The organism is Streptococcus sanguinis (genome assembly GCF_008329445.1).
In the GTDB taxonomy this organism is placed as follows: domain Bacteria; phylum Bacillota; class Bacilli; order Lactobacillales; family Streptococcaceae; genus Streptococcus; species Streptococcus sanguinis_O.
In genome coordinates this window covers 230,686-346,028 of the sequence record NZ_VIBR01000001.1, presented here as the reverse complement: position 1 = coordinate 346,028, position 115,343 = coordinate 230,686, and the positions used below count along the sequence as shown (strand labels likewise).

113 protein-coding genes, 1 pseudogene, 1 riboswitch and 1 other annotated feature (2 of these 116 only partly in view) are annotated in these 115,343 nt (G+C 43.0%); of the genes and pseudogenes, 29 read left to right on the top strand and 85 right to left on the bottom strand.

Going from position 1 to position 115,343, the window contains the following annotated elements:
• From FKX92_RS01790 to FKX92_RS01735, 11 genes are all read right to left on the bottom strand, one after another.
• A protein-coding gene (locus tag FKX92_RS01790) for an LCP family protein (RefSeq protein WP_125336912.1) crosses the window boundary here: on the bottom strand, positions 1-730 show its 5' portion. The gene continues 620 nt to the left of window position 1, outside the view; 730 of the gene's 1,350 nt are visible here — the first part of the coding sequence; the start codon lies at positions 728-730; the stop codon falls past the left edge of the window.
• A gap of 18 nt (positions 731-748) precedes the next feature.
• On the bottom strand, positions 749-1,582 hold the full coding sequence (gene pheA / locus FKX92_RS01785) for a prephenate dehydratase (RefSeq protein WP_149565340.1): 834 nt from the start codon (positions 1,580-1,582) through the stop codon (positions 749-751).
• Entirely contained in the window at positions 1,579-2,055 is a 477-nt protein-coding gene (locus FKX92_RS01780; RefSeq protein WP_149565339.1) for a shikimate kinase, read from the bottom strand. Before FKX92_RS01780 ends, pheA begins: the two co-directional genes overlap by 4 nt.
• Positions 2,048-3,331: a 3-phosphoshikimate 1-carboxyvinyltransferase gene (gene aroA, locus FKX92_RS01775; RefSeq protein ID WP_149565338.1), complete on the bottom strand. Its 1,284-nt coding sequence runs from the start codon at positions 3,329-3,331 to the stop codon at positions 2,048-2,050. Before aroA ends, FKX92_RS01780 begins: the two co-directional genes overlap by 8 nt.
• A gap of 132 nt (positions 3,332-3,463) precedes the next feature.
• Positions 3,464-3,802 (bottom strand): YlbF/YmcA family competence regulator, encoded by a 339-nt coding sequence (locus FKX92_RS01765; RefSeq protein ID WP_002930910.1) that lies wholly within the window; start codon positions 3,800-3,802, stop codon positions 3,464-3,466.
• A gap of 18 nt (positions 3,803-3,820) precedes the next feature.
• A complete protein-coding gene (locus FKX92_RS01760) occupies positions 3,821-4,927 on the bottom strand; it encodes a prephenate dehydrogenase (protein ID WP_149565337.1) in 1,107 nt (368 codons plus the stop codon).
• Positions 4,928-4,942: 15 nt separating this feature from the next.
• Positions 4,943-6,109, bottom strand: a complete 1,167-nt coding sequence (gene aroC / locus FKX92_RS01755; protein WP_002912807.1) for a chorismate synthase — start codon at positions 6,107-6,109, stop codon at positions 4,943-4,945.
• Positions 6,110-6,199: 90 nt separating this feature from the next.
• The gene (gene aroB, locus FKX92_RS01750) at positions 6,200-7,267 is read right to left on the bottom strand and encodes a 3-dehydroquinate synthase (RefSeq protein WP_149565336.1); all 1,068 of its coding nucleotides are present in this window, start codon (positions 7,265-7,267) and stop codon (positions 6,200-6,202) included.
• A gap of 10 nt (positions 7,268-7,277) precedes the next feature.
• Positions 7,278-8,132, bottom strand: coding sequence for a shikimate dehydrogenase (locus FKX92_RS01745; RefSeq protein ID WP_002912809.1), 855 nt, complete (start codon positions 8,130-8,132; stop codon positions 7,278-7,280).
• Positions 8,122-8,799, bottom strand: coding sequence for a type I 3-dehydroquinate dehydratase (gene aroD / locus FKX92_RS01740; RefSeq protein WP_002900029.1), 678 nt, complete (start codon positions 8,797-8,799; stop codon positions 8,122-8,124). Before aroD ends, FKX92_RS01745 begins: the two co-directional genes overlap by 11 nt.
• Positions 8,796-9,959 carry a class I SAM-dependent rRNA methyltransferase gene (locus FKX92_RS01735; protein ID WP_002912810.1) on the bottom strand — a complete coding sequence of 388 codons (1,164 nt, stop codon included), beginning with the start codon at positions 9,957-9,959 and terminating at the stop codon, positions 8,796-8,798. Before FKX92_RS01735 ends, aroD begins: the two co-directional genes overlap by 4 nt.
• Before the next feature lie 250 nt (positions 9,960-10,209).
• Here FKX92_RS01735 and FKX92_RS01730 point away from each other — a divergent pair, with 250 nt between their 5' ends.
• Positions 10,210-12,405: an LTA synthase family protein gene (locus FKX92_RS01730; RefSeq protein ID WP_125356793.1), complete on the top strand. Its 2,196-nt coding sequence runs from the start codon at positions 10,210-10,212 to the stop codon at positions 12,403-12,405.
• Positions 12,406-12,567: 162 nt separating this feature from the next.
• Positions 12,568-13,846 (top strand): annotated as a pseudogene (locus FKX92_RS01725) (ISL3 family transposase).
• Positions 13,847-13,901: 55 nt separating this feature from the next.
• Here the strand turns inward: FKX92_RS01725 and pulA are convergent.
• The 4 genes from pulA to FKX92_RS01705 form a co-directional block, all read right to left on the bottom strand.
• Positions 13,902-16,199, bottom strand: coding sequence for a type I pullulanase (gene pulA / locus FKX92_RS01720; RefSeq protein WP_125351136.1), 2,298 nt, complete (start codon positions 16,197-16,199; stop codon positions 13,902-13,904).
• A gap of 23 nt (positions 16,200-16,222) precedes the next feature.
• Positions 16,223-17,173, bottom strand: a complete 951-nt coding sequence (locus FKX92_RS01715; protein WP_002895076.1) for a diacylglycerol kinase family lipid kinase — start codon at positions 17,171-17,173, stop codon at positions 16,223-16,225.
• Positions 17,174-17,182: 9 nt separating this feature from the next.
• Complete coding sequence (gene ligA, locus FKX92_RS01710; RefSeq protein WP_149565335.1) at positions 17,183-19,141, bottom strand: NAD-dependent DNA ligase LigA; 1,959 nt, start codon at positions 19,139-19,141, stop codon at positions 17,183-17,185.
• A 105-nt stretch (positions 19,142-19,246) separates the two neighbouring features.
• A complete protein-coding gene (locus FKX92_RS01705) occupies positions 19,247-19,762 on the bottom strand; it encodes a QueT transporter family protein (RefSeq protein ID WP_149565334.1) in 516 nt (171 codons plus the stop codon).
• Positions 19,760-19,895, bottom strand: a riboswitch (PreQ1 riboswitch). Its footprint overlaps the gene before it by 3 nt.
• A gap of 28 nt (positions 19,896-19,923) precedes the next feature.
• Between FKX92_RS01705 and FKX92_RS01700 the strand changes: the two genes are divergently transcribed.
• On the top strand, positions 19,924-20,364 hold the full coding sequence (locus tag FKX92_RS01700; protein WP_101771540.1) for a GtrA family protein: 441 nt from the start codon (positions 19,924-19,926) through the stop codon (positions 20,362-20,364).
• A 72-nt stretch (positions 20,365-20,436) separates the two neighbouring features.
• Here the strand turns inward: FKX92_RS01700 and FKX92_RS01695 are convergent, their stop codons facing one another.
• From FKX92_RS01695 to FKX92_RS01615, 16 genes are all read right to left on the bottom strand, one after another.
• Positions 20,437-21,144: a B3/B4 domain-containing protein gene (locus FKX92_RS01695; RefSeq protein WP_149565333.1), complete on the bottom strand. Its 708-nt coding sequence runs from the start codon at positions 21,142-21,144 to the stop codon at positions 20,437-20,439.
• A 17-nt stretch (positions 21,145-21,161) separates the two neighbouring features.
• A complete protein-coding gene (locus FKX92_RS01690; RefSeq protein ID WP_149565332.1) occupies positions 21,162-21,611 on the bottom strand; it encodes a MarR family winged helix-turn-helix transcriptional regulator in 450 nt (149 codons plus the stop codon).
• Positions 21,612-21,731: 120 nt separating this feature from the next.
• The gene (locus FKX92_RS01685; protein ID WP_149565331.1) at positions 21,732-22,751 is read right to left on the bottom strand and encodes a hypothetical protein; all 1,020 of its coding nucleotides are present in this window, start codon (positions 22,749-22,751) and stop codon (positions 21,732-21,734) included.
• A gap of 32 nt (positions 22,752-22,783) precedes the next feature.
• A complete protein-coding gene (locus FKX92_RS01680) occupies positions 22,784-23,710 on the bottom strand; it encodes a YihY/virulence factor BrkB family protein (protein WP_187759386.1) in 927 nt (308 codons plus the stop codon).
• 33 nt (positions 23,711-23,743) lie between these two features.
• Positions 23,744-24,601, bottom strand: a complete 858-nt coding sequence (locus FKX92_RS01675; protein ID WP_149565329.1) for a methionyl aminopeptidase — start codon at positions 24,599-24,601, stop codon at positions 23,744-23,746.
• 21 nt (positions 24,602-24,622) lie between these two features.
• The gene (gene spxR / locus FKX92_RS01670) at positions 24,623-25,900 is read right to left on the bottom strand and encodes a CBS-HotDog domain-containing transcription factor SpxR (RefSeq protein WP_009659239.1); all 1,278 of its coding nucleotides are present in this window, start codon (positions 25,898-25,900) and stop codon (positions 24,623-24,625) included.
• Complete coding sequence (locus tag FKX92_RS01665; protein ID WP_002897261.1) at positions 25,893-26,444, bottom strand: GNAT family N-acetyltransferase; 552 nt, start codon at positions 26,442-26,444, stop codon at positions 25,893-25,895. Before FKX92_RS01665 ends, spxR begins: the two co-directional genes overlap by 8 nt.
• 33 nt (positions 26,445-26,477) lie before the next feature.
• Positions 26,478-27,737, bottom strand: a complete 1,260-nt coding sequence (locus FKX92_RS01660) for a UDP-N-acetylglucosamine 1-carboxyvinyltransferase (RefSeq protein ID WP_149565328.1) — start codon at positions 27,735-27,737, stop codon at positions 26,478-26,480.
• A 245-nt stretch (positions 27,738-27,982) separates the two neighbouring features.
• A complete protein-coding gene (metK, locus tag FKX92_RS01655) occupies positions 27,983-29,173 on the bottom strand; it encodes a methionine adenosyltransferase (RefSeq protein ID WP_111681461.1) in 1,191 nt (396 codons plus the stop codon).
• Between the two features lie 341 nt (positions 29,174-29,514).
• Positions 29,515-30,129, bottom strand: a complete 615-nt coding sequence (locus FKX92_RS01645; RefSeq protein ID WP_149565327.1) for a tetratricopeptide repeat protein — start codon at positions 30,127-30,129, stop codon at positions 29,515-29,517.
• Positions 30,130-30,162: 33 nt separating this feature from the next.
• Entirely contained in the window at positions 30,163-30,630 is a 468-nt protein-coding gene (locus tag FKX92_RS01640; RefSeq protein ID WP_002895042.1) for a deoxycytidylate deaminase, read from the bottom strand.
• 218 nt (positions 30,631-30,848) lie between these two features.
• Positions 30,849-31,208, bottom strand: a complete 360-nt coding sequence (gene rplT, locus FKX92_RS01635) for a 50S ribosomal protein L20 (protein WP_000124830.1) — start codon at positions 31,206-31,208, stop codon at positions 30,849-30,851.
• A gap of 44 nt (positions 31,209-31,252) precedes the next feature.
• On the bottom strand, positions 31,253-31,453 hold the full coding sequence (gene rpmI / locus FKX92_RS01630; RefSeq protein WP_002895038.1) for a 50S ribosomal protein L35: 201 nt from the start codon (positions 31,451-31,453) through the stop codon (positions 31,253-31,255).
• A gap of 33 nt (positions 31,454-31,486) precedes the next feature.
• Complete coding sequence (gene infC / locus FKX92_RS01625; RefSeq protein ID WP_002895037.1) at positions 31,487-32,017, bottom strand: translation initiation factor IF-3; 531 nt, start codon at positions 32,015-32,017, stop codon at positions 31,487-31,489.
• Between the two features lie 16 nt (positions 32,018-32,033).
• Positions 32,034-32,164: a sequence feature (ribosomal protein L20 leader region), on the bottom strand.
• A gap of 26 nt (positions 32,165-32,190) precedes the next feature.
• The gene (cmk, locus tag FKX92_RS01620) at positions 32,191-32,868 is read right to left on the bottom strand and encodes a (d)CMP kinase (protein ID WP_149565326.1); all 678 of its coding nucleotides are present in this window, start codon (positions 32,866-32,868) and stop codon (positions 32,191-32,193) included.
• Positions 32,869-32,877: 9 nt separating this feature from the next.
• Positions 32,878-33,315: an SAG1386/EF1546 family surface-associated protein gene (locus tag FKX92_RS01615; protein WP_002895035.1), complete on the bottom strand. Its 438-nt coding sequence runs from the start codon at positions 33,313-33,315 to the stop codon at positions 32,878-32,880.
• Positions 33,316-33,360: 45 nt separating this feature from the next.
• On the opposite strand from FKX92_RS01615, the gene FKX92_RS01610 reads away from it, so the two are divergent.
• Entirely contained in the window at positions 33,361-33,558 is a 198-nt protein-coding gene (locus FKX92_RS01610; RefSeq protein WP_295345912.1) for a ferredoxin, read from the top strand.
• Here the strand turns inward: FKX92_RS01610 and FKX92_RS01605 are convergent.
• The 20 genes from FKX92_RS01605 to ftsW all read right to left on the bottom strand — a co-directional run bounded on the left by FKX92_RS01605 (position 33,555) and on the right by ftsW (position 59,662).
• Positions 33,555-34,043: an EbsA family protein gene (locus tag FKX92_RS01605; RefSeq protein ID WP_002900006.1), complete on the bottom strand. Its 489-nt coding sequence runs from the start codon at positions 34,041-34,043 to the stop codon at positions 33,555-33,557. The two genes, FKX92_RS01610 and FKX92_RS01605, sit on opposite strands and share 4 nt — an antisense overlap.
• A gap of 79 nt (positions 34,044-34,122) precedes the next feature.
• Positions 34,123-36,591, bottom strand: coding sequence for an LTA synthase family protein (locus FKX92_RS01600; protein WP_149565325.1), 2,469 nt, complete (start codon positions 36,589-36,591; stop codon positions 34,123-34,125).
• A gap of 57 nt (positions 36,592-36,648) precedes the next feature.
• Positions 36,649-38,319, bottom strand: a complete 1,671-nt coding sequence (locus FKX92_RS01595; protein WP_149565324.1) for a rhamnan synthesis F family protein — start codon at positions 38,317-38,319, stop codon at positions 36,649-36,651.
• 16 nt (positions 38,320-38,335) lie between these two features.
• Positions 38,336-39,541: an ABC transporter ATP-binding protein gene (locus FKX92_RS01590; protein WP_002924053.1), complete on the bottom strand. Its 1,206-nt coding sequence runs from the start codon at positions 39,539-39,541 to the stop codon at positions 38,336-38,338.
• Positions 39,541-40,347 (bottom strand): ABC transporter permease, encoded by an 807-nt coding sequence (locus FKX92_RS01585; RefSeq protein ID WP_149565323.1) that lies wholly within the window; start codon positions 40,345-40,347, stop codon positions 39,541-39,543. The genes FKX92_RS01590 and FKX92_RS01585 overlap by 1 nt, the downstream gene beginning before the upstream one ends.
• A gap of 5 nt (positions 40,348-40,352) precedes the next feature.
• Positions 40,353-41,288 (bottom strand): glycosyltransferase family 2 protein, encoded by a 936-nt coding sequence (locus tag FKX92_RS01580; RefSeq protein ID WP_149565322.1) that lies wholly within the window; start codon positions 41,286-41,288, stop codon positions 40,353-40,355.
• Positions 41,285-42,433 carry a beta 1-4 rhamnosyltransferase Cps2T gene (gene cps2T / locus FKX92_RS01575; protein ID WP_149565321.1) on the bottom strand — a complete coding sequence of 383 codons (1,149 nt, stop codon included), beginning with the start codon at positions 42,431-42,433 and terminating at the stop codon, positions 41,285-41,287. Before cps2T ends, FKX92_RS01580 begins: the two co-directional genes overlap by 4 nt.
• 113 nt (positions 42,434-42,546) lie before the next feature.
• Positions 42,547-43,794, bottom strand: a complete 1,248-nt coding sequence (locus FKX92_RS01570) for a glycosyltransferase family 4 protein (RefSeq protein ID WP_149565320.1) — start codon at positions 43,792-43,794, stop codon at positions 42,547-42,549.
• 3 nt (positions 43,795-43,797) lie between these two features.
• Complete coding sequence (locus tag FKX92_RS01565) at positions 43,798-45,105, bottom strand: DUF2142 domain-containing protein (RefSeq protein WP_187759359.1); 1,308 nt, start codon at positions 45,103-45,105, stop codon at positions 43,798-43,800.
• On the bottom strand, positions 45,092-48,073 hold the full coding sequence (locus FKX92_RS01560) for a rhamnan synthesis F family protein (RefSeq protein ID WP_149565319.1): 2,982 nt from the start codon (positions 48,071-48,073) through the stop codon (positions 45,092-45,094). Before FKX92_RS01560 ends, FKX92_RS01565 begins: the two co-directional genes overlap by 14 nt.
• A gap of 24 nt (positions 48,074-48,097) precedes the next feature.
• The gene (locus tag FKX92_RS01555) at positions 48,098-48,877 is read right to left on the bottom strand and encodes a glycosyltransferase family 2 protein (RefSeq protein WP_149565318.1); all 780 of its coding nucleotides are present in this window, start codon (positions 48,875-48,877) and stop codon (positions 48,098-48,100) included.
• Positions 48,867-49,226 (bottom strand): DUF2304 domain-containing protein, encoded by a 360-nt coding sequence (locus FKX92_RS01550; RefSeq protein ID WP_002912850.1) that lies wholly within the window; start codon positions 49,224-49,226, stop codon positions 48,867-48,869. The genes FKX92_RS01555 and FKX92_RS01550 overlap by 11 nt, the downstream gene beginning before the upstream one ends.
• On the bottom strand, positions 49,226-49,942 hold the full coding sequence (locus tag FKX92_RS01545; protein WP_187759358.1) for a glycosyltransferase family 2 protein: 717 nt from the start codon (positions 49,940-49,942) through the stop codon (positions 49,226-49,228). The genes FKX92_RS01550 and FKX92_RS01545 overlap by 1 nt, the downstream gene beginning before the upstream one ends.
• Positions 49,943-49,978: 36 nt before the next feature.
• Positions 49,979-50,971, bottom strand: coding sequence for a glycosyltransferase family 8 protein (locus FKX92_RS01540; RefSeq protein ID WP_149565317.1), 993 nt, complete (start codon positions 50,969-50,971; stop codon positions 49,979-49,981).
• Between the two features lie 6 nt (positions 50,972-50,977).
• Positions 50,978-52,306, bottom strand: a complete 1,329-nt coding sequence (locus FKX92_RS01535) for a lipopolysaccharide biosynthesis protein (protein ID WP_149565316.1) — start codon at positions 52,304-52,306, stop codon at positions 50,978-50,980.
• 334 nt (positions 52,307-52,640) lie between these two features.
• On the bottom strand, positions 52,641-53,837 hold the full coding sequence (tuf, locus tag FKX92_RS01530) for an elongation factor Tu (RefSeq protein WP_002895003.1): 1,197 nt from the start codon (positions 53,835-53,837) through the stop codon (positions 52,641-52,643).
• A 122-nt stretch (positions 53,838-53,959) separates the two neighbouring features.
• Positions 53,960-54,958, bottom strand: coding sequence for an anti sigma factor C-terminal domain-containing protein (locus FKX92_RS01525; RefSeq protein WP_149565315.1), 999 nt, complete (start codon positions 54,956-54,958; stop codon positions 53,960-53,962).
• The gene (locus FKX92_RS01520) at positions 54,945-55,415 is read right to left on the bottom strand and encodes an RNA polymerase sigma factor (protein WP_149565314.1); all 471 of its coding nucleotides are present in this window, start codon (positions 55,413-55,415) and stop codon (positions 54,945-54,947) included. The genes FKX92_RS01525 and FKX92_RS01520 overlap by 14 nt, the downstream gene beginning before the upstream one ends.
• Positions 55,416-55,536: 121 nt before the next feature.
• On the bottom strand, positions 55,537-58,383 hold the full coding sequence (gene ppc, locus FKX92_RS01515) for a phosphoenolpyruvate carboxylase (RefSeq protein WP_149565313.1): 2,847 nt from the start codon (positions 58,381-58,383) through the stop codon (positions 55,537-55,539).
• Between the two features lie 46 nt (positions 58,384-58,429).
• Positions 58,430-59,662 (bottom strand): cell division peptidoglycan polymerase FtsW, encoded by a 1,233-nt coding sequence (gene ftsW, locus FKX92_RS01510; protein WP_149565312.1) that lies wholly within the window; start codon positions 59,660-59,662, stop codon positions 58,430-58,432.
• 154 nt (positions 59,663-59,816) lie between these two features.
• On the opposite strand from ftsW, the gene FKX92_RS01505 reads away from it, so the two are divergent.
• The 6 genes from FKX92_RS01505 to lysS all read left to right on the top strand — a co-directional run bounded on the left by FKX92_RS01505 (position 59,817) and on the right by lysS (position 65,117).
• Positions 59,817-60,293, top strand: a complete 477-nt coding sequence (locus FKX92_RS01505) for a glutathione peroxidase (protein ID WP_149565311.1) — start codon at positions 59,817-59,819, stop codon at positions 60,291-60,293.
• A 208-nt stretch (positions 60,294-60,501) separates the two neighbouring features.
• Complete coding sequence (locus FKX92_RS01500; RefSeq protein ID WP_149565310.1) at positions 60,502-61,359, top strand: glycoside hydrolase family 25 protein; 858 nt, start codon at positions 60,502-60,504, stop codon at positions 61,357-61,359.
• Between the two features lie 142 nt (positions 61,360-61,501).
• A complete protein-coding gene (locus FKX92_RS01495) occupies positions 61,502-62,350 on the top strand; it encodes a DUF368 domain-containing protein (protein WP_187759357.1) in 849 nt (282 codons plus the stop codon).
• Positions 62,343-62,828: an aminoacyl-tRNA deacylase gene (locus tag FKX92_RS01490; protein WP_002920759.1), complete on the top strand. Its 486-nt coding sequence runs from the start codon at positions 62,343-62,345 to the stop codon at positions 62,826-62,828. The genes FKX92_RS01495 and FKX92_RS01490 overlap by 8 nt, the downstream gene beginning before the upstream one ends.
• Before the next feature lie 62 nt (positions 62,829-62,890).
• A complete protein-coding gene (locus FKX92_RS01485; RefSeq protein WP_149565308.1) occupies positions 62,891-63,526 on the top strand; it encodes a histidine phosphatase family protein in 636 nt (211 codons plus the stop codon).
• A gap of 100 nt (positions 63,527-63,626) precedes the next feature.
• Positions 63,627-65,117, top strand: a complete 1,491-nt coding sequence (lysS, locus tag FKX92_RS01480; protein ID WP_149565307.1) for a lysine--tRNA ligase — start codon at positions 63,627-63,629, stop codon at positions 65,115-65,117.
• 97 nt (positions 65,118-65,214) lie between these two features.
• On the opposite strand, the gene FKX92_RS01475 is transcribed toward lysS, so the two are convergent.
• From FKX92_RS01475 to FKX92_RS01465, 3 genes are read right to left on the bottom strand one after another with little or no spacing between them, the layout of a single operon-like run.
• Complete coding sequence (locus FKX92_RS01475) at positions 65,215-66,483, bottom strand: ABC transporter permease (RefSeq protein ID WP_149565306.1); 1,269 nt, start codon at positions 66,481-66,483, stop codon at positions 65,215-65,217.
• Positions 66,483-67,181, bottom strand: coding sequence for an ABC transporter ATP-binding protein (locus FKX92_RS01470; protein WP_002899969.1), 699 nt, complete (start codon positions 67,179-67,181; stop codon positions 66,483-66,485). The genes FKX92_RS01475 and FKX92_RS01470 overlap by 1 nt, the downstream gene beginning before the upstream one ends.
• Entirely contained in the window at positions 67,165-68,328 is a 1,164-nt protein-coding gene (locus FKX92_RS01465) for an efflux RND transporter periplasmic adaptor subunit (RefSeq protein WP_002931019.1), read from the bottom strand. The genes FKX92_RS01470 and FKX92_RS01465 overlap by 17 nt, the downstream gene beginning before the upstream one ends.
• 209 nt (positions 68,329-68,537) lie before the next feature.
• Between FKX92_RS01465 and gorA the strand changes: the two genes are divergently transcribed.
• A complete protein-coding gene (gene gorA / locus FKX92_RS01460; RefSeq protein ID WP_187759356.1) occupies positions 68,538-69,887 on the top strand; it encodes a glutathione-disulfide reductase in 1,350 nt (449 codons plus the stop codon).
• A 357-nt stretch (positions 69,888-70,244) separates the two neighbouring features.
• Here gorA and FKX92_RS01455 read toward each other — a convergent pair whose 3' ends face one another.
• The gene (locus FKX92_RS01455) at positions 70,245-70,976 is read right to left on the bottom strand and encodes a cyclase family protein (RefSeq protein WP_149565305.1); all 732 of its coding nucleotides are present in this window, start codon (positions 70,974-70,976) and stop codon (positions 70,245-70,247) included.
• A 471-nt stretch (positions 70,977-71,447) separates the two neighbouring features.
• On the opposite strand from FKX92_RS01455, the gene FKX92_RS01450 reads away from it, so the two are divergent.
• The gene (locus FKX92_RS01450) at positions 71,448-71,993 is read left to right on the top strand and encodes a biotin transporter BioY (RefSeq protein WP_002913391.1); all 546 of its coding nucleotides are present in this window, start codon (positions 71,448-71,450) and stop codon (positions 71,991-71,993) included.
• Between the two features lie 103 nt (positions 71,994-72,096).
• On the top strand, positions 72,097-72,642 hold the full coding sequence (locus FKX92_RS01445; RefSeq protein ID WP_149565304.1) for a biotin transporter BioY: 546 nt from the start codon (positions 72,097-72,099) through the stop codon (positions 72,640-72,642).
• A 24-nt stretch (positions 72,643-72,666) separates the two neighbouring features.
• Here FKX92_RS01445 and FKX92_RS01440 read toward each other — a convergent pair whose 3' ends face one another.
• Positions 72,667-72,879 (bottom strand): YdbC family protein, encoded by a 213-nt coding sequence (locus tag FKX92_RS01440; protein ID WP_002897227.1) that lies wholly within the window; start codon positions 72,877-72,879, stop codon positions 72,667-72,669.
• A gap of 90 nt (positions 72,880-72,969) precedes the next feature.
• Here FKX92_RS01440 and FKX92_RS01435 point away from each other — a divergent pair, with 90 nt between their 5' ends.
• Positions 72,970-73,326, top strand: coding sequence for a hypothetical protein (locus tag FKX92_RS01435; protein WP_002897226.1), 357 nt, complete (start codon positions 72,970-72,972; stop codon positions 73,324-73,326).
• Positions 73,327-73,352: 26 nt separating this feature from the next.
• Here the strand turns inward: FKX92_RS01435 and FKX92_RS01430 are convergent, their stop codons facing one another.
• The 3 genes from FKX92_RS01430 to FKX92_RS01420 form a co-directional block, all read right to left on the bottom strand.
• Positions 73,353-73,676, bottom strand: a complete 324-nt coding sequence (locus FKX92_RS01430) for a CHY zinc finger protein (RefSeq protein ID WP_187759355.1) — start codon at positions 73,674-73,676, stop codon at positions 73,353-73,355.
• 72 nt (positions 73,677-73,748) lie between these two features.
• Positions 73,749-75,035, bottom strand: a complete 1,287-nt coding sequence (locus FKX92_RS01425; protein ID WP_149565302.1) for a peptidase U32 family protein — start codon at positions 75,033-75,035, stop codon at positions 73,749-73,751.
• Between the two features lie 226 nt (positions 75,036-75,261).
• Positions 75,262-76,191: a peptidase U32 family protein gene (locus FKX92_RS01420; protein WP_187759354.1), complete on the bottom strand. Its 930-nt coding sequence runs from the start codon at positions 76,189-76,191 to the stop codon at positions 75,262-75,264.
• A 130-nt stretch (positions 76,192-76,321) separates the two neighbouring features.
• Between FKX92_RS01420 and FKX92_RS01415 the strand changes: the two genes are divergently transcribed.
• Positions 76,322-76,624, top strand: coding sequence for a DUF3270 family protein (locus tag FKX92_RS01415; protein ID WP_002894977.1), 303 nt, complete (start codon positions 76,322-76,324; stop codon positions 76,622-76,624).
• A 122-nt stretch (positions 76,625-76,746) separates the two neighbouring features.
• Here FKX92_RS01415 and FKX92_RS01410 read toward each other — a convergent pair whose 3' ends face one another.
• The 10 genes from FKX92_RS01410 to FKX92_RS01365 all read right to left on the bottom strand — a co-directional run bounded on the left by FKX92_RS01410 (position 76,747) and on the right by FKX92_RS01365 (position 84,070).
• Complete coding sequence (locus tag FKX92_RS01410) at positions 76,747-77,229, bottom strand: YtxH domain-containing protein (RefSeq protein ID WP_002906111.1); 483 nt, start codon at positions 77,227-77,229, stop codon at positions 76,747-76,749.
• Between the two features lie 15 nt (positions 77,230-77,244).
• The gene (locus FKX92_RS01405) at positions 77,245-77,643 is read right to left on the bottom strand and encodes a DUF948 domain-containing protein (RefSeq protein WP_002894975.1); all 399 of its coding nucleotides are present in this window, start codon (positions 77,641-77,643) and stop codon (positions 77,245-77,247) included.
• A 57-nt stretch (positions 77,644-77,700) separates the two neighbouring features.
• A complete protein-coding gene (lgt, locus tag FKX92_RS01400; protein WP_149565300.1) occupies positions 77,701-78,486 on the bottom strand; it encodes a prolipoprotein diacylglyceryl transferase in 786 nt (261 codons plus the stop codon).
• The gene (hprK, locus tag FKX92_RS01395; RefSeq protein ID WP_125340928.1) at positions 78,479-79,414 is read right to left on the bottom strand and encodes an HPr(Ser) kinase/phosphatase; all 936 of its coding nucleotides are present in this window, start codon (positions 79,412-79,414) and stop codon (positions 78,479-78,481) included. The genes lgt and hprK overlap by 8 nt, the downstream gene beginning before the upstream one ends.
• A 138-nt stretch (positions 79,415-79,552) precedes the next feature.
• Complete coding sequence (locus FKX92_RS01390) at positions 79,553-80,044, bottom strand: NUDIX hydrolase (protein ID WP_149565299.1); 492 nt, start codon at positions 80,042-80,044, stop codon at positions 79,553-79,555.
• 47 nt (positions 80,045-80,091) lie between these two features.
• Entirely contained in the window at positions 80,092-80,526 is a 435-nt protein-coding gene (locus FKX92_RS01385; protein ID WP_149565298.1) for a preprotein translocase, read from the bottom strand.
• Between the two features lie 12 nt (positions 80,527-80,538).
• Positions 80,539-81,027, bottom strand: a complete 489-nt coding sequence (locus FKX92_RS01380; RefSeq protein ID WP_149565297.1) for a histidine kinase — start codon at positions 81,025-81,027, stop codon at positions 80,539-80,541.
• Between the two features lie 71 nt (positions 81,028-81,098).
• Positions 81,099-81,374, bottom strand: a complete 276-nt coding sequence (locus FKX92_RS01375) for a PspC domain-containing protein (RefSeq protein ID WP_316250831.1) — start codon at positions 81,372-81,374, stop codon at positions 81,099-81,101.
• 139 nt (positions 81,375-81,513) lie between these two features.
• Positions 81,514-81,951 carry a SprT family protein gene (locus FKX92_RS01370; RefSeq protein WP_149565295.1) on the bottom strand — a complete coding sequence of 146 codons (438 nt, stop codon included), beginning with the start codon at positions 81,949-81,951 and terminating at the stop codon, positions 81,514-81,516.
• The gene (locus FKX92_RS01365; RefSeq protein ID WP_149565294.1) at positions 81,938-84,070 is read right to left on the bottom strand and encodes a Tex family protein; all 2,133 of its coding nucleotides are present in this window, start codon (positions 84,068-84,070) and stop codon (positions 81,938-81,940) included. Before FKX92_RS01365 ends, FKX92_RS01370 begins: the two co-directional genes overlap by 14 nt.
• Positions 84,071-84,248: 178 nt before the next feature.
• Here FKX92_RS01365 and FKX92_RS01360 point away from each other — a divergent pair, with 178 nt between their 5' ends.
• The 4 genes from FKX92_RS01360 (at position 84,249) to zwf (ending at position 87,738) form a co-directional block, all read left to right on the top strand.
• Positions 84,249-84,386 carry an SPJ_0845 family protein gene (locus FKX92_RS01360; RefSeq protein ID WP_002897213.1) on the top strand — a complete coding sequence of 46 codons (138 nt, stop codon included), beginning with the start codon at positions 84,249-84,251 and terminating at the stop codon, positions 84,384-84,386.
• Positions 84,383-85,288, top strand: coding sequence for a permease (locus tag FKX92_RS01355; RefSeq protein ID WP_149565293.1), 906 nt, complete (start codon positions 84,383-84,385; stop codon positions 85,286-85,288). Before FKX92_RS01360 ends, FKX92_RS01355 begins: the two co-directional genes overlap by 4 nt.
• Positions 85,285-86,103 (top strand): TIGR03943 family putative permease subunit, encoded by an 819-nt coding sequence (locus FKX92_RS01350; RefSeq protein ID WP_002914763.1) that lies wholly within the window; start codon positions 85,285-85,287, stop codon positions 86,101-86,103. Before FKX92_RS01355 ends, FKX92_RS01350 begins: the two co-directional genes overlap by 4 nt.
• Before the next feature lie 174 nt (positions 86,104-86,277).
• Positions 86,278-87,738, top strand: coding sequence for a glucose-6-phosphate dehydrogenase (gene zwf, locus FKX92_RS01345; protein ID WP_149565292.1), 1,461 nt, complete (start codon positions 86,278-86,280; stop codon positions 87,736-87,738).
• A gap of 50 nt (positions 87,739-87,788) precedes the next feature.
• On the opposite strand, the gene ftsY is transcribed toward zwf, so the two are convergent.
• From ftsY to yycF, 10 genes are all read right to left on the bottom strand, one after another.
• The gene (gene ftsY / locus FKX92_RS01340; RefSeq protein WP_149565291.1) at positions 87,789-89,321 is read right to left on the bottom strand and encodes a signal recognition particle-docking protein FtsY; all 1,533 of its coding nucleotides are present in this window, start codon (positions 89,319-89,321) and stop codon (positions 87,789-87,791) included.
• A 3-nt stretch (positions 89,322-89,324) separates the two neighbouring features.
• A complete protein-coding gene (locus tag FKX92_RS01335) occupies positions 89,325-90,143 on the bottom strand; it encodes a Cof-type HAD-IIB family hydrolase (RefSeq protein WP_149565290.1) in 819 nt (272 codons plus the stop codon).
• Complete coding sequence (locus FKX92_RS01330) at positions 90,143-90,937, bottom strand: Cof-type HAD-IIB family hydrolase (protein ID WP_149565289.1); 795 nt, start codon at positions 90,935-90,937, stop codon at positions 90,143-90,145. The genes FKX92_RS01335 and FKX92_RS01330 overlap by 1 nt, the downstream gene beginning before the upstream one ends.
• Position 90,938: 1 nt before the next feature.
• Positions 90,939-94,475 carry a chromosome segregation protein SMC gene (smc, locus tag FKX92_RS01325; RefSeq protein ID WP_149565288.1) on the bottom strand — a complete coding sequence of 1,179 codons (3,537 nt, stop codon included), beginning with the start codon at positions 94,473-94,475 and terminating at the stop codon, positions 90,939-90,941.
• Entirely contained in the window at positions 94,466-95,164 is a 699-nt protein-coding gene (gene rnc, locus FKX92_RS01320) for a ribonuclease III (RefSeq protein ID WP_002903151.1), read from the bottom strand. Before rnc ends, smc begins: the two co-directional genes overlap by 10 nt.
• Positions 95,165-95,285: 121 nt before the next feature.
• Complete coding sequence (locus FKX92_RS01315) at positions 95,286-95,645, bottom strand: YbaN family protein (protein WP_002903152.1); 360 nt, start codon at positions 95,643-95,645, stop codon at positions 95,286-95,288.
• A 103-nt stretch (positions 95,646-95,748) separates the two neighbouring features.
• On the bottom strand, positions 95,749-96,723 hold the full coding sequence (locus FKX92_RS01310) for a hypothetical protein (RefSeq protein ID WP_149565287.1): 975 nt from the start codon (positions 96,721-96,723) through the stop codon (positions 95,749-95,751).
• A gap of 287 nt (positions 96,724-97,010) precedes the next feature.
• Positions 97,011-97,811, bottom strand: coding sequence for an MBL fold metallo-hydrolase (locus tag FKX92_RS01305; protein WP_002913382.1), 801 nt, complete (start codon positions 97,809-97,811; stop codon positions 97,011-97,013).
• A 9-nt stretch (positions 97,812-97,820) separates the two neighbouring features.
• Positions 97,821-99,170, bottom strand: a complete 1,350-nt coding sequence (gene vicK, locus FKX92_RS01300) for a cell wall metabolism sensor histidine kinase VicK (RefSeq protein ID WP_125331413.1) — start codon at positions 99,168-99,170, stop codon at positions 97,821-97,823.
• Positions 99,163-99,864, bottom strand: a complete 702-nt coding sequence (gene yycF / locus FKX92_RS01295) for a response regulator YycF (protein WP_002894937.1) — start codon at positions 99,862-99,864, stop codon at positions 99,163-99,165. Before yycF ends, vicK begins: the two co-directional genes overlap by 8 nt.
• A 340-nt stretch (positions 99,865-100,204) precedes the next feature.
• On the opposite strand from yycF, the gene FKX92_RS01290 reads away from it, so the two are divergent.
• The 5 genes from FKX92_RS01290 (at position 100,205) to FKX92_RS01270 (ending at position 103,663) form a co-directional block, all read left to right on the top strand.
• The gene (locus tag FKX92_RS01290) at positions 100,205-100,966 is read left to right on the top strand and encodes an amino acid ABC transporter ATP-binding protein (RefSeq protein WP_002920730.1); all 762 of its coding nucleotides are present in this window, start codon (positions 100,205-100,207) and stop codon (positions 100,964-100,966) included.
• A 14-nt stretch (positions 100,967-100,980) separates the two neighbouring features.
• A complete protein-coding gene (locus FKX92_RS01285; RefSeq protein ID WP_149565286.1) occupies positions 100,981-101,793 on the top strand; it encodes a transporter substrate-binding domain-containing protein in 813 nt (270 codons plus the stop codon).
• Positions 101,794-101,805: 12 nt separating this feature from the next.
• Positions 101,806-102,486 (top strand): amino acid ABC transporter permease, encoded by a 681-nt coding sequence (locus tag FKX92_RS01280; RefSeq protein WP_149565285.1) that lies wholly within the window; start codon positions 101,806-101,808, stop codon positions 102,484-102,486.
• Between the two features lie 10 nt (positions 102,487-102,496).
• The gene (locus FKX92_RS01275; RefSeq protein ID WP_149565284.1) at positions 102,497-103,156 is read left to right on the top strand and encodes an amino acid ABC transporter permease; all 660 of its coding nucleotides are present in this window, start codon (positions 102,497-102,499) and stop codon (positions 103,154-103,156) included.
• Between the two features lie 108 nt (positions 103,157-103,264).
• On the top strand, positions 103,265-103,663 hold the full coding sequence (locus FKX92_RS01270) for a hypothetical protein (protein ID WP_002918684.1): 399 nt from the start codon (positions 103,265-103,267) through the stop codon (positions 103,661-103,663).
• 103 nt (positions 103,664-103,766) lie between these two features.
• On the opposite strand, the gene thrS is transcribed toward FKX92_RS01270, so the two are convergent.
• The 6 genes from thrS to ccpA form a co-directional block, all read right to left on the bottom strand.
• Positions 103,767-105,710, bottom strand: a complete 1,944-nt coding sequence (gene thrS, locus FKX92_RS01265; protein ID WP_125340945.1) for a threonine--tRNA ligase — start codon at positions 105,708-105,710, stop codon at positions 103,767-103,769.
• A 31-nt stretch (positions 105,711-105,741) separates the two neighbouring features.
• Positions 105,742-106,140: a hypothetical protein gene (locus FKX92_RS01260; protein WP_002909290.1), complete on the bottom strand. Its 399-nt coding sequence runs from the start codon at positions 106,138-106,140 to the stop codon at positions 105,742-105,744.
• A 337-nt stretch (positions 106,141-106,477) separates the two neighbouring features.
• Entirely contained in the window at positions 106,478-106,960 is a 483-nt protein-coding gene (locus FKX92_RS01255) for a hypothetical protein (protein ID WP_002909288.1), read from the bottom strand.
• A 71-nt stretch (positions 106,961-107,031) separates the two neighbouring features.
• Entirely contained in the window at positions 107,032-108,354 is a 1,323-nt protein-coding gene (locus FKX92_RS01250) for a glycosyltransferase family 4 protein (protein WP_149565283.1), read from the bottom strand.
• A 1-nt stretch (position 108,355) separates the two neighbouring features.
• A complete protein-coding gene (locus FKX92_RS01245; protein WP_149565282.1) occupies positions 108,356-109,354 on the bottom strand; it encodes a glycosyltransferase family 4 protein in 999 nt (332 codons plus the stop codon).
• Between the two features lie 245 nt (positions 109,355-109,599).
• On the bottom strand, positions 109,600-110,604 hold the full coding sequence (gene ccpA / locus FKX92_RS01240; RefSeq protein ID WP_002894913.1) for a catabolite control protein A: 1,005 nt from the start codon (positions 110,602-110,604) through the stop codon (positions 109,600-109,602).
• A 162-nt stretch (positions 110,605-110,766) separates the two neighbouring features.
• Between ccpA and FKX92_RS01235 the strand changes: the two genes are divergently transcribed.
• The 5 genes from FKX92_RS01235 to FKX92_RS01215 form a co-directional block, all read left to right on the top strand.
• A complete protein-coding gene (locus tag FKX92_RS01235; protein WP_149565281.1) occupies positions 110,767-111,849 on the top strand; it encodes a M24 family metallopeptidase in 1,083 nt (360 codons plus the stop codon).
• 428 nt (positions 111,850-112,277) lie between these two features.
• Positions 112,278-113,324, top strand: coding sequence for a FecCD family ABC transporter permease (locus FKX92_RS01230; RefSeq protein ID WP_149565280.1), 1,047 nt, complete (start codon positions 112,278-112,280; stop codon positions 113,322-113,324).
• Between the two features lies 1 nt (position 113,325).
• On the top strand, positions 113,326-114,081 hold the full coding sequence (locus FKX92_RS01225; protein WP_149565279.1) for an ABC transporter ATP-binding protein: 756 nt from the start codon (positions 113,326-113,328) through the stop codon (positions 114,079-114,081).
• Positions 114,082-114,136: 55 nt separating this feature from the next.
• Positions 114,137-115,165, top strand: a complete 1,029-nt coding sequence (locus FKX92_RS01220; RefSeq protein ID WP_149565278.1) for an ABC transporter substrate-binding protein — start codon at positions 114,137-114,139, stop codon at positions 115,163-115,165.
• A protein-coding gene (locus FKX92_RS01215; RefSeq protein WP_149565277.1) for an alpha/beta hydrolase-fold protein crosses the window boundary here: on the top strand, positions 115,146-115,343 show its 5' portion. The gene runs 495 nt beyond the window's last position; only the first 198 of its 693 coding nucleotides appear in the window; its start codon is at positions 115,146-115,148; its stop codon lies beyond the right edge, outside the window. Before FKX92_RS01220 ends, FKX92_RS01215 begins: the two co-directional genes overlap by 20 nt.

The following is a 115,343-nucleotide window of genomic DNA, read 5'->3' as shown; positions in this document are numbered from 1 at the left end:
TTTGCTCCCCAATCGTATAGGCAGAATTGAGCTTTTGGTCATAATAATCTGCCTGCGAAGGGTCCGTGTACTCATTGCTGACGCCGTCAATGTGAATAAGGGTATCACGCATAAAGCTGACCAATTTCACCTTGTGGTCCTTATTACCAACATTCAAGACCATAATGGAGTCAGTCCGCGTCTCAGTCGAGTCGTCACCAACCCGGCCATCTGTTCCGAGAATGAGGATATTCACTCCGTCCTTAGTATCCTTGCCGTCAAAGAATTCCGTTTCTGCTGGCTTAGAATTGCCATTATGAGCTGTCGTCAAGCCTTTGACAAACATGAAAATCATGCCACCCAAGACCATCAGTAGGAAAATCCCTGCCCAAAGCAGAATCCGTTTCAAGCGGATTTTTTTGCGAGGTTTCTTAGGCTTGTCTTGTCCCAGACCAGCTCCTGCCAGAGCTTCCGGCTCCTTCTTTTGCTTTCTGCTGCGAGAAGAACGCTCAGGGTACTTGGGCAAGAGGCCAGAAGAATCCATTTCCACTGACTCTTGCTCATAGGCGTCACTAACTGTATGCGGCTGCTCGTCATGGTCCGGCACACTGGCTGAACTGCCAATCCCCTTGGACTTCTGACGCAGATAGTCAAATTCTTTCTTTTCTTTATCGTTTAGATAATAATAATTTTTATAGAGATAATCTAAGCGGAGCCGTTCATGATGGCTAAGATTTTCTGGTTTCTTCATCTCTTCTCCAATCTACCGCTACCGGTCCTCAATCAGAAACACACTGTAGCTACCAAAAATTTTATAAGTAATTCCAAGACTTGTCAACTCTTGATAGGCAAAATCCGCCAATTTTTTCTGCTCGTTGTCAATGTCAATAATGAAAAAATACTCTCCCAGAGCCGTTTTTAGAGGCCGGCTCTCAATCTTGGTCAAGTCAATCCCACGCCAAGCAAAGGTCGACAAAGCCTTATAGAGGGCACCAGGCAGATTGTCCGGCAAGGTCAAGGCCAATGTCTGCTTGTCTCCTGTCTTGGTCAGTCGAAGCTCAGGAACCTCATGACCCAGAATCCAGAAGCGGGTATAATTTTCTTCCATTTCCTGAATGTCGCTGGCCGCTACTTTGAGCCCGTACTCTGCTGCAGCCGTGCGCGGGGCAATAGCCGCAAAATTCTTTTCAGGATGCTCTGCTACAAAACGAGCTGCATAAGCCGTACTAGCTGTCACCTCAATGGCAGCTTGCGGATAATGCTGACGGATGTATTTCTTTCCTTGGGCAATAGCCTGCGGATGAGAAAATATCTTCTCAATTGGCTTCTCCAAATCCATCACCAAGAGCTGCTGCTTGATGGGCTGAACAATCTCAGCCACCGCCTGAATATCTGCTTGATGAAAGAGATAGTCCAGCGTCTCATGGACACTGCCCTCGATGGAATTTTCCACCGGAACGACCGAGTAATCCACTTCCCTAGCCTCATAAGCCTTCATGACATCGGTGATATTCTGATAGGGCACCAAGTCCTCGCTGGGAAAGGCAGCTTGGGCTACATGGTGAGAAAAGGAGCCTCTAGGACCTAAAAATGCTATTTTCATTGAATTTCCTCAATAATTTCTTGCGGGCTTTTGAGCCTCGTATCGACAATCTGGGTCGCTACTTCCTCGTACCAAGCCTGACGCTGCTCAAAAATCTGCTGCAAGTCTGATTTGTTCTGATTTAAGAATAAAGGCCGCTCCTGCTCTTCATCCTGCCGAATTCGCTGATAAAGCGTTTCAAAATCAGCTTTCAGATAGATATTGTCAGCATTCTGAGTCAGTAATTTGCGATTTTCAGGGCTGACAACTACACCGCCGCCAGTTGAGACGACTAAGTTCGTATCGATCAACTCAGCCAAGAGCTGGGCTTCTGCAGTCCGAAAGGCTGCTTCACCATGCTGGTCAAAATAGTCCTTGATAGACATGCCCAGCCGCTGGCAGAGCAGTTCATCCATATCGACAAAGTCTTGGGCTAAGCCTCGGGCCACTGTGGATTTTCCAGCTCCCATAAAGCCCAGCAATATCTTAGCCATGCATCAAGCCCTCCAAGTCGCTGAAGAAGCTTGGATAGCTGGTCTTAATGGCTTCAGATCGCTCAAGTTCTACCTGACCACTTTGAGCCAACAAAGCAGCAATAGCTGTCATCATCCCAATACGATGGTCACCAAAGGTATTGACTTGAGCACCATGAAGAGGTGTTTTCCCTTCGATAATCATGCCGTCTTCCGTCGGGGTAATAGCTGCGCCCATGCTATTGAGAGCGTCTGCCACTACCTGGATCCGGTCGGTTTCTTTGACCTTGAGCTCCTCTGCATCACGAATGACAGTCCGTCCCTGAGCCTGAGTCGCCAGAAGCGCAATAATCGGCAACTCATCAATCAAGCGTGGGATAATCTCGCCGCCAATCTCAGTGCCCTTAAGCTCAGAAGTCTCAACGGTGATGGTTGCAGACTTGGCTACTGGATCGACATCTGACAGCGTCATCCGTCCGCCCATAGCCTCTATCACTTCTAGAATCCCTGTACGAGTTTCATTGATGCCGACATTCTCTAAAACAATCTTAGAGTCCGGCACAATCAGTCCAGCTACCAGCCAAAAAGCCGCACTGGAAATGTCACCTGGGACCGTCACTTCCTGAGCAGTGAATTCCTGACCGCCCTGAATGCGAATTTCCTTGCCCTTGACCTCAATCTGCCCACCAAACTGGGCAATCATATCTTCCGTATGATTACGGGTGATTTCCTTTTCTATAATAACCGACTCTCCCTGAGCCTGCAAGGCAGCAAAAATCAAGGCCGACTTAACCTGAGCAGAAGCCACTGGCAACTGATAATGAATAGGCTGGAGTTCCCTGCTGCCCTTCATCTTGAGCGGTGGTAAATCACGCTCGGTACGACCAGCAATCTCTACTCCCATCTGCCGCAGAGGAATGGTCACCCGATCCATAGGACGCTTGGATAGACTGTCGTCACCAAACATCTCCGCTTCGAAATCCTGGCCAGCCAAAACACCAGAAATCAAACGGATAGACGTTCCAGAATTGCCCATATCCAGCTTATTTTTCGGTGCTTGAAGACCTTCAAATCCTACACCATGAATCTTGACTAGATTTCCATCGTCCTCAATCTGCACACCTAAGTCACGAAAAACCTGCATGGTAGACAGCACATCTTCCCCTCGCAGAATGTCACGAACAGTAGTAACTCCCTTGGCCAAACTGCCAAAAATAATGGAACGGTGGCTGATAGATTTATCTCCAGGTACGCGGATACGGCCCTTCAGGCCTCTTACATTGGTTGATAATTTCATAGATGACCTCGTACTTTCCTTTGTTGCTTCTTATTTTATCATAAAAAGACCAGAAATTCTTAAAATTTCTGGAATCCTAGCTAAAGCAAAAAGAATCCGGGTATTCAGCCTAGACTCCTCTTTTTTATTAGCTTACTTAAGCAAATCCTGCACCGGATCAAAGATAATACGCTCGATATCCGCCAGATAGATGGATAGTTGCTGCTGCTTATTGAAGAATTCAGAAAGAACAGCATTGCCCTGAATCTTCTCGCCAAAGGAAGTCATCTTGTCTTGCACCTCCTGAGTCGGTACCTGACCAGTCTGAGCCAGCTGTTGCAACTCCTGCTGGAAAGCCAGATAATCCTCAAAAATAGCCTTCGCTTCGCTATCAGCATCCACTGCTTTCTTACTTTCTGCAACTGCCTTGTACTCAGGTAAATCACGCAGATTTCTGCTCAGTTCATTGGCTAAATCATAAATATTTGACATAGAGTTCTCCAATCTATATTAGTCTACGGATACTTGGTAGTCCGTATTTTCTCTTACTATTGTAGCAGATTTTTCCAAATCTTGACGATTTTTAAAGGTGATTTGCAGAATACCGTTGATATCTTCTCGGTTTTCCTCGTTGATCAGGATATTAACGACCGAAATTCCGCGCAGAAGCTCCAGAATGCCCAAAATCGCATCTTCTTCGTCAGGCACCTCAATAAAGAGGTCGTAAAAGCTGTCCACACCAGCTCGTTTATGAATTTCCATCTGCTTGCGGCTTTGCCGTCCTCGGTCGAAAAATTCCCAGATAGCTGTCTCGTCCTTGGCCTCAATCGCTGCAGCCACCTTATCTAACTGATCTTTAAAATCTTCCAGCCGCTCCAAGATAGCTTGAGGATTTGTCAAGAGAATAGAGGTCCACATTCCTGGCTCGCTCTCCGCAATCCGTGTCATATCTCGAAAACCACCGGCTGCAAAAGACTGGGTCAGTTCATGCTCTTGGCTATAAGCTGCTGCTTGCTCCATAAGACTGGAGGCTAGGATATGCGGAAAATGACTGATTTGACTGGTCACTCGATCGTGCTCAGCTGCATCCACCTGGATAAAACGGGCATGAAGACCACTCAGCAAGTCTTTCATTTCCTCAAGCGTACTAGGCTTGGTCAGGCTAGAGGGGGTGAAGATATAATAGGCATTTTCAAAGAGAGTGACATGAGCAGCCTTGGCTCCGGTCTTGTGACTTCCGGCCATAGGGTGAGCACCGACAAAACGGACGGGCTTATTCTGAAGATACTTTTCTGCAGCTGCCACAATCTCAGCCTTGGTTGAGCCAGCATCTGAGATGATAACATTTTCCTTCAGGTCCAGCTCCGCTAGATCTTTGATAAATGCTATGGTCTGCTTGATGGGCACAGCCAGAATAATCACATCAGCCAATGGAGCAAAGGCGGCAAAATCATCCGTTACCCGGTCTACCATTCCTCGCTCCAGGGCAACCTGTCTTGATTCTTCACTTCTGTTATAGCCGAGAATTTCAATCTCAGGATGAGCTCGCCTGATGCCCAGAGCCAAAGAAGCTCCAATCAGTCCCAGACCTGCGATATAGACTGTTTTTCTCTCCATGCCCACTCCTTTCTTCTAAAAGTTCTTGACAAATTCCCGATGGCGGGCTACTGCATCCTTTAGTTCTTCCAGATTGTCCGAAGAAAACTTCTCCAAGACTTCGGTGGCTAAAACTGTTGCCACCACGCTTTCCATGACAACACCCGCCGCTGGCAGAGCCGTCGGATCGCTCCGCTCCACTGTCGCCTTATAAGGCTCGTGGGTCTCAATATCCACGCTCATCAGTGGCTTGTAAAGGGTTGGAATAGGCTTCATAACCCCGCGCACCACGATTGGCTGACCATTGGTCATACCACCCTCAAAGCCGCCTAGATTATTGGTTCTGCGAGTGAAGCCATCTTCCTCAGACCAGAGGATTTCATCCATGACTTGACTGCCCTTGAGACGGCCAGCTTCAAAGCCCACGCCAAACTCGACTCCCTTGAAAGCGTTGATGGACACGACTCCCTGAGCAATCTTGGCATCCAGCTTCTTGTCCCATTGGACATAGGATCCCAGACCGACCGGAACACCTCCAACGATAGTCTCAATGACACCACCGATGGTATCCCCGTCTTTCTTAATCTGGTCAATGTAGGCCTTGATTTCTTCTTCGCGCTCGGGATTGACAATGGAAACCTCTGACTGGGCAGCTCTTTCCTTGATTTCTGCTACAGTTAGATTATTCGGTATATCAATATCAATGCCACCAAATGTTACGATATGACTGGCCACCTCTACACCAATTTCTTCCAGCAAACGCTTGGCTACCGCTCCGACTGCTACACGCATGGTCGTTTCGCGGGCAGAAGAACGCTCAAGTGAATTTCGCAAATCGTCAAAGCGGTATTTCATACCACCGACCAAATCCGCATGGCCAGGGCGTGGTTTGGTAATCTTGCGCAGCCCTTTTTTCTTTTCATCCACATCTGCCACGCTCATAATCTCCAGCCATTTCTGATGATCCAGATTTGTAACATTGAGGGTAATCGGCCCCCCCATGGTCAAGCCATGCCGAACCCCAGATGTAATCTCGACTTGGTCGCTTTCAATCTTCATGCGGGCACCGCGGCCGTAACCACCCTGGCGGAGCTTGAGCTCAGCATTGATATAATCAGCGGTCAGAGGAAGACCAGCCGGCACCCCCTCAATAATAGCTGTCAGACGTGGTCCGTGGGATTCTCCTGCTGTTAAGTATCTCATACATTTTCTCCTATTTCTGGGATGGAAAGATATGGACAACCTGTCTATTTTTATCCAAACTGTCCAATCGTCTTAAACTCCATCTGGCACTTATTTCTTCAGAAATTCTTTCATCTCTTCCAGCGGAATCTGGTGAATGCTAGCCGAACCCAGCTCAGGCACCAGTACTAGCTTGATAGAGTTGCCTCTAGCCTTCTTATCATGGGTCAGTGCCTGATAGAGAGCATTTTCATCCCAAGGCTGGTAATCCACCGGCAAGCCAAACTTCTGACACATGCGGATAATGTCTTCTGTGATTCCGGCTGGCATGAGGCCTTTCTTTTCAGCGACACGAGAAACCTGTACCATGCCAATCGCCACTGCTTCACCGTGCATGACCTTGCCATAGCCCGCTGTTGCTTCAATAGCGTGCCCAATAGTATGACCGAAATTCAGATAGAGGCGGACGCCATTATCCAGCTCGTCCTCGACCACAATCTTACGCTTGACATCGCAGGAATGGTAGATGATGCTTTCAGCATGCTCCAAAATCGACTCAGGGCTGCCATCCATTTCCGAAAGCTCATCCCAGAGTTCCTTATCCTCAATCAAGCCGTATTTTACTACCTCACCCATACCTTCAATCAGTTCACGTTGCCCTAAAGTCTGCAAGACTTGAGGGTCAATCAGAACTCCGTCAGGCTGGGTAAAGGTGCCGACCATATTCTTGGCCCAAGGTGTATTGACACCTGTCTTACCACCGATAGAGGAGTCCACTTGAGCTGTCAGACTGGTCGGAATCTGCACGAAATGCACACCCCGCATGTAGGTCGAAGCGGCAAAGCCCGCCAAATCACCGACGACTCCGCCACCCAAGGCTACGATACCATCACTGCGGGTCAGACCAACCTTGACCAAAAACTCATAGACTTTGTTGACGGTCTTTAAGTTCTTGCTGGCTTCACCCTCTAAAAAGTCAAAGACAAAGGCCTCAAACCCAGCCGCTTCCAAGCTCAGCTTGACCTTTTCCGCATAGAGTCTAGCCACTCGATTGTCCGTGACGATAACTACCTTTTGAGGCTGCCAAAGCTGACTTAGCCAACTTCCAGCCTGAGATAAAGACCCCTTTTTGATGAGAATATCATAGGGATGATGCGGGAGATTCACATTCAGTTTCATAAGCGCCTCCTTATTTATACAATTCTTCTAAACATTGCCAAATTTCCTGACTGGGCATGGTCTTGCCGGTCCAAAACTCAAAGGCTTCTGCTCCCTGATAGAGCAGCATACCAAGTCCATTGACCGCTGTGACATTTTGATTTCTGGCCCATTTGAGAAAGGGCGTTTCAAAAGGTTGGTAGATAACATCTGCAACTAAAATCTGGCTAGGCAGTTCAAGCTGTTCAGGCAGGGGCATGCTGATGCCATCCATGCCTAGACTGGTTCCATTTACCAGAAGGTCTGATTGATTGATTTTATCCTGCAAGCTATCCGCATCTTCCAAGGTTAGTACCTGGATACGACACTTGGTTTGGCAACTGATAGCTTCCATTTTGCTGACAATCTTCTCATAGGAAGCTTGCCGAGTAAAGACAAAAATTTCCTCTGCATTGTCCAAAGCTGCTTGAGCAATAATCGCTGTCGCTGCTCCACCTGCTCCCAAAATCATCATTTTTTTGCCCCGAATAGCAAAAGAAGGCAAGCTCTTAAAAAATCCCTTGCCATCTGTGTTATAACCAACTAAAATTCCATTTTTATTCACAACGGTATTGACTGCTCCGATAAGGCGGGCACTGACATCCAGCTCGTCCAGATAAGGGATCACTTCCTGCTTGTAGGGCATGGAAAGATTGACACCAAACATATCGTATCTGCGGATATTTTCTATACTGGCCTGCAGATCCTTCACTTCTACTTCCCAAGCTAGATAGACACCATTGACACCAGTCTTTTCAAAAGCCATATTGTGAATAAGAGGAGAAATACTGTGCTTAATTGGCTTGGCAACCACAGCAGCCATGCGGGTGTGGCCATTAATTCTCATTCAAAATCTCCTGAATTTTCTTCATATTGCTCAGAGAAATCTGACCGGGTGCTGACGCCATATCCTGACTGGCAAATGACCAGCTGGAACCTGTCAAATCAGCCGCAATGCGTGAAATCTTGCCGACTTTTCCCATGGAAATGGTGACAAAATCCTGCTCAGGATTCAAAGTCTTGAAACCGCGAGTATAGTTCATCAAGTCCAGCACATCCTGCTCATTGTGAGCCATGACAGAAACCTTGACAACCTTAGGGGTCAGAGAAGTCAACTCAGACAGGATTTCCATCATATTTTCAGGCGTTTCCTCGAAGTTATGGTAGCTCAGCACTAGATTAGGAAACTCAAGCATTTCTTCAAATTTCCCCTTGTGAGAGAAATATTCAAAGTCGATATAATCCGGCTGGTAAAAACCTGCTACTTCCTTGATGAGAGCTACGTATTCATCATCGGACAGTTCGATTTCTCCGCCTTCCTGACGGGTCCGCAGCGTGAAAATCAATTCACGTCCGGCAAATTTTTCAAAAATAGCTGGCGCAACATTTAAAATATCATCCTTGGCCAGAAAATCTGCCCGCCATTCAATAATATCCGCTTCTTCGTAGCGTGATACATCAATTTCTTGAGCTTCTTCTAAACTCTTGGGCATTACAGAAACGACTAATTTCATTGGTCCACCTTTATTGTAAATACCTTGAGGTAATTACTGCTCCCGTCTTTTTTATTATAGACAAAGTCTGCTGGCAGGCCATACTCCGCAAGATAGCGGTGCTTTCTGCCGGCAAGGCCTTTTTCAATTTCTTGTTTAAACTTACTTTTGGAAAGATTGGCTGCATTGGTACTTAAAATCATGATTCCCTGAGGATTCAGGATTTCCAAAGCTTGTGCAACCAAACGATGATAATCTTTAGCAACCGAGAATGTCCGCTTCTTATTTCTAGCAAAGCTAGGCGGATCTATCACAATGACATCAAAACTTAGATCGTGACGCTTAGCGTACTTGAAATAATCAAAGACATCCATCACCTGAAAGCGATGCTGATCCAGTGTCAGACCGTTGGCCAGAAAATGAGCTTCAGACAGCTCACGGCTTCGCTTGGCCAAATCAACTGATACTGTCTGACTGGCACCGCCAATGGCTGCTGCCACTGAAAAAGCAGCTGTATAGGAAAACATATTGAGTAAACTTTTACCAGCAGCCAGACCATCTACCAGACTGGCACGCACATCGTGCTGATCCAGAAAGATACCGGTCATGAGACCATCATTCAGAAAAACCTGATAGCGAACACCGTTCTCCAAGACTGTGAAGGTTTCCGGCGCTTCCGCTCCGTAGAGATGGGCCGATTCATAGTCCAAACCCTTGAAACGAATCTTTTCATAAACTCCCTGAATCTCTGGGAAAACCTTAGCGAAGGCTGTCAGAATCCGCTCCTTGATAGCAAAGACAAAGTCATTGTACCAAGAAAAAAGCGCAAAGTCATTGTAGAAATCCACCGTGAAGCCACCGAAGCCATCCCCCTCTTGATTAAAGAGTCGAAAAGCTGTCGTGTCAGCCGAATGGAAATAAGTAGAACGTCTGCTCTTAGCCTGCTCAAAGAGAGTTTGAAAAAAATCCAAGTTCAGCTCTACCTTCTTCTGGGAAATCAGCCAGCCTACTCCCTTATTCTGCGGAGAGAGATAGGCTGTGCCTAAGAACTTTCCCTGACGGTTTTGCAGCTCCACACATTGATTTTGAAGCGAAAGAGCAGAAAAATCCTTTTTATCTAATAAAAGAATGCCCTTTCTCAGTTTTTCTTCTACCTGTTGAGTAACAGTAAGTTTATTCATAAATTATATTATACCAAAGATTGTGAAAATTCTCAAAACATATTTTACATTTGAGTTAATAAAAGATTTCACAAACAAGTGCAAAACGACTATAAACCTCTCCATAGAGGGGATAAGACTTTTATAGAAATATTACAATTTCGCCGATTTAAAATATCTCAAATGCGGCTCAAATTTTCCTTAACTGGAGAAATTATGTTATACTTAGAGGAGAAAATTTTTAGGAAATAAGACAAGGAAGTAACTTTTTGTGAAAAAAATAACCAAGAATTTACTCAATTTCATGAGTACGAGACTAGGTTTTGTCTTGATTTTACTGGTCCTCTATTGGATAAAAACCATGTGGGCCTACACGATTGATTTCAACCTCGATATTCAAGGTGCTTATCAAGTATTTTTAGCTATTATCAACCCTTTCCCTATCAGCCTCTTGCTGCTAGGACTAGCACTTTATGTAAAACGAACCAAATTATTCTACAGCCTAGCCTTCGGAATTTATCTGCTCCTCTTTGCTTGGCTGGTATCTAACTCCATTTACTACCGCGAGTTCAGTGACTTTGTTACAGTCAATACTATGCTAGCTTCTAGCAGCGTTTCAGCTGGACTTGGGGAAGCAGCACTTGAGCTCTTCCGCCCTTGGGATATTCTTTATCTGATTGATTTCCCGATTTTGGCTTTCTTATTCTTTAAGAAATACATCCGAATGGATGACCGGCCTTTCAATAAACGCGCCAGCTTTGCTGTGACCTCCCTGTCCGCCATGCTTTTCTCAGCCAACCTTTTCTTGGCTGAAATTGACCGGCCTGAGCTCTTGTCACGTGGATTTTCCAACTATTATGTCGTTCGGGCTCTGGGCTTGCCAGCCTTTCTAGGTTACAGTGCTAACCAAACATATACCGCCAATCGGGAGCGCTCCAAAGCTTCTGAAAAAGACTTGGAACCAGTAACAGAATATATCCAATCCCACTATGCGGAACCTAATCCAGAATATTACGGGATTGCCAAAGGCCGCAATGTTATCTATGTCCATCTGGAAAGCTTCCAGCAGTTCCTGATTGACTATAAGTTGCAGGCAGATGGGAAAGAGTACGAGGTGACACCTTTCCTCAATTCCCTCTACCACTCCAATTCGACTCTAGCATTCTCTAATGTCTTCAACCAGGTCAAGGCTGGTAAGACTTCTGATGCTGAAACCATGATTGAAACTGGGCTCTTCGGTCTCAATCAAGGATCTTTCATGGTCAACTACGGTGGTACCAATACCCAACAAGCTGCACCTTTTATTCTTTCCAAAAACGGCAACTATACTTCTGCTGTTTTCCACGGAAATACAGGAAGCTTCTGGAACCGCAATACAGCTTACAAGCAATGGGGTTATAACTATTTCTTCGATGCGTCTTACTTTACCAAGCAGGACGACACCAACTCCTTCCAGTACGGCTTAAATGACAAGATTATGCTGAAAGATTCCATCAAATATCTGGAACACCTGCAGCAGCCTTTCTATGCTAAGTATATCACGGTTTCCAATCACTATCCTTACACGACAAGTCTGATTGGTGACGAAATTGGCTTCCCGCTGGCTAAGACCAAGGATGAAACCATCAACGGTTACTTTGCCACTGCCAACTATCTAGATTCTTCTGTCAAGGCCTTGTTTGATTATCTTAAAGAATCTGGCCTCTATGACAACTCTATTATCGTTCTCTATGGAGACCATTTTGGAATTTCCCAAACCCGTAATCCTAACTTGGCCCCTCTTGTAGGAAAGACCTCTGAGACTTGGTCCAACTACGACAATGCCATGATGCAGCGCGTACCATACATGGTAGTGGTGCCTGGCATGGACAAAGGAAAGATCATTGATACATACGGTGGTCAAGTAGATATGCTGCCAACATTGGAGCATTTACTGGGCATTGACTCTAAGAACTACCTTCAAGTTGGACAAGACCTGCTGTCATCTCAGCATCAGCAAATCACAGCCTTCCGCTCCAGCAATAACTTTGTCACTCCAAAATACACTAGCTTCAATGGACGAACCTACTACACCCAGACCGGTGAAGAAATTACCAATCCTGACGAAACCATCAAGAAAGAACTAGATGAGATTCGTAATGCCGCCAATACTCAGCTTAAGATGAGTGATGCAATTCAAACCGGTGACTTGATTCGCTTCTACAAGGGAAATGACTTAGGCAAGGTCAACCCTAAAGATTACTCTTATCTTAATTCAATGAAGGCCTTGTTGGCTATTGAAAAAGAAAAAGGCGACCAATCGACCAGCCTTTACTCTAAACGAGGCAATGTCTCCACTGTGGACCTCTTTAATTCGCCAAGCTACCGGGCACTGCATCCAGAGCAGTTCCAAACTAGCAGCAGCGACGAAGATAGTAGTCAAGAAGACTCGAGCTCTTCCAGCTCTAGCTCCACAGCCAATCCATAGATAGCAAGAGCCTTAAGTCCAATGGACTTAAGGCTCTTCAGGCTCTATAATTTCTGCAGTGGGTAACACCACTGTAGGAATGATGGAGCCTCTTTTGTTGTAGAAAAAAGTCCCATAAGCCCTATAATGAAAAGCGATGAAACTATCATTAGAAAGACTCTTATGGAACAGTTAAATTTTATCACAAACTTACTGGGAATAAAAGACCAGAATATCACTATCTTGGATGTTCTAGATGCTGGTACACATAAAGAAATCATCGCTAAGCTAGATTATCCCGCTCCTAAATGCCCTCACTGTCAAGGACAAATGGCTAAATATGACTTCCAGAAAGAAGCAAAAATTCCCTATCTAGAGTGTGTGGGATACAAAACGCTGATTCGGTTAAAGAAACGACGTTTCCGCTGTAAAGTCTGTAGGAAAATGGCGGTCGCAGAGACTTCCTTAGTCAAGAAAAACCACCAAATCGCAGCCATCGTCAACCAGAAAATTGCTCAAAAACTAATCGAGAAAGTCCCTATGACAGCCTTCTCTGAAAGCTTAGCTGTCTCTACTTCCACCGTCATTCGTAAATTGAAAGAATTCAAGTTCAAGACTGACCTTAACTGCCTTCCAGAATACATGAGCTGGGATGTGGAAACAGTCAGGGAAGTGACTGTTTCAATCGGCAGATAGAGATGAGCTTTATTGCACAGGATTTCGATTCCAGAAAGATTATAGCTATCTTAAGATGGGCGGACTCAAGCAACGATTCGCAACCATTTCCTTCGTTATTCTAGACAGGTAAGAAGTCGAGTGAAAATCATTAAAATGGACATGTTTAGCCCCTACTACGATATTGCCAGAAAACTATTTCCAAACGCTAAAATCGTTCTGGATCGTTTTCACATTGTACAACATCTCAGCCGGGCTATGGAACCGCCTTCGCATCCAAATCATGAATCAGTTGGATAAAAAATCGCACAAATATAAGGCACTCAAACGCTACTGGAAACTCATTCAACAGGATAGCCGTAAACTCAGCCATAAACGTTTTTATCGTCCAACTTTTCGCATGCACTTGACCAGCGGAGAGATTCTAGAAAAACTTCTCTCTTGCTCTCAAGAACTCCGAGAACACTATAAACTCTACCAACTCCTGCTTTTTCATTTTCAAGAGAAACAGGCTGGGCATTTCTTTGGACTCATTGAAGATACCCTCTCTTGTGTAAATCCTATTTTTCAAACTGTTTTTAAGACCTTTATGAAAGATGAGGACAAGATCCTGAACGAACTGGAACTGCCCTACTCAAACGCAAAACTAGAAGCTACTAACAACCTCATCAAAGTCATCAAGCGAAACGCTTTCGGCTTTCGGAACTTTGACAATTTTAAAACTAGAATCCTCATCGCTTTGAACATCAAAAAGGAGAGGACTGATTTAGTCCTCTCCAGGATATGACTTTTTAGCAACCCACTACAGTTGACAAAGAGCCGCTTTTCATGTAGCTAATAACTTATTGAATAACTTCAAAAATAGAAACCGTCAGATTTTCAACATAGAAAGGCTTCTTATGACGGCTATTGCCTACTAGGAGGCACAGCTTGTCTGCATTAGGCAGATAGTAAGGCAGGCCGCTAGCATTAAAAATAACCTGATAATGCTTTTCATCCTTAATCTCAAAGATAATCAAACCACTGCCCTGCTCTGCTGATTGGACAAAGACATGCTTGTAAATATCTTCATAGGTCTGATAAGAAAAGGCTTTGCAGCTTGTCTTGAGGCGAATGATGTTCTTGATAAAATCAATACTCTCTTGATGATCCTGCAAAATATCCCAATTCACCTGATTGACTGCATCTGGTGCATTGTAACTGTTCATAGCCCTTTCGCGATCGCTATGCAGGACTTGGCCGTCCTCCCCCGTAGCTACGAGCTTAGTACGAGAAAATTCCTGTCCAACCTCCATGAAAGCCATACCCTGCATGAGCAGGTTCATGGCAGTTGCCAGCTCAATCCGCTTGGTACGAGTCAGAATATCATCATCGGGATGCAGCTCCGCAAGCAAATCATGCAGATTGAAATTGTCGTGTGCCTCCACGTAGTTAAGAACTTGATCAGGACTGAGATAGCTGCCTAGCTCCCTGCTGCCAAGGATAGACTTAGCGACGATATCCTCCGTCGCCTGACCACTGACAAAACCAGCCTTGATGCCGCCGTAAACCTCGGCTCCCTTGACCGCATCCCGCTCTGTATCATTGAAAAATCCAATCCGCGGCAACTGATAAGCATTGTCCTTCTTGGCCTTGTCTTCTGGCCTCAAGCCCGTTCCCATATCCCAGCCTTCTCCATAGAGCAGGATTCGCGGATCTACCTCATCCATAGCTTGACGAATAGCATTCATCGTTTCCACGTCATGAATTCCCATTAGGTCGAAACGGAAGCCATCTACATTAAACTCTTCTACCCAGTACAGAAGAGAGTCAATCATAAACTTGCGGAACATCTCATGTTCGCTGGCTGTCTCACTCCCCACTCCAGTTCCGTTTTGGAAAGAGCCATTAGGATTCATCCGATAGTAATAATCCGGTACTGTAGCCTGAAAAGCAGAATCATAGGTCGAGTAGATGTGATTGTAAACAACATCCAGTGTCACAGAAATCCCCGCATCATGGTAGGCCTGAATCATCGTTTTCAAATCGCGAATAGCCTGCGCTGGGTCAGCAGGATTGCTGGAAAAGCTAGTCTCCGGAGCATTATAGTTCTGCGGGTCATAGCCCCAATTGTAGATCAGCTCTCCATTTTCATCATAGTCCTTGTGACGGTCAGAGACAGGCTGAAGTTGGACAACATTAACGCCTAAATCACTGATATAGTCAAAGCCTGTCTTTCGCCCTAGATAATTGGTAGTTCCTTTTTGACAGGCTCCAAGAAAGGTTCCACGCAGCTGACTATCCACGCCTGAAGTCTCCGACTTGGTCAAATCTCGAATGTGCATCTCATAAATCACTGCCTGATTTGGATTGTCCAAACGCCAGACGGCTTCTTTACCCTGCCGGACCTGAAAACCGGCTACTTCTGTCTCATCCGCTCCAAGAATCGCTGAGCGTTTGCCATCTGGACTGGTCGCAATGGTATAGGGATCTCGAGTGTAAAAATTGCGGTATTCAAAGCTAACATGGTAGTGATAAGTTTTGCCGGTCAAGTCTTCTGCTATTTCAACTGACCAAACACCAATGGTATTTTCCTTATGGTCGTGAGAATATCGATCTCCTTTTTGCATTGGGAAGATTTTATAAACAGGAGCTTGATTGGAAGCTGATTCATAGACTACTAGTTCTACCTTCCTAGCTGTCGGTGCCCAAACTTTGAAAATATGTGCGCCGTCAATCTGACGGTGTCCCAACCAGCCTTGATAGCCCCAGCATTCATCGAAATAGTCTGTTCTCAGGGCCATATCAAAGTTATGCGGACGCCGGCGTGAATACTGGTGACTCGTCGTTGCAGCCTGCAAAGAATAATAAACCTGCGTATCTCCCTCAATCAGCCAAATTTCCGTCACCAGATGAGGAGGTAACAAATCAATATGATAGTCACAGGACTGGCTAGACCAGTCTGAACGTTTGATAATCACATGAGCATGATCTAAGGGCTCCCAGGTTTGAAATGATAATTCCCCCTGAATACCAAAATAATCAAGTTTGGAAAAGGCTACTTCCTGTCCCCATTGGTTTATTTGCCACTGCCACATATCATAGGAGAAATAATCTCCAGTCGGATTGTGATAATGGACTAAGACTTTATAGTCTAGCATGTTCTTTCATCTCTTATCTAAAATTATTCTATTGAAAGGGCTGTCTGACTGATTTCATCAATATTGGCAAAAAATTCCAAATGACCGTGCAGCACTTCCAGTTCAACAGGCGTATCACCGCCGTATTCTCCATCCAAATTCAGCATAAATGGACCTTTTTTATCTAAAACTTCCAGCTGCAGCTTGCTTGTTTTGAGGTATTCTACATTGATATCGCCGACATGCTGTCCGCCATTGATAGCCTGCATCATCAGGCTTAGCATATCAAAGAGATTGGCTGTCTTGACCAAAATCAAGGTAAAATTCCCGTCATCTAATTTAGTATCTGGCGCTAGCTTTTCAAAACCACCGATAGAGTTGGTCAGAGCCGCAAACATAAGCGAGATTTTCCCTTCAAAGACACCGTGGTCGTGCTTGATACGGACCTTGCGGAACTTAGAGCGAGGGAGCTTTTTTGCTCCTTCTGCGACATAGGCAAAGTAGCCTAGGCGGGATTTGACCTCGCTAGGTACGCTGTAAGTCAGTTCTGTCAAAGTTCCAGCTGCTGCAATATTGATAAAATACTTGCTGCCATATGCCCGGCCAATATCCATCTTTATGGTCTGGTTCTTTTCGATAATGCGGGCTGCCGCTACTGGATCTCCCATGGGAATCTTCAGAGCACGCGCATAATCGTTGGTTGTACCAGTTGGAATAAAGGCCAATTTAGGCCGTTCATCCAGATTCGCCACACCATTAACTACCTCATTGATGGTACCGTCGCCGCCTGCCGCAATAATCAAATCAAATCCTGCTTTTGCTGCTCTTTCAGCTTCTTTTTGAGCAGAAAGAGGCGCTGGAGTGGTTTGATAGGCGCTGGTTTCATAGCCCACATCCTCCAAAACATCTAGAACTTCCGCAATATTTTTCTTAATAATTTCCTGTCCCGAAGTCGGGTTATAAATCAATCGTGCTCGTTTAATCTTATCCTTCATACTTCAGCCTCATAAGCTATCAAGCCAGTCTTCATCCCGAATTTCAATTCCCAACTCCTGAGCCTTGGCCAGCTTGCTACCGGCATCTTGGCCAGCCACTACCAAATCCGTTTTTTTAGAAACAGATCCGGAAACATTAGCACCCAAACTCTGCAATTTTTCCTTGGCTTGATTGCGGGTCAATTTTTGTAATTTACCAGTCAAGACAACCGTCATACCTGATAGGGCTGCATCTGCCGCTGCCTTTTGTCCCAGATAGTCCAGATTTACACCTGCTTCTTGCAGCTCCGCCAAAAGAATCTGAGAGCCTTCCTGCTCAAAATAAGTATGCAGGCTTTGGGCAATTACAGTTCCAAGACTGTCAATAGCTGCAATCTCTTCTTGGCTGGCCTGAGACAGCTTAGGAATATCATGGAATTTCTCCAGCAAAATCCGACTGGCCTTGCTTCCCACATGGCGAATCCCCAAGCCGAACAAGAGGCGTTCAGCCGAGTTCTCCTTGGAAGCTTGAATAGCAGTATACAATTTATTTGCTGATTTTTCCTTAAAGTTCTCTAGTTCTAGTAAATTTTCCACCGTCAGCCGATAGATTCCAGCCACATCCTTGACTAGATTTTGAGCAAAGAGCTTCTCTACTACTGCTGGACCAAGACCAGTAATGTTCATGGCATCCCGGCTGGCAAAGTGAATCAAGCCCTCCTTAATCTGGGCTGGACAGAGCGGATTGATGCAACGCAGAGCGACTTCATCTTCAAAGTGCACCAACTCACTATCACAACTCGGACAGTGACTTGGTATTTCCAGAGGCTCTTCTGAGACACGCTTGGACTCAACCACACGCAAGACTGCAGGAATAATATCTCCCGCCTTATAGACGATAACGGTGTCTTTCTGACGAATATCCTTCTCTGCAATATAGTCCACATTGTGCAAAGTTGCTCGGCTGACAGTTGTTCCCGCTAGCTGAACCGGCGTCAGATTAGCTGTCGGAGTCACAACTCCTGTCCGACCCACTGTCCAGTCAACAGACAGAAGCTGAGCTTCCTTTTCCTCAGCCGGAAACTTATAGGCGATGGCCCACTTAGGTGCCTTGACAGTAAAGCCAAGCTCCTCTTGCACAGCCAAGTCATTGACCTTGATGACAATACCATCAATCTCATAAGGCAGACTGTCCCGCTCCTGAGCAATCTTTTCAATAAACTCCCAAACTGCTTCGATAGAATCCGCCAGAATATGAGTAGGATTGACTGAAAAGCCCAAATCTGCCAGCTTGTTTAAGACGGCTTCTTGGCTGCCAACCTGAGTCGGACTGGCCTCTTGGTAGAGGAAAGTCGCTAGATTGCGCTTGGCCACAACTGCTGTGTCCAGCTGGCGCAAGGTTCCCGCCGCCGCATTGCGGGGATTGGCAAACTCAGGCTCACCATTCTCCTGCCGCAGCTGATTGACCGCATCAAAGGAAGCCTTAGGCATGTAGCACTCTCCACGAACGGTAATGTCTAGCGGTTCTTTCAAGGTCAGGGGAATATCCTTGACCCGTTTGAGATTTTCGGTGATGTTTTCTCCAACAGAGCCGTCTCCCCGAGTCGCCCCTGCTACCAAGATTCCCTTTTCATAGGTCAGGGAAATAGAGAGCCCGTCAATCTTGAGTTCACAAAGATAAGAGACCTGAGGAAATTCCTTGCGAATCCGCTGGTCAAAGGCTATTAATTCTTCACGTGAAAAAGCATCCTGCAAACTAAAGAGAGGATACTGGTGTGGATATTTTTCAAATCCTTCTAAAATCTTCCCTCCCACCCGATGTGTCGGACTGTCAGGCAGGATATCGGTTGGGTACTTTTCTTCTAACTCCGCTAACTCACGATAGAGTCTGTCATACTCGCTGTCCGATACACTTGGCCTGTCTGCCGTATAATATTCATGAGCATATCGATTGAGCAATTCTACTAATTCTGACATTCTTTCTTTCATACTTCTATTTTATCACAAATACACAAAATCTTCCTCTATTTGTTCCGAATTCTTCCTAAAAAAGAAAAGGACATAAAAAGAGCGGAAATTCCGCTCTCTGCTGTCTTATTTTGTCAAATCAATACTTTTCGCAATCTGATTAATAAGGATAGCTCCAGCAATCAAGGAAGCAAACTCACCAATGGCCGTTGTAAACCAAGTCAGGGAGAATGGCAGGCCTTGCAAGAAGTGTAACTCTGCAGCAATGGTCACCATAGAAATAGAAAAGAATACTGCAAAATAGAAATGATCCAAACGAATCAATCCTTTAATCAGATATTGATTCTTATAGCGACCAAAAAGGTAGACACCCAGTGACAGGAAGACCAAGGTGGATCCGCCGCCAACAAAGACATCAATGATTCCAAAACTATATAGATTGGCAATCATACAGCCAATAGTCACACCCATGATATATTTCCGATTATAAAAGGCCATGAAGTTCATCATTTCAGAAATTCTGAACTGGTAAGCACCAAAGCTAATCGCATTTAAAGGGGGCGTAATCGTAAGAGCTACATAAATAGCAGCAACAATGGCAATCTGAGCCAAATCACGAACTCTCAGTTTTTCTTGTTTCATATTTTCTCCTTTAGCGGCTTTACCGCGTGTAATATGCTTGGCGAAAGAAGCTAAGCGCCAAGGGTTGCGTCACATGAGTGGAGCATCATTAGTTGATTCCCCACAGATTTGGCAACCCAACTAGTATAGCATAAATCCTAGAAATATGATAGACTATCTTTATGAAAACTTTAATCAAAAAATTCTTTGACAATGAGGTTCTGTCCTATCTTTTCTTTGGTGTGGCAACAACTGTCGTATCCGTTGTCAGTCGGATGCTCTGCTATGAATTGACGGGAAACGAACTACTGGCTACGATAATTGGTGATATTCTTGGCATTCTCTTTGCTTTTGTAACCAACGATACCATCGTTTTCAAGCAAGCAAGGAGTGGCTGGCCTTCTAGACTTATCAAATTTTTCACTGCACGTTTGGCTACTATGGGCTTAAATTTACTGCTAACCTTTATTTTTGTCACTAGCTTCCCACAGATCATAGGCCAGTTTGTCAATAACAATATCAAAATGGTCAATACCATCGAAACCTTCATTGCTCAAGTACTGATCATCGTTCTCAACTATGTCTTTAGTAAGATTTTTGTCTTTAAAAACAAGGAGAAATAACAACAAATCAGTCTATTTCACCCTATAAAAGCAAATCTGGACCAGATAATTCTGATCCAGATTTTTTTATTCCTAAATTTCCAAGCTTGGATTATCAAGCGTCAGATGGGTGATTTCACCTTTGACACCAGAATAGTCCTCAATCAGAGTCTGAAGCTCTATCATAGCTGCTTGAGCACGCACGGCCTGCTCTTCGTTGATGGCCTCGATAACCAAGATGGCATTCTTGGTCTCCTCGGTCAGCATAGTTCGCTGGGCTTCTCGCCAGTTAAGGCAACGGCAGACAGCCCCTTCTTCATCATAGTAGATGATTTCTTCTGGAAGTGCCGGTGCGTCACTCTCAGCACCCAGCGGGAAAAAGGATTCCCCACCCTTGGCTTTTCCTAGATGAAGACCTCCGACAATCTTATCCAAATCCTCACCGCCACATGGAACCGCATAAGACAGCGAGACACTGTTGTAGATATCGACCAAAGGATTGATTGGATGAAATTCCCGTCCCTGACTGACCCGCTTGAGCAGAGCTTCGATAGAGGAACGCGCTCCTTTCTTGGTCTTGAATTGGCTGAAAGCCTGCCGCCACTCCTGAATGACTTCATTCTGAGTGAAGTTCTCATCTAAGATAAAGTCCTCAGCTCGCTTTGCTCCCTTATCCAGCAGGGATTTGAAATATGGATCCTTACTTTCATCCACACTATTATCCAGCCCCTTGACCACTAAAACACTAATCTGAGCTTCCGGAAATACTTGCCAAAATTCATGTTCAACTGTAACTTTCATGATGCACCTCTTTAATCTTAATAGTTTCTTTTTTGTCCTTTTTTGACGGCTTCCCAGTCACCTGTGATGTTTTCACGCACTCGGACCAGCATTTTCTCCAAGGCTTGAACTTCCGCCTGAGAAAAGCCCTGCAGGGATGTCTCTTCAGAATAGTCATTCTCATCTAGGATAAAAGGATAGAGTTTTTCCCCTTTTTCCGTCACAAACCATTCCTTGTTCTTCTTGTTGTCCTTGGCTGCCTTCTGCTGGACCAAGCCCTTGGCCTCTAGCTTCTTAACAGAGCGGGCAACCGTTGAGCGATCCACCTTGAGCAGCTCCGACAGTTCCTCTTGGATAATCCCCGGATTCTCCGCGATTCGTACCAGATAAAGATATTGACCTCGTGCTAGCTCTATGTCGCGGAACTCAATATTAGCAATGGAATCCAAAGCTCGGGCGATAATCCCAATTTCCCGCAATACTGACATATCCCCTCCTTTAAAATTTTAATTAAAACTATTATATCATATTTTGTTGCAAATGCAATAAAATTAACTAAAAAGAAAAAAGAGGAAAATCCTCTTTAAATTTGGCAAAAATATCTTTTTCTAGTTTTCTCCTTCCTTATAGTATTTTTGTAATTCTTCTGCTGAATTAATGACATGTTCCTGCCCATCTACTGAATATTGAGCTGGGATAGTCACGTTCTCAAATACATTCGTTCCTGGCGGAAAGAAGAGTTCAGCAACCTTTTTAACTAACGCTACATCTGTTGTTTCATTTAGGAATGTAACCTGTCCACCATATCCTTGAATGATTTTATATAAATCTGGATAGTTTTTAGCAAGAACTGTTTTTTTGAGGTTTTCTGGAGGGTAGTCATCACTCAGACCGGCATCAATATAGGACACAATTACCCCCTTTTTAATTAGATTATCATGAAAACTCGTATAAGAAACAAAATTGTTTTGGTTAGATACACCTTCCGTTTTCACCTCATTAGCTGGTAAAATCTTACCTTCGTCCAAATCAATAAAGTGAACCTTATAATCTTCATCTTTTTTAGAATGTTTAGGATGGAGGAGGATTCGAACATACTTCTTTTGATGAGAAATATCTATCCAAATTCCGGTTGATTCTATTTCAGACGGGACAAGACTATTATCAAAAGAACGCACCATCTTAAAAATATCAAATTCTTTTCTTTCTAGTTTTTCTCCCACCAGCTTATAAACAGCTAACCTCCAATATTCTCCTTTTTCTGGTACATTCCGATTAAAATCATATAGGCCTTGCTCTGGATTGTTCTTCAGCTTCATATAGTTATTTACAAAATAGCCATAATTAAATGCCCTTACACTAGTAAACTTACTTGTTTCTGACTTAACTGTTGCCATTTTCTGCATTTCTTCCGAGTCTACGAGCTCCCAATTATAAAACAAAGCTTTTTTTCCTTCAAAAAATTTATAATTCGGTCTATACTCAGGCACATAGTAGGTATATTGACCATAATTTTCTTGAAATTTTGCCTTTTGACAATTATCCCAGATATAATAGCCTACAAATCCTAGAATCAAGACTAGAGCGACCACAATACTCTTCCATTTAGTTAGTTTTTTACTTTTCATACCTATTTATCCTTTTCCACTCTAAAACAACATCAGTCCTCTTCTTCATCCTGCTCTTTCTTCTTGAAAGTAAAACGTCCTGTGCTTTCAACTTGAAACCCTGACTCACAGCAGCTCTGGATACTAGCATTAAGGACTGCGCCGACAATCAAAATTTTAGCAATTATGATAAACCAAAACATCATCACAACCATGATGATTGAGCTGAAAAATCGAACATCAACCAGGTGATTTAAATAATTATCCATGTAGACAGAAAAGATATTCAGCAAAGCCAGAATGGTCAGGAGCACAAAGGCGCTGCCAGGCAGAACATAGCGTTTTTTGTTGATTTTCACGTTAGGAAGAAAATAATAAAGCATGACCAAAACCGCAAAGAGTAAGGCGTAAATCAGAGGCTCGGTAAAATTCTGCAAGTGCTGATAGAGCTGGCTATCTAGCTTCCAGTAAGTACGGAGGAAATCCAGCGACATATGGCCGAACATGGTCAGAAAGAGGGTCAAGGCAAAGAGAATCTGCAGACAAAGACTCACAAAGAGACTCATGACGCGATGAGAAATCAGCCCTCGGCTCTTGGCTACCCCATAGGCTTTGTTAAAGGCAATCTGAAGGAAATTCATGGACTTGGAAAAAGTCCAAAGAGCTGACAAGACTGAGAAGCTCAATAGGCCAGTCGAAGGCTGGGTTAGTACTTCACGCACGACTTTTGCTACAACATCATATAAAGTCTCTGGCAGCATGTCCTTGATAGCTGTCAGAAAATCCGCCACCGGAATGTGAAAATAGGGCAAAATATTCACCACGATTAAGAGCAAGGGAAAAACGGAAATCAGCCAATAATAAGCAACTGCAACGCTAGTCAGCTCACTATCTGCTGCCCGATAAAAGCGGAAAAATGCTCTTAAAAACTGATTTCTGCGAATCTTGGCAAAAAATTTCTTCACTCTCTTCTCCTTCAAAAAAAGCTGAGACAAGTGCCCAGCCTTTGATTTCTAATAAGTCCCTTCTTCTCCCTGGCTGGTCAGAATGACAGGACCATCTTTTGTAATGACAAACTGATGCTCATACTGACAGGACAGGCCGCCATCCAGCGTTTTATGTGCCCAGCCGGTCTCAAAGTCCGTATCAATTTCCCAGGTACCTGTATTGATCATGGGCTCAATGGTCAGAACCATCCCCTCACGCAGGCGCAAGCCGCGTCCTGCTCGACCGTAATGCGGCACCATAGGCTCCTCATGCATGGTTGGGCCAACACCGTGACCGACCAAATCACGCACAACGCCATAGCCATGACTTTCAGCATATTCCTGAATTGCTGCGCCAATGTCACCGATACGATTGCCAACCTTGGCAGCAGCAATTCCACGGTAGAGACATTCCTTGGTCACATCCATAAGCTGCTGAGCCTCTGGGCTAATCTTCCCTACTGCATAGGTCCAGCAAGAATCTGCCACACCACCCCGGAAGCTCTCTGTGTGCTGCTTCATCTGCGCTACATTGTCAAAATCAAGCTTGGACACATCCAACTCTGCCTCATCGACCAAGCCAACCACCATATCAACGCTGATGACATCACCTTCTACCAGCTTCTGATGACGGGGAAAGGCATGGGCCACCTCGTCATTAAGAGAGCAGCAAGTCGCATAAGGATAGTCCATGACAGAGCCTTCAACACCAATTTGCAGAGGCAGCGCATTGTCTTCTTTACAACGCTTGCGAACATACTCTTCGATGTCCCACATGTCAATTCCTGGCTTAATCAAGTCTCTCAAACCGATATGGACAGAAGCCAGAAAATCTCCACTCTTGTCCATCAAGTCAATTTCACGCTGTGATTTTAAAGTAATCATTCTTTCTCTAAATTCCTCTTCTTAATTAATTTTCACTGTAATCGTAGCTTTGGCAACCAGCATTGCTTCCAGATACATCTCAAAGTCAATAATAGCTGTCCGCCTAGTCTGACGGATAATACGCGGCTGGATATGCAGCAGGTCATCAATCTGGACCGCCTGAAAGAAATAAATCATCAGCTGGTCGATTATCAGGCTGCGGCCGCTGTTGACCATGAGCTGCTGGGTAATCCGAGTCAAAATTTCTGTCAGCACACCGTTTGCCAGCACACCATTTTGCTCCAGCATAAATGGCTCAACAGTAAAGGAAAACAAATCATCCTGACGGCTAATCTTCTGTCCTACCTGCTCACTGAAAGTCGGCAGGCTGGAAATCTGAGAACGGCTCATTTTTTCCATAATGTCCCGCCTCGTAATCACACCCAGCAAGGTCTGGTTGCTGCGCACTACTGGTATCATTTCAAAATCTTCTGCAATCATGCGCTGGCTGATATTGGCAATATTGGCAGATAGGCCTGTCATAAAGACATTTTTCGTCATGACCTTGTCCAAGGTTGTCAGAGGAGACTTATCCCCCGCGTCTCTCATGGTTACTACTCCCACCAGCATCTGCTGCTGGTTGATAACCGGAAACCGGCTGGCACGATTGCGACGGACCAAATCCAGATAGTCACGAACAGTATCAGTATCATGCAAGAAGCCGTACTCATGGCTGGAGCGATAGACCTGCTCCACTGTTAAAATATCGGTCTTGATCTGCATATTGGACAGGGCACGATTAATCATGGTTGCGACTGTGTAGGTATCGTGCTTGGTCCTGAGAACCGGTATATTAAGCAAATTAGCCATCTTCAGAACTTCCGAGCTGACTTCAAATCCTCCGGTTACCAGTACCGCATTCTCATTTTCCAGAGCCAAGAGCTGAATTTTCGTCCGGTCTCCAACAATCAGGAGACCGCCCTCTGTCAGATAGCGTAGGATATTCTGCTCCGTCATGGCTCCGATGGAAAACTTATTAAATTCTTTTTCTAGACCATCTTCTCCAGCCAATACTTCTGAGCCTGTAATATCAACGATTTCCTTGTAGGTCAGATGCTCCAAGACCACTTTCTTGGACTTAACCCGAACCGTACCACTCCGAGGCCTGGTCTCAACAATACCACGGTTCTCCGCTTCCTTGATAGCTCGATAAGCCGTCCCATCACTAACTCCCAGGTAGTTTGAAATACTGCGGACACTGACCCTCTTGCCGATTGGAAGATTTTCAAGATAGGTTAAAATTTCCTGATGCTTACTCATTAAAATCTCCTCTCTCATAACGGTACTCCAGATAATCTCTCATCTTTCTCGTGTACCGATCGCTCCCTTTAAACTGCCGGTAGAGGCTGAAGCCAGATTTTTGAGCTACCTTTTGACTAGCTAGGTTCTCTGCATGAGTGATAATACTGAGACGCTTGAAGTCAAAGCGGGTAAAAGATAGAAAAGCAATCTCTCGAACAATTTCTGTCATCAGCCCTTGTCCCCAGTAGTCTTGCCGCAGAAAATAGCCTAACTCAGCCTCTTTCTTGATCTCGTCCATCTTTTCAAACTTGACAGAGCCAATCATTTCCTGCGTTTCCTTGTGACAAATGGCCCAAATCCCCAGAGGATTTTTCATAAAGAAATTGGCAATGACGTATTCACTTTCCTCTAGGCTTGCTTCTGTCGGAAAAATGAATTGAGTATTTTCCGGATTGGACGCAATCTTATATAGGGCCCCCGCATCTTCAAAGACAATGGGCCGCAAAAAAGCATGCTCTGTCTCAATAAATGAACAGGCCGCCAAATGTGTCCATAAATTCATCTGCTACCTCTACAAAAAATAAGCGAAAAACGCTTATTCTTCTATCAACTGGATATCTGCACCCAGACTTGTTAATTTTTCAATAATATTAGAATAGCCACGCAGAATAAACTCGATATTAGTAATTTCTGTCTTTCCTTGAGCCATCAAACCTGCAATAACCAAGGCAGCTCCTGCTCGCAAATCGGTCGCCTTGACCTGAGCTCCCTGCAGTTGATTTGGTCCCTCATAGACAATCTGGTCGCTGCTAGTTGAAATTTTGCCTGCCATCTTAGCTAGCTCCGCCACATGGTTAACCCGCTTCTCATAGATGGTGTCCGTAATCTTACCGCGGCCATTAGCCGTCAGCAAGAGCGGAGTGATGGGCTGTTGTAGGTCAGTTGCAAAGCCTGGATAAGGAGAAGTCTTAATGTTTATAGCTCGCAAATTTTGCTGCTCTTCAACAAAAATGCTGTCTTCAGAAACTGTCATCCGAACACCCATTTCCTCAAGCTTGGCAATAAAACTCTCCAGATGCTCATAAAGGACATTATTAATCTGAATTCCCTGCCCAATAGCTGCAGCAAGGGCGATATAAGTCCCTGCCTCGATACGGTCTGGAATTACTTGATGACGCGTTCCATGAAGGTGTGGAACCCCCTCAATCGTGATAATATCAGTTCCTGCTCCACGGATGTGCGCTCCCATATTGTTCAAGAGAGTTGCTACGTCGATGATTTCTGGCTCCCGCGCTGCATTTTCAATAATAGTCCGACCTTTTGCCTTGACAGCAGCCAACATAGTATTGATGGTGGCACCCACGCTGACCGTATCCATATAAATGCTAGCACCTTTCAGCTGCTGACCTCCTGTGGATAGGTTCATGTAGTTGCCGTCCATGGTCATCTTAGCCCCCATGGCTTCAAAAGCCTTGAGGTGCAAGTCAATAGGACGCGGCCCCAAGTCACAACCACCAGGCAGACCTACTGTTGCTTCACCATAGCGACCAAGCAAGCTGCCATAGAAATAATAAGAAGCCCTTAGACTGTTGATTTTCCCATAAGGCATAGGGACGTTTTGGATACCACGCGGATCAATCGTCAGACTATCCTCAGAGCGAGTAACACTAGCCCCCATGGCAATCATGATATCAATCAGACTATCCACATCCGAAATATCCGGAACGCCATCCAACGTTACAATATCATCCGCCAGAATCACAGCCGGAATCAAGGCAACGACACTGTTTTTAGCACCATTAATAGTCACCTCTCCTTTTAAGGGGCGACCACCATGTATTACAATTTTTTTCATGTTTAAAATAAAGCTCTTTCAAGGTATTGCCATTTATTATACCACAGATTCGGGAAATTTCCTATACTTTTAGATAAATAAGACAATTGAAATTAAAATGAAACAGGGAAAATTGCTTTTTCAACAGTTCTTTCAGAAAAATACAGTATTACCAAGACTGAAAGAAGCGCAAGGCTAGACTGCTTGCCTTGTAAAAGCCACCTATATGAAAAAGCTCTCAACCATTACGATTGAGAACTGTCATCTTACTGCACTGCTGCTTTCAATGCCTCTACCTTATCCAACTTTTCCCAAGGCAGGTCAATATCTGTCCTACCCATGTGGCCATAAGCTGCTGTCTGACGATAGATTGGGCGTTTCAGATCCAGCATTTGAATGATACCGGCCGGACGCAGATCAAAAATCTGACGAACAGCTTCCTGAAGCTTGCTTTCTGCAACAGTACCAGTTCCAAAAGTATCAATCCGTACAGAAACCGGCTGAGCCACACCAATGGCATAGGCTAACTGCACTTCTGCTTTCTTGGCCAGTCCAGCAGCCACGATGTTTTTAGCAATGTAACGAGCTGCGTATGAAGCTGAGCGGTCAACCTTGGTTGCATCCTTACCAGAGAAGGCACCGCCACCATGACGAGCATAACCGCCGTAAGTATCCACAATAATCTTACGTCCAGTCAAGCCAGAGTCCCCTTGCGGACCGCCAATTACAAAGCGGCCGGTTGGATTGATGAAGAATTTCGTCTTATCATCCAGATACTGAGCAGGGATAACAGCTTTAATCACCTTTTCAATCACATCACGATGAATCTCTTCATTGGTCACTTCTGGGTCATGCTGGGTCGAAATAACTACCGTATCCACGCGCACTGGCTGGTCATTTTCATCATACTCAACGGTCACCTGAGACTTAGCATCTGGTCGCAGATAGGCAATCTCTCCTGATTTGCGCAATTCCGCCAATCGACGGACTAGCTTGTGACTGAGCGAGATAGGCAGCGGCATGAGCTCCGGCGTTTCATCCACCGCAAAGCCAAACATAAGCCCCTGGTCTCCAGCACCAATCAAGTCCAATGGATCTTGATCTGCATTCCCACGAACCTCCAAGGCTTCATTGACACCCTGAGCAATATCTGGCGACTGCTCCACCAAAGACGGATGCACACCAACTGTCTCTGCTGAAAATCCATACTCTGTATTGGTGTAGCCAATCTCTGCAATGGTATCACGAACCACACGGTTAATATCTACATAAGCTGTGGTCGAAATTTCACCAAAAACATGAACCGAGCCAGTATAGACTGCTGTTTCAGCAGCCACATGGGCATCTGGATCCTGACTCAAGACAGCATCCAAAATAGCATCGGAAATTTGGTCTGCAATCTTATCAGGATGCCCCTCCGATACAGACTCAGACGTGAAAAGTTTACGTTCTGACATAAAAATGTCCCCCCTTAAAAAATATTAAACAAATAAACAAACTCCAAAATGATGAAAATCTTGTCACCTACGAGTTACGACGCAAAAGAAATAAAAACGATACCTTTTTATTTCTGAGCTAGTAAGGCGCATAGGGTGACCGCAGCATAGCGGCAACCGTAGAATGACGAGCGACTTTGGAGCCGTCATTGTTTGCGAGTTACAAAGTACTGATAGAAGTTTCCTACCACCTTATCGGGACTATATAACTTTCTCATTATACCACTTTTCGCTAAAAAATTCAGAATTTTTTAAATAGAAAAAGCTATAGCCGCAAACTATAACTTTATTGCAATGACAAACTAAGGGCAGTCTGCTAACAACTCTTCAACTTCCGCCTTACCGATAGCATCACCAGCTTGGTCAAAAAGTCTGATAGCAGCCGCAAAGTTGGTTCTTGCTTCTTTGAGATTTCCCAAAGCTTGAGCAATTTCACCCAAGCCTCGGTAACTACAGGCATGATTGATCACATCATCTGACTCCTTAGCATAGATATGCGCTTTTCGCATAAACTCCTGAGCTTGAGTCAATCGGCCTAATTTAAGATTTAGATAGCCTAGCTCATAGAGATTAACTGATTGACGATAATGATCATCTGGGAAGTACATCGCTAGGAAAGCAGCTTCTTTTTCTATCCACTCTAAAGCTTGATAAAAATCTCCCGCAGCTCTAGCAACATAACCTAGCTGATGATAAGCAATATGCTCATTTTCAATATCACTATCATTCTGAGCCTGAATCAGATAAAGCTCCAAATTTGCAAAAGCATTCTGATAATCTTGCCTTTCTACAGCAAGATAAGCTCGCAAATTCCAACGGCTAAAGGAATCTTTTTCCAGCTGCTGCTCTAGTTCTTCGGCCTTATTTAACCGTCCTTCAAAGAAATGCTGCCAAGCAGCTGCCAATTTCTCATTCATCTGCCTTCTCCTTTTACCTCCAGAACTTCTCCCCTATACCAAATCCGTTTGAGCGATAGCCTTCTTGACATCATCCAGTGGCAGATGAACTAATTCCACCTCTTTTTCCTTGTAGAGATACTGAGCATAGTCATCTATGCGATATTGGTTGATGTAGACTACCCGTTTACAGCCGACCTGAAGAAGTTGCTTGGTACAGTTGAGACAGGGAAAATGTGTCACATAAGCCGTAAAGCCCTTGGGAACTCCCCGCTCGGCTCCTTGCAAGATAGCATTGACCTCAGCATGCAAGGTCCGCACGCAGTGACCGTCAATAACCAGACACTCGTGGTCAATACAGTGCTCAGTCCCTGAAACGGAGCCATTGTAACCAGTTGAAATAACCTTATTATCCTTGACCAAGACAGCGCCGACTTTGGCTCGTTTGCAGGTTGAGCGATTAGCAATTAAGAGAGCCTGAGCCGCAAAATACTGGTCCCAAGCCAAACGATTCTCTGACATGATTTCTCCATTCTACTGATTTTTTATTTACATAAATGTCTGTTTTTATCTATTATATCGCAAATTCCTATTTTTAACTAGTTTTACCATGAAAGCTATCTTATCAGCAACAAGCCTTTATCTATACTATAAGTGGCATGGCAGGCTATTTCTCTCTTCATACTTTTCATTAAGAATTATCAAAAAAGAACCAAGGAAATCCTCAGTTCTTATTTTAATTATTTACCAAGCTTAGCTTTAGCTGCATCTGCAAGAGCTGTGAAAGCTGCTGCATCGTTAACAGCCAAGTCAGCCAACATTTTACGGTTAACTTCAATCTCAGCCAATTTCAAACCATGCATCAATTGTGAATATGAAAGTCCGTTCAAACGAGCTGCCGCATTGATACGAGTGATCCAAAGTTTGCGGAAGTCACGTTTTTTCTGACGACGGTCACGGTATGCATAGTAGTAAGAGTTCATTACTTGCTCTTTTGCAGTACGGAACAAGATATGTTTCGCTCCATAGTAACCTTTAGCTAATTTTAAAATACGTTTACGGCGTTTGCGTGATACAACGCCACCTTTAACACGTGCCATTTATATTTCCTCCAATATTTCCTAGATAATTGTTACAGTAGCTCTTATTTCAGACCTGTAAGCATTGCTTTGATACGCTTGAAGTCTCCTGCATGCACCATTCCTGCTTTGCGAAGATGACGGCGTTGTTTCTTAGTCTTTCCGTGGAAACGGTGAGAAGTGTAAGCACGGAAACGTTTCAAGCCACCAGAACCTGTACGTTTGAAACGTTTAGCTGATGCGCGGTGTGTTTTTTGTTTTGGCATAATGTTTTCTCCTTTTTCTATCTTTCTGACAATCTATTTTTTGTCAGGAATTGGCGCCATCTGCATGAACATCTGACGTCCATCCATCTTAGGCTTTTGCTCAATAATAGCAACATCTTGAGTCGCTTCAGCAAAATCTGCTAAAACTTTAGCCCCGATTTCTTTGTGGGTAATCATCCGACCTTTGAAACGGATAGATACCTTTATTTTATTTCCTTTTTCAAGGAACTTTCGTGCGTTGCGAAGTTTAGTGTCAAAGTCTCCCTTATCGATGGTTGGACTGAGACGGACTTCCTTCACAGTAACAACACTTTGTTTCTTGCGTTGTTCTTTTTGTTTTTTCTGGTACTCAAATTTGAACTTACCGTAGTCCATAATTTTTGCAACAGGTGGTTTAGCTTGTGGCTGAATCAGGACCAAATCGACATTTGCTTCATCCGCAAGAGACTGCGCTTCGCTCAGTGGTTTAATACCTAATTGTTCGCCGTCAAGACCGATCAAGCGAACTTCACGCACACGAATTTCATCATTGATGAATAAGTCTTGTTTTGCTATGGTTTTCACCTCTTTTTTTATTTTTAGAGAAAAACAAGTGCGGACCTGCTAACGCAAACCCGCACTACATGATAGTATTTCATCACTGAAACTGAATCCTGTAGAGCCAGACAACGTTAGTCGCAAGGCGAGAAGCTCTCACTTCTGCTTTTCTCAACTCTACTATCATACCAAGTTTCATTTTATTTGTCAATGATTTTTTTCGCTTTTTCTTCGATAAATGCAACAACTTCAGAAATACCTACACCAGTGGTATCAAAATGTATGGCATCGTCTGCCGGTCTCAATGGCGAAACCTCGCGATGACTATCCTTATAATCCCGCTCTGCAATTTCTTCTTTCAGTTTGTCCAAATCAGCTGGAATACCTTTTGATAGATTTTCCTTATATCGGCGCTCAGCTCTTTCATCAACCGAAGCTACCAGATAAATCTTGAGCTCAGCCTGAGGCAAGACAACCGTTCCAATATCACGGCCATCCATGACAATCCCTCCCTGAGCAGCAATTTGCTGCTGCAAGGCCACCAGTTTCTCACGTACTTGAGGAATGGCTGATACCCAGGAAACATTTTTGGTAACTTCATTTTCCCGAATCGGGTGAGTCACATCCACATCACCGACAAAGACTAGCTGCTCGCCATCTTCTGCTCGGCCAAAACTGACCGAATGATTATTGAGCAAGTCTACAATTTCAGTGGCATTTGCTTCCGTCAGATGATGCCGCAGAGCCAGATAGGTTGCAGCTCGGTACATGGCTCCTGTATCTAAATAAGTATAGCCAAAGTCCTTGGCAATAATCTTGGCAACAGTCGATTTTCCACTGGAAGCAGGACCGTCAATCGCAATTTGAATCTGTTTCATAGCTGGCTCCTACTCAATCTTCACAACGTCACCTGGATTGGCATACCAAGAACCAGTGGACATATGAGAAGGGTTAAGCTGTTCAAGCTTGGCAATAGAAATACCTGCACGCGCCGCAATAGCTGCCTCACCTTCACCAGGCTGGACAGTCAGAGTTCCTTCAGATGATTCTGTCGTATTTGCCGCTGTCTGCTCTGCTGTAGAAGACGCTTCACTGCTAGAACTTGCTGCTGAAGTGCCGTAGAAACCTTCCATTTGGGTCTGTCTATTACTTCCCCCAGTAGACAGATAGGTCAGGAAGCACACCACCGCAACCACTAAAATACAGAAAATAATGGTTAATATGGTCAACAAGCGGTCTGCATTCAAGGCGCTAAATTTCTTAGTTCGTTTCAACTTATCTTCTCCGTTATCGTATACATCTTCTTCCCATGGTTCTTTTTCCATGACTTCCTCCTTGAGTTTTTCTTAAAATCTTATTACAATATGGGTATGAAAGTAACACTCATTCCCGAACGGTGCATTGCCTGCGGGCTTTGTCAAACCTACTCAGATCTTTTTGACTATCATGACAATGGCATCGTCAAATTTTACCAGGACGACCAGCTCCTAGAAAAGGAAATCGCTGAGGATCCCGATGTCGTGGAAGCCATCAAAAACTGCCCAACCCGAGCTCTTTTGAAAGACTAGGATTTTTTGGACTGACTGCCATAGTAAGCTTCAAAATAGTCAATATGGGTAAAATTATCTACTAATTCTACCTCACCCTTAAAATGCTCATTAAGGGCCAGGGCATTGACAAAATATTTTTTAGGCCACTTGCGCATACAAAAACTCCGGCTGCGGTTCTGCCCTTTAAAATATAAGGTAATTGACGTCTTAGTCACTTCGACTTTTTCAATATCTGAAATCTTGACCTTTATCGGAGTAAAGGGATTGGCTGTGATAATTCGCAAGGTTCCATCATCATAAATGGTAAAATAACGATGAACTCCCATTCCCAGCAAAACCATGAACAAGAAGAAAGAAAACAGAACAAGAGTCGGCACTCGTGAGCTTTCATACATCAAAGCCAGGCCAACAAAAATCGGAATGACCGATAAAGACCAATATATTATCAGGATAGCTACATCTGGCTGCCAGTGATAGCGAACCTTACCGAAAATCTTTATCATGCTCACACCCCCATACTACTAGTTTAGCATAAATTAAGAAAAAATAGAACAGGTAGACTTACCTATTCTATTTTTTTATTTATGATTTTGCTGTCTTAAAGAAGCTATCGGACAAGTAGCCCTTGCCTCTGACCATATCATACTCAATCAGTTTCAAATCATCTGCTATTTCTTGAGCTTCTTCGTCCAATTCCTTTTTATCTACACTGGCTTTATGCAATACTTCTGTTAATAAAGCATAGTAAGGTGATACTTTGGAATTTGTCTGCTCCAGCAAGAGAGCGGAGAAATCGCTAGAATTGACTCTTGGATAATCGAGTTTAGGAGTTTCATAATTACTCCAAACGAAATAATCTGTCAGATATTGGCTTTCTGGATTTTCTTTAAAGGCTGACTGAGGATAGAGACCAGGCAAATGGTCACCGTAAAAGACGACTGTTACTTTTTTATCTACCTTTGAAAGCTTCTCCAAAAACTCCTTGGTCGCCTGATCTGTATGGTAAAGCATTCTGACATAGCTGGAAAGAGATTCGTTCCCTTCCTTGCTAAAATCAGGATAGCTGGCAGACATGTAGACAGGATTGGGCTCACTCCAAGGCATGTGGTTCTGCATGGTCATGACAGAGAAAAACTGTCCCTGCTTGCCATTCAAATGCTCCAAGACTTGATTATAAGTCGTTTTATCGCTGTAATTACCACCTATATTATCCCCCTTCAGGCCTTTGGTACCATAGTGAATAAAGGTATCAAATCCCAAATCCTGGTAAATGACATTTCTGGCATAATTGCTAGGGGAGGCCAGATGGATTACTGTCCGATTCTTAGATGAATAAGCATCGCTAATGGAAGGGAATCTATTCATCCTCGGGACAATTTCAGTATAGAGAACCGAAATAGATGGAGACAGATTATAAAAAGGCAAACCAGTCAGAGTTTGAAATTCCATGTTGGCCGTTCCCCCACCATAACCATCTGACTTCATAAGTCCACTGGTGGTGCGAGTTTTAACTTCCTGAATATAAGGAATTGGATTCTCAGACATAGTAACGCCATCAACCCGAGCAGGGTCAGAAAAACTTTCACTCAGAATATAAATTACCGTTTGATCTTCGATTTTATTCTGGCGTTCTTTGTTAATAGCTTCCGCAAGATTCTTATACTTTTTTTCTATCTCTTGAATCTTTTCCTTAGAATAGCCACGCGGCTCAATCATGGTTGTATCCGACATCTGTGAAAACCAGACAAAAGAAAGGGAGCGCAGCTGTGAATTGACAGTATTTCCCATCCAAGTCAGGTCATGGAAATTATTTAAGATCGAAATAACTGGGATATTCTCTACTATTTTGCCATTCTTTTTAGTAGCAAATATATCCATGACTCCCAAGAAAAAGACCAGGGGCAGGACTAGCAAGAGGAGCTGGTATTTAAGAACGGTAATGAGCTTTCCTGGCAAGATTTTCTTACGCAAATACCAATAAAGAGCGCCTAGAGCAGCTAGTCCCAAGATAGCATAAAATCCATAATTGCCTCCGAGAAAGTCAAAGAGGGTCTTGGGATTTCTCAGCCAGACCATATCACTAGGCAATATTGGCTCTTGGCGATACTGAAATTTCAGACTGCTAGCTATGGTGGCAATCACCACTAGCGCTGTTATCAGCATGGTTGGCAGGAGAAAATGATTGAAAATCAGGTAAAGAGCCATAAAAATCATGAAAAAAACGATGATTTGAAAGAGACTGGCTCCAGTGAAAAGATACTGATCCAAAACAATCACATCTCCTCGGATACTATTTTGGATTGTATAGTTAAAGATAAGAGCAAATGATGCACTTAGTACCAAAGCAACAGAAACACTGGCTTTATTCTGAGCAAGATCGCGCAATCCCTTAACAGCTAGAAAGCAGGGGAGAGAAAGCAGGATAAAGATAAGTGCGATAAGGCAGAAGAAAGTTAGTATAAAGTTCTGCGTTATATCCAACTTGCCTTCCTCAAGGAAATTCACTAAATAGCTTTGGTGATGCAGCAATTCCGGCATCTTATCGTCCATCAAAGCAAGAAATAGAAAGAATTGGGAGAGAAAAAGATTTTCCAGTACCTCTCTATTTTTCTTATTAACCTGCAAGAACTTACCTGGGAAGCGTTTTTTAAGCTTTGGAAAATGGATAAAAATATACGCAAATAAGAAAATCAAAAGCAAGCCAGGCAGGGAATTAAACTGCCAAAAATGATTGCTGAAAACCCGTTCTGCTTTGAACTCAAAATCATTGACATGCTGCGTTACTGTCAGTAAGTAAGAAAATCCTGTATAGAGAGCGTAAATAATAGCTGACCATATAAAAAATCTTTTGCTGAAGAGCTGAGACAAAAGCTTGCCCAAGCCAAACAAAAGAGGAAGCAACATCAGAAAGGCCAGCCACAAGGCTGGATAATTCCGCAAATCTTCGCCTTCCTCCAATAGTAAAACTGTCGTGACAGCGACTATATCTAAAAGTAAAAAACTAATCAGCAGGTATGAGAACTGCTTATAGTGGTTGAATAAAAATTTCATTTTTCTTTCTGGTAAATAGTTAAATTCTCTAGCGAGATTTTTTGTGAATTAAGAATCTCACTTTTTCTTTAAAAGATTGGACAAACGATTTCTAATCTTTTGAGATAAATTTTTCTGACTTAATTTTTCTTTTTGCTCGGTCAACTCTGCCTTTTTCCTCTGCCAGTCCAGTAAAGAGGGGAGGGAAGATAAGGGCATAATCTTGAAATCATAATGACTGTCCCAAGCTAGATAAACCAATAAATGCTCTAAAACATCAGACAGCTCCTGCTCAAAGGATGGCAAGCTTTCTAAGCTCTTCATCTGGAACACACTAGCCAAAGCAGAATATTTGAACCATATGAAGCCGCCATAAACTCTCGTCAGAGAAGGGGCGGTCATAAAGTCAAAAGACTTATGCAAATCAGCTTCCTGCCAGACAGCAGCCAGCCTTGGACGCGGCGGTTCTGTCTCAAACAAGCCGTCTCTGACTAGGCGCGGCAAATCTGGAATAACCAGTCCTACAGCAGACTTCTGCGCTAGCGCTTCTATGCCTGCATCCGCATAATCCACCATCATATTTATCAAATCAGAGCGCATAGCTTGGTCAAAAACTGCCTGATTCTCCACCAATCGATGAGTAGATAGGTGACCGATATAAGCATAGTCTTGCAGAATTTCCTTCTGCTCTAGCATGGTAAGCCAGGCATGAGATTTCTGACTTAGGACAAGCTGAACTTTATTGCCCAGATGAGCTAGCGCTGTCTGCAGCTGTTTCAGCACTTCTGGCTGATCTGTTGTCACTAAATACTGGTACTGAGACGATAGAGAGAATAGCTTGTCCTGATACTGCTGAAAAATAGGAAAATCCGTTACATGAATATGCAGGAGGACAGGCTGATCTGTCCGATAGTTCGAAGTTGCCTGAGACAGATACTTGTCCTGTAGCAAACAAGGAAGGTCTGGACCAAAATGATAGAACAGGTGTTCCCTAATAAGCGAAGTTGGATAGGATGAGTTGGTTTCAAGATCTTCCAGCAAATACCTAGCTAAAAAAGGATTACCTGTGAGAGCTTTTACCTTTAGAAAAGGAATCTTTGCTTCCAGAATCTTAAGTGGCTTATAGTATGAAAAATCTGGATGAACCAATTCTCCTGCTTCTTCCTGACGTGTATCAAGTAGAGCTTGATATCTGAATCCTGCCTCTACAAAACGCTTGGTAAACTGGGTCTCGTAATGGTCAATCACATCTTGAACGTCAGTAAAATCTTCTACCTGAGACCAAAATTCACGGAAAGTCTTGTCTTTGAGAACTGACTGCTTAAAGGTAACAAAGTAGCTCTGCAGGTGTTCTTCAAAGTACCTGGTCTTGCGAAAATTAGTCATTCCCCAAAAATCGACTTGCGGATCCTCTTCAAAGCGCTGATAAATCGGCGCTAAATCCCATAGAGGACCAAAGCAAGTGTCGTTCATGAGAGTCAGAGAGTCTGAGTTCTGCAAAGTGTCAAAACCCAGCCAGTTCATGCCATCACGCCAAGCTGCAAAATCGAAGCCTCGATTAGCCCGCTCAAGCAAGTCAGAAATTCCCAAGTCTTCTCTCAGCCGGCATTTGTCCTCATTGCTCAAAGGACTATTTGAAATAAAAATAATCTTAGAAAAAAGCGGCTTTAGCTGCTCCAATTGATAGAAGACATGACCGCTTATATGATTGCATTTATTGAAATGAACATAGAGTAATATTCGTTCCATGAAACTACCTTATTCTTTATGATTGAGAAATCTTCCAACTGCCATTACGCTGGATTAAGCCAGTGGCAGAATCCTTAGCAGAGACATCGTCATCCTTAATATCCTGACGATTGACTAAGATAACTGGGTTGTTCTGAGAGTCTGCAAAGGCTAGAATTTGTTCTTCCTGATCCCGCACTGAAACCTGCAGTTTTAACTTAGCGTTATTTATCTGTGTCACATGGCACTTGTAAGTCAAGCGCTTCTGTCCAGCTCCCTCTGTAGGCTGATCCATGGAATTATCATTGTAAAGCCAGATAGTTCGATCGATATCTGTCAGAGAAAAGGAAACATAAGTCGGGAGGTCTTGATTAACCCGATAAGAAATTTCAAATTCAATCTCTTGTTCAGGTGAAATCTGAGGCGAATGCAAGAGCTTAACCTTCAAATCAGAGACTGCTGCATTCTCAACCTGGAATCCTTCGTTCATGGCTTTTGTTTCAGTCGCATTGTCCAGACTGTACTGGTTGGCCACATCATCTGGATTGCCAATAGCCTTGACCAAGCCATTTTCAATCAAGACAGCCTTATTACAATATTTTTTAACAGCTCCCATGTCATGGGTCACCAGAATGGTCGTCTTACCTGATTCCTTACGATCTTTAAAGTAGTCATTACACTTACGCTGAAAGGCTTCGTCCCCGACAGCCAAGACCTCGTCCAAAATCAGAATATCACCCTGAGCCTTGATGGCCACTGAAAAGGCCAGACGCACTTGCATACCGCTGGAATAATTCTTAAGTTTTTGGTTCATAAACTCGCCCAGCTCAGCAAACTCCACGATATCATCGTACATGGCGTCTACTTCTTCTGTTGAGAATCCCAGCATGGCACCGTTCATATAGACATTTTCGCGGCCAGTTAGTTCTGGATTGAAACCAACACCCAGCTCAATAAAGGAAACCAATTTACCATCAATAGTTACCTTGCCCTTCTCCGGAATATAAATCTCAGAGATAATTTTAAGGAGGGTGGACTTACCAGAGCCATTGCGGCCGACAATCCCGTAGAAGTCACCTTTTTCGACCTCAAAGGAAATATCTTTCAAAACATGCTGTTCTTTGTAGCCTTTAATCCCCTTAAAACGATTGACCAGACTGGTTCTCAAACTCTGAGTAGCCTCAGTAGGCAATCGAAAGAATTTACTTACATGGTCGACTTTTACTGCAATATTATTTGACATTATAAAATCTCCGCAAATCTCTTAGCATTTTTATTAAAGAAGAACAAACCTAGAGCCAATATCACAAAAGGAATCATATAAGGAATAAGGGCGATTAGTTTGTTGTTCACAATATCCCAGCCTCTGACATTGACAGGAGAAACGATGAAATGGCGCATATCCTGCAGCATCTGAGCAATCGGATTGAGCATCATAATTTTAGCTACAAAGAATTGCTTCCGCTGCAAAAGAAAGGTCAGAGAGTAGATAATAGGGCTGGCGTACATTCCTGCTTGAAGAGCCACTTCCCAAATCGGTCCAATATCCCGATACTTCACAAACAAGGAAGACAGCATGAGGGCACAGCCCATTGCCAAAACCAATACCTCCAGAAAAAGAGGAATAATCACTAGCGTATGCAAGCCGAATTCCACCTGATTAATCAGGGCGAAAAGGAAAACAACAACTAGATTAATCAGAAAATTGATTGCCGCTCCAAGAACCGATGAAATGACGATGGTATGCTTGGGAAAGTTTAATTTACGAAGCAAATCCCCCCGAGAAACGATGGAAAGCATGCCCATGTTAGTAGCTTCGGTAAAGAAAGACCAGAAAACCATCCCCAGCAAAAGCCCTACTGTATAGTGAGGTGTCCCGTCATCAAAGCGCAAAAAGCGGACAAAGACCAGATACATGATAGTAAACATCATCAATGGCTTCAAAATCGACCAGAGATAGCCGACCAAGGACCCTTGATAACGCAACTTAAAATCCGTCTTGATTAATTCTTTCAAAAGAATTCGATTTTTTTTACTAAAAAAATCCATGAATATTACTCCTTATAAGCAAACTTTGTGAGAATGAGGCTCGTAAAAACAAGGGTATGAAAAGTGCGGTTTTTACGATAGCCATACTGACGAATCCTGCGCCAGCGCTCCTTGAAAGGCACCTCCATAATGGTCACAAAGTTCTCAATTAACTCTCTATTTTCAGCAGTCAGCGGCAGGACTAGCAAATTTCTGGCCTGAGTCTGACTGTCTTTTATCAATTTCCAATATTTGGCAAAAAGAACATGGGGACGAACCCAGTTTTTTACGCGTTTTCTGAGCGTTCGAGCTCCTAGCACATTATTCGAATGCTGGCGATAGAGCTCACCCGGCTTGTCAATATAGACTAGATTGCCAAAGGCCGCAGCCAGCAAGCCCAGATACCAATCGTGCATGAGCAGTTCATGCTCTTCCTTCCCTGTCCAGAGTTGGGCCAAGGCGCGATTTATCATAGAAACTCCACCCGTTACCGTATTCTCCGTCAACTCTTGGACTAGTTCTGTATTAGCGTGATCCGACTGAGTGCGAATCATACTTTCGTGAACAACCTGTAGCTCTTGATCCACGACCTTCAAGTCAGTATAAACCAGCAAGGGCTGACTGCTATCATATTTGTCTGCCTCAGCCAATTGCATGTCAATCTTGTCTGGCAACCAAACGTCATCTTGGTCGCTAAAGAGATAGAAATCCGAATCTTGGTATTGAAGCAGGCTATGAAAACTCTGAATGACACCCAGATTTTGTGGATTTTCCCGATTGATAAAGACAATGCGGTCATCCTTGCGGCAAAAGTCTTCGATGACAGCATGCGTCCCATCTGTAGAGCCATCATCACGAATCAGCAGCTGCCAGTCCCTATATGTCTGCTCTTGGATACTCTTAATCTGCTCGGCCAGAAACTGTTCCCCATTATAGGCGGACAGAAGAATGGTCACTTTCATGATAAAAATAAATCCTCGTATTCACCCACAATTTTTTCCCAGGTGTAGTTTTCTTTCATATTTTCTTTAGCGGCTTGACCTAGCTCCGTAAACTCTGTTTGAGCATCTACTCGGTCAATCAGCTGGGCCAGCTGGCCTTTTTCTTTTTCCCAGTAGAGAGCCGTTTCTTTTGCTACCTTACGGTTAAAGTCCACATTCAGCACCAGATTGGCATCTGTCTGAGCCAGAGCTTCCAAGAGTCCCGGATTGGTCCCACCAACCTCATGTCCATGTATGTATGCAAAAGCATGATTACGGATATATTTGAGCAGATTCTGATCGTAGACCGTACCGACAAACTTAATGCGAGAATCACGGTCAAAGCCCGTTTTCTGCTTAAGTTCTTCAAAATAGGGATTGCCCTCATGATTGCAGATAATCAGCAAGTCACGTTGGGTTTTGGACTTCATAAATTCTTGAATGATGGTTTCATAGTTGTTTTCCGGAACGAAGCGTCCGACAATGAGGTAGTAGTCTTTTTCCTTACTGGCCCACTTTTCAAAGAAGACCCTGACCTTGCCTTCGTTTTCCGTCAGATTGGACAGATAAAGGTCGGTTCCATAAGCGATACAGGTCGTTTTAGACCAAGGATAAGCTTTTTGAATATAGCTTTCGATGCCTTGATTATCCGCTATAACCAAGTCTGCATGCTTGGTCATGACCTTTTCAGAATACTTGAGATAGGCTTGAACTGGCTTAGACCATTTGGCCCGCTTCCACTCCAACCCGTCAGGATTGATAAAGAATTTACCGCCTGCCTGATGGATACGACGAGCAAAAGGAAAGATAAAAGCACCAATCGTATTTCCAAGAATGTAAAAAATAGGCTGTTCAATCTGCTCTTTTTTAGCAAACTTGAGGGCATAGGAGACAGCCATCATATCATAGGCAATTACTCGGGCTGGGCCAAGCTTAGGTGGATTTACTGTAAAACAGTCTACCCCCTTGTAATCAAAATGATGAAAAGCTTCATCATCTGATAAGCAAGCCACATGATATTGGATTTGAGAAGAGATTTGATGCTCTGTCAATTTCTCGACAAAGGTTTCAAATCCTCCATATTTGGCAGGAAGTCCCCGACTCCCGATGATGAAGACATGTTTCATGATTTCCCTCAATTCAAGATTTTACAATCCATTCTATTATACCACTTTCTAGTGTGTTTGTATAATACAAAAAGGACAGGTAGAGCCGCGGCTACACTTGTCCTTTTCTTTCTTTAACCTCTTCTACCAGAAAGCAGCTTATTTTTCACTTTGCGTAAGAAAGAGCTGGCTTGTTGAGAAGGTAAATTTGTATCCAATAAGCACTTGACATGGCGCAAGGAATTAGCCTGGTACATTTCAGTGTTTTCAACCTTATCCAATAAGTTTTGGTAAACACTCTGAACCGAGTAGCGCTCTTGGATTTTGCCAAGATTGGCCACCGACTGGTCTTTTAATCCCTCAAAGTTTGCCAAGGCAATGTTTATCTTATCAGCCAACCCCTCGATATTGCCAGATGAATAGAGCTGACCTTCTTCAAAGATTTCATAGGCGGATAGATGACCAGGATTGTCCGACAAAATGGTCGGAAGGCCATTCATAATCGCTTCAATATAGACTAAGCCAAAGGTTTCCATTGCAGACGGAAATACCGCTAGGTCTGCTGCCGTCACCTCTGCCCAAGGATTGTCCTTGTGTCCCAGGAAGCTAATATTTTTTACCTGATGTTCAGAGATATAAGTATCGCATTGTTTTTTGTACTCCTCATCCCAAGCACCGATAAAAACTAAGGCAGGTTTTGGCTGAGATAGCTGGTTATAGGCCTTTACCAATTCTAATTGATTTTTCCGCTCTGTCAAACGTCCAACTGACACGATACGCCTTTCGACTCCATCCCTTTCTCCTGTATCAGTAGGATGAATTTTCGTAAAAGGGGCAAAAGACAAGACTTTTCTGTCTGGCAGCAGCTCCTGTAACTGTCTCTGCAAGGCACCTCTAACTGCAAATATTTCCTGTGAATAATCACTGATAAAATCTAGCTTTTCCTTATAGTAGCCAAACTCTCCGTCAGGAAATTCATGAATCAGCCAGAAATGCGGAACATCCTCGCAGGCCGCTGCCACTGCACCTTGAAACATATTGACCGTATTGGTAATAACCAAATCAATCTTTCGCTCCGTTAGTATCTTTCTGAGCGCTGAGGTATTATCCTGATATGACCGAGCTCTAGTCTCAGGACTATCTGGCAGGCCACCAGGCGCATCCTCCCACCACCATTTAACTGACGGCAAGGCTATAGTCTCAATAGCCAAGGCAGCCAAGCTGGATATATAGTCCTGCTGAACGGCTACATGATAATCCGGAATCGCATTGATAACCTGATGGCCCGTCTGGACCAAGTATTCCATCAAATTGACAATAGAGATTTCAGCTCCATTATCCAGCGTTCCAGTCGGCGAAATGAATAATATCTTTTTTTTCATAGCTTATCCTAGTACATTCCAATAAAAGGGCACCATCAAGTAGAGGGAAACCAAGAAGTTAGCTACCAGAGTCCCAACCATCATTCGATTCACCACCCTGTCTTTAATGTCCAAGGTTCCTAGATTAGCAACAGTTGGTAGCAGTAAGATCAAGAAGGGTGTAAAATAACGTCCCTGAGCACCAACTGATATCATGGCTCCTTTACCTAGGACGATAGGCGTCCACTGCAGATACATAATCGACACAACAGCAATCACTTGAACCAAAAACAGATAACGCGACATGACTGTATAGCCCTTGGACATAAAATCCTTCTGCGACTGCAAAAAGATAAGCGCCAAAACTGCCACATCGATAAAAATCAGCCAAAGCGGCAGCTGGATAGTAAAATTCCCCAAAAAGCCAAACATACCGATTGTCAAAATCGTATTCAAGTCGCCATTAACACTTTGCTTAAAGAGCGTATTCAGCAAGACTTGACCATAGTGCACGAGCCCTCCCTGATTGCGAAATGCCAGATGCAAGGCAAGAAAGAAAGCGGAAAAGCCAAGTACATAGAAGATAGCGCGATAACGAGCTACAAAAGCTTTGGTTGCAACAAAAGTCTTGTTCAGAACCGCAAGGAATCCTTCAAACTCAAAATCAACAAAAGGCAGCAAGCCTAATAAAAGGACATTATTCGGTTTGGTGACAAAGAGGCCTATAGAAATCACCAAAAGCTCCAGTACATTTCTATTAGTGAATTTCTTATGGTAGGCAATATTGGTCAAAAAGCCAACCGCCAACATAATCTCCAGATAGCTCATCACATCGTAAGAGAGAGAAGCAGCCTGCTGGACCATAATAGGCAAAAGAGATAGGAAAAGCAGAGCTTTTTTGCCATATTTGAAGTATTTAATCAGCAGATAAACCCCGATGATATATGCCAAAGCATTAAAGAGCCTCCCCATCATCACGATGAAGCCTACTGACGGATAAAGCATGCTTCCCAAGGTCATACCTAGTAGCTGAGGCAGAAAAGAGATAGCCTTGAGATTAAAGCCAAAGGTAAACTCTTCTTGCGCCAGATCTATCTTCTCTGAGAACAGTTGCTTGTACTCTGCCGGCGAAACATTCGGAGCGGATGGGATTTTATCCATCCATTTATATGTTCGACTAGTCGGTTTATGGAAGATTTCCCATGTCATACGAGCATGATTGGTCTCATCAGGCACCCGATTAATCGGCTGTGCAATCATAAAAGTCAAGACAAATACACTTGCCAGTAACAAGAAAATATTCTCGACTTTGACTTCTTTATTTCTTTTCAAAATAAGTCACCATTTCATCTTTTTTATCTAAACTGCAATTTTCTAATACAAAAGCGTAGGCATTCTCCGCCAGTTCTCTGCGTAAATCCGCAGAAAGAATCAGACTTTCCAGCTTTTCTTTCCATTCACCATCTTTAGCCAAAAGTCCCGTCTGACCGTCAATCATCATATCAGAAAAAGCACCGATATGACTGGCAATCGTTGGCACCTTGACTAGAGCTGCTTCTATCCACTTGATTTCTGACTTGGCCCGATTAAAGACTGAGTCAACCAGCGGAGCTAGATTAATATCAACCTGACTAATCAGCTGAGGTAAGGCCTTCCAGTCCACATACTCATGGACGATAATACGCTGCGAATATTGTTTCATATCCTGCGGGATATCCAAGTGCCCTACAATATGAAGCTCAACGGTTGGGTAGTTGTCAAGAACTTCTTTGATAGACGGCTTGATGAGCTCAAAATTTTCATTGTGGCTGATAGAGCCAGAGAAATAGCCGATTTTGATTCTGTCGTCTGTACCAAAGTCTTCCTTCAAGAACTGCGAGCTAACCACAATCAATTCGCTGGATGCCAGATTACGATTCAGCAGGACGGAGTCCTTGTATTTGAGCAATTCCTCTTTTAGCTGATTCGTAGAGGTAATCGCCCCATCACAAGCCGCCAGCATTTTCCCGTAATTCTTGACACTAGCATCGTAATTGCCCTTTTCCTTATCAGACAAGCCTTGGGTATAACTCAGCTGATCCGTGTAAAGGGTATCAAAGACCAAATCATCAATATCAAAATAAACTGGCTTATGCTCCTCCCGAGCCAAATCGCATAAAAGCTGGAGCTGGGCGGACCAAGGAGCGCGGTAGATAATGATGTGGCTGGCATACTGGGCATGAGCCAGACTAAACTCAGACGCATTGACCACTTTCACAGCAAAGCCATTCTTTCTAAGCTGTTCTGCCTTATTGAGAACACGGTAGCGCGTACACTGCGGAATGATATTCTCTACACCGTCAATGATGAGAATATATTGATTACGAGGCACATCTTTGAATTTCTGAACTATATTCTCAAGAATATCCACTGGGTAGTCTGTCTTCTCCCGAACATAGTCCAACAAATCAGGAACTTCCGATTCTCTTTCCAGACCTTGCCACAAAAACTGCTGATCATCATAATTCTTCAAAGAAGTATACTTAATCAGAGGACTGCCCGCCTTTAACATCCTTAATGGGTGAATATACATAGCCGAATCCCGATTTTCGTGAACCAAGGCGTCGTAACGATATCCCAAGTCAGCAAAGTACTTGGTAAAAGTCGTTTCATGCTTTCCGATAGCTTCTTCTCGTGAATCCGTGTCAGTCAGCACTTGCCAATAGTCGTAGAATTCTTCGGACTGAAGCAGCAAAGGCTCAATCACCAAAAAATAAGACTGTAGGTGGTTGGGAATGTAACCATAGCGGTTAAATCCAGTAATATCTTCCTGGGTCTCACCATAGGAAATTCCCCAAAAATCAAGATTTCGGCCAGCCATAGTTTGAAAGACAGCCGCTAAATCACTCATAGGTCCGATATTGGTGTCATTGACGAGCATCAGCTGAGAACAATGCTGCAACGTTTCCTTTCCCAAGGAAAGAATACCTTCACGAAAAGCTGCTGTATCATAGCCGGTATTATCCCGCACCAAGACTTGACCATACTGTCCTAAAGTTTCTAAATCTTCTGCAACCAGTCCGCCGTTAACGACGATGAAAGTCTTATCAGCCAAAGCTGCTAACTTTTCTAAAAAGATAAGTTTGTACTGCTGCAAGCGTGGCTCGGATTCAAAAATGACATAGACTAAGACTTTTTCGCCGCTTGAAACTGAAGCAAGAGCTTTTTCTCGTTGAGAGTTCCGCAGCCATTGATAATAATAAACCTTAGGAGACTTAACTTGGCGTTTCAAACGAACCAGCTGTTGCTTAATCCGACTTAAAGCAGCTTTGATACTGCGAGGATTTTTGACTAATCGAGCCAGACGTTTCAATGGAGTAATCACACTATTCCCCAGCCGATAGGAAATAGATCGGCGAATTCGAAACTGCTCCTGAATAGCCTCATCACGCTGTTCCTTTATCGTTCTCAGTCTGGATTTCAAGGAATCTAGATTTTTATGTAACTGCCGCTGATCCTCCTGCAGTTCAAGAACATAGTCGTTCACTTTATCCATATGCTGAATCAGTTCATCCAAACGACCTTCCAGTGTAAATATGTTCTGGCCCAGAGCTTGGTAAATATCATCTGGTATCTGTCTCACATACTTACGCAGGATTTTCAGATACATTTCGTAATGATATCTCGTAGAATCCCGTTTAGAGATTGATTCCTTATCAAAGACCCGGTAATTCAGCTTTGTTTTTGCATCATAAACTGGTTTTGCACCTTGATTGATAATTAAGTTTAAAAGAAAATCATAGTCCTCCAGTTTCTCACGATTCAGCGCTTCGTCATAATAAATACCTTCAGCAACCGAACGACGAATGAGGGAGCAATTGGAAATATAATTCTCCGTTAAGAAAGCTAGCTTGTCATAAGGCCGTGATTTAAGGTAAACTTCCTTTTTATCAGGATCATACAAATCACCATAGACAATATCTGCCTCCTCTTGCACCATGCTTGTGTAGAAACTCTCAATATAGTCCGAATCCAGAAAATCGTCACTATCCACAAAAATAAAATAAGTGCCTTGAATTTGCTGCAAAGCCTTGTTTCTTGTCTTGACAACCCCCATATTTTCATGACTTTCAAACCGCGTCGGAAAAGGGGAATCCGCCAAGACAGACTCTATGATTTCAGCAGAATGATCAGAGGAGCCATCATCCAATACCAGTAACTCAATATTTTGATAGGTCTGAGCAAAAATACTGCGCAAACACTGTTCAATATAATCTTGATGGTTGTAACAAGTTACAACAACAGATATTAAATCTTTCATATACTTTCCTTGTAAATAACTCTATTAGTTTGAGTTAGCATCTTGACTCTTCATGTATGCTTTATTTATTAGATTAGCAACCCACTTTGGCCAGAAAAGCTGGTACATGAACAAGTCCTCTTTGGTTCGAGTATTATCTGAAATAGTCTTGGTTGTTTCCGACTCTCCATGAATCCGGTGGCACATAAGCTTCTCAGAAATATAAGCAAAGCGACCCTTATAGGCGCTAATTTTGTACCAAGCATACCAATCCAGACTCACACGCATTTCCTCATCAAATCGAAAATCCTTTAATGCCTCTAAGTTGTATGTCACCGCCGGACAGGAAATGGGATTGCCAAAAGCTAGAACTCGATTTCTCCAAAAACGACTGGATGACATCAGATTCAAGGTTTTAAGCATGAGAGTCTTGATTTTCAGATTGGTATTAGCCGGAATTTTGACTCCATTTTTCTCTTCAAAATAGTCTGTATAGGCAATGAGAATGTCCTTCGACTGCTCTATTTTTTGCATCACTGCTTCTAGATAAGTTGGCTCATAGTAGTCATCCTGATGAGCAATGGTAGCATAAGAAGTCTCAACAAAGGTAAGGGCATTATTCCAGTCCTTACCGATACCACCGCCTTCTTTCGTGTAAAAAGGAATACAGTACTTCTGGCACAGCTGCTTAATTGAATCCAACGGTGTTGAGCTATAGCAGATAATCTTTGATGGCAAGGTTTGAGCCTGCAAAGACAAGATACAAGCTTCTAAAAATTCACTTTCGCCATAGGCGCAAATCACCCAGGTATGGTTATTTTTCATCTTTTTCACTCTCTAACTTTGACATTCTTTGCTTCATGATGGACAGTTCTTGCACCAACTGCTTGATTTGCTCCTTTTGCTTTGAAATGGAAATAGTATGTAAAAAAACAATAACCAGCAGGAAAAAGATGGCCAAGGACATGACAAAGTTTGAGGTCAACTCAAAGCCTAACAATTTGGCAATCGAAACGGGAATCCAATCAAAAATAGAAATAACAATCAGAACGAAGCCAATAATAATCCACATAAAGGCTTGCTCAAATAAAATATTATTTTGATTGATATTCCGAAAGACAAAATACAGGAATAGGACTGAAGCCACCAGCATAACAATAGACAAAATGGACATTATTCACTCTCTTTCATAAAAGCAGCAATCAAGATTGAAGAGCAAACCTCAATCATATAGCGAATGGACTTAATCGGAGTAATTGAAGAGACTCCTCCCGAACGTTCAAACATATTGGCTGGTGCTTCCACCACTTTATATTTCCGCTTCAAGATATGGACGATTGATTCTGGCTCAGGATACTTGATAGGATAGCGTGCAGCGAATTGTCTAATAATGTCTCGATTGGCCAAACGATAGCCTGATGTGGTATCCAGAATCCTTTTGCCAGTTGTCAATTTAATAAAAGCTGAAATAATGGTAATGCCAAAACGCCGCATAAAAGTCGTCTGAAATTCCGAAGACTTGTCACCGATAAAACGAGAACCAACAACCAAATCCGCCTGCTGACGGCGAATAGGCTCCAGCAAAGCATCCAGCGACTCAATATCATGCTGACCATCTCCATCAAACTGTACGGCCACATCATAATTCTTCTCAAGAGCATACTTATAGCCCGTCTGAACAGCTCCGCCAATCCCTAAATTCATAACCAAATGAATAGCATTCAGATGATGGCTGTCCAAAATCTCCTTAGTTCTGTCAACTGACCCATCATTGATAACTACGTAGTCTAAGTCAAAATCAACTTTCTTCCGATATTCTACAATGCTCATAACCGTATTTAAAATACTTTCTTCCTCATTATAAGCAGGAATTATCATTAAAACTTTCATTAATTTAATCTATTCTTTCTATAACATGTCATCACATTATTTTTTGTTTTTTTGCAACTGTTTTTTTCTATATTTCATAAAGCTCGGAATTAGGGAATTGATAATCTTATATCTTAGCATTGGAAAAGGCTTCATAACAATATTAAAGATTCTAAAACAAACAAAATACAGCTGCCAACCTTCTTCCATTGGTGTATCCTTCCATGGAGTTTTGTGGAGATAATAGAGGTATTCCTTTTTAAACCTATGCGTATTCCCCTTCCGCCAAGGTCTCTCTTCACCAAGATAGTGAATAATTGTAGGTGCTTTCCGAAAATGATTAAAATCTTCCTGTGATATAAACTTAGTTGGCTTACTTAATTCACTCAACGTTTTATAAGGATAGACATCATAAATATTAAAATAATTAAAGGAAATTGGCAAGGTAAAAATTTGCTCTTTCAAGGCTCCATTTAAGGCATCTTGGTCTGGTGCGAATAGCTTTCCTTCGTGAAATTGGTAAAATTCTATGACCTTTTTACCAATCTCTTCCCTACGCCATTTTTTTAGATCGATCAATAGGACACCCGAATTATGATAGGGATGCTCTTTCAAAGCTAGAAATTCCTTTCTTGACTTATCGACAGTTGGTTCAGGACACATACCTATTACCTTATCTCCTAAGTCGCTATAAAACAATGAACCTAAATCTTCTAGAACTAGTGTATCTCCATCGAGATATAAGATCCTATCAACTTCTTGTGGAAGAAGCTTATCTAAAAAAAGACGTGCTAAAATAATTGAAGACCAACCGTTTGTATCAAAATCAAAGTCAATATAGTCTGCGATATTATTTATAGAAATAATACAAACTTTTCTATCGTAACTTTTAGCGAATTCTTTTAATTTATTTTGATTCTCTTCGCTTATCCTCTCGCCAATTAAATATACTGTAATATTCTCAGCAGATTTATTATTCTCAAATATAGAACACATACAGGTTGCAACTTGAGGTACGAACGCATCATTTAATGTAAATAAGATATTCATAGAATCCTACTTCTTTCTTTTTTCCTGATTTTTAACAACGCCATAAATAATCAGACTTGTTGCATAAAAGACGCACATGGAGATTAAAAAGGAATTAGCAGCTCCCAGCAATTTTTGATCACGGATAAATGGTAAAGTAATAAATTTTGAAACAGCAAATGTCAATAAATAGGCTATCATCAGATAATGCTGTTTTCTAAAGATGGTCATAATGATATCAACCACTAGAGCAAAAACATTCAAAATACCGCCTATAAGTAATATTGTGAAAGGAAGTTTATACTCCTGTAATTGGATACCATAGACAGCACTAAGCACTTCTGTACCAATCAGATAACCCAAAATAACAATAACGAGTCCTAAAACAGTCATTACTAGATTTAGAGTATTGACCTGTTTGAAAAATAGTGTAAATTTCTTTTCATTCCAATAAATGGAAAGCTGTGTAGTCAACGGTCTCAGGACAAAGAATAAAAGGGATAGAACAAAGACAGGCATGAATAGAACATTAAAGTCTCTTTGAACCCCAGATGAAAAATAGCCATTTGTCAAAAGGAAATCAATATCAATTTTTGGCTCGTTATAGATATACGTTATCAAAAATCCATTTAAAAACAAGGGAAAACTATTTTTCAAAATAGAATACACATTTTTTCTGTCATCATGGAGTTTAGGCGAAAACTTTTCCTGAGAAAAATGTAATCTACAGCTTCTGAAATCTAAGGGGAAGGTCAGAATGAAGTTCGCACAGCAAATAACAATACTAGCTACCATCAATGATTTTGTAAGCAACAGGACTATTGCAAATATTAACATGCAAATCCAGCTCCTATAGAATTGCACCTTTCCAGCTAAGTCTGATCTATTTTTTTGCTGAAATAATCCTTGAAAAACATCTGAATATGCATCTATAGCCCGATAAAGAACAAGCAATAAAATAATACTAGATTTATAAACATCATACCCTTGCCATAGAGTATAGATAAACGATGTTAAAATCATCAAAAAGATCGTAAAAAGTCTCGTGTTATGATAAGAAGCAAATTGGTATCTTTCTTTTACATCCGTAGATTGCAGATTTCTAACTTGAAAATAACCTAGAACAAAGAACTGCTGACCAAGAGCATAAGCAATACTAAAAATATCAGAATCTCTTGAATCTAGAAATCTAGAAGCTAGTAGAAGCAAGACGACTGATATCAATGAAGATGAGACTGTCCCCAACATGTTCCATATATAGTTATTTTTCAGTCCTTCTTTTGAGATTATTTTTTCTATTTCTTTATTACCGTCATTATTTTTAGCATAAGGTGATGATCCTGATTTTGAGGGCATTTTTCTTCTCCAAATGTATTCTATTTCTTATTATACTATACTTTCAGTGAAAAGTGAAAATCCTTCCTGAAAGAATCTCTGTTTTTAATGATACCTTCTTCCCCAACCTAATTAAAAAGGGCAAAACTTCTATCACGCTTATATCTATACTTCTTCTCTTCCTGTTGGCTAAATCGTCTTCAAGTTACTTCCGAAAAACCTAGCTCTATAATCTGGTTATTTCCAATCACCTTCTATTCTTCCTTATTTTTAAAAACAATTACAATACTAAAAAAACCCCGTTTTCACGGGGTTTAGTGTCTGACTATAATTGTTATCTGGGAACGGAATCGAATTAAGCTTCGATTTCTGTAACCATACCTGAACCAACGGTACGTCCACCTTCACGGATAGAGAAAGTAGTACCTTGTTCAACGGCGATTGGGTGGATCAACTCAACATCGATTGTTACGTTATCACCAGGCATTACCATTTCAGTACCTGCTGGAAGTTCGATTGAACCTGTAACGTCAGTTGTACGGAAGTAGAACTGTGGACGGTAGTTGTTGAAGAATGGAGTGTGACGTCCGCCTTCTTCTTTAGTAAGGATATAAACTTCACCCTTGAATTTAGTGTGTGGGTTGATTGAACCTGGTTTAGCAATAACTTGTCCACGTTCGATTTCATCACGTTGGATACCACGGAGAAGCACACCTACATTGTCCCCTGCAAGACCTTCGTCAAGCTGTTTACGGAACATTTCAACACCAGTAACAACTGCTTTTTGGATTTCTTCTTTGATACCAACGATTTCGATTTCGTCGTTGACTTTAACGATACCACGGTCGATACGTCCTGAAGCAACTGTACCACGACCAGTGATTGAGAATACATCTTCGACTGGAAGAAGCAATGGCTTGTCAGTATCGCGTTCTGGTTCTGGGATGTACTCATCAACAGTGTCCATCAATTCCATGATGATGTCTTCATATTTAGAGTCACCTTCAAGAGCTTTAAGAGCTGAACCTTGGATAACTGGAAGATCGTCACCTGGGAAGTCGTATTCTGACAAGAGGTCACGGATTTCCATTTCAACCAATTCAAGCAATTCTTCATCGTCAACCAAGTCAACTTTGTTCATGAAGACGATCAAGTGTTTAACACCAACCTGACGTGAAAGCAAGATGTGCTCACGAGTTTGTGGCATTGGTCCGTCAGTTGAAGCTACTACAAGGATTGCTCCGTCCATTTGAGCGGCACCAGTGATCATGTTTTTAACGTAGTCCGCGTGTCCTGGAGCGTCGATGTGAGCGTAGTGACGCTTAGCAGTTTCATACTCAACGTGCGCAGTGTTGATAGTGATTCCGCGTTCGCGTTCTTCTGGAGCAGCATCAATAGACGCATAGTCTTTAGGTTGGTTAACTGCTGAAGGCAAGCGACGTGCCAATACAGTTGTGATAGCTGCTGTCAAAGTAGTTTTACCGTGGTCAACGTGTCCGATAGTACCAATGTTAACGTGTGGTTTACTACGATCGTATTTTTCTTTTGCCATTTGAGTAAAAGCCTCCAATAAAATATATTTTATAGATAGACAGTAGGCAATACAGTCTAACTTTCCTTACTATTTTATCAAATTTAAATGAAAATGCAAGTCTTTTAGCATTTTTTTGTGAATTATTCCTTGTCTAATTTATAGTAAGGTTGATTGGAAACGGAAGCACCAATACTCGAAGCAGCAATCCATTCTTTCCCTTCTAATTGGCTGAAATTCTCAGCTTTCCCAGTCAGAATAATACCAGAAAAGGTCAATTGATCCCGATTTTCTGCTTCACGAATATCTAGCTGACCAAATTTCTTGAGATAGGCCTCAACATCATTGTACATATTGTACTTGTTGACAGTTGGGAAAAGGTTTTTATCGGCCTTTTTCAAATAGTCTAGGAAAGTCTGTTGCTCTTGCTTAGCCTCTTCGCTCTCTTTTTTGCCGTCCGACGGATAGGGATTAAGCAGCGTACTATTAGCTCCGTAAGTCGTCTGAGGATCGGTGCGCAATGCCATACCATTTTCACCATCTTCTGACTGACTGCCAATCCAGTACCAGTTAATCTTGAGGTTGCTCGGTATCATCTGCTGGATTTCCTTATAAGTGTAAGGTTTATCAAAAGTCAGAGCTATTTCTACCAATTGATTTGGCATTTCTTTGACAAATACAAGTTCCTGAGGTGCTGGATCTGAAGACTTCGTCTGTTTGGCATTGACATTGTAAAAGACCGGATATTTCTGCCGAAGCTCTCGCGTATAGGTCCCTGAGGTAGAGGAATAAGTCGCCTCTGACGTCGGATTTTTATAAGAACCTGTTAGTGAATAGTTCCCCTCATAGGCTGGATAATCCACCATCACTCCATCAAGGTCTTTAAAACGATCAGAACGTAATGTTCCCGAAAGATAAGAGGTCGGATTGTAGTATAGACTGTCATAGTCAACATTAGGATAGGCGATTTCGGACATAACTTCGTACTGTTTCTGCAAGTCTCGTCCGTTATCAGAGGCTAATTCTGCCAACCCCTTTCCTAGAAGACCTAAGAGAACTAAAGATACAACGGAGCTAATAGCGACTGTCTTCCAGAGTCTTTTTCTTCTGCTTTTCTTTGCAACATTTTCAAATGTTTCCATTTCGATATCCTTTCTTTTCCAGCTCCTTTCGGAGTTTAACACGACTGCGCATCAGCTGAATCTTGACCTTGCTCACTGAGTAAGACATGATTTGGGCAATCTCCTTGACCGTGAAATCTTGAAAATAATAGAGTTCTAAAAGCGTGGCTTCCTTGAGCGGCAGAGCTTCTATCATACTTCTTAGCAGCTCATAATCTTCATTTTCAAAGGGATTGACAAGATCTTTTCCAAAAAATTCTTTTCGCAAAATCTCCAAATAATGCTTATCTCTCCTATATCTGTCGATATAGCGCCGGATGGAAACTCGATACATCCAAGCTCGCATCTTTTCCGCCGGAATAATAACCTCTGTTTCCAACATCTTGACAAAAACGTCCTGAACTACATCTTCTGCTTCCACTTTAGAAGCCCCTGACTTCTGCAGATAGGAGACAATCTCGCGAGCAAAGCCTATCAAGATTGTTTCATATTCATCTAGTTTGATAAGCTCACCCCCTCCTTCACTAGTATAACGAATTAAGAAGCACTTTGGTTACAAAAATAGAAAAAACCGGAACAATTCCGATTTTCTCTTTGTATTAGCCAGAGTTTCGCAGACCAGTCGCAATACCGTTGATGGTGATGTGAATCAGTTTTTCTTGATCAGGTGTGAGCTGGCCGTTTCGCTGACGCTTGATTAGCTCCAGCTGGATATAGTTCAAAACATTAAAGTAAGGCATACGATAGTGCAAGCTATCTCTCAGATAGGTGTTTTCTGCCAGAAGCTCATCGTGCCCTTCAATCTCTAGAATTACATCCTTAGTCAGCTGCCACTCATCCAAGATAATATTGAAAATATCACGCACATTCTGATCTTCACAAAGCTGCGCATACTCAAAAGCGATATTCATATTTGACTTAGACAGAACCATGTCTACATTTGATAAGAGTGACTTGAAGAAAGGCCATCTCTTATACATAAATTGCAGAAAGGCTAAGTTATTTTCTGGGTCTTCATCAATGAATTCCTTGAAACTTGACCCAACACCATACCAGCCTGGGAACATAACCCGACTTTGAGACCATGAGAAGACCCATGGAATAGCTCTGAGACCACCGATTTCAGTGATTGTTTTACGGGCAGCTGGACGAGAACCGATATTAAAGCTAGAAATAGCCTTGATTGGGCTGGATTCGAAGAAATAATCGTAAAAACGCTCGTCACCAAAGACTAAATCACGGTAAATCTGATAACTGCGATTAACTACTTGGTCCATAATTCGCTCATATTTATCAGACGTATGGCTATCGCTCTTCTTATGAGTTACCATGCGGTTAATGGCAGCAGACACTAGCATTTCCAAGTTATAGTAGGCTGCGTCTTTATTTCCATATTTATTACCAATGACTTCCCCTTGCTCAGTCAGACGGATCCGGTCATTGATACTGCGGAGTGGCTGAGAAGTAATGGCTTCATAGGTTGGGCCGCCACCACGTCCCACCGTACCTCCCCGGCCATGGAAGAAGGTAATTTTTACGCCAAATTGATCACCGATAGCTGTCAACTGCTGCTGAGCTTTGTAGAGAGTCCAGCAAGAAGACAGGTAGCCACCGTCCTTATTACTGTCTGAATAGCCCAGCATGATTTCCTGATAATTATCCTTAGAAGCAATCCACTTCTGCGCAATCGGCAGAGACAGGTATTTCTCCATAGTATCACAGGAATTGTCCAAGTCCTCAATGGTTTCAAAGAGCGGAACAATCTGGACACGTGCCCCGTTTTCATCAATCAGCCCTACTTCCTTAAGCATAATAGCCAACTCAAGTAGATCTGATACACTGGTCGAGTGAGAGATAATATTCTGCTTAATGACTTCCTCACCAATGGCATCTTTTAGCTGACGGGCTGTTTTGAAAATCTCCAGTTCTTTTTGCAGGAGTTCAGACTTAGGCTCGTGAGTAGCTGATAGGATACGAGGATCTTCAAGCAGCTGCTTGAGCAGTACTTGGCACTTCTCTTCCTCAGACAGACTACTATAATCTTGAACAATATTAGCTGAAGCCAAGAGCTCAGCCACACAGGCCTCATGAACGCTGGAATCCTGCCGCATATCAATGCTGGCCAAGAAAAAGCCAAAAACATCAACCGCTTGGAGAAGTTCAGTCAAGTCCCCATTTACCAAGGCTTCGCCATGATGTTCGATAAGAGAATCATAAATGACCTGCAAGTCTTCCTTGAATTCCTGAGCTGTTTTGTAAGAAGGTGTCTCTTCTTTCTTCAGCTCTGTCAGGGTCTCGCTGATACGAGACTGGATATAGTTAGGAATAATTTCTCTTCCTTTATTGCTGACAGAAAGATTGGCCTTCGCAGACAATTTTTCCTCAGCTCGGTCAGTCAATCGCTGATCGTCACTTGAAAAGTTGCCTTCTTTAAGGTAAAGCAAGGTTTGAATCAGCTTGGACTGGATATAGTGGAAAGCTCGGCGGTAAGGCTCATTTTCCCGATAAACAGACTTGTCTGTAGACAGAGCTGCCATTTCTGCTACTGCCTGACTAGTTTCTGAGAGGTTGGTCGATAGCGAGAAGGTGCGATAGAGTGTATAAACCTTGTCAATGTAGTAGTTGAGGATGACTTCACTCTGGAGGGTAGCTGATAGTTTGAGGGTTTCTGCGGTTACAAAAGGATTGCCATCTCGGTCTCCACCAATCCACATTCCCATGGTAATAGGCTTAGGATTATCCAGCTTGATCCCCCGCTCTTCCGCCAAGCGTCTGTATTCGACCATAAAGTTAGTGATCGCTTGTAGGAAAGAGCTGTTATAGTACTCCATGACATTGGTAATCTCATTGGTCACTTTCAGCTTCTTCTCACGGATCATATCTGTCTGCATCATAAGCTCAATGTAGCGGCGGAGATTTCCTAGCCACTTCTTCTCATTGACCAGACCCGCTTTAACATCTCGATGCTGACGCAGCAAGCTATGGATATGATTGGTTAGGTCCAGAATAGTCTTGCGCTGAACTTGAGTCGGGTGAGCAGTCAGTACTGGCACAACATTCAGATTTTCCAAGATTTCCTGAGCGTTTTCCCGCGTTGAAATCAGGTCAATAGTTGTTGACAGCTTCCCAAGATAATCTTGATTGATATTGTTCTGGTGGTTGATTTCATAAGCTAAGTCCACGTCTTCTGAGATATTAATCAAAAGCGGCAAAATAGAGAAATAACGGGAAATATAAACCATTTCATCCGTCGTCAGTTCTTCTACAATTGCTTTTAACTCATGATACTTGGAGTTGACAGCCAGCTCTTCCATGAGGGAGATTTTTTCAAAGGTCTCAGGGCTGAGAAGATTCCGAGTAATGTCGGCAAGCAAGTCTGTCAAAATGGCGACTTCTTCTCGAATCACTTCTTTATTGCTGTAGCTTTCTAATTTGTTAAATGACATAATCTGCACCTTTCATTTTTGCAACAACTGTTCACACGAACTGCGATTAAGATTCCTCAGACTGATCTTGTGCCTCCGCTTCCATCTGCTCATACAGGGCATCACGACGTTCGTTGGCATCAATATTGAGTACCAAGGCAATGGCTACTGACAAGACCAGAAGACTGTTCCCTCCTTGCGATAGGAAGGGGAAGGTTACTCCTGTAGAAGGAATGAGACCTGAGATACCACCGATATTGATGAAGGTCTGCATGAGTATCATACCGCCAATTCCCAAAGCCATCATGGAGTTAAATGGATTCTTGGCCCGAATCCCTACCAAGATAATTCTCAGAATCAGGAAAAAGAGTAAGGCTAAAATCAGACTGGCACCAAAGAAACCAAACTCTTCTATCACGATAGAAAATACAAAGTCTGTATGAGCTTCCGGTAAATAGCCACGCTTCTCAATAGAGTTACCCAAACCTAGACCAAACCAGCCGCCATTACTCATAGCATAATAGGAATTAGCCAATTGGTGGCCTGAACCAGACAAATCCTTGAAGGGATTAAAGAAAGCGCTGAAACGCTTGGCCACATACCCAAAGACTGGAATCTTGGCCACGCGCTCAACCCCAATCAACCAAATGCTCGCCAGAACCAAGCCGGAAACACTAACAATGGCTCCCAGCATCGTAGAAAACCATCGGTAGCCAATCCCGCTGACAGCTATCATTATCACGACGGTCAAAAATAGAATAGTCGCATTCCCAAGGTCTGGCATAATCGCTACAATCCCAATCAGAATAGCCACCATGGTCCGCCAGTCATTAAAGGCTTTAGGAAACCAATGGTTGTGAGTCAGGGCTTGATAGTCATAGACCTTTATCTCCTCCTGCCTCTTTGTGAAGCGAAAAGCTAGATACCAGACCAGAATAATCTTCAAATACTCCGCAGGCTGAATACTGAAAGCTCCAAGCCTCAGCCAACCATGAGCTCCGTTGATAGTCCCTGTTATAAAACGAGATAAGAGCAAGAGGATAATCTCAGCAAAGATAACTATAGTCAGGATGCCTCCTTTTTTCAGGAAACCCAAGCGGATTCTATATAGGAGCGCAATTATAAAGAGACTTATTACCCAAAAAATCCCCTGATTCAAGACCATGCCAAAACCATTTCCTCCGGCCTGAATCGAGGTAGGACTCGTCGTTGAATAGACCACAATCAATCCCAAAACAGATAAAATCAAATAGGGAATCAAGATGGAATAATTCAACAAGTGCTTCTTGTCAATTTTCATATTTCACCATTAAACTTCTAAAAATTCAATTCTCATTATACCACCTTTTGGATTGAAAAAAAAGCACTAGCGCAAAGACAGGGACAATCATGGCTTGCTTTGCCTTATTTATATAAAAATGTGATAAGATAGGAAGCAAACAAAGGAGGATAACATGACAGACATTTATGATATCGAAATCCAAAAACAAGACGGAAGTCCGCAAAAAATGAGTGATTATAAAGGAAAGATTCTGCTGATTGTCAATACAGCGACTGGCTGCGGCTTCACTCCTCAGTATCAAGAACTGCAGGAACTCTATGAGCGCTATCAGAAAGGCGGATTTGAAATCCTGGATTTCCCCTGCAATCAGTTTGGCCAGCAGGCTCCCGGAGACGCTGCAGAAATCAACAGCTTTTGCAGCCTTAACTACGGAACGACCTTTCCCAGATTTGCCAAGATTGATGTCAATGGTCCTCATACCGCTCCACTCTTTGACTGGCTCAAAAAAGAAAAGGGCGGTCTTCTGGGTGAGAAGATTAAATGGAATTTCACAAAGTTTCTGGTCAGCCGAGACGGAACAGTCATCAAACGCTTCTCTCCACAAACCTCTCCCCAAAAGATTGAAGAGCTCATTCAAAAGCTATTATAAAAGGTAAGAAAAAGCAAAATGATTTATCCAACGGCAACTCACCTTCCACAGCTTCGCTAATCTCTTAAAAAAAACAAGACATTTTGAGCTTTCAAAGCGTCTTGTTTTTGCATTATAATATTTCAATTATATTACATTTTATTCATTTTCCAGCAATTCTGGGGATATTTTTTGCTTTTTTATTTGTTTTAAGTTAAAATAAACCAGTATGAGGAAGAGGATTAAACCGCTTGCAATCCTAATTTTCTTTGCTTCTTTTATCGCTTTAATTTTGATAAGCAAGCAAATTACTGACTCTCAGGAAAAGCAAGCACAGGCAAAAATTTCACAAACTAAACAAACTCCAAGTTCCTCAAAAAAAGAGGAAACATCTGAAGATTCGTCCTTGGATGAAGAGTTTATTTCCAGACCAATCATTGACATTTCTGGCTGGCAGCTGCCAAGTGAGATTAATTACGACTTACTCGCACAGAATGTTTCAGGAGTAATTGTCCGTGTTCATAGTGGAGCGCAGGCCAAAAAAGAAAATGCAGCAACCCATCTGAATGGTCTGGACAAGTCTTATGAAAGACATATCAAAGAATTTCAAAAGCGTAACATCCCTGTCGCTGTCTATGCCTATGTAGCCGCCAATAGCAAAAAGGAAATGGAAAAAGAAGCTGAAAGTTTCTACAAGGCTTCTGCCAAGTACCATCCAACCTATTATTGGCTAGACGTGGAAGAAAAAACCATGTCCGACATGAATGCGGGAGTTGAAGCTTTCCGAGCCAAGCTAGAGTCACTTGGTGTTAAAAATATTGGTATCTATATTGGAACTTATTTTATGGAGGAGCATAGCATCTCTACCGATAAGTTCACAGCAATTTGGATTCCGACTTATGGTAATGACGATGGTTACTACAATGCCGCACCAAATACTGAGCAAGATTACGACTTGCACCAGTACACATCACAAGGTCAGCTGACTGGTTTCTCTCATTATCTTGATTTGAACCAGCTGTCAACCTTGAAAGACCAGACAGCTACCTATCAAAAGCTATTTACAGTTCCTAAAGAAAATCAATAGCTCAGAACGACAGCTCAAGTCTCAAAGACTGCTGTCGTTTTTTATTGTCACAAAATAGGAAATTTCCAGCCGTTTCCTCTTAATAAAGCCTATATTTTATGATATAATGATTTGATAAATGAAATTAGAAAAGGAAAATACAATGATTTCTTGGTTGAATAGAATTTTCAAAGGAATGGTCATTGCACTTGGCTTTATTTTGCCGGGAGTTTCAGGCGGTGTTTTAGCAGCTATCCTAGGTATTTACGAGCGCCTGATTCATTTTTTAGCCCATTTAAAAGAAAACTTCGTCGAAAATGTTCTCTATTTCATACCAGTTGGAATCGGAATGATTTTAGGAATTGCCGCTTTCTCCTATCCTGTCAATCTGCTGCTGGACAACTACAAAGTGATTGTCCTCTGGGGATTTGCGGGAGCCATTATTGGAACTGTTCCCAGCCTCATTAAAGAGTCTGTTGCTAAAAGTGAGCGTGATCGGGTTGATATTCTCGTTTTCTGGGTCAGCCTCATCCTCTCAGGAATCTTTCTTTATTCCTTAAATGGTATGGTCGGCACCTTGCCAGCTAACTTCCTCTCTTTTATCTTAGCAGGAGCCCTGATTGCACTGGGCATTTTAATTCCCGGACTCAGTCCGTCCAACCTTCTCCTGATTTTAGGACTCTATACCCCTATGCTGAATGGATTTCGCAAACTGGATCTCTTGGGAACCTTTCTTCCTATCGGAATCGGAGGCGCCTTAGCACTGATTCTCTTCTCTAAACTGATGGATCATATTTTGAAAAACTACTACTCTCGTGTCTATCACTTTATCATTGGCATTGTCCTATCCAGTACACTTCTCATTGTAGTGCCACAAGCAGGAAACAGTGAAAGCATAAGCTATCATGGAGTTTCTGTATTGACACTTGTCCTTGCAGCCTTTTTCTTCGGTCTGGGAACCTGGTTGGGTCTCTGGATGTCACAATTAGAAGAGAGATATACTAATGGCTAAAAAAACAAAAATCAAAAAAACTCTGGTCGAGCAAATTTTAAGCAAGGCTAAGATTGAACATAAAGGTCTGCAGTTAAATGCCTTAGCAGAACACCCAGCCGATGGTTTGGACCGTTCGCAGATTTATAAAACTTTAGCCTTGACAGGAGACAAGACTGGCACACTGATTGGTATCCTGCCTATCACAGAACATCTATCTGAAAAGAAAATGGCCAAGATTTCCGGCAATAAAAAAGTCAGCATGATTCCCCAGAAAGACTTGGAAAAGACAACAGGCTATATCCACGGAGCCAACAATCCTGTCGGTATCCGTCAAAAGCACAACTTTCCAATCTATATCGACCAGTCAGCTCTAGAGAGAGATAGCATCATCGTGTCTGCTGGCGAAGTCGGCCGCAGTATCGAAATCAAGGCTCAAGATTTAGCAGATTTTGTTCAAGCTGACTTTGCGGACCTTAAGGAAAATCCTGGCTCATAATTCTTCAACACTGCACCTAATATTCTCAATAAACTCTAACAAGAAAGAAACAATCAACCACTATGAAATTATACTTTGTCCGACACGGAAGAACGGAATGGAATCAGGAAGGCCGCTTTCAGGGAGCCAGCGGTGATTCGCCACTGCTGCCAACCGCCGTTGAAGAACTGCATACCCTAGGAAAACATCTGGCTCAGACACAATTTGGAAAAATTTTCAGCAGCGACCTCCCACGCGCCATTCGCTCTGCTGAGATTATTCAAAAAGAAAGCCAGTTTCCGACTGAAATCGTATCAGTACCTGAACTGCGAGAATGGCAGTTGGGAAAACTAGAAGGCGCAAAAATTTCTACCATTGAAGCCATCTATCCACATCAGATGGCTGCCTTCCGCCACAACCTTTCGCAATTTAATCATACTTTTTTTGACGCTGAGTCGGTTTATCATACAACCCACCGGACCATTTCCTTCATCAAGACCTTAAAGGACAAGGACTATGAACAAGTGCTCATTGTCGGGCACGGAGCCAACTTAACCGCCAGCATTCGTACTATGCTAGGCTATGACACACCTCTCCTGCGCAAGAATGGCGGCCTGACCAATGCCAGCATCACTATCCTTGAAACAGAAGACTTTGAGAATTTTGAGCTGATCACTTGGAATAATACGGATTACTTACTTGAAAAGGCAGAAAATTAAAGCTGGATTTCTAGCTTTTTTTCTTACTTTATAGCCAAATATAGATGAATTTCCCTATCTTTTATGATAAAATAGGTAGGAAAACTTTTGGAGGAAAAACATGACTACTGAACATATTGAGGAATTAAACGACCAGCAGATTATCCGCCGTGAAAAAATGGCTGCGCTGGCTGAGCAGGGAATTGACCCTTTTGGCAAACGCTTTGAGCGGACTGCTAACTCTGCTCAACTAAAAGAAAAATACAACGATAAAGATAAAGAAGAATTAAACGAACTCAATGAAACAGCTATTATCGCCGGCCGTCTCATGACCAAGCGCGGCAAAGGAAAGGTTGGCTTTGCCCACATCCAAGATCGTGAAGGCCAAATCCAGATTTATGTGCGTAAGGATGCTGTTGGTGAAGAAAATTATGAAATCTTCAAAAAGGCGGACTTAGGGGATTTCCTCGGTATCGAAGGTGAGATTATGCGGACAGATATGGGGGAGCTTTCTATCAAGGCTACCCACCTTACTCATCTATCTAAGGCTCTGCGTCCCCTGCCTGAAAAATTCCACGGCCTGACAGATGTCGAAACCATCTACCGTAAGCGTTATTTGGACTTGATTTCCAACCGCGAAAGCTTTGAACGCTTTGTCACTCGTTCAAAAATCATCTCAGAAATCCGCCGTTACTTAGATGGGCAAGGTTTCCTTGAAGTTGAAACTCCTGTTCTCCACAATGAAGCAGGCGGTGCTGCTGCTCGTCCATTTATCACCCACCACAATGCCCAAAATATTGACATGGTACTGCGTATTGCAACCGAGCTTCACCTTAAACGTCTTATCGTTGGTGGTATGGAGCGAGTTTATGAGATTGGCCGTATCTTCCGTAACGAAGGAATGGACGCAACTCACAATCCAGAGTTCACTTCCATCGAGGTTTACCAAGCCTATGCAGATTTCCAAGATATCATGGACTTGACGGAAGGTATTATCCAACATGCTGCTGTCTCTGTAAATGGAGATGGACCAATCAACTACCAAGGAACTGAAATCAAGATTAATGAACCATTTAAACGCGTTCACATGGTTGACGCCATCAAGGAAATTACTGGTGTTGATTTCTGGCAAGATATGAGCTTTGAAGAAGCTGCTGCCTTGGCTAAAGAAAAGAAAGTTCCGCTTGAAAAACACTTCACTGAAGTCGGCCATGTTATCAACGCTTTCTTTGAAGAATTTGTGGAAGAAACCTTGATTCAGCCAACCTTTGTCTACGGTCACCCTGTAGCAGTGTCACCTCTGGCCAAGAAAAATCCAGAAGATCCACGCTTCACGGACCGTTTCGAGCTCTTCATCATGACCAAAGAATATGCCAATGCCTTCACCGAGTTGAACGATCCAATCGATCAATTATCTCGTTTTGAAGCTCAAGCTAAAGCTAAAGAACTTGGCGATGACGAAGCAACTGGCATTGACTATGACTTTGTCGAAGCTCTGGAATACGGTATGCCACCAACTGGAGGCCTAGGAATCGGTATTGACCGGCTGGTTATGTTACTAACAGACGTGACTACCATTCGAGATGTCCTGCTCTTCCCAACGATGAAATAATCTGTATTTTATACGATATCAAAAAACAAATCCTACTGGAATACCAGAAGGATTTTTACATCACAAAAAAGTCTGGGAAACCAGACTTTTTGTTGTATTATTCATATCTCAGTGCTTCAATTGGATCCAGTTTGGAGGCCTTATTGGCAGGTAAGATTCCGAAGAGAACACCGATGGTTGCTGAGAAGAGAAGGCTGACGATGCTGACTGGTAGAGATACCGTTACTGGTGTTCCTTCCAGCATTTGACTCATGGCCGAGCCTAGTACAGACGCAAGTCCTGCAGCTAGAAGCAGTCCAATCAACCCACCAATCAGTGTCAAAATCATAGACTCAATCAAAAATTGCATCAGTATGTTGCCACGTGTTGCTCCCAGAGCTTTTCGAAGACCGATTTCACGAGTCCGCTCAGTGACCGATACCAACATGATATTCATAACGCCGATGCCACCAACAAAAAGTGAGATTCCGGCGATTGCACCGATAACTCCTGTCATAGCACCATAAATATTTTGTACTTCCTGATAGAGGGCACTATCGTCTGTCACTTGATATTCTCCCTGTTGGAGACCAGCAATTTCTGTTAATTTCTTGGCAACCTTAGGCCCAAGTTCTGGAACTAAGCTAGTGTCATTCACTCGGAGAACAATCTCTGAAATCTCATCTACTCCAAAGTTAGCAGCTATGAGAGTATTGGTCGTAATGGCATTGCCACCATAGACCTGCATGGAGCCAGATGCGGCAGCAGTTTCAGGATCTCTATAAACCCCAATCACCCGATAGTTACTTGCACCCACTGTCACAATCTTATTGATTGCTTCTTCAGCGGAAGAAAAGAGGGTAGCAGCTAAATCTTCGTCCAGCAGCACAACACTGGCAAAGCCTTGATAGTCTTGCTGCCTCAAAGCACGACCAGCAATGATTTTGTATTTTTTCACCTGAATATAGGTCATGTTTGCGCCGACAAAATTGACGCGCTCAGCCTTCTTATTTTCATAGCTAAAGGTTTCCATAGCAGAGTTGGTCACATAGTATCCGTCCACTCCCTTGATATGGGTTAATTCCTTAACCCAGGCTTCCTGGGCCTTGGGTGGCTCCACCACTTCTTCGCTTTCATCTTCTACATTTACTGAATAGAGATCAGCCGTTTGTGTGTAGGATCCGTCTTTGCTCTTTTTAGGAGAAAAGACGAGACGCATATTTTTCTGACTTTTGGTAAAACTCTCATTGACCCGCCGGGTAATGGAATCTCCTAAGGCCATGATAACCACAACCGAAGCCACTCCGATAATAATCCCAATCATGGTCAGGAAAGACCGCATCTTATGTCCAAGAATGGAGCTAATGGCAAATTTCCAGTTTTGCATTAGGCTAGTCCTCCTTCCTTAGCGCTATCAGATGAGATGACGCCGTCACGAATGACAATCTGCCGTTTGGCATAGGCAGCAATCTCAGGCTCGTGGGTTACCATGATAATGGTTTTCCCTTCTCGATTGAGCTCAGTTAAGAGCTCCATAATCTGCTCACCAGTCTTGGTATCCAAGGCCCCCGTCGGTTCGTCAGCCAGAATCAGCGAAGGATTATTGACCAAAGCACGCGCAATGGCTACCCGTTGCTTCTGTCCTCCGGAAAGCTCTGAAGGCAGGTGATGCATCCGCGTGTCCAGCTCCACCTTGGTCAGAAACTGCTCGGCCAAGGACTTACGTTTAGATTGACCGACACCTGCATAGATCAAGGGCAGTTCCACATTTTGCAAGGCATTAAGCTTAGACAAGAGAAAGAACTGCTGGAAGACAAAGCCAATTTGCTTATTTCGAACCTTGGCTAGCTTCTTATCACCTAGCTTAGCTACTTCTTCGCTTCCTAGATGGTATTCACCAGTTGTCGGACGATCCAGCATCCCAATAATATTCATCAGAGTAGACTTACCAGATCCAGACGGTCCCATGATAGCAACAAACTCGCCTTCTTCAACCTCCAGACTGATGTCTTTTAATACCTGCAGTTCCTGGTCTCCATTGCGATAGCTCTTATTAATATTTTTTAACTCAATTAGCTTCTTCATAAGATTTCACCTCTTGACCGTCTTTCAAGCTATCTGTCGGATTGATGATAACTTTACTATCCTTTGTCAAACCAGATGAGATTTCTTGATTTTCAGCATCAGCATTTCCGAGCGTTACTTCTGTCTTCTTAGCAACTCCTTTTTCCAGGACCCAAACATAGTTCTTGTCTCCGTCCATTACCACACTGCTGACTGGCACAATGAGTCCCTGAGTATTGTTTTTAACTTCGATATTGACAGAGAAGCCCTGCTTGAGCTCACCAATCTCGCTGGTGATGTCAATTGTAAATGGATATTTAGAACCTGAAGCTGTTCCGCTACCACCTGTTCCAGATGGTTGAGCTGCTGCCTGCTGGCCGTCTTTTGGATAGTTGGAAATGTAGCTGATTTTACCAGTCCATTTCTTGTCTGGGTAAACCTTTGATGTAATGGTCACTTCTTGACCGACAGACAAGTTAGCCAGGTTGTATTCGGACAATTCTCCCTTAATTTGCAGATTACCATTGCTAACGATGTGAACCAAGGTTTGAGTAGCACCTGTTGTTGATTTTGAAACATCACGGTTGACTTCTACGACCGTACCATCTGCAGTGCTTGTCACTGTTAAGGCATTGAGAGTAGCTTGCGCTTTATTCATATTATCAACTGCATCAGCTCGAGCATCGCGCAGGTCAGCTGCCTGTGACTCGACAGAACGCTGAGCCTGAGCTTCAGACGCCCCATCTGCTTCTTCGTCGCCAGTCGTATTTACAGTCACACCATTGGTTTGCAAGTCATGCAATTGACGATCGGCTTTGCTAACCGCCCGAGCAGCTGCATCGTAAGCTGCCTGAGCCTCTGCACTTTTATAAGTGACCAACGCTTGACCGGCAGTCACCTGGTCGCCTACATTGACCAGTACATTTTCCAAGTCACCCTTGGTGCTGTCATAGTAGATGTACTGCTCATTGCTGGCTGTGACATTTCCTGTCAGTAAGACTGAAGAAGCCACTGACCCTTCCTTGGCCTTCTGAACCAGCGGAGTCGTATCAACAGGCATCTCAGAAGGATTCCCTCCATTTAAAAACATGAAGAGAATTGCTCCTGCAACAACTGCAATCGTAGCTCCAATAATGCTAAATAATTGCCATTTCTTTAACTTTTTCATCTCTTTTCCTCCTCTTGATGAAAACGATTTTCTTTTGTTTTATTATATCACAAGGCTATCATAATTCTTCTAAAAAAATTTACAGTTTTTCGCAAATGGTTGCTATTTTATCTCAGATAGTCACTCCACTTAAATCCGTAGCAGATTTTTGCATTCACCTGCTAAAAAAGGTACAATTACCTCATATAATAGAAGGAGATTCTAACACAATGAAAGAATTTGATATGATTGCTATTGGCGGTGGCAGCGGGGGAATTGCTACCATGAATCGGGCCGGCGAATACGGTGCCAAGGTTGCCGTTATTGAAGAAAAGAAACTGGGTGGCACCTGTGTCAATGTCGGCTGTGTCCCAAAGAAGATTATGTGGTACGGCGCCCAAATAGCTGAAGCTATCCATCATTATGGACCAGACTACGGATTTACCTCTGATAATCAAACTTTTGATTTTGCTACCCTTCGGAAAAATCGTGAAGCTTATATTGACCGAGCACGTTCATCCTACGACGGTAGCTTCAAGCGGAATGGTGTCGAGCTAATCGAAGGCCGTGCCCGCTTTGTGGATGCAAACACTGTCCAAGTCAACGGTGAGCTTATTCGTGCCAAGCACATTGTCATCGCGACCGGTGCTCATGCAGCTATCCCAAATATCCCTGGCGCAGGCTACGGAGAAAATTCTGACGATGTCTTTGCTTGGGAAGAATTACCTGAATCTGTGGCTATTGTCGGAGCTGGCTATATAGCTGTTGAACTAGCTGGCGTGCTCCATGCTCTGGGAGTCAAAACAGACCTTTTTGTCCGTAAGGATCGGCCACTGCGCAACTTTGACAGCTATCTGATTGACGGTTTACTCCAAGAAATGGAAAACTCTGGACTCCAGCTTCATACCCATAAGATTCCACAAAAGCTGGAAAAACTTCCTGATGGTCAGCTCAAACTCTACTTTGAAGATGGCAGCAGCCACACAGCCCAGCATGTTATTTGGGCAATTGGTCGTAAGCCAAATGTTCAAGATCTTAATCTGGAAGCAGCTGGCGTTACTCTCAATGAACGTGGCTTCATCGCTGTAGATGAGTATCAAAACACTGTGGTTCCTGGCATCTATGCTCTAGGCGATGTAACAGGTGAAAAAGAATTAACCCCTGTTGCTATCAAGGCTGGACGGACCCTGTCTGAGCGTCTTTTCAACGGCAAAATAGATGCTAAGATGGACTACTCAACTATTCCAACCGTCGTCTTCTCCCATCCCGCTATTGGAACAGTCGGCCTAACTGAGGTAGAGGCTGTTAAGACTTACGGAGCTGAAAATATCCACGTTTACACATCTAGCTTCACATCCATGTATTCAGCTGTCACCCAGCACCGCCAACAGGCCAAGTTCAAGCTTATCACTGCCGGTGAGGATGAAAAGGTCGTTGGCCTACACGGCATTGGCTACGGAGTAGACGAGATGATTCAAGGTTTCGCTGTTGCTATCAAGATGGGCGCTACCAAGGCTGACTTTGATGCTACAGTTGCTATTCACCCGACAGGTTCCGAAGAATTCGTGACCATGCGATAAAAAATTCAAAATCAGAAGAGGTTTGGTATTCCAGCCTCTTTTTGACTTCTGCTACCATTTTATAATAAAGATATTGACCGTTCCATAACCTAATCTTTCATTTTACAGACGAATCTTACATTTTTGTAAGATTGTAAATTTTAGCTATTTCATCTTCATTTGATATTCCTTTCAAATATCAGTCTAATGGAAGAAATTCAGATTTTTTCCAGACCATAGACTACTACATCACTATTTTAAAAGGTAAATTGTCAAATATCCATCAAGAAATTCCAAAAATTATGAAAAACGAGCGTTGTTTTTTTGCTTATTATAGACGATAAAGGGCCTGAAATGAAATCTCAGACTCCTTTTTCTTTATGGTAAAATAGCTACAGCTCTAACTGGTGAACCGCTGGCTTGATGCCAGTTGGGAAAACTAATCGAGATGAGAGCACCCTTAGCCGGCAGCTGATCCAGATTGGTCATAACTTCTAGCTGATAAATGTCCTGCTCCAAAAGATAGTATTCATTAAGCAATCCATGCTCTGCTGTAGGAATACCCGCATCTGTATCAAAGGTTTCGTGACCTACCGCCTTAACAACACGCTCATGGATAAGGAACTCTAGAGCATCCTGTCCCCACCCAGGAGTATGCTGAATCTCCTGATCATCCAGATTGCGCATAGCTGATTGACTCGGCCAACGCTTGGACCAGTCTGAGCGAAAAGCAACAAACGTTCCTGGCTCAATCTGCCCGTGCTCCGCTTCAAAATCTAAAATATCCTGCTTGCCCAGAATAAAGTCTGGATTCTCTGCTACTTCCTTAGACTTATCAATAACCACCAAAGGCAGGAAAAGATCTTTTAGTTCAATCTCTTCCAACCAGCGACCACCCTCCACAAAGTGAATCGGAGCATCAATATGAGTCCCGTACTGGCCAACTACAGAAAACTGCTGAACATGAAAACCGTCTTTCAAAGTGAAAATATCCTTCTTCTCCAAGGCAGGCAGAGCTGGAAAATGCGGACTATCTTCCTTGATCTGATGGGACAAGTTAACCCATTTTTTCTCCAGTAGTTCCTGATAAATTTTTAATAAATCTGTCATAGCCTTCTCCAATCTAGTCAGTCTTGCTTTGGGAAGATGTTGATTACGCACCCACACCTCTAGCAAAAACTCTCATTTACTTTTGCATTATTATATCAATCAAAGTGTGCTGCTGCAATTCTTTATAGCACTTTTAGATAATCCTTTTTTATTGATAAGAATATAGTTTGAAGCTATAGCTAATTTTTCTAATGAAGCCTATTCAAACATTGAAAATTTTGATATGATAGTACAAAGCAATCCAGAAATGAGGAAAACTGATGAGTAAAACAAAAAAACTTCTTGCGGCCTTGGGCATCCTTTTCTTTAATATTTTTGGTCTTATCGCCTTCATCGTCTTGCTCATCAGAAGCAAGAAACGAAAATAAGAATCTGCTTATATAATTGTCTCGTCCGATTAAGAAGGACTTGACTTTTTTTTATTTAGCTTTTAAAATAGTTACCATAGAATTAAAAAGAGGTTTACTATTTATGAACAAGAACAAAGCATTTCTTCTTGCCCTCCCGGCTATCGGAGCTGCCTTCCTAGCTGTCCTGTCCCAATTAACTATTTCCATCGGCCCTGTTCCCATCACGCTGCAGACTTTTGCTGTCGGTTTGATTGCAACGATTTTCAAACCTCGCGAAGCTGTTCTGTCAGTCTTTATTTATCTGCTGCTGGGAGCTATTGGTCTGCCGGTCTTTGCTGGAGGAAGCGGTGGTTTCCAGGCTCTCTTGGGCCCAAGCGCCGGCTATCTCTGGTTCTACTTACTCTTTGCCTTTGTGACATCCAGTCTGACCCATAAGGACAGTCCTTTCTATATGGTTTTTATAGCCAATGTATTGGGTGATGCTCTCGTCTTTGTCGGTGGTATCCTAGGACTCCATTTTTTGGGAGGCTTTGATTTCTCTAAGTCGGTCGCGGTTGGTCTTACTCCTTTTATCCTGCCAGACTTGCTAAAAATGGTTGTCATCACCATCATCAGCATCCCTATTTTTAAGAGTCTGAAATTTCATCCCTACTTTTCAGAGAAATAAGAATCTGTCTGTATATTTGTCTCGTCCGATTAAGAAGGACTTGACTTTTTTTTATTTAGCTTTTAAAATAGTTACCATAAAATTAAAAAGAGGTTTACTATTTATGAACAAGAACAAAGCATTTCTTCTTGCCCTCCCAGCAATCGGAGCTGCCTTCCTAGCTGTCCTATCCCAATTAACTATTTCCATTGGCCCCGTTCCCATCACGCTGCAGACTTTTGCTGTCGGTTTGATTGCAACGATTTTCAAACCTCGCGAAGCTGTTTTATCAGTCTTTATTTATCTGCTGCTGGGAGCTATTGGCCTACCGGTCTTTGCTGGAGGGAGTGGTGGTTTCCAGGCTCTCTTGGGCCCAAGCGCCGGCTATCTCTGGTTCTACTTATTCTTTGCACTTGTGACATCCAGTCTGACCCATAAGGACAGTCCTTTCTATATGATTTTTATAGCCAATGTATTGGGTGATGTTCTCGTCTTTGTCGGTGGTATCCTAGGCCTCCATTTCTTAGGAGGATTTGATTTCTCTAAGTCGGTCGCGGTTGGCCTAACTCCTTTTATCCTGCCTGACTTGCTAAAAATGGTTGCCATCACCATAATCAGCATTCCTATTTTTAAGAGTCTGAAATTCCATCCCTACTTTTCAGAGAAATAGAAAAAACTGATAGAGCTTTCTCTATCAGTTTTTAAATGCATCTACGAGAACTTGGAATTCTTCATTGGAAAGTGTAATTCCCTTGCCCATCTTACTGTGATCTGGACTCCAAGTCCGAATATCATACTTAGCTGGCGCTCCGTTAAAGCTAACGCGGTTGAGTTCCTTGGTCCAGCCCTTGTCATTTTCAGACAAGACCAGAAGTTTTTCTTCGATTTCGAATGTAAATTCAGCCATATTTCACCTCTTGTTTTATTTTCCAACTAATAATTCGTAAAAGAATTTACAATTTAGGGAATTTTGTTATATAATATATTGTAACAAGTTATGGAGATTTTAGCTATGAAAAAATATCTCGAAATGATTTTACAAAGAGCCAACGAATTTATCAGTGGCAAAAAGAATGAACAAGGACCAGAGGACAGTGGCCGCATCCTGCGTACCATTGAGCTAGCTCTGCGTAAACAATCTGGTGTCCACGTTATCTTTCTGGACAAAAGCTTCACTGGTGACATTGTTAAATACGATCGCGAGCGCCAGCAGCTGATTATCAAAAATTTCAAGAAAAGTATGACCACTATTATCCGCGTGCAAGACATCAAGCGAATCAGTCTCGTACCCAATAATATCCGTGAAGCCCAAAAGAAGGACATTCGCATCACCAACCGTCGTTTCAAAAGATAACTCTTCTATCCAGCTGGATGGAAGAGTTATTTGTTTGTCTGAAAATAAATTGATCGATGCTTTTTGCATCCTGGATTAAAAGGATGAGTACAGATAGGACAAGCATCCTCACAGCCAAGATACTGGGAAATAGTCAACTCTGTCCTGCAATGACCACAAAGGACTACTCGATCTTCTGACCGACTCACAGGATAGGCCATAAAAGAATGGTCTTCGTAGCGGTCATGACAGAGAAAGCAAGGATAGTATTTCTGACAAGCAAAGCACTTAAGAGCTATGATATCTTTCTCACTGTGATAATGCTGGCAGCGAGTCTCCTCATCAAGAATATCTCCGTAAACCTGAATCATGCCACTTCCTCTCTGATAACCTGTATTCATAAAGATGGCTTTTAGATTAAAAAGCCATCTATGAATATAAGATTAAGCTCGAACGGTCACGCTAGTGCCATCTTCCTTGTAAAGATTAATCAAGCCTTCCTTGCGAGCCCGCACCATATCGCCAGCCTCTACAGGCTGCTCCAAGTGAATGGTCAGAAGCTCCATCGGATTAGGAGCCCGATCAATTTTGTTACCATCAGCATCTCGAAGGTCTGTGATAAAGGATTCAAAATGACGGAAGCCCGGTCCGTAAAATTCAACCTGATCCCCTTCGTGAATAACATTGCGCTGACGAATAGTCGCTGTCTGACTGTCTGCGTCATAGGCTACTACTTCTGCTACAAATTTGTATTCTGGAATCTTGCGTCGCGCTCCGAAAAGCTGCTCATTTTCAGTTGGAGTATGATAGTAGAATCCAGTGGCCAATTCGCGTTGAGCAACCTTCCACATCTCATCGACCAAGTCCTGCTTGATAGCTTCAAACTTTTCAGGACTTTCTAGATAAGCGTTCACTGCTGCTTTATAGCAGTTAGTCACCGTAGAAACATAATGAATAGACTTCATCCGTCCCTCAATCTTCAAGCTATCTACTCCATTTTCAATCATATCTGGTATGCGGTCAATCATGGACATATCAACTGCGGACATAGAAAATTCTTCTGGAACTTCACCCTTCAAGCTCTTACGTTCTTGTCCAAAAGGCATGTCGTAGAGGTCGTATTTCCAACGGCAGGATTGCGAGCAGCCTCCACGATTGGCATCGCGCATACTCATGTGGTTGGATAACGTACAGCGTCCAGAGTAGGAAATACACATTGCTCCATGAACAAAGGCTTCTATTTCAACGTCAGTCCGTCGGCGAATTTCAGCCAGCTCAGCCATTGACACTTCGCGAGCTAGGACAACGCGAGTTAGTCCTAGATTTTTCCAGAACTCCAGCGTTTCATAGTTGGTCGCACTGGCCTGAGTCGATAGGTGGATTTCCAGACCAGGTGCTTCTGATGCTGCAATAGCAATCAAAGCTGGATCTGAAACAATGACAGCCGCAATCCCGATGTCTCGCAAACGGCGGAACCACTCACCAGCTCCCTCTTCATTTCCCTCGTGCATGACCATATTGGCCGCGACATAGACCTTAGCACCATAACTAGCCGCAAACTGAACCCCTTCTTCCATCTGTTCAAAGGTAAAGTTCCCAGCCCGGCTGCGCAGACCATAGGCTTGTCCGCCAATAAAAACAGCATCTGCTCCATATCGAACAGCTACTTTTAGCTTCTCCAAAGTACCAGCAGGTGATAACACCTCTGGTCGTTTCAACTTTCTTGCCATCATTTTCTCCTATTTGCAATATAAAAGTGTTGATGTCTAATCCTTATTATTTTATAGTAATTTACCCCTAAAAGCAAGGTTCTTTGAATTATTTTCACAATTCTAATTTTTAGATTATTCGAATTAATTCAAAAAAATAGTTTAAAACATCTATTTTTTAGTTCTACTTTATCAATGTTTTTTGTTCTCAAAAAAGAACTCCTAAAAAGAGTTCTCGTTTCTAATTTTATTTTACCATATCAGGGTCATAGTCATAAAATCCGGTATCGAGAAAACGATTTTTCGGATGCAGTTTATGAATCGCCTCATCCAGCACAAAGGCTTGATCTGAGCTAAACTTGCCTGCTTCAATCAAATCTCTCGCCTCAACAAAAATCTTAGCAATCTCAACAAAGTTGTGACCTGGCGTGTATAGACCTTCTAGCTTCCAGTGACAGAAGCCATGGTCAACCAACTCTATCAGCTTGGTCATCAAATCCAAGTCATTATTGGCAAAAATATGAGTACCATGATTGTCCTCAAAAATTGAATAATGACTCTGCGGATCGCTTGGTTCTGCCAAAAAGAGGTCCCGTTCTCTCGTCTTCTCATCATAGATATGAGTAAAATTATAGTAATTTTGCAAAAGAGGACGCTTGGAGTGATGGATGACACTAGCCCCATAGACCAAGACTTCAGCAGGAATTTCCAGAATCTCTGGCATCTTAAAAAGCTCTGCAGAAGGAATCTCACGCGCTAGGACAGCTTCTGAAACTCCAGCGTTCTTAGCCCAAAAGTTAATCTGACGGCTGCTGGTAACCATGGTCGATGCGTCGTAAATGGTTTTTAATTTATAGCCATCGCGCTGCAGCACATAGAAAACACCAGCATCTCCAACCGTAATATAATCTGCCCCAATCTCCTGCAAGAAATCAAGGTAAGGCTTAATATTATCCATCATTTCCTGATGCATGAGCGCGTTCACCGCAACAGTCAACCCTTTTCCTGCTTGGTGAACCAAGTCAGAAATTCGAGTTAATTCGTCTAAACTAAAATTATGAGGCAACCGAAGGCCATAATTTTTCTCACCGACATAAATTCGATCGACATTTGCCTCTAAAAGTTCCTCAACTTGTTCTATACTTTCAGCTGTTGCTGTAATAATTATCTTTTTCATACAACCATTATAGCAAAAAAATATAAAGGAGTGGTTTTTCATTCGAATTTATTCGTTTTGTAATCCTTTTGTAATATTTAAAACTGCAAAAAAATGGTAGAATTAGAGGGTACTGTAAGGAGAGAGAATTATGCACGTAAGAAAATACCAACAATATGATGACCCAACTGACTACTACTACCAAGAAATTGAATCTGAACAAACACCACTCTATCAAGAATACCTACCTGAAGCGGAAACATCACCAAGATTAAGCGAACTCTTTTTCTTCTTAAATATTGCTGTTTTCTGTGTCTTGACAGTTTTGTTTAGCTTTGTATTTTTGAGTTTAAAAATGAATACATTTATGTCCTTCACTTTGGCCATTGCTTCTAGCCTGATTAGCATTCAATCTTATCGCCTGTTCGCAAAGAAACGCCAAACTAGCAAATAAACCAACCTTGTGATTCTACGATTTTAAAATATAAGAAAAAACCGAAGATGCTTTCTATCCTCGGTTCTTTTTTTCGTTCTTGCAAACAAAGAAGACTAGCAATTTTGCTAATCTTCTTTATTTTATTTTTCTTCTTGATTATCAGTTTCAGCAGTCTTTTCTTCTTGACCTTCTGTCGCTTCTGCTCCGAAGTCAATTATGATTTCTTCTGAAGGTTCCTCTTCTTCCTCTTGGAAGATCACAGGCTCTTCCTCTGCAAAGTTACTTTCTTCTTTATCAAATTTTTCTTTGATTTCGTTAAACTTATCTTGCGAGTAGTCCACGACTGATTTTGTCGTTTCTTTGACAGATTCGATGACTGTTTCAGTTGTAATCTCGCCTTTCTCAACTTTTTCCTTGGTTTGTTGAATTGCGCTGACAGCTTGATTTGAAAAGTCTTTAGCAGACTGAACGACAGCTTCGTGAATATCATCAGGATTTTCTTGGTATTCCTTAACAAAGTCCCGAACCTTATCTGTCGTTTCCTTTCCTTTCTTACTGGTCAGAAAATAGGCAGCAGCTGCACCTGTAACGGCGCCCAATAACAGTGATGAAAATTTTCCCATAATAGACCTTCTTTCTTATTTTTTAAACAATTTTGAAGCAAAACGCAAAGCAGATAAACCAGCTGTTGTCTTGACAGATCCCTTGCCAACAGACACAGCTTTTTTACTCAGCGTGCGCGCCTGAACGTTTAAATCTGAAACAGACTCAGACAGGTCCGCTACAGCTGTAAACAAAGGATCAATAGTTGCGACTTTTTGATTGATGTCGTCAGTTAAGACATTGACCTTGGCCAGTAAATCATTGGTTTGGTGAAGGGTCACATTGACATCAGAAGTCAAAACCTTGATGGTATTTTCTGTTTCATCAAGCATCTTACCAGCTTTCTCGCCCAGATTTTTGACAGTAATCGTCAAATAAATCACGAAGATAATAAGGGCAACCGCCAGTAAAGCATAAGCAATTTCAATTATCATATTTATCTCCTTTCATCGCAGACATCTCTTACAAGAGTCAGCGGCTCTAAGCATTTCTTATTCTTGATAATAAGGTGCTTTCTTTTTTCTTTGGTAAATGATGATGCCGATTCCGACAAAAATAAGAATCAGCGACAGCCATTGGGAAACGCGCAGACCAGCAAACATAAGACTGTCCGTCCGCATACCCTCAATAATCATCCGGCCAAATCCATACCAAATTAGATAGAAGGCGGCGATTTCTCCCTGCCTCAGCAACTTAGGCCGACGGCGGAGAAAAATAATCAAGATAAAGCCAATTAGGTTCCATACAGATTCATAGAGGAAAGTTGGCTGTCTGTAGCTGCCCTCGATATACATATTCTCACGAATAAAACTAGGCAGATAGTTCAAACTCTTAACTGCCGCACCGTAGGCCTCATGGTTGGCAAAATTTCCCCAGCGCCCAATACTTTGAGCAATCATCACACTTGGTGCTGCGATATCTAGAAAATCGACTGGGTGAATCAACCTTCTCCGACAGAAGAAATAGAGAACGATGGCACCAGCTATCAGCCCACCGTAAATGGCAATCCCGGCTATTCCGCCATTCCAAAAATCAATGATTTTTATCAGATTCTTACCGTAATAATCCCACTCAAAGGCCACGTAATAAAGTCGGGCCCCCACGATGGCTACGGGAAAAGCTACTAGGATAAAATCCAAAATATCATCAGGAATAATCTTCCGACGCGGAGCCTCTTTCATGGCTAGATAGACGGCCAAGACCAAACCTGTGACAATACAGATAGCATACCAGCGAATACTGATAGGCCCTAGTTGGATAGCTACTGGATCAATCATGTTTCACCTCATTTCGGCTAATTAAATCGGTGAGGCGCTCTTCAAATATCTTTGTAGCATCATAGCCCATTTGCTTAGCTCGATAGTTCATCGCTGCAGCCTCAATCACGACTGAGATATTGCGGCCAGTCTTTACAGGAATCCGAATACGTGGAATTCTGACACCGGCAACCTCCAGCTCCTCTGTATCATTACCTAGACGGTCAAAAGTTTTTTGAGTATCGTAATTCTCCAAATAGACAGCTATCTGAACTTGAGAAGAATCTTTTACTGCACTGGCTCCGTATAAGCTCATGACATCGATGATACCAACACCACGAATTTCCAATAGGTGGCGCAGGATTTCAGCCGGTTCTCCCCAAAGGGTCACTTCATCCTTGGCATAGATATCCACTCGATCGTCCGCAACCAAACGATGGCCACGCTTAACCAACTCAAGCCCTGTTTCACTTTTACCAATTCCACTGTCTCCTTGGATGAGAACCCCCATGCCATAGATATCCATCAGGACCCCATGGACACTGGTTCTCTCAGCTAGCCGGGAATCAAGATAACTGGAAATTTCTCCAGACAAGCGACTGGTGGAGGTTTTGCTTCTAAGAATAGCAACCTGCTTCTCATCAGCCGCATCAATCATTTCTTTAGGAATCTCTAAATTTCGAGCAATGATAACCACCGGCGTCTCAGGCTGGAACATTTTCAGCAGTACTTGATGGCGATTATGAGAGCTCATCTTCATCAGATAAGACCACTCTTTCATCCCAATCAGTTGTATCCGCTCGGGTGTATAAAAATCAAAATATCCAGTCATTTCAAGTCCAGGTCGAGAAATATCTGAAGTTTTAATTTCTTTCTCCAGTAAAACTTTATCTCCGTACTCCTGAGACAGACGAGACATTTTTAAGAGGTCTTTGACCTTTACTGACATTGTCTTCTCCCTTCAAATTTGTCTGCTTCTATTATAGCAAATTTTTACCTCAAAAGAATCCTTAAGATTGATTTTAGAGCGAAAAAATATTTTGATTTAAATCAACTTTTTAGTAAAAATAGAAAAACAGCCATGGTCTTAGTCAAGCAGGCTGTTAAGAATCTTCTTTTGGTTATTAAAACAAGGATGGTTTTCTACAAAATCTGGGACCTCTTTCAGAGGCAACCAGACATGGGCATCTGTTTCGCCTTCCTGATAGCGGACTTGACTCTTATCGCCAGACACGACCACTTCATAGTAGTCGAAATGGCACTGATCATTGACAGAGCACACCTGCTCCAAAAGTCTGATGCTGTCAGGAACCAGGCCTGTTTCCTCTTTTAACTCACGTAGTGCAGCAGTCTGACTATCCTCTCCAGCCAGCACACTGCCTCCTGCTCCGAACTCATAATAGCCAGGATAAAGGCTTTTATTTGCTGAGCGCCGCATAAATAGAATATCACCATCCTGATGGCGAACCAAGACATTAACACAGAGATGAAACTGTCCTTCAGGAATTTTTTCTCCTCGAACCAGGAGTTGAGGGAGTTGATTTCGATTTAAGTCATAGGCATTCCAAACTTCTGTCATATTTCCTCCTTGGATAAATGATTAGGATTTCGTTGAATTTTCCAGGTTTAGTCTATTTCAGTTTGAGAAATAGCTCGCTTTTTATAGTTAGAAAGATTTATTGAATGAGCTATAGAGAATACGATTGTATTTGAAACTAGCATACCCAAAATATAAAATAGGCTATTAGGAAGGGAGTTTATTATTATTTGGAAACCTCCAACAAAACCATAAATTACAAGACATAGAACTGGCAGAAATAAGATAGATACAAGTCCTACTAAACGCTTTGAGCTTTGCTCCGGAGATAATACTTTCCAGAAAAAGAAGAAATTCCACAAGCCAAATGGAAAAGCTAGAATACCTATAAAGAAAACAAAGAAGCTAGCATATCCTCCTGCCACCATGCCCGCTGCAAAAATAAGAACTAGATGTAGAATTAAACTAATAATCAAATAGAGGAAAAATTTCCACAAATACACCGGTAAAGAAAATTGTTTCATAATGCTGCCTTTCTAATCTTCAAAATGATCTGATGAATCAAGCGACTCAGACTTTTCCCTTTGTTTAGCTATACGTAGATTCTCACGTGCCTTTTTGATAGAATAGGCTAAGAAATAAAGAAACGTATTAACCAGAAGAATAATGAAGAATATTGGAATCATGCTCTTAAGGCTATTGAACCAATTACTTAGACCAGCTGCATGAGAACTATTCAAAAAGAAAACAGAAACTGCAATAAAAAGCGGATGCATAAAAATAGATAGTAGCAAAACACTTTTTTTAAGAGATTGACTAGTTGGCGGTGTAAACAGAAAGAAGAAAAAATTCAAAAAGCCATAGCCAAAAATCATCATCCCTAGAAAAGACATTGTCAGACTAGTGCCGTAATTAGACTTAAGGAGAAAAGCCAGAAGACCAAGCCCTCCAAAACTAACAATAAATGACAGAATAATATAAAGCAAGAACTTGAGTGCATACCATATGATTGAAAATTTTTTCATAAAATCATTCTCTCCTCTTCATCTAGTAAAAAATCGGGAGTGCATCCCGAAATTTTCTATTTTATTAAGAATTACCAAAACCATCCGTCTTTATCGTCTTTGATAGCTTCCGCTTCTTTTCGTTTGCGTGGACCAGTTCCGTACATTTCTTCTTCTAAGTCTTCTTTATAAGGCATAACCATGGCCAGCAGGATATAGATGAGAATTCCCAAGCCGAAATTGACCACAGTAAAGATAATAAAGAGGAAGCGCACCAAGCTCAGATCAAAATCAAATTTATCACATAGACCGGACAAGACACCGGAAATCAATCGATTCTTTTTCAACTTATAGAATTTCACGTTCATGATAGAGACCTCAATGATCATATTTACTTTATTCTACCATATTTCATGAGAAAACAATCGGGCCAAAGGCTGATTATACCTTAGAAAATTCATTCTTTTGAAAAAAGAGAGTTCATTGAAGAACTCTCTTGCTGATTTATCAAGCTTTCTCTGACAAAAAGAGCTTGCCCATACAGCGTCCGCAACGGTATTTTTGAAGATTGACTCTACGTATGCGACGGATAAGTGCTCCGCATCTCAGGCATTCATAGATGAGAAAGGTTTGCGAGTCGGACAAGGATGGAGCATAACGCAAACCGTCAACTCGCTTGAGCAGGTCTTTAAAATCTCTATCCCTATGGCGATAACCTTTACCTTGATAATAGAGGTGATAGTGAGCTAACTCATGGCGGACAATTTTTCGAAAAGTCTCCAGCCCAAAAGTTTCATAGATTTTTGGGTTGAAATCCAGATGACCATCTTTAGGAAAGAAGCGTCCCCCTGTAGTACGGAGACGCTTATTCCAATAAGCTTGGTGGCGGAATTCCCAGCCAAAATCTTCAAGAGAAACCTGTTTGACGTACTCAGTTAGATTCATTTGGTGCTATCAGAGAGAGGTTGACCTTCTCCCGCTCCACATCCAATTTATCCACCCAGACAGTGACCAAGTCACCAACAGACAGGACTTGACTAGGATGCTTAATATAGTCTGTGCTCAGCTTGGAGATATGGATAAGACCGTCTTCGTGGATACCGATATCCACAAAGGCTCCGAAATCGACGACATTTCGGACGACCCCTTCTAGCTTTTGACCGATGCGCAAGTCCTTGATATCCAAGACATCCTGCCGCAAAACTGGCGCGTCAAAGGAATCTCGCAAATCCCGACCAGGCTTAAGCAAATCAGCAATAATATCTTTGAGGGTTTCTTCTCCCAAGCCTAGCTCTGCAGCCAAACTAGCAGTCTGAACTGCTTTTAATTTGGCTTGGGCTGCTTCATCCAAACTGCTAATTTCAAGACGCTTAAATAGCTCCTCCACCGCCTTATAAGACTCTGGGTGAACGCCTGTATTGTCTAGCAAGTTATCACTTTCTGGAATACGCAGGAAGCCGGCTGCCTGTTCAAAAGCCTTTGCGCCTAGACGCGGCACTTTCTTGATAGCCTCGCGAGACCGAATCAAGCCTTCAGTTTCCCGGTACTTGACAATATTTTCTGAGATAGTTTTATTAAGACCAGCTACATGAGCCAGCAGGGCAGGACTGGCTGTGTTGATATTAACTCCGACTTGGTTAACCACGGTATCAACGACAAAGTCCAGACTTTCAGACAGTTTTTTCTGACTGACATCATGCTGGTACTGACCAACTCCGATGGACTTAGGATCAATCTTAACCAGTTCAGCCAAAGGATCCTGCAATCGGCGGGCAATGGAAATAGCTGAACGCTTTTCAACCGTCAAATCAGGGAACTCATGACGGGCCAGTTCACTTGCTGAGTAGACAGATGCTCCGCTCTCATTAACGATAACATAGCTGACAGTTGGATGGGATTTCAAAACTTCTGCTACAAAAGCTTCACTTTCTCGGCTGGCAGTTCCGTTTCCGATGGCAATGATTTCCACGCCAAACTGCTCAATCAGCTCCGATAACTCTTTCTTAGAAGCTTCAATCTGAGCTGGCTTTGCTGGCGCTACTGGATAAATAACATGGGTCGTCAGCATTTTTCCTGTCGCATCAACAACAGCCAGCTTGGCTCCTGTCCGAAAGGCTGGATCAAAGCCCAGTACTACGCGGCCTTTGAGAGGAGCAATCAGAAGGAGATGACGGAGATTTTCTGAGAAGAGCTGAATTGCACCATCCTCAGCAGCTTCAGTCAGCTCGGTCCGAATACGGCGCTCCATGGCTGGAATGATTTTCTTTTTGACTGCTTGCTGGACAGCTTCGATAATATAGGCATTTTTCACCTTGAAACGTACTTCAAAGAAGCGCAGGATCTTCTCGAGATTGTGCTCAAAACCAACCTTGAGAATACCTAGCTTCTCACCACGATTAAGAGCCAGAGTCCTGTATCCTTGCATAGTCGCTACTTTTTCAGAAAAATCATAATAAATCTGGAAGACCTGCTTTTCATCCAAATCACCGTCTTTGAGACTGGATACGATAGAAGAATTGGTCTGCATCTCATGGTAGGTCCAAGCCCGCAGCTTAGTATCTTCGGAAATTGCTTCAGTCAGAATATCCACTGCTCCAGCTAGAGCAGCTTCTGCTGTTGGAAAGGCTTCACTAGTAAGTTTCTCTGCCTCTTCCTGCAAGTTAGCCGCATCCTGTAGGATGAAGCGGGCCAAAGGAAAGAGACCTGCTTCACGAGCAATAGTAGCCTTGGTACGGCGCTTCTCCTTGTAGGGCAGATAAAGTTCTTCCACATCAGCCAGCTTTTCAGCAGCCTCAATCTCAGAGCGCAGCGCATCCGTTAGTTTGCCCTGCTCCTCAATCTTAGCTAAGACCGTCGATTTACGTTCTGCCAAAGCTGTCATGCTCTTATCTAGGTCAATGATTGCCTTAATCTCGACCTCATCCAGATTTCCTGTCATTTCCTTACGGTAACGAGCAATAAAAGGAATCGTATTCCCTTCAGCGGTCAAATCTAGGACCTGTGATACTTGGCTTTCTTTAAGGCCCAATTTCTGGGCAATTTTTTCAATATTTATATTTTCCATAACAATCCTATTATATCACAAGTGCTTTGAAAGATAGGCAGTTTTAGAACTATTTAGTACTATTTGTACAAAAAAATTTAGGGTAAATCAGCGACAAAGAGTCTCCTATGTTTCAAAATTTCATTTTTTGATAATTGGTAGTATAATAGAATTATTATCTTAGAAATGAGGTGCCTCTATGGCTGTTAAATTTACTAGATCAGACGATTTGGACAAAATGTTCGAGGAGTTTGCGACCCTGCCCAAGATGGAAAAGGTAGAGTTCCCTGAGGAAGACAAGAAAAAATCTAAAAACGAGAAGGATAAGAAAGAATGAGCTTCTTCTCTCAGCTGCCGGCCAGTGTCCTGCAAGCCGGTGCCATCTTTCTCTCCATTATCATTGAAGCCCTGCCTTTTGTCTTAATCGGAAGTATTATTTCTGGCTTTATCGAGGTGTATGTCACGCCAGACAAAGTTTATCGTTTCCTACCCAAGAACAAATGGGCTCGGATTTTCTTTGGAAGCTTGGTTGGTTTTGTCTTTCCTTCTTGCGAGTGCGGAATCGTCCCTATTATAAATCGGTTTCTGGAAAAGAAAGTTCCCAGTTACACAGCTGTGCCTTTTCTGGTAACGGCGCCAGTCATCAACCCCATCGTGCTTTTTGCGACCTACTCAGCCTTTGGTAATTCCTTCCGAATGGCTCTGCTTCGTGCTTTAGGTTCTATGGTCGTGGCTATTCTTTTAGGGATTTTCCTGGGCTTCTTTGCAGACAGCAATATTCAAAAAGAAAATCGCAAGGCTGTTCATGAGCATGACTTTTCACATCTCAGCAAAGGAAAAAAGCTATTTCAGGTATTTGTGCAGGCCATTGACGAATTTTTCGATACAGGCCGCTATCTGGTCTTTGGCTGTCTCTTCGCCAGCCTGGTCCAAGTCTATGTGCCAACCAGAATCCTGACCTCTATCAGCTCGACACCAGCTGTTGCAATTCTTCTCCTCATGCTACTGTCCTTCCTGCTCTCACTTTGCAGCGAAGCTGATGCTTTCATCGGTAGCTCCTTGATTGCTAGCTTCGGCCTATCGCCAGTCTTAGCTTTCTTGGTCATTGGGCCTATGCTAGATGTCAAGAATCTGCTGATGATGAAAAACTACTTTAAGACACGCTTTATCTGGCAATTTATCAGCCTGGTTACCGTCGTCGTCTTTCTTTACTCTTGGCTTGTGGGGGTAGTGCTATGATTCGATTTCTAATCTTAGTCGGCTACTTTGAGATTACCATGTATCTGCAGCTGACGGGCAAGCTTAATCAATATATCAATCTCCACTATTCCTATCTGGCATACTTGTCTATGATTCTGTCCTTTGTCTTGGCAGTCGTGCAGCTTATCATCTGGATGAAAAAGATGGAGGTTCATAGTCATTTAAGCACTCGCTGGGCCAAGTTAGGCAGCGTGCTGCTCCTCGTCATTCCGCTTTTTGTAGGAATTTTCTTTCCAACTGTAACCTTGGATTCGACAACAGTTTCGGCTAAAGGATTTCATTTCCCGCTGGCTGAGGGAACTTCAACTGCTATTCAGCAGGACGAAGGCACAACCAGCCAATACCTGAAGCCGGACACCAGCACCTACTTTACCAAGGGGGCTTACGAAAAAGAAATGCGGGCAGCCGCTAAGAAATATGTCAAGCAAGATACCATTCAGGTCACAACTGAGAACTACATGGAAATCATGGAAGTCATCTATGATTATCCCGACGAGTTTGTAGGCAAGACGCTGGAGTTCACCGGGTTTGTCTACAATGACCCCAGCGATCAGAAGAGCCAATTTCTCTTTCGCTTCGGTATTATCCATTGTATCGCCGACTCAGGTGTCTATGGCCTCTTGACGACTGGAAATACCCAGCATTTCGAGAATAATACCTGGATTCATGCCAAGGGAAAAATTACCATGCATTACCATAAAAGTCTGGGGCAAAGCCTGCCAACTCTAGAAGTCGAAAGTTTTGATAAGGTAGAAAAACCGGACAATCCTTACGTTTATCGGGTATTTGAATAAAGAAAACGAGGCTGGCACAATCGTGTCTAAGCCTCATTTTTTGTATTTGAATATGTTTCAAGCAGCGGTCAATTTCTTTCTATTTATCCCCCTTTTCAGAAACCGAATTTCTGAATACAATCTTTAGAAAAATTGTGATAAAATAGAGACATCATTTAGAAAATAGGTATCAGGATGTCTTCAAAAGTTATTGTAACAATTTTCGGAGCCAGCGGTGACTTGGCCAAAAGAAAACTCTATCCATCCCTCTTCAGGCTCTATAAGTCTGGCAATCTTTCCAAGCATTTTGCAGTTATCGGAACCGCCCGCCGGCCTTGGAGCAAGGAGTATTTTGAGTCTGTAGTTGTCGAAGCAATCGCTGATTTAGCTGACAGTCCAGAGCAAGCCCAAGAGTTTGCCAGTCACTTCTACTATCAAAGTCATGATGTGCAGGATACCGAGCACTACATTGAGCTGCGCAAGCTTCAAAACCGACTCAATGAGCAGTACCAAGCCGAGCACAATAAGCTCTTCTTCCTGTCCATGGCTCCGCAATTTTTCGGAACCATTGCCAAACACCTCAAGTCTGAAAACATCGTAGATGGCAAAGGATTTGAACGCCTGATTGTCGAAAAACCTTTCGGAACAGACTTGGCAACTGCCAGCCAACTTAACGAAGAACTCTTGGCTGCCTTTAATGAAGAGCAGATTTTCCGTATTGACCATTATCTAGGCAAGGAAATGATTCAGAGCATCTTCGCTATCCGCTTTGCTAATCTTCTCTTTGAAAATATCTGGAATCGTGACTACATTGACAATGTCCAGATTACCTTTGCAGAAAAGCTAGGCGTCGAAGAACGCGGCGGTTACTATGACCAGTCCGGTGCTCTGCGCGATATGGTGCAGAATCATACCTTACAGCTCCTGTCACTCTTAGCTATGGACAAGCCGAAAAGCTTCAGCAAAGAGGACATTCGGGCAGAGAAAGTCAAAGTTTTTGAACGCTTGGTAGAGCCGAATAAAGAAGACCTAAAACGCTTCTTTATCCGCGGTCAGTATAAGTCTGGCACAGTCAAAGGCAAGAAATACATCTCCTACCGGAGCGAACCTAATGTCAATCCTGACTCCATGACTGAAACCTTTGCTTCAGGAGCTTTCTTCGTAAATAGTGAACGTTTCCGTGATGTTCCATTTTTCTTCCGAACTGGTAAACGCCTCACTGAAAAAGGCACTCTTGTCAATATCGTCTTTAAGCAGATGGAGTCTATCTTTGGTGAGGAATTAGCACCCAATGTTCTGACCATTCATATCCAGCCAACTGAGGGCTTCTCTCTCAGCATGAATGGCAAAGAGGTTGGCGAGCGCTTCAGCTTAGCTCCTCTCTCTCTGGACTATCGAACAGACGCAACAGCCAGCGGTGCTTCCCCTGATCCTTACGAAAAATTAATTTTTGACGTCCTTAACAATGACTCAACTAACTTCAGTCACTGGGATGAAGTCCGCTCTAGCTGGGAGCTGATTGATCAGATTGAAGAGCTCTGGCATAGCAATGAAGTGCCTCTCCATGAGTATCCTGTTGGATCTATGGGACCGGATGCCGCCTTTGAACTCCTTAGAGAATTTGGAGCTGACTGGCAGTGGTCTCCAAACAAATAAAATTTAAAAATTGTTCATAAAAAAACCAGTACTCGTACTGGTTTTTTGTTTTATACCAAGCCTTCAAGCAGGCCTTTCATAAAGTTCTCTGAGTTAAACTCACCGATATCATCAATCTTTTCTCCAAAACCAATCAGCTTCACTGGAATATCCAATTCCTGACGAATAGCTAACACAACCCCACCTCGAGCTGTTCCATCAATCTTTGTCAGTACAATTCCTGTGACTGGAGTAATTTTAGAAAATTCCTTGGCCTGAACCAGAGCATTCTGACCAGTTGAAGCATCGAGAGCTAGGAAAGTTTCATGTGGTGCTTCTGGATCTACCCGCTTAATAATGCGGCCAATTTTCTCCAGCTCCGCCATGAGATTGTCCTTATTTTGCAGGCGACCAGCCGTGTCAATCATAAGAACATCAACCTGCTCTGCCTGAGCACGCTCCATCCCGTCATAAACCACGCTGGCAGGGTCGCTCTTTTCAGGCCCTGTTACTACTGGAACGTCAACGCGCCGACCCCATTCAGCCAGCTGAGCCACTGCTCCAGCTCGGAATGTATCTGCTGCTACCAACATGACTTTCTTGCCTTGTTGTTTGTACTTATAGGCTAGTTTACCGATAGAGGTCGTTTTACCGACTCCGTTGACCCCAACAAAGAGCATGACAGTAAGCCCATTTTGGAAATTGATTTTTTCATTAAAGCGGCCATCTTTCTCATAAATGTCCACCAATTTTTCAATAATCAGCTGGCGCAGAGCAGCTGGTTTTTTAGCATTTTCCAGACGGGCTTCATAGCGTAATTCCTCAGTCAGACTGGAAGCCACTTGAACCCCTACATCACTAGTGATGAGCAGCTCTTCCAAGTCTTCGAAGAACTCTTCATCTACTGAGCGGAAATTAGCAAAGAAAGCATTGAGCCGTGCTCCAAATCCTGTCCGAGTCTTCTTTAGGCTGCGGTCATATTTTTCCTGAGTGGATTCCTCTTGAGGAAGTTCAGCAGACTCTTCTGTAGCTTCTGATTCTTCAGCAAAATCGACTGCTTGCTTGACCTGTTCTGATTCTGTTAGTGGCCCAGCTTCTGTTTCTAGCTCGAACTCATTATTTGAATCAGTTTCCACCTCGTCATAAGAAACTGCTTCATGCTCAGTATAAGATGATGCTTCATCTGACAGGTCTGTTTGTTCGACAAGTTCTTCTACCGTTTCGTCACTGCTTTCAGGCTGGTGCTCTCCTAGAGTTTCTTCAGTCTGAATTGCTCCTTGAGCCACTTCTTGATTTTCTGCAATAATTTCTCTTTCATGCTCTGGCTCCTTGCTTTCTTCTTGGTTAGCTTGAGATGCAAGCTCTTCTGTTACTAACTGCTCTTCAACATCAGCCAAACTATCTTTTGTATCCGAAATTTGGTCATCAAGTTGCTGCTCGCCCTGATAGGACTGAACAGCTTCCGCTTCAAGATTTTCTCTTGCTTCTGGAACAGGCGCTGTTTCTTCTTCAAGCTCGCCAATGTTTTCCAATGCTTCCTTGACAACTTCTTCAATCGGCGGTTCTTGTTTTTTTCGGCCGAAAAGGCGATCAAATAATCCCATCGGCTAATCCTCCTTTAGTACATATTCTTCAATAACCCAAGCCACTGCATCCTCATCATTGGTCATAGGTGTCACCACATTGGCTGCTTCTTTGACGATGGCTACTGCATTCTGCATGGCTACTCCCAGACCAGCCCACTCAATCATAGACAGATCGTTGGCTTCATCACCACAGGCCATGACCTGACTTCTCTCAATGCCTAAATGGGCAATCAGTTTCTCCAGACCGTTGGCTTTATGGACATTTTTTGGTGACCACTCCAGAAGCATTTCTCTAGATTTGAAAATCTCATAGCGCTCAAATAATTCTGGTGAAATTTGCTCAATGGCCGCATCCAGTGCTTCTTGAGCATAAGCAGTGACACATTTATTATAGGTCTGCTGGCTGGACAAATCACTGAAATCAATGGGCTCAAAAATCAAAGCTGGATTGAACTGGGCATAAAGCGAGTCTTGATCGGATTGAATCTGATAGACAAGTCCTTCGCAGATAGCATCAAGCGGGATATGGAGCTTGTCTGTCTCCTCGTAAATCCGCGCTACATCATCATAAGAAAAGACCGTTTTATCGAGGATTTCTCCAGTGTTGCGCTGAACAAGACCACCATTAAAAGTAATGGTGTACTCATCCTCTCGACCGTCTGTTCCCAGCTCATGCAGGAAAAAGTCCATGGCCTTGAGGGGACGACCAGTAGTCAGAACTACCTTAACTCCCTTATCCTGAGCTGCTTTTAGAGCTGCTAAATTGCGGTCAGAAATCTTCTTGTCTGAATTTAAAAGAGTTCCATCCAAGTCCAGAGCAATCAGTTTTATATCTGCCATTATAATCCCTCCATGTAAGTGATAACCGACTGAGCATCATGGTGACCGATGACTTCCTTGGCCACTTCTAAAATCTCAGGGCGAGCATTTTCAGTCGCGATCGGATAGCCAGCCACCTGCATCATGTGCAAATCGTTGAGATTATCACCAAAAACCATAACCTGAGAAAGATCTATGTCTAGCTTCTTGGCCAGCTCGACAATGGCAACCCCCTTATCCACATGGTCCAGAACGATGTCAATGGACTTGTAGCCCGTCGTCATAGCCTTGACACCGTTGATATTCTCATTGACCCAAGCTTCACCAGCTGCGACTTGGTCCTCAGCAAAATTGGTCGTAAACTTGAAAATTTCATCGTCGATATCAGCCAAGCTAGCCACTTTTTGAATGTTTTCATTATAATGAGCACTGAAGGAAAGATAGGTCGGATCCACAGTCTCCAAGACATAGCAGGCGCGTTTGCCCGTCAAAAGCAGCTCGTTGACATTGACATAGGGAGATTCCTGCAGCTTGTCAAAAACCTTGAGATAAAAGTCTCGTGGCATGGTTGCTTCATAGAGATCCTCGCCGTGAAACTCAACTAAACTGCCGTTTTCAGCAATAAAGATAATCTCATTGCGCACTTCCTCAAACAGCTTTTCCAGCGACAAGAGGCCCCGTCCGCTGGCTACGGCAAAGTACATATCTTTTTCTTTGAAGCGAGCCAAAACTTGCTTGAGACGGTCCATATCAAACTGACCTTTACTGTCCAAAAAGGTACCGTCCATATCCGTTGCTACTAATTTTATACTCATTTTACATACTTTCTAAATCTTTTAACTTGACCGAGACAATCTTGGAAACACCAGACTCCTGCATGGTAACTCCGTAAATAGAGTCTGCAGCTGACATGGTTCCCTTACGGTGAGTGACCACGATGAACTGGCTGTCCTTGTCAAAGCGATTGAGGTAATCCCCAAAGCGTTTAACATTGGCCTCGTCCAGCGCTGCTTCGACCTCGTCCAAGATAACAAAAGGAATGGTCTTAACGCGGATGATAGAGAAGAGCAGAGCCAAAGCTGACAAGGCCTTCTCGCCACCGCTCATCAGATTAAGCGACTGGATTTTCTTGCCAGGTGGCTGCACGGAGATTTCTACACCAGCCGTCAGCAAGTCACCCTCAGTCAATATTAGGTCTGCCGAACCACCACCAAACATCTGGCGGAAAGTCACCTTGAAGCTTTCACGAATGGCTTCAAAGGTTGATTTAAAGCGTTCCTTGACTTCGTCATTCATCTCTTCAATCGTCTCTAAGAGCAGATTTTTGGCTGATAGGACATCGTCTCGCTGCTCGTTGAGGAAGTTCAAACGGTTGCTGACTTCTTCAAACTGCTCGACTGCTTCCAGATTGACTGGACCTAAAGCTCGAATGGCTTTTTCCAGATCCTTCACCTGGCTTTCAGCAGCTGGCAGACTTTCTAACGGACGAGCCTGACTGCTTGCTTCATCAAAGCTCATTTGATAGTCATCTGTCAGATTGCTTGCCAGACGGCGCATGACATCCATGAGCTTATCCTTTTCTGCCTCTGCTTTAGCCTGCCGGCGAATCAATTCTTCATTTTGATGGCGGGCTTGCTCCAAACGACTGGCAATATCGTCAGACTGACCTTCTAAATCTTCAAGTTCAAATTTCAGACGAATCAGTCTTTGATCCAGCTCAATCTTTTCTTGCTTGGCGGTCTCTAATTGCACTTCCAGAATCGTAATATCCACCTTCTGCAGGCTGGACTGTTCCTTTTGCTCCATCAAAAGCTCCAAGGTTGCCTGCTCTTTTTCAAGATTGGCTTTTTCCTCGGACAGTCGCTCCAAGTCATTCTTTTCAAAGCGTTGGTTGGAGGTCAATTCTGTCCGCTGGAGCTTGAGTTCAGCCAGACGAGAGGAAAGCTTGTCAAAGCGAGCCTGAACTGCATCTTTGTTCGACTTAACCTGCTCTATTTCTGCAGTGATGTCCGTTTTTTCTTGCTCAATCTCGGTCAAGCGGGTCTGCAGTCGATCTTTCTCTTCTGAAATATCCAAAGCAGATTGACCAGCTAACTCCTGTTCCTGTAGATTTTTCAGACTTGTGAGTTCTTCTACACGCTTGGCCAACTGTTCATAGGCTAGATTAGCCTTTTGCTCAGCCAAGCGAGCCTGCTCACCGTCTGTCTTGATTTGTTCCAATACCTGCTTAGCCTGACTTAGTTGGTTTTGCAGAATTTGCACTGCTTCTTCCTGCTCTTTCAGGCTGACATTTTTCTGCTTAATCTCCTCTAGCAAAGCATCTAGCTCTGGCTTGATAAAGATAGTATTGTTATTGCGGTTGGCACCACCGGCATAGGAACCACCAGTCCGAAGCTCTGTTCCATCCAAAGTCACCATCCGAACCTGATAGCGCACTTGGCGAGCCGCCGCTCGAGCATTTTCTACCGTATCAAAAATAGCAGTCGTTCCCAGCAGATTTTGAAAAATGCTGTCTAACGATGACTCATAGCTGACCAAAGAAGAGGCCAGTCCCAGAAAACCGGCACTCTTTTCAATCGTAGTGCGATGATGGTCAGGCAGCTGACGCGGCTTGATAGTTGTTAAAGGCAGGAAGGTTGCCCGGCCAGCTCGATTTTTCTTCAGAAATTCGATAGCCCGAGTCGCAGCCGCCTCATCTTCCACGATGATATTCTGACTGCTAGCTCCCAACGCAATTTCCAGTGCTGTCTGATAGTGGGGGTCGAAGCTAAGCTTTTCGCTAACTGCTCCTACAATACCTCCTAGGCGGTCAGCCTCCTGCAGCACACTCTTGACTCCAGCATAGAAATTACTGTGATTTTTGAGAATGGCTTCCAAGCTATTTGAACGCGCCTGCTTGTTTTTGAGGTCGTCCAAAAGCTCAAACATCTTAGTCTGCTGATGCTTATAGTCTGCCTCTAGTTTCTCTACTAACTGGATCTGACTCTGGTAGTCTGCTAGTAGATTCTTGAGGGCTTGGCGAGCAATTTCCAACTCCTCCAAACCAGCCTGCTCCTGAGTCTGACTAGCCTCCAAATCAGCCTGCAGCTTAGCATAGTCAGCTTTCTTGCTCTCAGCTAATTTAAGCTCGCTAGCCAGCTGGCTCTCCAGAGAAGTCAAGTCATTAGAAAGATTTGCCTCTTCCTGCATGAGCTTGACATACTGCTCACGCAGATGTTCAATCAGCTGGTCTGGATCATCTGAGAAGTCTGCTAATTCTGCTTCCAAAGCAGCGATAGACTGATCATTGTCACTCAGTTTGGCAGCTATTTGGCTCAATTCTGCTTGCTTGTCTTCTATGTTGCTTTCTATCTGAGCCAGTTTTTTTGACAAAGCGGCCAAACGTTCTTCATTTTCCCGACGGCTCGTCGCTGCCTGGCTGGACTCCAACTTAGAAAGGTCAATCTGGCGCTCCAAATCACTGATTAAGCGGGTCAATTCCAGCAAACTAGCCTGATCATCAGACAAAGTTTGATTGAGCTCATGGCGCTTGGCCTTCAAGGTTTGATTTTCAACTTCCAGCTCATCGCGCTTGCTGTAGTAGGCTGCTAGCTCCTGCTGGATATTCGTTAAATCTTCTTCAGCCTTGGTCAGCCTTTCCTTGTTAGCTGTCAGCTGAGCGACCAAAACATCCAAGTAAAGCTCTCGGCGCTGGCCATCCAGACTCAAGAAGCGCTTAGCAGTTTCAGCCTGCTTCTCCAAGGGCTTGACCTGGCTCTCCAGCTCGTAGATTATGTCTTCCAGACGGTCCAGATTATCCTGAGTTTGACTAAGCTTGCTTTCCGTTTCTTTGCGACGTGTCTTATACTTAAGCACTCCAGCCGCCTCTTCAAAGATTGCCCGGCGTTCCTCGGGCTTGCTGTTAAAGATTTCTTCAACTTTCCCTTGGGAAATGATGGAGAAGGAATCTCGTCCCAGCCCAGTATCCATGAAGAGATCATGGACATCGCGCAGACGGACTTTTTTACCGTCAATCTTATACTCACTGTCACCGCTGCGGTAAATGTGACGCTCCACCCGAATCTCATTGGCAGCATCCTTGATAAATTGGTCACTGTTATCCAGAACCACTACCACTGATGCGTAATTTAGTGGCTTGCGGGTTTCTGTTCCCGCAAAAATCACATCGGGCATCTTGCCGCCCCGCAGACTTTTCACACTGGACTCTCCCAAGGCCCAGCGCAGGCTCTCCGTAATATTGGACTTGCCGGAACCATTTGGCCCAACAACCGCTGTCACTCCCTGATCAAAGACAACTTTAGTCTTGTCAGCAAATGACTTGAAGCCCTGAATTTCAATTTCCTTTAAAAACATGAAGAACTTTCCTTTTCAAATGCGTTTTTAGCAGCTTCCTGCTCGGCCAGCTTTTTAGAACGCCCCTGGCCTTGACCGGACTTACGACCATTGATGAGAACGGCCACCTCGAAATTTTTGGCATGAGCCGGCCCTGTTTCAGAGACGACCTGATAGGCAATTTCCACATCGCCATTAATCTGCAGCAACTCCTGCAGCTTAGTCTTATAGTCCGTCACCCGCTCAAAATCTCCCGCTTCCACCTTGGGAATCATGACTTGATAGAGAAAGCTTTTGACTGCTTCCACACCCTTATCCAAGAGCAAAGCGCCTAAAAAGGCCTCGAACAAATCACCTAAAATCGTATCACGATTCCGGCCGCCAGACTTCTCCTCACCGCGTCCCAGCTTGATAAACTGATCAAACTGACAATCACGAGCAAAGCCTGCCAAGCTCTCCTCCCGAACAATCATGGAGCGCAGCTTGGATAGGTCGCCCTCTGGTCTCTTAGGATACTTGGTATAAAGATACTCCGAAATAATCAGTTGCAGAACAGCGTCTCCTAAAAATTCCAAGCGCTCATTGTGTGAAATTTTTAAGAGGCGGTGCTCATTGGCATAGCTCGTATGGGTAAAAGCCGTTTCCAACAAGGTCTCATCAGAGAAAACCAAGTCAAACTGCTCCAGCAATGCTTTTTTCAAATTTTCCATTACTATTTTAGATCATGCTGACTTCAGTCAGATAAGCAGCACGATACCTTTTCCTTTCCAAAGATATACAGTCTCTATTATAACAAAAAACAGGCGCAAACGCACCTGCTGACAGTGATTTCTATTCCTTATCCGGAATTACTTTAAACAAATAATAGGTGATAAAAACGGTCAGACCCAACAGTCCAATCTTAACCCAAATAATAGGCGCTAGAAAAATGGAAATACCCATCAAGATATAGATGGAAACGATAATCTTTTTCTTACGCTCCTTGGCAATCGTTCCCGTCTCTCGAAAATCCGCCACATAGGTCTGATACATCTTTGTATGATAGAGCCAATTCTCAAAGCGCTTGGAACTGCGCGAAAAGCAGGCAATGGACAAGAGAAGAAATGGTGTCGTCGGCAGGAGAGGCAGAAAAATCCCCAAAACTCCTAACCCTAAAGATAATAGACCTACCACAAAGTAAATTGGCCGCATACAAGCTCCTTTCCGATATTTAAGAATCACTTAAGTTCATTCTCTGACTAAGAAAAGTTCAAACTATCGATTTTTAATATTTAAAACGGGTATAGATGAATTTTTAATTGTTCTTCTGCTCATTTTTATTCTCCATCTCTTTTTTTCGCTGCTCTTGAATTTTAGAGACTTCTTTTTGCCACTCCATGTAGTCTTTATAAGTATCTAATGTTTTATTCTCATTATAATCTTCACTCGTAACAATATCAACTGTTTTTTCACCTACTGGAGTAAACCAATGGCGTAGGATTTGGTATTCTTCTTCTGCAGTAACCAATCCTTGACGAAATCCAATAGAACTTATTTGTGAATCATCTTCCATATGCTGTATAATTTCTGGATACTCTCGACTTAAATTAATCTCCTCCGACAACTTACTACCAGAATTCAAAGTCAGTCGATCTCTATCCAGCGAAGCGCCTCTTTCTTTGAGAATATCATAAAAATTTGTCCCATAAATCAAATCTCCCAATCTATATTGATAGCGTGATTCTAAATGGTGCAAGATGGGATTCTCATCTTCTATCTTATATGTTTCTAAATTTAATAAGACAAATGTGGGACTATCTCCCTTCCACTTACGGAGCTCCAAAATTTGATAATCTTGACCATCTTGGTAAATAACGCTTCCTAAGGCCCCTAAATAGTAAGAGGAATCATATTTTTTTACCAAAGCATACAAATCCACCTTATGAGCGCTTGGTTTCTTCTGCTCAATATCATAGATGTATATATTCCAATACCAACCTTCTGATGGTCTCTCCGAAGAACTGGCTCTATCAAATCTCCGCTCATCTGTCACTAAGTAGCGCTGCCCAAGGCCTCCATTTGGAAATATATCTTTGTTGGATGATTGTATCAAAACAAACTGATTTTTATCACCGAAAGTTTCAATATTTTCTATTTTTGGCTTCTTAATTTCTCCATATTCAACTTTTGGTACTTTCCTATTGAACGCTATGTAACAATAGATAAAAGCACCTATCAATGCAAGTCCTACAGCCATAATGGTAATTAAGATATATTTTTTTCGAAACATTCTCAGAACCTCCCTTGGGCAATACGATTGAAATCAGCTTCTCGCATAAAAACTTACCACAACTATTTTTGTATTAACTTATTATATCACACAGTCCTTTAAAGTAGAGAAAAAGAGACTGGGACAAAAGTGTCTCAGTCTAGCTTTACTATGTTCAAAAGGTCTTGATTCCCCATCTGATTTCTCAACAACAACTGGCTGTTGAGATTGTAAACCCTAATTGCGAAGTAACTTACTTTCGATTTTGTCCATCTTTTCACTTCAAAAAGTTCCTTTGATGAAAACTTTTAAATACTCGTCAAAGGCGTTGCGGTATCAGGCGAGGTATCATAGACCTGGAAGTCGTGGCCAACCGCCATATCAGCTTGAGCCAGTTGATTGACCATGGTCATGTGAGCCAATTCCTTGATATTGTTTTCCTTACTGAGATGCCCTAGATAGATCCGCTTGGTACGATTGCCCAGAGTCCGAATCATGGTCTCTGCTCCATCTTCATTGGACAAGTGACCCATATCCGAAAGAATCCGCTGCTTGAGACTCCAAGGATAGGCACCGCTGCGAAGAATTTCAATATCATGGTTGCTCTCAATCAAGTACCCGTCGGCATTTTCGATAATCCCAGCCATCCGGTCACTGACATAGCCCGTATCCGTCAGCATGACAAAACTCTTGTCATCCTTCATAAAGCGGTAAAATTGCGGACAGGCTGCGTCATGACTGACACCAAAGCTCTCCACATCCAAGTCTCCAAAGGTCTTGGTCTTGCCTAACTCAAAGATATGCTTTTGACTAGCATCCAGCTTGCCCAAGTCCTTTTCCATAGCCTTCCAAGTAGCCTCATTAGCATAAATATCCAGATGATACTTGCGAGCCAATACACCAACACCATGAATGTGGTCCTTGTGCTCATGGGTTACTAAAATAGCATCCAAATCCTCAGGCTTGCGGTCAATTTCGCCCAGCAAGCTCGTAATTTTTTTCCCTGATAAGCCAGCGTCAACCAGAATCCGCTTTTGGTCTGTTTCCAGATAGAAACAATTACCGCTTGATCCTGACGCCAGAATACTGTATTGAAATCCTTTAGTCATGTTTACTTTCTATATATCATCTTCATTATCCCAGTCGTCATCCCGGACGCCATCATTCTCATAAGGCAAGACAATGGTAAAGGTCGAGCCCACACCATACTCACTCTTAGCCCAGATAAAGCCCTGATGCTGCTTGATAATTTCCTTGGCAATAGCCAGTCCTAGACCCGTTCCGCCCTGAGCACGGCTGCGTGCCTTGTCCACTCGATAAAAGCGGTCAAAAATCTTAGGCAGGTCCTGCTTGGGAATTCCCAGACCTTCATCCGCAATCGAGAGAATCAACTGCTCATCTGTTGTCTTGATGGAAACAGTAATGGTTCCACCATCCGGCGAATACTTGATGGCATTGTTCATGATATTATCAATCACCTGAGTCAGCTTATCTGTATCAATCTCCACCCAAATCGGTGTAATGGGATAATCACGGATAATCTCGTATTTCTTGGTCTCGTCTTGATTCTTTATCTTGTCAAAGCGATTGAGGATAAAGGTGATAAAGGCTGTGAAATTCGTCAGCTCTACTTCCAGATGACTGGTCTCATTGTCAATACGGGACAGACTAAGCAAGTCCGTCACCATCCGCATCATGCGGTTGGTTTCATTGAGCGATACTTTGACAAAGTCGGGTGCTACAGGCTCAGACAAGGCTCCCTCATCCAGGGCTTCCAGATAGGACTTAACACTGGTCAGCGGAGTCCGCAACTCGTGGCTGACGTTGGAAACAAAGAGGCGACGCTCCCGCTCTTCCTTGTCCTGCTCTGTCGTGTCATGCAAGACAGCTACCAAACCAGAAATGAAGCCCGACTCCCGCCGTACCAAGGCAAAGCGAACCCGCAAGCTCAAGTACTCACCATTTTCATCCTGAGAATCTATCGTCAGCTCAGGAACATTGGTAATCAGGTCCCTCAAATCATACTCGTCTGAAATCGAAAGCAGATCCAAAATACTCATATTTTGGACCTCATCTCTCTTAACTCCCAACTGCTTGGTTGCCATATCGTTGATAGTGATAATCTGCCCTCGGCGGTTGGTCGCAAGCACGCCATCTGTCATATAGGACAGGATACTGGAAAGGCGTTTTGTTTCTTGCTCAAGGTTTTCATGTGTCAGTCGAATGACCTCTGAAAGATCATTGATACTGTTGGTCATATCTGTGATTTCCGGACTCCCTTGCATGTCCAGCACTTCAGAATAGTCACCTGCAATCAAATCTTTAACCTTTTGATTAAGTTGTACAAGCTTTTGGTTATCACGGCGATTTTCCAATAAAAGCAAGGCCACAACTACAATGAAGCCAATAATAATGATTGCAAAGACAAAATCCGCAGAAACCACAAATTGTTTAATTGCTTCAATCATTATTTCTCATATAGTAGCCAACTCCGCGGCGAGTCAAGATATACTCGGGCCGGCTTGGCGTATCTTCAATCTTTTCACGCAAGCGGCGGATAGTCACATCCACTGTACGGACATCACCAAAATAGTCATAGCCCCATACCGTTTCCAGTAAATGCTCACGTGTCATTACCTGGCCGATATGTGTCGCCAAATGGTGAAGCAATTCAAACTCGCGGTGGGTCAGTTCCAGCTCCTTGCCATGCTTCTTAGCTACAAAAGCATCTGGCAAAATCTGCAGTTCCCCAATGGTCAGCTCGTTCGGGCCACTTTCTTCTACTTGATTTTCAACAACAAGGTCTGCCCGACGAAGAAGTGCCTTGACGCGCGCCTGCAGCTCACGATTTGAGAAAGGCTTGGTCACATAGTCATCTGCACCGATTTCAAGACCGATAACCTTGTCAAACTCACTGTCCTTAGCAGACAATACAATAATCGGAACATTGCTGGTCTTGCGAATAGTCCGAGCCACTTCCAGTCCATCCACTTCTGGCAGCATCAAATCCAGAATCAAGATGTCTGGCTGTTCTGCCTCAAACATTTCCAAGGCTTCCTTACCATCAAAGGCAGTCAAAACCTCATAGCCTTCCTTGGCCATATTAAACTTAATAATATCTGAGATTGGTTTCTCATCATCTACAACTAATATTTTCTTCATATGTTCACCTTAACATAAGATTGGGATTGAATCAACTCCATGATAGAAAAGTTATGACATAGTCAGCTAAGTCGTCCTGCATCAAAACGTGCAAAAGGCAATCTAGTTTGCCTAGCTAGACTCCCAATCCAATTTTATTTATTTATATAGTCTTATTATACCAAAGTTTTCTTAAAAAACACTAATTCAAGCCATTTTTATTCCACATTTGTAGAAAATGGACAATTCTCATCCAAAAAAATTTTTCTCTGAATGGAAATACTCATTTTTATTCAATTTGACAGTTTATTTATTCTATGGTAAAATCTATGTCATATTATCTAACACAAAGGAGAAAGATATGGCTTTAGTTGAATTTAAAAATGTCGAAAAGTATTACGGAGACTACCATGCTCTGCGCAATATCAATCTCAGTTTTGAAAAAGGGCAAGTGGTTGTACTGTTGGGTCCATCCGGTTCAGGAAAATCTACTCTTATCCGTACAATCAACGCTTTAGAAGGCATTGATCAGGGGAGCTTGATCGTCAATGGCCACGAGGTCACGAACACTGCTGCCAAAGATTTGGTCAACTTACGCAAAGAAGTCGGAATGGTCTTTCAACATTTTAATCTTTACCCCCACAAAACGGTGTTAGAAAATGTTACCTTGGCACCTATTAAAGTTCTAGGAATGGATAAACAAGAAGCTAAAAAAATCGCTCAAAAATATCTAGAATTTGTCAACATGTGGGACAAGAAAGACTCTTATCCAGGCATGCTGTCCGGTGGACAAAAGCAAAGGATTGCCATTGCCCGCGGTTTAGCCATGCATCCTGAGCTCCTGCTCTTTGATGAACCAACTTCTGCCCTAGACCCTGAAACAATCGGGGATGTTCTGGCTGTTATGCAAAAATTAGCCAAAGACGGCATGAACATGATTGTGGTTACACACGAAATGGGCTTTGCTCGTGAGGTAGCTGACCGTATTATCTTCATGGCAGACGGTGAAGTGCTGGTGGATACTACTGATGTTGATGCTTTCTTTGACAATCCTACCGAGCCTCGCGCTAAGCAGTTTCTCAGTAAAATTATCAACCACGAGAGTGATAACGTGCTTTCTTAAAAAGGAGAAGACCTATGAAACTTAAAAAAATAATCATCAGCCTACTCTTACTCCTTCTGACTCTAGGCTTGATTCATGTGGCTCCTGCACAAGCCGATTCCACTACCAGCCAACAGGTCAAGGCTATCCAGAAACGCGGAGTCCTCAATGTCGGTGTTAAGCAGGATGTACCTAACTTTGGTTACCTCAATCCTGATAGTAATTCCTACAGCGGTCTAGAAATCGATATTGCAAAGAAGATTGCTAAGGAACTAGGCGTCAAAATCAACTACGTCCCAGTTACCGCACAAACTCGCGGACCACTTCTGGACAACGGACAAGTTGACATGGTAATTGCGACTTTTACCATCACAGATGAGCGTAAGGAAATCTATAATTTCACAACCCCTTACTACACCGATGCTTCTGGTTTTTTGGTTAATAAATCCAGCAAAATTACAGACGTCAAGGACTTGAATAATAAGACTATCGGCGTCGTCCAAGGCTCTATCACTCAGAGCTTGCTAGAAGAAATCGCCCAAGAGAAAAAACTCAACTTCAAATATGTGGAGTTAGGCTCCTATCCGGAACTTGCTGTTTCCTTGCGGGCTCACCGTATTGATGCCATTTCTGTTGACAAATCCATCTTGACCGGCTATGTAAGCTCCAAGTCAAACATTCTGGATTACAGCTTCAAAAAAGCCGATTATGGTGTGGTAACAAAAAAATCCAATACTCAATTGAATGACTATGTAGATGGCCTAATCTCTAAATGGAAGGAAAACGGCAGTCTGCAGAAACTTTATGACAAATATGATTTAAAACCATCTGCTTCAACGGATGATTAGAAAGGAGATCCCATGAGTTTTAGTATTTCTTCTTGGCAGGCCTACTTTGCGGACTTTGGCAAGTTTTTCCAAGGATTCCTCTTTACCTTAGCTATTTCTATCGGTGCCCTGACCTTGGCTCTTCTACTAGGGATTTTCTTTGGAGCTATCAGCACAGGTAAGCATAAAGTTCTACGTGGCCTAGCTCGTATTTTTGTTGAGTTTTATCAGAATACACCACTCTTAGTTCAATTTGTAATTGTCTTTTACGGTCTTCCGCTAGTCAGCAATTACACCATCATGCCCTCAATCTATTGGACTGCGGTTCTCTGTGTAGGACTGTATCACGGTGCTTACATCGCCGAAGTCATCCGCTCAGGTATCCAGTCCATTCCTCGCGGACAGACTGAAGCTGCACTATCTCAGGGCTTTACCTATGTAGAAACCATGCGATACATCATCCTGCCCCAAGCTTTTCGGATTATCCTGCCACCGTTAATCAATCAGGTCGTCAATCTGATAAAAAACACTTCTACCGTCGCTATTATCTCTGGTATGGATCTGATGTTCGTGACCAAGTCTTGGTCTGCTCTGAACTCCAACTACATCCCAGCCTTTGCTGGAGCAGCTTTGCTCTACTTCCTCCTTTGCTTCCCAATCGCTAGCTGGGGACGTAGGGTAGAGGAAGCCAATAAACAAGCTTACAGCATCTAAGGAGGTCTCTATGGAAAATATTTTAAAAGTCTTAACCGCAAACAACCTCCTCTTTATCCTTAAGGGGCTCTGGCTGACGCTGCAAATTTCTTTCATTTCCATTGTCCTATCCACGATTTTTGGAACTATTCTAGCCGTCATGAGAAACGGAAAAAATAAACTGCTCAAGCTGATTGCCAGCATTTACATCGAATTTGTCCGTAATGTACCCAATCTGCTCTGGATTTTCACTATCTTTTTAGTCTTTCAGATTAAATCAACGCCAGCCGGTATCATCAGCTTCACTGTCTTTACTTCTGCTGCTTTGGCAGAAATTATCCGAGGCGGTCTCAATGCCATTGACCCAGGTCAGACTGAAGCTGGCTTATCTCAAGGATTTACTCAGTTTCAGATTTTGCGTTTTATCATCCTACCTCAGGCTATTCGGAAAATGCTGCCAGCCATCATTTCTCAGTTTGTCACAGTGATTAAGGATACCAGCCTGCTCTATTCTGTTATTGCGCTCCAAGAACTCTTTGGTTCTGCTCAAATTCTAATGGGACGCTATTTTGAAGCTGAACAGGTCTTCGCGCTCTATCTGTTAGTAGCAGCCATCTATTTCTTGATTAACTTCGCCATTTCCAGCTTCTCGCGCAAGCTATCCCAACGCTGGGCTCAAGCTGCAGAATAAGTAGCTCAGATACAGATCAACTGTCCAAAAGTTGAGTTTACCAACTCAGCTTTTTTATTTTTAATATTTGTGGTAGAATAATATCAAAGGATAGACAAGGAGAACGATATGAAAAAACTGACATTGCTTTTCACCACTTTCTTAACACTAATCTTTCTCAGCGCTTGTGGTCAGCACACTAGCTTTCAAGGAAAATGGAAGGCTCAGAAAGCAAACGGCGAGGACATTGACATTGTCTTCAATGACAAGACCGGCAAGCTAGGTGATAAAGAATTTCACTATAAGATAGATAAGTCAGGCTATCAAGATAACACCAAATATTACAGTATCACTGTCAGTGACACCTATCACTACACCATCCTTTTCCCAGATGATGATATGAAAATAGCTACTCTTCTAGAACCCGATGACCCGTCAAGTGACCCTCTCTATGGGGAAATGCTCTATGCTATGAACCGAAATGAGTATCCTGATTTTGATGATTATGTGGATAAATACTTGAATTAAGATAAAACTTGCTAACATAATTAGTTAAAGAAGTTTCTACCTACAGATAGAAAACAATAAAACCCGAGCTAATTGCTCGGGTTTAATCGCTATCCAATGAGTTCTACTTTTCAAGGCGTGATTTGCTAGCAATGTCTGCTAAGATTTGCTCTACAAATTCGTCTACTGGTATTGTATGTGTTTCTTTTTGACCGTAGCGGCGGACATTGACAGTCCCGTCTTCTACTTCCTTATCACCAACGATGAGCTGATAAGGAATCTTGCTAGTTTGTGAGGCACGAATCTTGTACTGCATTTTTTCATTACGCTCATCCACATCAGCACGAACACCCTTGTCGCGCAGCTTCTTAGCTACTTGCCAAGCATAGTCAATATGGGCTTCGTTAGAAACAGGAATCAAAGTCACTTGATGCGGAGCCAGCCAAGTCGGGAAGGCACCCTTGTAATTTTCAATCAAGATAGCTGTGAAGCGCTCCATCGTTGAGATAACCCCACGGTGAATCATAACTGGGCGATGCTCTTCACCATCAGCTCCAACATACTTGAGGTCAAAACGCTCTGGCAAGAGAAAGTCCAGCTGGATAGTTGACAGAGTTTCCTCATTTCCAAGGGCTGTTTTAACCTGGATATCGAGTTTCGGACCGTAGAAAGCTGCTTCTCCTTCTGCCTCAAAGTAGTCCACACCCATTTCGTCCAAGGCTGCTCGCAGCATGGTTTGGGCATTTTCCCACATCTCATCGTTGTCAAAGTACTTGTGAGTATCTTGAGGGTCACGAAGAGACAGACGGAAACGATATTCTGTCAAGTTGAAGTCGGCATAAACGTCGATAATCAACTGCAGCGCACGCTGGAATTCTTCTTGGATTTGTTCAGGAGTAACAAAGAGGTGACCATCGTTCAAGGACATTTCACGTACACGTTGAAGACCAGTCAGGGCACCAGATTTTTCGTAGCGGTGCATCATGCCAATCTCAGCAATACGGATTGGAAGCTCACGGTAAGAATGAACGTGGTGTTTGTAGACTTGGATGTGGTGAGGACAGTTCATAGGACGAAGAACAAACTCTTCTCCATCACCCATATCCATGGTTGGGAACATATCCTCCTGGTAGTGCTCCCAGTGACCAGAAGTCTTATAAAGCTCCACAGAGGCCAAAGGCGGAGTGTAGACGTGTTGGTAGCCTGAAGCCAACTCTTTGTCAACGATGTAGCGCTCCAACTCGCGACGGACCGTCGCACCGTTTGGCAGCCAGAATGGCAAGCCTTGACCCACTTCTTGTGAAATCATGAAGAGATCCAGTTCTTTACCTAACTTACGGTGGTCGCGTTCTTTAGCTTCTTCCCGCATTTGCAGATATTTCTTCAGGTCTTTCTTGTCAAACCAAGCAGTACCATAGACCCGCTGCATCATAGCATTGTCGCTGTTCCCGCGCCAGTATGCTCCAGCCACATTCAAGAGGTGGAAGATTTGGATACGACCAGTTGATGGGACATGAGGCCCACGGCAGAGATCCACATATTCACCCTGACGGTAGATGGTCAAACCGCCCTCGTCTTCTGAGTGCTCTTCAATCAATTCCAACTTGTAAGGATCGTTTTTGAAAATTTCACGGGCCTCATCCTTGGTCACTTCCTCACGGATGGACGGGAAGTTTTCTTTGACGATTTTCTTCATTTCTTCTTCGATACGAGGCAGGTCTTCATTTGAAATTTGCCCTGCTTCATTATCTGTATCGTAGTAGAAACCATCCTGAATGGCAGGACCAACGCCCAAGTGAATATCTGGGAAAAGACGGCGAGCTGCTTGCGCAAACAAGTGGGCTGCAGAGTGACGCAAGATATCTAAAGCATCTTCGTGGTCAGGTGTCACGATTTCAATAGCACCATCTTCAGTGATAGCACGAGTCGTATCAATCAATTTGCCATTGAATTTACCAGCCAAAGCTTTTTTAGCTAGGGAATTGCTGATAGATTGAGCAATTTCAAAAGTTGTAACGCCAGATTCGAATTCACGAACAGCGCCATCTGGGAAAGTAATCTTAATCATGTGTTTTCTCCTTATCTATCATCCAAATATTTTAAGAATCTATTCTTTTATTGTAATAGTTGATTTCTAGGATTTCTTGTAGCTCAGTTTTATGCCAGCCAGCACCAATCATTACCTTATTAACATTAAATTCAAAACTCTGTTTATCATTCATCGAAAACTTAAGTTTATATCCCATGAACAAGCGCTTCTTAAATTGATATGCTTGGATATCTTCTGCTGAAAATTCTCCTACAATATCTCCTAATTTCCCCATAGGGGTAATAGAAATGATGTAGATTCCTGTCACAGTAAAAACAATTAAAAAGTAGGCATTTGCAGTGCCTCCCAAACGCTGAGTTCCATAGACTGCATGCAGCGACTCAGCTATGCTAGAATCTAAGCCATGTTTCATTAAATAAGCCTTAATTTCTTCGAATTTGAATCCCATACAGATCTCCTTTATTCATTTTATTTTTTATAATATTGTAGCAAAGGAAAAGCCATCTCTCGCCACTCAAAAAGCAACAAAAGAAAAATGAAAACAAAAAACGACATCCGTAAAAGGACGTCGCAACGTGGTTCCACCTTCATTTATGCAAGTCAAAAGACTTACACCTCGAATCGGCTCTAACGTAGCCACCGTTTTATGTTTGCATAAAAGCTGATAGAGTAGTCTCAACTGCATCCTCTACGCGATTTCCAGCTCCACGCGCTCTCTAAAAGATTTCCTGCAGGTGATATGTCTCTAGAAAACATTATAGCACGATTGGAAAAATTTGCAAGAGCTATTGACCATCAAAACCAGAAAAATGATTTAGAGCCTCTTGACTCAAAGTTGCAGCTTGACGTTTTTTGCGGTATTGCTCTGCCAACAGCATTCCTCCCAAAGAAAGGAATAACAAGACATGAATATCCCTAGCATTATAAAGCGTGGAAGTGATTGGATTATAAATCTTGTCTCCTGAGTAAAAAAGTCCGTCAAAAAAGTTTTTGAATAGATAATAATACTGAACCCCTGGAATCAAAAGAAGAAAGGGCAGAGAAAAACCTTGCATCCGAGTATTTATATAAACAATCACTGCACCAAACAAAGGAAGCAGCACAGCATAATAAAATAAATTAAGATTAGAAAGCCAGCTCAAATCGCTTCCCATACTTTCTGTATTGTCTATAAGATATCTCCAAAGCTCTTGCCAAATCCAATCTGAAGCAATGAAAATGCCATAGAACAAAAGCAGCCACGGCAACTGTTTGAGATATTTTTTCATAAGATTTCTCCTCTATTTCTAAATAAAACCTTGCATAAATAGCTATTGCCGCAATGATGCAAGGCATGTTTCTATTCTAATAATTTAGTTATATTCCTTATTTTTTTCACTTGCTTACTCGAAGCTTTGAGGATACGAACAGAGCCATTGATTGGTAGAGAGATGACCTTGCCAGGCAAATAGGCCACCGTCTTGGCCAGACGCTTGGCAGCACTTTCCTCTGGGCTAAGCTCGTTGTGGAAGTCCTTGGAAATGGTTAAATCCAGATAAAACTCATAGACTCTGCGACCAAAATTCTCCGCTGAAATTTCGTAGAGCTTGTCTGCTAACTTCTGCTCATCCATATCAGGTGTCGCAATAATTGCCTCTAAAATAGCGCCTGATAAATCCCGCTCTTGATAATAAAGGGTTCCAAAAATCTTGTCACTGATAACATTATCCAGATAAGGATTTCCATGGGCAATAATCGGCGTGCCGCTGGCTAAGCTTTCCAGATAGGTCAGACCTTGGGTCTCACTGGTTGAGGCAGAGATAAAGAAATCCGCAGCTTTATAGTAAAGGGCCGTATCACTAGGAGCAATCATCCCTGTAAAGATGACAGCATCTTCAATCTGAAGCTTGGCAACCAGTTCTTTCAAGTCTTCCGCATAAGGGCCGTCACCGACAATGACTAGCTTGACTTTGTCATTTTCATCAAGGACGGCAGGCATCGCTTCAACGATAGCCTGGATATTCTTTTCATAAGAAATACGGGACAGACTGAGCAACATAATCTCATCTTCAGCCAGTCCTAGCTTGAAACGGAGTTTCTTGATATCCTCACGCGAAATTTCCGGCCGCTCAAACTTCGCCAGCTCAATCCCTGTCGGAATCACCCGTTTTTCTGCTTCGATTTTATAATTAACCAAAAGGTCATAAACAATCTCGCTAGGGCAGATAACCCCATCCAAGTCACTCATGAAGCCACGGACGATGTACTTGACCATACTAGGACGGATGACCATCCCCTTGGCAATATAGTGCACATAATCTTCATACTGGGTATGGTAGGTATGTACTACCGGAATCCGAAGCTCTTTGGCAATCCAAATCCCCAGCAGCCCTAGTGAAAACTCAGTCTGGGTATGGATAATGTCCAGCTGGTACTGACGGGCAATTTCTAAGGCATGAGAAAATCCTCGATAAGCCACTCTTCGATCCTTAAAGGCAAAGAAAGGTACGCTGGGAATCCGAATAATTTGCCAATCCTCATAACGATTGACATCCTTGTCCGTCGTCGTAAAAATAAATACCGTGTGACCTAATTTTTCCAGCTCCGTCTTCAAAGTCCGAATACTGGTAGCAACCCCAGAAACCTGAGGAAAATAGGTATCTGTAAAAAGACCAATACGCATCTTACATCTCCAAAACTGTTTGATAAGCCTTGACTAACTGATCTGCAACATCGTCAATAGACCGGCTTTTAGCCACCTGATAGCCTGCTTCGCGCTTGTCCACCTTTTTATCTAAGACATTTCTCAGAGACCGGACAAACTCATCTACATTATGGCAGAGCTCGGCTGAACGCTCATCCACCCAGCCCTGATAGACTGGAATATCACGCAGCACAACATTCTGCTCACTAGCCAAGGCTTCCAGGACAACAATTCCTTCAGTTTCCTCATAGGACGGGAAAAAGAAGGCATCTGCTCCAGACATGGCTCCCTGAAATACCGCTCCCTTAAAATAACCAGGGAATTCGACATTATCAGGATGGTCAAAGAGAACCAGCCGGCGAATCTTGCGCGGAATCAACCAGAGATTGATAGAGCCCAGCCAGATAAAGCGCACATCAGGCATCCTGCGAGCAACCTCTACAAAATCCTCAATCCCCTTGCGGCGGAAATAAAGGCCAGCACAGACGACCACCTTCTGCCCTTCTTCAATCTTGAAGTACTTTTTAAAAACCTCTTCCTTGTGAGCATCTTTCTTATATTTTGGTAAGTCAATACCGTTTGACACAGCCACCATGGGTGTAGTGACCCCATAAGACTGGATCAGCTGCTTGGAATACTCCGATGGCGTGATAATGAAATCCGCCTTTTTATACATGTGAGTCAGATATTTACCAAAAAGCGGAGCAAAGAGATTGGATCCAATAAAGGAATTTTCAAAGTCCTCCTTGGTCGAATGCCCATGCATAATCACTTTTTTATTGCCCCTCTTGGCAGCATGCAGAAGAAGCAAGCTACGGGGACCATAGGTATTGATGTGGACCACATCATAATCTCCTAAAACGTCCGTCGTATAAGGAATCCCAGCCAAATCCAAGGCGTGCATCTGGTGCTGGAGGGCTCGGCCGATTCCTGATTTCTCCAAAACGGACTTTCCTTCAAGGTACAGTAATACTTTCATACTTCCTATTATACCGAAAATCAAATAAAAAGGAAAACCACAAGGGCAAATGAGGTAAAAAATCCATCCAAAGCCTGATAGCATATAGAAAACGCTCTAGCTGAACGGAAACACAAAAAAGCTGAGGTACTATACCTCAGCCTCGCTTCATAATCATGAAACTCCATTAAAGCAGTCATTGACTTAGTCTCTTCACTCGATTTTAAAGTTCAGAGAAATTCCTAATCAGACTTGCAGAACACCGCTTATTTCCGAGTTGATTTACGCTCGCTAATGCTGTGAGCTAGGAGAACTTCGCGTTCTTCCAATTCTTCCTTATGCATAATCTTAGTCAGCATGCGCATACTGATAGCGCCGATGTCATAGAGGGGCTGACCGATTGTGGAAAGGTTAGGACGAGTGAAACGAGCTACTTGCGAATCATCACTGGTAATGATTTCAAAATCTTCTGGAACCTTGATTCCTTGATCAGACAGACCATTTAAGAGGCCTGCTGCCAATTCATCTCCTGTGACAAAAGCTGCAGTTGCTTTGGAAGCAATGACACGCTCCGCCAAGTGGTAGCCATCATCATAAGAATATTTAGACTCAAAAACCAAGCCTTCGCTGTAAGAAAGTTTCTTGTTCTTCAAGCCATCTTTATAGCCTGATAGACGGATTTTCCCGTTGATATCATCTACAAGTGGTCCGCTGACAAAGGCAATTTTCTTATTGCGCTTAGCCAGTAATTCTACAGCATCAACCGTTGCTTGCTTGTAGTCAATATTGACGCTCGGAAGCTGATGCTCCACATCAACAGTACCCGCCAAAACGACCGGTGTGCGTGAACGTGAAAACTCTGAGCGAATTTTCTCTGTCAAATGATAGCCCATGAAAATAATGCCATCCACCTGCTTAGAGAAGAGAGTATTGACAACGGATACTTCCTTATCATCATCCTCATCGCTGTTAGCCAAGACAATGTTGTATTTATACATTTCGGCAATATCATCAATCCCTTTTGCCAAGGTTGAGAAATAGCTATTGGTAATATTTGGAATGACAACGCCGACGGTTGTAGTCTTCTTGCTGGCTAGTCCACGTGCCACTGCATTTGGACGATAGTCAAGACGATCAATGACCTCTAAAACTTTTTTACGTGTGTTTTCTTTGACGTTCTTGTTTCCATTCACTACTCGACTGACTGTCGCCATCGAAACTCCCGCTTCACGGGCGACATCATAAATCGTTACTGTGTCGTCTGTGTTCATATAGTTTCCTTTCTTCTATTGAAAATATCGTTTTCACTTTCCTACATTCACCATTTTATCACTTCTTGTAAACACTTTCAAGTATTTTGATAAGTTTTTGAAAAGTCTTGCTTTTTTTGACATTTTTTGCCAAAATAGAGGCATAGAAAGAAGGTTGTGACCATGACAAAAATCCAACAAATCACCCACTATCTCGAGAATGAGAAGCTAGATGCTGCTGTTCTGTCTGATCCAGTCACTATCAATTATCTGACTGGTTTTTACAGTGACCCGCATGAGCGGCAGATGTTTTTGTTTGTCTATCCTGACCATGAGCCCCTGCTCTTCGTGCCAGCTCTAGAGGTTGAGCGGGCTTCAGGATCTGTTCCCTTTTCAGTCCTTGGCTATATAGACTCTGAAAATCCTTGGCAGAAGATTAAAGCAGCCCTGCCGGATCACTCCTTCAAGACTGTCGCTCTTGAGTTTGACAACTTGATTTTGACCAAATATCATGGATTGAAAACTGTCTTTGAAACTGCAGAATTTACCAACCTGACTCCTTATGTCAATCGCTTGCGCTTGATCAAATCAGCCGATGAAATCCAGAAAATGCTGGTAGCTGGGCAATATGCTGACAAGGCTGTCAATATCGGTTTTGACAATATTTCACTGGAAAATACCGAAACGGATATCATTGCTCAGATTGACTTTGCTATCAAACGCGAAGGCTATGAGATGAGCTTTGAAACCATGGTCCTGACAGGAAATAATGCAGCTAATCCGCATGGCATTCCCGGAGCAAATAAAGTCGAAAATAACGCCCTCCTTCTCTTTGACCTTGGCTGCATGGTCAATGGCTATGCCAGCGATATGACAAGGACCGTTGCTGTCGGCCAGCCGGATCAGTTTAAAAAAGATATCTACCATCTGACATTGGAAGCCCAGCAAGCTGCTCTTGACTTTATCAAGCCAGGCGTCACAGCTCATGAAGTAGACCGCGCCGCTCGGCAAGTCATCGAAAAAGCGGGCTATGGTGAGTATTTCAATCACCGCCTCGGCCATGGTATCGGTATGGATGTTCACGAATTTCCATCAATTATGGAAGGCAACGACATGGTCATCGAAGAAGGCATGTGCTTCTCTGTTGAGCCTGGTATTTACATCCCTGGCAAGGTCGGTGTCCGCATCGAAGACTGCGGCTATGTCACTAAGAATGGTTTTGAACTCTTCACCGAGACTAGCAAGGACTTGCTGTATTTTGAATAGAATTTTATCAGCCTATATTATGTCTTGAATGATTATTGGACTTGGCAAAGACCTTCTGGCTATTTAAGCTATCATTGTTGAACATTGTTATAGCTGTCTCAGTCCTTAAGCGTTTATAATTTCAAAAAAACGATAGAAAAGTTTCTGTCGTTTTTTCTTGTTTCCTAGTAATTATACTAAGTCATTTAGGTTCACCTGCTTTTCCTCCAATGAAGTTGTCTGTCAGAGATTTTTCGAAAAACTCAATTGCTCCGCTCTAGCCACTTCTTACACCAACAAGATGTTTTCATCATTGAGAAGAGAAAGAATCACAAATCCTTATCATATCAGAGGTTTTTATCCCTTCTTGCCCTTCTGATTTAAAAATGTTATAATTTTTTATGAAAAATTGTCTAAAAATTCTAATCTTTATTGTTAAGGAGGCCTGGATGCTCTTCAAAAGGTCAGAAAATAACGGATTTTCTCGCTATGTCTGCCTGCTCTTGCTTCTCATCATTTTTCTGGCTTGTTCCCTCTTTTTAGCTGTCTCCTTGGGATCGGTTACTATTGACATACAAGATACTTACCAGATTATTTTCAGCAAGCTCGGATTTCCCCTTGGCACAGGCAAACTATCTCCGTCTACAATCGCGATTGTTTGGAACATGCGGGTTCCAAGAGTGCTCTTGGGAATCCTGGCTGGTGCTGGCCTTTCTGTCTGTGGCAGCGTCATGCAATCTACTGTCAATAATCCCATCGCAGAACCTTATATCCTAGGAATTTCAGCGGGTGCAACCTTCGGAGCCACACTGAGCATTATCTTAGGGCTCAAATCTATTACTGGCACAGGCGCCTTTATAGGAGCTATTCTGGCATCGGCTGTGGTCCTTTTTATTGCATCCATGCAGGGAAAAATGACGACAAGCAGTCTGATATTATCAGGAACAGTTGTAAATGCCCTCTTTATCGCCTTTTCCAACTTTATCATTTCCATCGGTGCCAATGCTGACAGTGTTATGACAATTAAGTTCTGGACTATGGGCTCACTGGCTGGAACTTCTTGGTCAGATTTAGCCTTGCCGGCTCTTGTTGTCGGTCTTTCCTTTTTGTTTTTCTGTTCCCAGTATCGTATTTTCAATACTATGATGATGGGGGACGAAGCAGCTCTGACACTGGGAGTACCTCTGCGTTTTTACTGGTTCCTCTATATCACAGTTGTCGCAGTCATGACAGCGGTACTGGTTGCCTGCTGCGGTATTATCGGCTTCGTCGGACTAATCACTCCGCACATTGCTCGCAGATTAGTCGGTACCAACTACAAAAGACTCTTTCCTATCGCTACTCTGCTCGGCTCACTCTTTCTTGTCTGGGCAGATGTTTTGGCTCGAATTTTGGTCAAAAACGCCGAGCTGCCGATTGGGATCTTCACCGCTTTGGTCGGCGCCCCCTTCTTTATCTACATTGTAGCCAAAAGCCGAAAGGAGGGATGCAGCTGATATGGATCTAACTTGCCAAAATATCCACTATTCTATTGGCCCAAAAGAGATTTTAAAAGGGATTTCGCTCAAGGTCGAGGGAAATCAGTTTCACACCATTTTAGGGCCCAACGGAAGCGGTAAAACTAGTCTGCTCAAAACCATTTACCGCCAAATCAAACCTGACAGCGGGAACATTTATCTAAACGGAAAGCCACTGGAACAGGTCAGCATAAAAAAAGCTGCCCAGAAAATAGCCGTTGTAACTCAGTTTAACCATCTTCAGTTTGACTGTACCGTCCAAGAAATCGTCATGCTGGGCAGGACGCCGCATCTGTCCCTTTTTCAAAAAGAGAGCGAAAAAGACTATGCCCTTGTCCGTCATGCCTTGAGTCAGGTGGACATGCTGGACAAGAGAGAGAGAACCTATTTATCCCTGTCTGGCGGTGAGAAGCAAAGAGTCCTGCTGGCACGCGCTTTGGCTCAACAGCCAAGCCTACTGCTCCTAGACGAGCCGACCAATCATCTGGATATCAAATACCAGCTGGATATGCTGCGTATCGTCAAAGACCTGAACATCAATGTTTTGGCTGTTTTGCATGATATCCAACTGGCTTGTCGGTATTCAGACTATTTGTACCTCATGAAAGGAGGTGAGATTGCATACCAAGGCGCTCCAAAGGAGGCCATCACCCATGATTCACTGCAAGCCGTTTACGGCATTCAGAGCAAAGTGATCTGGACCAAGGATCGACAGGCCATGATTCAGTATCTATAAGAGCCTGCTCTCAGCTTTATCTATACAAGCTTCTAGCCCAAGAAAGGAAGGAAATATGAAAAAAACACTCAGTATCTTACTCGTCGCAACTGCTGCACTGACAATGGCAGCCTGCAATTCTTCATCTAAGGAAAGTACGAAAGAAAGCTCAACTTCGCAATCTTCCTCCAAAACAGAAAGCGCGAAAAAGAGCACAGCAGAGACAAAATATCCAGTGACAATCAAAACTTACGATGCCGAAGGCAAAGAGATTGATCAGGTCTTTGAAAAGGCACCGGAAAAGGTCATCACCAACAACCTTTCGACGACCGAAGTCCTGATTGAACTAGGATTGAAAGACAAGATCGCCGGTATGCTCAATCCAGACAACGATGTCACAGATAAATACAAGGCTGATATTGCCACCATTCCGCAAGTCGGCGACAAGAAAACCGTATCACAGGAAACTGTGCTATCTTATGAGCCAGACGCTCTTCTTGGCCGAAACATGATGTTTTCCGAGAAGTCTCTGGGGACAGTCAGTGCCTGGAATGAAAACAAAATCCCTGTCTACACACAGAAGGCTTCCCTGTCCAATACTAAGCAAGACCTAGGCAATATCGTTGAAGATGTCAAGAATATAGGAACCATCTTTAACGTTCAAGACAAGGCCAATCAGTATGCTGACCAGCTGCAGGCAAGAATTGACACTGTCAAGAAAACCAATAAGGCTAGTCAAGGGGAAAAGAAAAAAGCGCTCATCATGTGTGCCTACAACGATGAGACTTTCGGTGCCTATAAATCTGCCCTGCAGGAGAGCCTGCTTAACCAGCTCGGCTATACCAATGTAGCGACTGGAACCTCTGACCTAACATTGGAAAATCTGGTCTCTATGGATCCAGAAGTCATCATCTACGTAACCAGCGACCGCAACAAGTCCATGGATGAGCAAGCAGTTGATCTAATGAAAGCCAATCCAGTTCTGGAAGATGTCCCAGCGGTCAAAAATCAAAAAATCATGACCATCTCCTATGATGAGTTCATGGATTATGGTCCTGCTGTAATCGACTCACTCGAGAAAATCAATGACTTTGTCAATAAATAAGACCTTTGTCTGGGAAGGTATCACTGTCAATATTGCCCTGCCCCAAGATTATGACGGATTACGACCTTATCCAGCAATCTTGCTAAATGATGGACAGATAAACTACCTGAGCAGGCTTTCCTCATCAGTAATCTTGATCGGACTGATATCGAACAACAGGCTGGACGATTATACACCC

Excerpts from the sequence above, each read along its gene's own strand:
- pheA (WP_149565340.1), bottom strand. The coding sequence starts at position 1,582 with ATGAAAATAGCATTTTTAGGTCCTAGAGGCTCCTTTTCTCACCATGTA.
- FKX92_RS01780 (WP_149565339.1), bottom strand. The coding sequence starts at position 2,055 with ATGGCTAAGATATTGCTGGGCTTTATGGGAGCTGGAAAATCCACAGTG.
- aroA (WP_149565338.1), bottom strand. The coding sequence starts at position 3,331 with ATGAAATTATCAACCAATGTAAGAGGCCTGAAGGGCCGTATCCGCGTA.
- FKX92_RS01765 (WP_002930910.1), bottom strand. The coding sequence starts at position 3,802 with ATGTCAAATATTTATGATTTAGCCAATGAACTGAGCAGAAATCTGCGT.
- FKX92_RS01760 (WP_149565337.1), bottom strand. The coding sequence starts at position 4,927 with ATGGAGAGAAAAACAGTCTATATCGCAGGTCTGGGACTGATTGGAGCT.
- aroC (WP_002912807.1), bottom strand. The coding sequence starts at position 6,109 with ATGAGATACTTAACAGCAGGAGAATCCCACGGACCACGTCTGACAGCT.
- aroB (WP_149565336.1), bottom strand. The coding sequence starts at position 7,267 with ATGAAACTGAATGTGAATCTCCCGCATCATCCCTATGATATTCTCATC.
- FKX92_RS01745 (WP_002912809.1), bottom strand. The coding sequence starts at position 8,132 with ATGAGAATTAATGGCCACACCCGCATGGCTGCTGTGGTTGCCAAGCCA.
- aroD (WP_002900029.1), bottom strand. The coding sequence starts at position 8,799 with ATGAAATTAGTCGTTTCTGTAATGCCCAAGAGTTTAGAAGAAGCTCAA.
- FKX92_RS01735 (WP_002912810.1), bottom strand. The coding sequence starts at position 9,959 with ATGAATAAACTTACTGTTACTCAACAGGTAGAAGAAAAACTGAGAAAG.
- pulA (WP_125351136.1), bottom strand. The coding sequence starts at position 16,199 with ATGCTAGACTATAAAGTCTTAGTCCATTATCACAATCCGACTGGAGAT.
- FKX92_RS01715 (WP_002895076.1), bottom strand. The coding sequence starts at position 17,173 with ATGAAGGATAAGATTAAACGAGCACGATTGATTTATAACCCGACTTCG.
- ligA (WP_149565335.1), bottom strand. The coding sequence starts at position 19,141 with ATGAAAGAAAGAATGTCAGAATTAGTAGAATTGCTCAATCGATATGCT.
- FKX92_RS01705 (WP_149565334.1), bottom strand. The coding sequence starts at position 19,762 with ATGAAACAAGAAAAACTGAGAGTTCGTGATTTGGCTCAGATTGCCATT.
- FKX92_RS01700 (WP_101771540.1), top strand. The coding sequence starts at position 19,924 with ATGAAAACTTTAATCAAAAAATTCTTTGACAATGAGGTTCTGTCCTAT.
- FKX92_RS01695 (WP_149565333.1), bottom strand. The coding sequence starts at position 21,144 with ATGAAAGTTACAGTTGAACATGAATTTTGGCAAGTATTTCCGGAAGCT.
- FKX92_RS01690 (WP_149565332.1), bottom strand. The coding sequence starts at position 21,611 with ATGTCAGTATTGCGGGAAATTGGGATTATCGCCCGAGCTTTGGATTCC.
- FKX92_RS01685 (WP_149565331.1), bottom strand. The coding sequence starts at position 22,751 with ATGAAAAGTAAAAAACTAACTAAATGGAAGAGTATTGTGGTCGCTCTA.
- FKX92_RS01675 (WP_149565329.1), bottom strand. The coding sequence starts at position 24,601 with ATGATTACTTTAAAATCACAGCGTGAAATTGACTTGATGGACAAGAGT.
- spxR (WP_009659239.1), bottom strand. The coding sequence starts at position 25,900 with ATGAGTAAGCATCAGGAAATTTTAACCTATCTTGAAAATCTTCCAATC.
- FKX92_RS01665 (WP_002897261.1), bottom strand. The coding sequence starts at position 26,444 with ATGAATTTATGGACACATTTGGCGGCCTGTTCATTTATTGAGACAGAG.
- FKX92_RS01660 (WP_149565328.1), bottom strand. The coding sequence starts at position 27,737 with ATGAAAAAAATTGTAATACATGGTGGTCGCCCCTTAAAAGGAGAGGTG.
- metK (WP_111681461.1), bottom strand. The coding sequence starts at position 29,173 with ATGTCAGAACGTAAACTTTTCACGTCTGAGTCTGTATCGGAGGGGCAT.
- FKX92_RS01645 (WP_149565327.1), bottom strand. The coding sequence starts at position 30,129 with ATGAATGAGAAATTGGCAGCTGCTTGGCAGCATTTCTTTGAAGGACGG.
- FKX92_RS01640 (WP_002895042.1), bottom strand. The coding sequence starts at position 30,630 with ATGTCAGAGAATCGTTTGGCTTGGGACCAGTATTTTGCGGCTCAGGCT.
- rplT (WP_000124830.1), bottom strand. The coding sequence starts at position 31,208 with ATGGCACGTGTTAAAGGTGGCGTTGTATCACGCAAACGCCGTAAACGT.
- rpmI (WP_002895038.1), bottom strand. The coding sequence starts at position 31,453 with ATGCCAAAACAAAAAACACACCGCGCATCAGCTAAACGTTTCAAACGT.
- cmk (WP_149565326.1), bottom strand. The coding sequence starts at position 32,868 with ATGAAACAGATTCAAATTGCGATTGACGGTCCTGCTTCCAGTGGAAAA.
- FKX92_RS01615 (WP_002895035.1), bottom strand. The coding sequence starts at position 33,315 with ATGGAAAAAGAACCATGGGAAGAAGATGTATACGATAACGGAGAAGAT.
- FKX92_RS01610 (WP_295345912.1), top strand. The coding sequence starts at position 33,361 with ATGAAAGTAACACTCATTCCCGAACGGTGCATTGCCTGCGGGCTTTGT.
- FKX92_RS01605 (WP_002900006.1), bottom strand. The coding sequence starts at position 34,043 with ATGATAAAGATTTTCGGTAAGGTTCGCTATCACTGGCAGCCAGATGTA.
- FKX92_RS01600 (WP_149565325.1), bottom strand. The coding sequence starts at position 36,591 with ATGAAATTTTTATTCAACCACTATAAGCAGTTCTCATACCTGCTGATT.
- FKX92_RS01595 (WP_149565324.1), bottom strand. The coding sequence starts at position 38,319 with ATGGAACGAATATTACTCTATGTTCATTTCAATAAATGCAATCATATA.
- FKX92_RS01590 (WP_002924053.1), bottom strand. The coding sequence starts at position 39,541 with ATGTCAAATAATATTGCAGTAAAAGTCGACCATGTAAGTAAATTCTTT.
- FKX92_RS01585 (WP_149565323.1), bottom strand. The coding sequence starts at position 40,347 with ATGGATTTTTTTAGTAAAAAAAATCGAATTCTTTTGAAAGAATTAATC.
- FKX92_RS01580 (WP_149565322.1), bottom strand. The coding sequence starts at position 41,288 with ATGAAAGTGACCATTCTTCTGTCCGCCTATAATGGGGAACAGTTTCTG.
- cps2T (WP_149565321.1), bottom strand. The coding sequence starts at position 42,433 with ATGAAACATGTCTTCATCATCGGGAGTCGGGGACTTCCTGCCAAATAT.
- FKX92_RS01570 (WP_149565320.1), bottom strand. The coding sequence starts at position 43,794 with ATGAAAAAAAAGATATTATTCATTTCGCCGACTGGAACGCTGGATAAT.
- FKX92_RS01560 (WP_149565319.1), bottom strand. The coding sequence starts at position 48,073 with ATGAAAGATTTAATATCTGTTGTTGTAACTTGTTACAACCATCAAGAT.
- FKX92_RS01555 (WP_149565318.1), bottom strand. The coding sequence starts at position 48,877 with ATGAAAAATAACCATACCTGGGTGATTTGCGCCTATGGCGAAAGTGAA.
- FKX92_RS01550 (WP_002912850.1), bottom strand. The coding sequence starts at position 49,226 with ATGTCCATTTTGTCTATTGTTATGCTGGTGGCTTCAGTCCTATTCCTG.
- FKX92_RS01545 (WP_187759358.1), bottom strand. The coding sequence starts at position 49,942 with ATGAAAGTTTTAATGATAATTCCTGCTTATAATGAGGAAGAAAGTATT.
- FKX92_RS01540 (WP_149565317.1), bottom strand. The coding sequence starts at position 50,971 with ATGAATATCTTATTTACATTAAATGATGCGTTCGTACCTCAAGTTGCA.
- FKX92_RS01535 (WP_149565316.1), bottom strand. The coding sequence starts at position 52,306 with ATGCCCTCAAAATCAGGATCATCACCTTATGCTAAAAATAATGACGGT.
- tuf (WP_002895003.1), bottom strand. The coding sequence starts at position 53,837 with ATGGCAAAAGAAAAATACGATCGTAGTAAACCACACGTTAACATTGGT.
- FKX92_RS01525 (WP_149565315.1), bottom strand. The coding sequence starts at position 54,958 with ATGGAAACATTTGAAAATGTTGCAAAGAAAAGCAGAAGAAAAAGACTC.
- ppc (WP_149565313.1), bottom strand. The coding sequence starts at position 58,383 with ATGTCATTTAACAAATTAGAAAGCTACAGCAATAAAGAAGTGATTCGA.
- ftsW (WP_149565312.1), bottom strand. The coding sequence starts at position 59,662 with ATGAAAATTGACAAGAAGCACTTGTTGAATTATTCCATCTTGATTCCC.
- FKX92_RS01505 (WP_149565311.1), top strand. The coding sequence starts at position 59,817 with ATGACAGACATTTATGATATCGAAATCCAAAAACAAGACGGAAGTCCG.
- FKX92_RS01500 (WP_149565310.1), top strand. The coding sequence starts at position 60,502 with ATGAGGAAGAGGATTAAACCGCTTGCAATCCTAATTTTCTTTGCTTCT.
- FKX92_RS01495 (WP_187759357.1), top strand. The coding sequence starts at position 61,502 with ATGATTTCTTGGTTGAATAGAATTTTCAAAGGAATGGTCATTGCACTT.
- FKX92_RS01490 (WP_002920759.1), top strand. The coding sequence starts at position 62,343 with ATGGCTAAAAAAACAAAAATCAAAAAAACTCTGGTCGAGCAAATTTTA.
- FKX92_RS01485 (WP_149565308.1), top strand. The coding sequence starts at position 62,891 with ATGAAATTATACTTTGTCCGACACGGAAGAACGGAATGGAATCAGGAA.
- lysS (WP_149565307.1), top strand. The coding sequence starts at position 63,627 with ATGACTACTGAACATATTGAGGAATTAAACGACCAGCAGATTATCCGC.
- FKX92_RS01475 (WP_149565306.1), bottom strand. The coding sequence starts at position 66,483 with ATGCAAAACTGGAAATTTGCCATTAGCTCCATTCTTGGACATAAGATG.
- FKX92_RS01470 (WP_002899969.1), bottom strand. The coding sequence starts at position 67,181 with ATGAAGAAGCTAATTGAGTTAAAAAATATTAATAAGAGCTATCGCAAT.
- FKX92_RS01465 (WP_002931019.1), bottom strand. The coding sequence starts at position 68,328 with ATGAAAAAGTTAAAGAAATGGCAATTATTTAGCATTATTGGAGCTACG.
- gorA (WP_187759356.1), top strand. The coding sequence starts at position 68,538 with ATGAAAGAATTTGATATGATTGCTATTGGCGGTGGCAGCGGGGGAATT.
- FKX92_RS01455 (WP_149565305.1), bottom strand. The coding sequence starts at position 70,976 with ATGACAGATTTATTAAAAATTTATCAGGAACTACTGGAGAAAAAATGG.
- FKX92_RS01450 (WP_002913391.1), top strand. The coding sequence starts at position 71,448 with ATGAACAAGAACAAAGCATTTCTTCTTGCCCTCCCGGCTATCGGAGCT.
- FKX92_RS01445 (WP_149565304.1), top strand. The coding sequence starts at position 72,097 with ATGAACAAGAACAAAGCATTTCTTCTTGCCCTCCCAGCAATCGGAGCT.
- FKX92_RS01440 (WP_002897227.1), bottom strand. The coding sequence starts at position 72,879 with ATGGCTGAATTTACATTCGAAATCGAAGAAAAACTTCTGGTCTTGTCT.
- FKX92_RS01435 (WP_002897226.1), top strand. The coding sequence starts at position 72,970 with ATGGAGATTTTAGCTATGAAAAAATATCTCGAAATGATTTTACAAAGA.
- FKX92_RS01430 (WP_187759355.1), bottom strand. The coding sequence starts at position 73,676 with ATGATTCAGGTTTACGGAGATATTCTTGATGAGGAGACTCGCTGCCAG.
- FKX92_RS01425 (WP_149565302.1), bottom strand. The coding sequence starts at position 75,035 with ATGGCAAGAAAGTTGAAACGACCAGAGGTGTTATCACCTGCTGGTACT.
- FKX92_RS01420 (WP_187759354.1), bottom strand. The coding sequence starts at position 76,191 with ATGAAAAAGATAATTATTACAGCAACAGCTGAAAGTATAGAACAAGTT.
- FKX92_RS01415 (WP_002894977.1), top strand. The coding sequence starts at position 76,322 with ATGCACGTAAGAAAATACCAACAATATGATGACCCAACTGACTACTAC.
- FKX92_RS01410 (WP_002906111.1), bottom strand. The coding sequence starts at position 77,229 with ATGGGAAAATTTTCATCACTGTTATTGGGCGCCGTTACAGGTGCAGCT.
- FKX92_RS01405 (WP_002894975.1), bottom strand. The coding sequence starts at position 77,643 with ATGATAATTGAAATTGCTTATGCTTTACTGGCGGTTGCCCTTATTATC.
- lgt (WP_149565300.1), bottom strand. The coding sequence starts at position 78,486 with ATGATTGATCCAGTAGCTATCCAACTAGGGCCTATCAGTATTCGCTGG.
- hprK (WP_125340928.1), bottom strand. The coding sequence starts at position 79,414 with ATGTCAGTAAAGGTCAAAGACCTCTTAAAAATGTCTCGTCTGTCTCAG.
- FKX92_RS01390 (WP_149565299.1), bottom strand. The coding sequence starts at position 80,044 with ATGACAGAAGTTTGGAATGCCTATGACTTAAATCGAAATCAACTCCCT.
- FKX92_RS01385 (WP_149565298.1), bottom strand. The coding sequence starts at position 80,526 with ATGAAACAATTTTCTTTACCGGTGTATTTGTGGAAATTTTTCCTCTAT.
- FKX92_RS01380 (WP_149565297.1), bottom strand. The coding sequence starts at position 81,027 with ATGAAAAAATTTTCAATCATATGGTATGCACTCAAGTTCTTGCTTTAT.
- FKX92_RS01375 (WP_316250831.1), bottom strand. The coding sequence starts at position 81,374 with ATGAACGTGAAATTCTATAAGTTGAAAAAGAATCGATTGATTTCCGGT.
- FKX92_RS01370 (WP_149565295.1), bottom strand. The coding sequence starts at position 81,951 with ATGAATCTAACTGAGTACGTCAAACAGGTTTCTCTTGAAGATTTTGGC.
- FKX92_RS01365 (WP_149565294.1), bottom strand. The coding sequence starts at position 84,070 with ATGGAAAATATAAATATTGAAAAAATTGCCCAGAAATTGGGCCTTAAA.
- FKX92_RS01360 (WP_002897213.1), top strand. The coding sequence starts at position 84,249 with ATGGCTGTTAAATTTACTAGATCAGACGATTTGGACAAAATGTTCGAG.
- FKX92_RS01355 (WP_149565293.1), top strand. The coding sequence starts at position 84,383 with ATGAGCTTCTTCTCTCAGCTGCCGGCCAGTGTCCTGCAAGCCGGTGCC.
- FKX92_RS01350 (WP_002914763.1), top strand. The coding sequence starts at position 85,285 with ATGATTCGATTTCTAATCTTAGTCGGCTACTTTGAGATTACCATGTAT.
- zwf (WP_149565292.1), top strand. The coding sequence starts at position 86,278 with ATGTCTTCAAAAGTTATTGTAACAATTTTCGGAGCCAGCGGTGACTTG.
- ftsY (WP_149565291.1), bottom strand. The coding sequence starts at position 89,321 with ATGGGATTATTTGATCGCCTTTTCGGCCGAAAAAAACAAGAACCGCCG.
- FKX92_RS01335 (WP_149565290.1), bottom strand. The coding sequence starts at position 90,143 with ATGGCAGATATAAAACTGATTGCTCTGGACTTGGATGGAACTCTTTTA.
- FKX92_RS01330 (WP_149565289.1), bottom strand. The coding sequence starts at position 90,937 with ATGAGTATAAAATTAGTAGCAACGGATATGGACGGTACCTTTTTGGAC.
- smc (WP_149565288.1), bottom strand. The coding sequence starts at position 94,475 with ATGTTTTTAAAGGAAATTGAAATTCAGGGCTTCAAGTCATTTGCTGAC.
- rnc (WP_002903151.1), bottom strand. The coding sequence starts at position 95,164 with ATGGAAAATTTGAAAAAAGCATTGCTGGAGCAGTTTGACTTGGTTTTC.
- FKX92_RS01315 (WP_002903152.1), bottom strand. The coding sequence starts at position 95,645 with ATGCGGCCAATTTACTTTGTGGTAGGTCTATTATCTTTAGGGTTAGGA.
- FKX92_RS01310 (WP_149565287.1), bottom strand. The coding sequence starts at position 96,723 with ATGTTTCGAAAAAAATATATCTTAATTACCATTATGGCTGTAGGACTT.
- FKX92_RS01305 (WP_002913382.1), bottom strand. The coding sequence starts at position 97,811 with ATGACTAAAGGATTTCAATACAGTATTCTGGCGTCAGGATCAAGCGGT.
- vicK (WP_125331413.1), bottom strand. The coding sequence starts at position 99,170 with ATGATTGAAGCAATTAAACAATTTGTGGTTTCTGCGGATTTTGTCTTT.
- yycF (WP_002894937.1), bottom strand. The coding sequence starts at position 99,864 with ATGAAGAAAATATTAGTTGTAGATGATGAGAAACCAATCTCAGATATT.
- FKX92_RS01290 (WP_002920730.1), top strand. The coding sequence starts at position 100,205 with ATGGCTTTAGTTGAATTTAAAAATGTCGAAAAGTATTACGGAGACTAC.
- FKX92_RS01285 (WP_149565286.1), top strand. The coding sequence starts at position 100,981 with ATGAAACTTAAAAAAATAATCATCAGCCTACTCTTACTCCTTCTGACT.
- FKX92_RS01280 (WP_149565285.1), top strand. The coding sequence starts at position 101,806 with ATGAGTTTTAGTATTTCTTCTTGGCAGGCCTACTTTGCGGACTTTGGC.
- FKX92_RS01275 (WP_149565284.1), top strand. The coding sequence starts at position 102,497 with ATGGAAAATATTTTAAAAGTCTTAACCGCAAACAACCTCCTCTTTATC.
- FKX92_RS01270 (WP_002918684.1), top strand. The coding sequence starts at position 103,265 with ATGAAAAAACTGACATTGCTTTTCACCACTTTCTTAACACTAATCTTT.
- thrS (WP_125340945.1), bottom strand. The coding sequence starts at position 105,710 with ATGATTAAGATTACTTTCCCAGATGGCGCTGTTCGTGAATTCGAATCT.
- FKX92_RS01260 (WP_002909290.1), bottom strand. The coding sequence starts at position 106,140 with ATGGGATTCAAATTCGAAGAAATTAAGGCTTATTTAATGAAACATGGC.
- FKX92_RS01255 (WP_002909288.1), bottom strand. The coding sequence starts at position 106,960 with ATGAAAAAATATCTCAAACAGTTGCCGTGGCTGCTTTTGTTCTATGGC.
- FKX92_RS01250 (WP_149565283.1), bottom strand. The coding sequence starts at position 108,354 with ATGCGTATTGGTCTTTTTACAGATACCTATTTTCCTCAGGTTTCTGGG.
- FKX92_RS01245 (WP_149565282.1), bottom strand. The coding sequence starts at position 109,354 with ATGAAAGTATTACTGTACCTTGAAGGAAAGTCCGTTTTGGAGAAATCA.
- ccpA (WP_002894913.1), bottom strand. The coding sequence starts at position 110,604 with ATGAACACAGACGACACAGTAACGATTTATGATGTCGCCCGTGAAGCG.
- FKX92_RS01235 (WP_149565281.1), top strand. The coding sequence starts at position 110,767 with ATGACAAAAATCCAACAAATCACCCACTATCTCGAGAATGAGAAGCTA.
- FKX92_RS01230 (WP_149565280.1), top strand. The coding sequence starts at position 112,278 with ATGCTCTTCAAAAGGTCAGAAAATAACGGATTTTCTCGCTATGTCTGC.
- FKX92_RS01225 (WP_149565279.1), top strand. The coding sequence starts at position 113,326 with ATGGATCTAACTTGCCAAAATATCCACTATTCTATTGGCCCAAAAGAG.
- FKX92_RS01220 (WP_149565278.1), top strand. The coding sequence starts at position 114,137 with ATGAAAAAAACACTCAGTATCTTACTCGTCGCAACTGCTGCACTGACA.